We start from the raw sequence: 111,753 nt of genomic DNA, 5'->3' as shown, positions 1-111,753 counted from the left end.
CGGCTTCATCGTCCGGGCCGACGATCTCGTACAGCACGTGGCGCGTCGTGTCCGGGCGGCTCGCCACCAGCGCGTTGAGCCAGTCGCGGAACGCATGGACGCGGCCCGAGCGGCAGGCGTGGACGAAATGGAGCGGCCGCCGGCTGCCGGCCGCGGCCAGCGCCGAGGCCATCGACACCATCGGCGTGATGCCGACCCCGCCCGAAATCAGCACGACCGGCGTGTCGGCCTCGCGAGCGAGCGTGAAATCCCCCATCGGCGCCGACACCTCGACGATCGCCCCTTCCTCGACGCCGTCGTGCAGCAGCGTCGACATCCTCCCGGCCGGTACCGCGGCGCCGCGCCCCGCCTCGCGCTTCACCGAAATCCGCAGCCACTTGCCGTTCGGCAGGTCCGACAGGCTGTACTGGCGTGGCTGGTCGACGCCGAGCTCGCCGATGTAGCGCTTGACCGAGATGTACTGGCCCGGCTCGAAGTCCGGCGCGGCACCGCCGTCGGTCGGCTCCAGGTAGAACGAGGTGATCTCGTCGCTTTCGCGCACCTTGCGCGCGACCCGGAACGGCCGATAGCCGGTCCACGGCGCCTGAGCGTAGAGCCGCGCCTCGACGCCGGTCAGGATCTGCACGAGCTGCGCGTACGCGGCCCGCCACGCGTCGAGCGTCGGCGCATCCACCGCCTCGCCGAGCACCTCGACGATCGCGGCCAGCAGGTTTTCGCCGACGATCGGGTAATGCTCGGGACGCACCGACAGGCTCACGTGCTTGTGCGCGATGCGCGAGACGGTGCCGCCGAGCGCGCCGAGATTGTCGATGTTCGCCGCATAGGCCCACACCGCCCGAGCCAGCGCCTCGGGCTGGCCGCCACCCGCCTTCTGGTGCGACTGGTTGAACAGGTTCCGCAGTTCGGGATGGTGGTGGAACATCCGCTGGTAGAAATGCTGCGTGATCTTCGGTCCCTGGGCAGCAAGCACCGGGGCGGTTGCCTTGACACGGTCCATCTGCTCGGCGGTGAGCGTCGTCATCGTTGTTCTCCATTGGGGGCGCTGGTTTAAAGATGCATTTACGATACATCTTTAAGACCGAATATCGAGATGGACAAATTGCCGCAGTTGCAACGATCCCGCCCGGTATTGCCGTCGATGTCATGCCGAGGCGGCGCGACCGCCCGCGCCGCCTCCGGCGCCCGCCTCAGTCGGGCCGGCCGCGCTCCCAAAGCACGTCGCTGCCGCCGTCCGCGCGGTTCAGGACGCGCGCGCACACGAACAGCAGGTCCGAGAGCCGGTTGACGTAGCGGCGCGGCGTCGGCGCCACCTGTCCGGCCGCGCCGAGCGTCACGATCGAGCGCTCGGCGCGCCGGCACACGGTGCGGCAGACGTGCGCGAGCGCCGCCGCGCGCGAGCCGCCGGGCAGGATGAACTCCTTGAGCGGCGGCAGCTGGGCGTTGTAGTGGGCCAGCCAGTCGTCGAGCCGCGCCAGGTGCGCGTCGGTCATCGCCACGTGGCCCGGGATGCAGAGTTCGCCGCCGAGGTCGAACAGGTCGTGCTGGATCGCCGACAGCGCGCCGCGCAGTTCCTCGGGCAGCGGCTCGGCCAGCAGCACGCCGAGCTGCGAGTTCAGTTCGTCGACGTCGCCGATCGCCGCGATTCGCGCGTCGTCCTTGCCGACCCGGCTGCCGTCGCCGAGGCCGGTCGTGCCGTCGTCGCCGGTGCGGGTCGCGATCTTGCTGAGGCGGTTGCCCATCTCGTGTCCTCGTGGTGTCGTGTTGATGACGTGTGCGGCGGGGTGCTCACCCCGCTTTTGTGCCGCTTTCCGTGGCGCGTGTGCGTGGCGTTCGCGCTGCTTTCGTGCCGCCTTCTCCCGGCCCGCGCATCGCTTTCCACCCGGATCGCCCGCCGGCCCCGTCTGGCGGCATGTTCATCGCGGGCGACCGGCAACGCAGCGCACCGGCTCGCGTCCACCGCCGCCGGACCGGCGGATCCCGGCAGCCGGCGGCGCTCCGCGTCCTCCCGTCGAGCCACGAATCAGACCACGAACCAGACCACGAACCAGACCACGAACCGCGCCGCCATTATCCCAGCGCTCGCCGCGGCGCGGCAGCGGGCTTTGCGCGTAGAATAATTTGCCGGTCGCCGCGCACCGCCTTCGCGAGCCGCATCCCACGCAGGCCCGAAGCCGGCCCGGCCACCGCGAGCGCGCCCGACGCGCGCCGCACGCAATGAACGAACCCGAACAAATCGCCCCAAGGAGACACGCGTGAACCATCCCGCCCCCCCGGCGTCGCTGCGCCGCCCGTTCCCCGATGCGCTGCGCGCGGCGCTCGTCGCCGCGTTCGGCGAGCGCGTGTCGACCTCGGAAGCGGTCCGCGCCCATCACGGCCGTGACGAATCGCCGTTCGATCCCGAACTCCCCGACGCCGTCGTGTTCGCGCAGAGCGCCGACGAGGTCGGCACCGTCGTCACGCTCTGCGCGCAGCACGACGTGCCGCTGATCCCCTACGGCGCCGGCTCCTCGCTCGAAGGCCACCTGCTCGCGGTGCGCGGCGGCGTCTCGCTCGACGTGTCGCGCATGAACCGCGTGCTGTCGATTGACGCCGACGACCTGACCGTGACGGTCGAGCCCGGCATCACGCGCAAGACGCTCAACGAGGCGCTGCGCGACACGGGCCTGTTCTTCCCGATCGACCCGGGCGCCGACGCGAGCATCGGCGGCATGACCGCCACGCGCGCCTCGGGCACCAATGCCGTGCGCTACGGCACGATGCGCGAGAACGTGCTCGGCCTGACCGCCGTGCTGGCCAACGGCCGCGTCGTGAAGACCGGCAGCCGCGCGCGCAAGTCCTCGGCCGGCTACGACCTCACGCGCCTGTTCGTCGGCTCCGAGGGCACGCTCGGCGTGATCACGGAAGTCACGCTGCGCCTGCATCCGCTGCCCGAGGCGGTGTCGGCCGCGATCTGCACGTTCCCGTCGATGGGCGACGCGGTGCGTTCGGTGATCGAGACGATCCAGATCGGCGTGCCGATCGCGCGCGTCGAGTTCGTCGACGCGCTCGGCGTGCGCGCCATCAACCGCCACTCGAACCTGACGCTCGCCGAAGCACCCACGCTGTTCTTCGAATTCCACGGCACCGAGGCCGGCGTGCGCGAGCAGGCCGAGCGCGTGCAGGAACTGGCCGCGCAGAACGGCGGCCAAGGCTTCGAATGGGCCACGCGCCCCGAGGACCGCACGCGGCTCTGGTCGGCGCGCCACAATGCGTTCTTCGGCATGCTGCAGCTGAAGCCCGGCTGCCGCGCGGTGACCACCGACGTCTGCGTGCCGATCTCGCGGCTCGCCGAGTGCGTCGAGGAAACCGAACTCGACCTGCGCGCCTCGACGCTGCCCTGCCCGATCGTCGGCCATGTCGGCGACGGCAACTTCCACGTGGCGATCCTGATCGATCCGGCGAAACCGGAAGAGCTCGAGGAGGCCGAGCAGATCAACCAGCGCATCGTCGAGCGCGCGCTGCGCATGGGCGGCACCTGCACCGGGGAACACGGCGTGGGCCTGCACAAGATGCGTTTCCTCGCGGCCGAGCACGGCGAGAACGCCGTCGAGACGATGCGCGCGATCAAGCTCGCGCTCGACCCGCGCAACCTGATGAACCCCGGCAAGATCTTCAGCCTCGACGCATGAACACCGCCGAAGCCGCGATCCACCAGGCCGATACCGATACGCGGCCCGACCCGGCCAGCCGCGCACAGCGCCAGCGCGAAGTCGTGCAGGCGCTGATGGCGGTGCTGCCGGGCCACTGCCTGCTGCACCGCGACGAGGAAACCGCCGCCTACGAGTGCGACGGCCTCGCCGCCTGGCGGCGGCTGCCGCTTGCCGTGGCGCTGCCGGAAACCGAATCGCAGGTGCAGCGCATCGTGCAGATCTGCCGCCGCATGAACGTGCCGATCGTGCCGCGCGGCGCCGGCACCAGCCTGTCGGGCGGCGCGCTGCCCCACGAGGGCGGGATCGTGGTCTCGCTCGCGCGCTTCACGCGCATCGTCGAGGTCGATTCCTACGCGCGCACCGCCACGGTCCAGCCCGGCGTGCGCAACCTCGCGATCTCGGAGGCCGCCGCGCCCTACGGGCTCTACTACGCGCCCGATCCGTCCTCGCAGATCGCCTGCACCATCGGCGGCAACGTCGCCGAGAATTCGGGCGGCGTCCACTGCCTCAAATACGGGCTGACGGTCCACAACGTGCTGCGCGTGCGCGCGGTGACGATCGACGGCGACGTGGTCGAGTTCGGCTCGCTCGCGCTCGACACGCCCGGCCTCGACCTGCTCGCCGTGATGATCGGCAGCGAGGGCATGTTCGCGATCGTGACCGAGGTCACGGTGCGGCTGATCCCGAAGCCGCAGGCCGCCCAGCTCGTGATGGCGAGCTTCGACGACGTCGTCAGGGGCGGCGAGGCGGTGGCCGCGATCATCGCCGCCGGGATCGTGCCGGCCGGGCTCGAGATGATGGACAAGCCGGCCACCCAGGCGGTCGAGGCTTTCACGCAGGCCGGCTACGATCTCGACGCGGCCGCGATCCTGCTCTGCGAATCGGACGGCACGCCCGACGAAGTGATCGAGGAGATCGCGCGCGTCACCACGGTGCTGCAGGAGAACGGCGCGACGCGCATCCAGGTGTCGCGCTCGGAGAGCGAGCGGCTGCGCTTCTGGTCGGGCCGCAAGAACGCGTTTCCCGCCGCGGGCCGCATCTCGCCCGACTACTACTGCATGGACGGCACGGTGCCGCGCCGCGCGATCGGCCCGCTGCTCGCGCGCATCGAGCAGATGGAGGCGCGCTACGGCCTGCGCTGCATCAACGTGTTCCACGCCGGCGACGGCAACATGCATCCGCTGATCCTGTTCGACGGCAACGATCCCGACCAGCTGCATCGCGCCGAGCTGTTCGGCGCCGAGATCCTCGAGAGCTGCGTCGAGCTGGGCGGCACGGTGACGGGCGAACACGGCGTGGGCGTCGAGAAGCTCAACTCGATGTGCGTGCAGTTCTCGCCCGAGGAGCGCGACGCGTTCCTCGCCGTCAAGCGCGCGTTCGATCCCGCCAACCTGCTGAATCCCGACAAGGGCATCCCGAGCCGCGCGCGCTGCGCCGAGTACGGCCGCCTGCACGTGCGCGGCGGGCTGCTGCCGCACCCCGACCTGCCGCGCTTCTGAACGTCAAGACGGCGCGGGCCGCGGGATCTAGGGAGTTCGCCCGACTGTCGGCGCCGATGGCGCCGGTACAATCGAGGCACAAAAAACTTGAGGACGAGGCGGCACCGGATGGAACAGGACGACATCGTCGCGCACTGGGCCGAACGCATCCGCGCGGCGGCCGCCGATGGCCGCGGCCTGCGGATTCGCGGCGGCGGCACGAAGGACTGGTACGGCGAGTCGCTCGACGGCGAGATACTCGACACGCGCGCGCATCACGGCATCGTGTCGTATGACCCGGCCGAGCTCGTGATCACCGCGCGGGCCGGCACGCCGCTCGCGCAGATCGAGGCCGAGCTCGCCGCGCACGGCCAGATGCTGGCGTTCGAGCCGCCGGCCTTCGGCGCCGCGGCCACCTTCGGCGGCGTGATCGCGGCCGGCCTGTCCGGCCCGCGCCGCGCCAGCGCCGGCGCGGCGCGCGACTTCGTGCTCGGCGTCACGCTGATGAACGGCCGCGGCAGCGTGCTGCGCTTCGGCGGCCAGGTCGTCAAGAACGTCGCCGGCTACGACGTGTCGCGGCTGATGGCGGGCTCGCTCGGCACGCTCGGGCTGATGCTCGACCTGTCGGTGAAGGTGCTGCCGGTGCCGGTGGCCGAGCTGACGCTAAAGTTCGACATGAGCGCGACCGACGCGGTGCGCAAGCTCAACGAATGGTCGGGGCATCCGTTTCCGGTCAGCGCGAGCGTCTGGCGCTTCGGCACGCTGGTGCTGCGGCTGTCGGGCGCCGAGGCCGCCGTGAAGGCCGCCAAGGCCACGCTCGGCGGCGAGGCGGTGGACGCGGTCGAGGCCGAGCGCTTCTGGGCAGGCGTGCGCGAGCAGGACGACCCATACTTCAACATCCTCGCGCCGGGCCACGCGCTGTGGCGCCTGTCGCTGCCCTCGATCACCGAGCCGCTGCACCTGCCCGGCTCGCAGATGATGGAATGGGGCGGCGCGCAGCGCTGGTGGATCACCGACGCCGACGCGCAGACGGTGCGCATGAGCGCGAAGCAGGCCGGCGGCCACGCCACGCTGTACCGCGCCGGCAGCGGCTACGATCGCGGCGCCGGCGTGTTCACGCCGCTCGCGGGCCCGCTCGCGGCGATGCACCGCGGCCTGAAGGCCGCGTTCGACCCGGAACGCGTGTTCAATCGCGGCCGGCTCTACCCCGACCTCTGAGCCCATGCAGACGAATCTCGCCGACTTCATCCGCGACACGCCCGACGGCGACGAAGCCGAATCGATCCTGCGCAAGTGCGTCCACTGCGGCTTCTGCACGGCGACCTGCCCCACCTACCAGTTGCTCGGCGACGAACTCGACGGCCCGCGCGGACGCATCTACCTGATCAAGCAGACGCTCGAAGGCGCACCCGTGACGCGCAGCACCCAGCAGCACCTGGACCGCTGCCTGACCTGCCGCAGCTGCGAGAGCACCTGCCCGTCGGGCGTGCAGTACGGACGGCTGGTCGAGATCGGCCGCCAGCAGGTGGACGCGCGCGTGCCGCGCCCGCTGTCGCAGCGCCTCATGCGCCGCGCGCTCGCGAGCTTCGTGCCGAACGCCGCGCTGTTCGCGCCCGCCATGCGGCTCGGCCAGCAGCTGCGTCCGCTGCTGCCGCGGCGGCTGCGCGACAAGGTGCCGGCCCGGACCCGGCCGCTCGAATGGCCGAGCGCGCGCCATCCGCGCAAGATGCTGATGCTGGCCGGCTGCGTGCAGCCCGCGATGATGCCGAACGTCAACATCGCGACGGCGCGCGTGCTCGACGCGCTCGGCATCGAGACCGTGATCGCGCCCGAAGCCGGCTGCTGCGGGGCCATCCGGCTGCACCTGAACTACCGCGACGAGGCGCTCGCCGACGCGCGCCGCAACATCGACGCGTGGTGGCCGTTCGTCGAGCAGGGCGTCGAGGCGATCGTGATGAACGCGAGCGGCTGCGGCGCGACCGTGCTCGAGTACGCGCACCTGCTGCGCGACGACGCCGCTTATGCGGACAAGGCGCGCCGCATCGTCGAGCTGACCCGGGACGTGTCCGAGCTGCTGGCCGGCTTCGAGACGCGACTCGTCGCGCTCGCCCGGCATCGCGCGATGCAGCCCGTCGCCTACCATCCGCCCTGCACGCTCCAGCACGGCCAGCAATCGCGCGGCAAGGTCGAGCGGCTGCTCGAGGCGCTCGGCGTCGAACTGCGCGTGCCGGCCGACAGCCATCTCTGCTGCGGGTCGGCCGGCACCTATTCGCTGACCCAGCCAGCGCTGTCGTACAAGCTGCGCCGGCAGAAGCTCGCGAAGCTCGGCGAGCTCGACCCGCAACTGATCGTGTCGGGCAACGTCGGCTGCATCACTCACCTGCAAAGCGGCACGGCCACGCCCGTGATGCACTGGATCCAGCTGGTCGAGCAGCTGCTCGACGATTGACGCAGTCGCGGCGCGCGCGCCGCCGTGCCGCGCCAGGGCCGCCCGCGACCGGACGTGCTCCGTATAATGGGCCGTGCCGCGTCCGCACGGCGCCCTTTTCGTTTTTCGACCCTCCTTCCGCGTATGTCCGATCTCGCCGCCCGTCTCGCCTCCGTCCACCGCCGCATCGACGATGCGGCCCGCTCCGCCGGCCGCGCGCCGGGTGACGTCGCGCTGCTCGCGGTGTCGAAGACGTTCCCGGCCGAAGCCGTGCGCGCCGCGCACGCGGCCGGCCAGCGTGCGTTCGGCGAGAACTACGTGCAGGAATCGCTCGACAAGATCGCCGCGCTCGCCGATCTGCGCGCCTCGCTCGAATGGCATTTCATCGGGCCGCTGCAATCGAACAAGTCGCGCGCGGTAGCCGAGCAGTTCGACTGGGTGCATTCGGTCGACCGCCTGAAGATCGCCCAGCGCCTGGCCGAACAGCGCCCCGCGCACCTGCCGCCGCTCAACGTCTGCGTGCAGGTCAACGTCAGCGGCGAGGCGACCAAGAGCGGCGTCGCGCCGGCCGAGGTCGCCGCGCTCGCGCAGGCGATCGCGGCGCTGCCTGCGCTGCGGCTGCGCGGCCTGATGGCGATTCCCGAACCGGGCGGCGACCTCGCGGCGCAGCGCGCCCCGCACCGGGTGCTGCGCGAGCTGTACGACACGCTGCGCGCCGGCGGCCTCGCGCTCGACACGCTGTCGATGGGGATGTCGGCCGACCTCGAGGCGGCGGTGCTCGAGGGCGCGACGATCGTCCGGATCGGCACCGCGATCTTCGGCGCCCGTGATTATTCGACGCCGAGCGCGTCCTGACCCTTCGCTTCCCCCTCCCAACCATCATGAAAATTGCATTCATCGGCGGCGGCAACATGGCCTCCGCCCTGATCGGCGGCATCATCAAGCGCGGCACCGCCGCGCCGGACTCGCTCTACGTGATCGACCCCAACGACAGTTCGCGCACCAGGCTGCGCGAGACGTTCGGCGTGCGCACCGGCGAGGCGATCGACGCCGCGCTGGCCGGCTACGACGCGATCGTGCTGGCGGTCAAGCCGCAGGTGCTCGGCGCGGTCGCGAAGGCGCTCGCGCCGCACCTGGACGGCGCGCTCGTGATCAGCATCGCGGCCGGCATCCGCGCGGCCGACCTGTCGCACTGGCTCGGCGGCTACGCGCGCGTCGTGCGCACCATGCCGAACACGCCGGCGCTGGTCGGGATGGGCGTGACCGGCCTCGCCGCGCTGCCGGGCGTGGACGCGGCGGGCCGCGAACTCGGTTCGGCCGTGCTCGGCGCGGTCGGCGAGACGGTCTGGTTCGACGACGAGGCGAAGCTCGACGCCGTCACCGCGATCTCGGGCAGCGGCCCCGCCTACGTGTTCTATTTCATCGAGGCGCTGCAGGACGCCGCGCGCCAGCTCGGCATGAGCGACGAACAGGGCCGCGCGCTGGCGGTGGCGACGTTTACCGGCGCGGCGCAGCTGGCCGCGCAGTCGGGCGAGCCGGCCGGCGTGCTGCGCGAGCGCGTGACCTCGAAGGGCGGCACGACGGCGGCCGCGCTCGCGGCGTTCGACGCGCAGGACCTGAAGCAGGCGATCGTGCGCGGCGTGCTGGCGGCCGAGGCGCGCGCGCGCGAACTCGGCGACGAGCTGGGCGGCGCGTAAGCCGACGCGGCGCGCATACCGGACCACGGCGGCCGTGCAGCAGCCCGGCCGCGCGGCTTGCCGGCGCCCCGCAGGCAACGCGCACCGATCTCCTCCGGCGCCTCCCGGCGCCGTAAACGACGAAGCGGCCTGTCCGGCCGCCTCGCGCTTTTCACCTCACCGGCCGTTGCCGCCGGCCGCCACGCTCAGAGCGCGGCCACCGCGTAGTGCGCGGCGATCCCGACGAACAGCGCGCCGCCGAGCCAGTTGTTGTGCAGGAACGCGGCGAAGCACTTCATGCGGTCGCGGTCCTTGATCAGCGTGTAGTGGTAGACCGAGCAGCCGAGCGCGACGGCCCAGCCGAGCCAGTAGAGCGGCCCGAAGCGCTCGACCAGGCCGACCCAGACGTAGATCGCGAACACCATCGCGTAGCAGAGCATGATCGCCAGCACGTCGTGGCGGCCGAACGTGATCGCCGAGGTGCGCATGCCGATCTTCAGGTCGTCGTCGCGATCGACCATCGCGTAGGCGGTGTCGTAGGCGACCGACCAGAACACGTTGGCGGCCAGCATCACCCAGGCGATCAGCGGCACGGTGTCCTGCACGGCCGCGAACGCCATCGGGATCCCGAAGCCGAACGCGATGCCGAGGTAGGCCTGCGGAATCGCGAAGAAGCGCTTCATGAACGGATAGGTGCCGGCGATGATCACGGCCACCACCGACAGTTCCTTCGTCAACAGATTGAGCGGCAGGATCAGCAGGAACGCGGCGATCACGAGGCCCGCCGCGATCGCCACCGCCTCCCATGCGCGGATCTTGCCCGAGGCCAGCGGCCGGTCCACGGTGCGCTTCACGTGGCTGTCGAAATCGCGGTCGGCGTAGTCGTTGATCGCGCAGCCGGCCGAGCGCATCAGCAGCGTGCCGACGATGAAGATCACCAGCAGCAGCGGCGAGGGCCGCCCGTTCGAGGCGATCCACAGCGCGTTCAGCGTCGGCCACAGCAGCAGCAGGCTGCCGATCGGCTTGTCCATCCGGACCAGCTTCAGATAGAGGGGGAAACGGGCAAACATGTCGGGGTTCCACCACGGAAACGATGGCGGCATTGTAACGCGCATGGTCGCGCGGCCTCGTCATGCCGCCAGCACGCGGCCTGAGGCCGGGCAAGGCCCGGCGCGGTGCGGTGCGATGCGGACGGGCATGGTGGACCGGTCAGGCGTCGTCCACCTTCACGACCACCGTGTCGCCCGCCGCCAGCGGCAGGCCGTCGTGCGCGAGCGGGCGCATCGGCGCGACCGGCCGGCCGCCGTCGCGCTCGACCAGCCGCGAGTGCGCGTCGCCGGGCGCGAACAGCTGCGCCTCGCCCCACTGGCGCAGCGCGACGATCACCGGAAACAGCGCGCGGCCGCGCTCGGTCAGTTCGTAGGCCTGATAGGCAGAGCCGTCGGCGGCCGGCGCGAGCGCCAGCACGCCGGCGCCGACCAGCGCCTGCAGCCGGTCGGCCAGCATGTTGCGGGCGATGCCGAGGTTGCGCTGGAATTCGCCGAAGCGGCGCATGCCGTCGAACGCGTCGCGCACGATCAGCAGCGACCAGCGATCGCCGATCACGTCGACGGCGCGCGCGACGGGACAGGTGGAGGACTGGGGATCGGGGCGTCGGCTCATGCGGATCTCGGGGTTCGGTCTCGGACTGGCGGGGCCTTGCCGCGCGCGGCGGGCGGCGCCCCGCCACGGAAGCGCTCGCGGGCATTGTAAACCGGCGCGGCCCGCGCCCGCCGCCCCGTTACCGCACCAGCCACGGACGAAAAAAAACCTCCCGCGCGAGCGGGAGGTTCAGCCGCGACGACGGCGTGCGCGCCTGTGGCAACCGCTTATTGCAGCAGCGAGCGCAGCATCCAGGCGGTCTTTTCATGCGTCTGCAGACGTTGCGTGAGCAGGTCGGCGGTCGGCTCGTCGCTCGCCGAGTCGGCGTCCGGGAACAGCGCGCGCGCCGTGCGCACCACCGTCTCGTGGCCCTCGACGAGCTGGCGGATCATGTCTTCCGCGACCGGCACGCCGCTCGCTTCCGGCACCGAGGTCAGCTTCGCGAAGTCACCGTAGGTGCCCGGCGCGACCACGCCCAGCGTGCGGATTCGCTCGGCGATCAAATCGACCGCGAGCCAGAGCTCGTTGTACTGCTCCTCGAACATCAGATGGAGCGTGTTGAACATCGGCCCCGTGACGTTCCAGTGGAAATAGTGGGTCTTCAGATACAGCGAAAACGTATCGGCCAGCAGCCGCGACAGGCCTTCCGCGATCTTCTTGCGGTCCTTGTCGCTGATGCCGATGTTGATCTGCGTTGCGTTGCCCTTTTTGGCCATGTTGCTGACTCCTTGTCGATGAGTTGAACCGGCGAAAACGCGTCGAGAATACCCCGATGGTGTTGCCTGAAACGATCGATTCAAGCCCGCCCAGTGTAACGTAGAACGCCCGAAAGGGACGGATGAGCGGCACCGGCCGGGCGCCTTGCCGGGCACGGGTGCGCCGTCAAGCCGCACCGTGCAGACGCGCCGCTGCCTGCGCGGCCAGCGTCACGATGCCGGCGAACGTCACCGCGAGGCCGAAGGTCTGGCGAAACGCCGAAGTGGCCGCCTGATTGACGGCGACGGCGCGAGGCCCGGCGGGCTGCCCGGCATGCGGGTGCTGGCGTGGCGTGTTCATGTTACGTTCTCCTGCGAATGTCGTGGCTTGCCGCTCGCGGCGGCGGATGACCCCGGAGCGGCCGACGCCGGCGCACTCGGGGCTGCAACTACGGGACAGCACTGCGGAGGCGGCGAACGCCCCGCCGCCGGGTTCAGGCGGAATGCGCCCCGGCCGCCGCGATTTCGTCGATCGCCAGCTTTACGCCTTCCGCGTAGGCCGGATCGATCTTCGCGAAGTGGGCGAGCGCGTCCGCGACGATCCCGGCCGGCACGCCGTCGATATGACGCGCGATGTTGCCGAACAGGCGCGCCTTCTCCGCGCCGCTGAACAGCCGGAACAGCGCGGCCGGCTGGCTGTAGTAATCGTCGTCCTCGCGGTGATCGTAGTGATCGACCGCGCCGCCCTGCCATGCCGGCTCCCGCGCGCGACGGTCCTGCGCGAAATCGCCGTGGCGGTTCGGCTCGTAGTTCACGGTGCCGCCGAGGTTGCCGTCGGTGCGCATCGCGCCGTCGCGGTGGTACGCGTGGAACGGGCAGCGCGGCGCGTTTACCGGAATCTGGTGATGGTTGACGCCGAGCCGGTAGCGCTGCGTGTCGCCATACGAGAACAGGCGGCCCTGCAACAGGCGGTCCGGCGAGAAGCCGATGCCCGGCACCACGTTGGCCGGCGTGAACGCGGCCTGCTCGACCTCGGCGAAGTAGTTTTGCGCGTTGCGGTTCAGCTCGATGGTGCCGACCTCGATCAGCGGATAGTCCTGGTGCGGCCAGACCTTCGTGATGTCGAACGGGTTGTACGGCACCGTGGCTGCGTCGGCCTCCGGCATCACCTGGATCTTGAACGCCCAGCGCGGGAATTCACCGCGCTCGATGCTGCCGATCAGGTCGCGCTGCGCGCTCTCGCGGTCGGCGGCGACCACCGCCGCCGCCTCCGCGTCGGTGTAGTTCTCGATGCCGTTCAGCGACTTGAAGTGGAACTTCACCCAGAAGCGCTCGCCGTCGGCGTTCACGAACGAATAGGTGTGCGAGCCGAAGCCGTGCATCTGCCGGTAGTTCTTCGGAATCCCGCGGTCGCTCATCAGGATCGTGACCTGGTGCAGCGATTCGGGATGGCGCGTCCAGAAATCCCAGGCCGCCACGTTGCTGCGCAGGTTCGTGTACGGGTCGCGCTTTTGCGTATGGATGAAGTCCGGGAATTTCAGCGGATCGCGGATGAAGAACACCGGCGTGTTGTTGCCGACCACGTCCCAGTTGCCTTCCTCGGTGTAGAACTTGATCGAGAAGCCGCGCACGTCGCGCTCGGCGTCGGCCGCGCCGCGCTCGCCCGCCACCGTGGAAAAGCGCATGAAGAGCGGCGTCTCGGTGCCGGCCGCGGCGAACAGCTTCGCCTTCGTGTAGCGACTGATGTCGTGCTCGACCTTCAGCACGCCGAACGCGCCGGAGCCCTTGGCGTGGACGCGCCGCTCGGGGATCACCTCGCGGTCGAAGTGGGCGAGCTTCTCGATCAGCCACACGTCCTGCAGCGCGACCGGCCCGCGCGGGCCGGCGGTCATCGAGTTCTGGTTGTCGGCGACGGGAGCGCCGGAAGCAAGGGTCAAGGTTTTGCGGTCGCTCATGGCGGACTCCTGGATCGGGTGAAATTCGGAAACGGAACAAGCGGCGCGGCCGACTGGCCTGCGTCCTGGGCGCGCTCAGGCGCCGAGCAGACGACCTTCGAGGTACGCGAACGCCAGCGGCCGCAGGCGCCGGATCACGGCGCGGGTCCGGGAAAGCGCGCGGGCCGGGGCGGCGGGGCGGGAAAAGGTCGTCATGGCGGGCTCCGTGGTTCAGGTTCAGGGCCGGGAGCGGACTTCCCGGCGGGTCACCTCGGGCAACCCATGGAGGCCAGCATAAAAAATCCTATCGAATCTGTATATTTAATTGAATTCATCTATTCGATAGGCAAAACAAAACCGGGGCGGTTCGCACCCCGGTCTCGCGCGCGACGCTCAGTTCAGCGTGGCGGGCATGTCGAGCTTGGCGACGCCGGGCAGCACGCAGGCCGAGATCGCCTCGCTGATCGCGTCGATCGCCGGCATGCGCGTGAAGCTCTTGCGCCACACCAGCACCACGCGGCGGTCCGGCACCGGCTCGTCGAACGGCACGTAGGACAGCAGGTCCGAATCGGTGTTGTTGGCGGTCGGTCCGATCTCGGCCACCGACATGCGCGGCAGCACGGTGATCCCGACCCCGCTCGCCACCATGTGGCGGATCGTCTCCAGCGACGAGCCCTCGAAGGTCTTCTGGATGCCGTCGGCCGTCTGCGAGAAATGCATCAGCTCGGGGCAGACGCCGAGCACGTGGTCACGGAAGCAATGGCCGTTGCCGAGCAGCAGCATGGTTTCCTGTTTGAGGTCGGCCGCGTCGATCTTGCGGCGCTTCGACCACGGATGGCTCGACGGCAGCGCGACCACGAACGGCTCGTCGTAGAGCGGGCGCACCATCAGCCCGGTCTCGGGGAACGGCAGCGCCATGATCGCCGCGTCGATCTCGCCCTGCTTGAGCAGCTCGAGCAGCTTGAGCGTGTAGTTCTCCTGCAGCATCAGCGGCATCTGCGGCACGCGGCGGATCATCTGCTTGACGAGCGTGGGCAGCAGGTACGGCCCGATCGTGTAGATCACGCCGAGCCGGAACGGGCCGACCAGCGGGTCCTTGCCCTGCTTGGCGATCTCCTTGATCGCGAAGGTCTGTTCGAGCACGCGCTGCGCCTGCGTGACGATCTGGTCGCCGATCGGCGTCACGCTCACCTCGCTCGCGCCGCGTTCGAAGATCTGCACGTTGAGCTCGTCCTCGAGCTTCTTGATCGCGACCGACAGCGTGGGCTGGCTTACGAAGCACGCTTCGGCCGCGCGGCCGAAATGCCGCTCGCGCGCGACCGCGACGATGTATTTGAGTTCAGTAAGCGTCATTGTGGGTCAATCAGATGGATAAAAACGATAGCTTTAATTTATACACCGGATAGGCCCATTTCGCCAGCCTTCTCGACCGTCATATTTTGCGGCAGGTGGTCCGGCGCTCTCGGGGCCGGTTCGAACGCGGCCGCGGAGCGAACGGTGAACGCCCCGCCGGGCGGCCTTCCCGGCGAGGCGGCGCGGCCCGGGCGCGTGACCGTCAGGCCTTCAGGAACTGCTCGCGCGCGCCGAGCCAGCGTGCCAGATGCTGGGTCACCACGTCCGGATGGCGCGCGATCAGCACGCCGGCCGCCTCGCGGGCCGGCTCGATCAGCCAGCCGTCCTGCTCCAGGTCGGCGAAACGCAGCATGGCGGCGCCAGATTGCCGCGCCCCGAGAAACTCGCCGGGGCCGCGGATTTCCAGGTCCCGGCGCGCGATCTCGAAACCGTCGTTGGTCTCGCGCATGGTCTTCAGGCGCTCGCGGCCGGCGATCGACAGCGGGCCGCTATACATCAGCACGCAGGCCGAGGCCGCCGTGCCGCGCCCGACGCGCCCGCGCAGCTGGTGCAGCTGGGCGAGGCCGAAGCGCTCGGCGTGCTCGATCACCATCAGCGAGGCGTTCGGCACGTCCACCCCGACCTCGATCACGGTGGTCGCCACCAGCAGCTGCACCTCGTTGCGCGAGAACGCCTCCATCACGGCCGCCTTCTCGGCCGGCGCGAGGCGCCCGTGAACCAGCCCGACCTGGATGCCGGGCAGCGCCGCGACGAGCGTCTCGTAGGTTTCCACGGCGGTCTGCAACTGCAGCGTCTCGCTCTCCTCGATCAGCGGGCAGACCCAGTACACCTGCCGCCCGCCCAACGCCGCGTCGCGCACGCGGCCGATCACCTCCTCGCGGCGCGCGTCGCCGATCAGCTTGGTGACGATCGGGCTGCGGCCCGGCGGCAGCTCGTCGATGGTCGAGACTTCCAGGTCGGCGTAGTACGTCATCGCGAGCGTGCGCGGGATCGGCGTGGCCGACATCATCAGCTGGTGCGGCTGGAAGCCGGCCGGGCCGCCCGCCTTGGCGCGCAGCGCGAGCCGCTGGGCCACGCCGAAGCGGTGCTGTTCGTCGACGATCACGAGGCCGAGCCGCGCGAACTCGACGCTGTCCTGGATGATCGCGTGGGTGCCGATCACGAGCTGCGCGGTGCCGAGCGCGGCGGCCTCGATCGCCGCGCGCTTGTCCTTCGCCTTCAGGCTGCCGGCCAGCCACGCCACCGTCACGCCGAGCGGTTCGAGCCAGCCGCGCAGCTTGCGCGCGTGCTGCTCGGCGAGGATCTCGGTGGGCGCCATCAGCGCGGCCTGGTAGCCGGCGTCGATCGCCTGCGCGGCGGCCAGCGCCGCCACCACCGTCTTGCCGCTGCCGACGTCGCCCTGCAGCAGTCGCTGCATCGGGTGCGGCTGCGTGAGGTCGTGCGAGATCTCGTCGACCACGCGCGCCTGCGCGCCGGTCAGCGCGAACGGCAGCGCCGCGAGCAGCCGCGCGGCCAGCGAGCCGGCATCGGCCGGCGCGCGGCGCGGCATGGCGGGCGCCGCGCGCGTGCGGCGCTCCTCGTGCGCGCGCTTGAGCGAGAGCTGCTGCGCGAGCAGTTCGTCGAACTTGATGCGGATCCAGGCCGGATGCGTGCCGTCGATCAGCGCGGTCTCGTCGTCGTCGACGGCCGGATGATGGAGCTGGCGCACCGCGTCGGCCAGCGCCGGCACGCCGAGCGGCTGCAGGTACGCGGCGGCCACCTCGGGCGGCAACAGCTCGGGCAGCGGCGTGCGCGACAGCGCGTTGTCGATCGCCTTGCGCAGGTAGGCCTGCGAGACGCCGGCCGTGCTCGGGTAGACCGGCGTGAGCGCCTGCGACAGCGGGGTGTTCTCGTCGACCACGCGCACCGCCGGATGCACGATCTCGAGCCCGAAGAAGCCGCCGCGGATGTCGCCGCGCACGCGCAGCCGCTGGCCCACCGCCATCTGCTTGACCTGCGAGCCGTAGAAGTTCAGGAAGCGCAGCACCAGTTCGGCGCCGTCGTCGTCGCGCAGCTTCACCAGCAACTGGCGGCGCGGGCGGTAGGTGATCTCGTTGTCGTAGACCACGCCCTCGGTCTGGGCGACCTCGCCGGGCAGCAGTTCGCGGATCGGCGTGAGCGTGGTCTCGTCCTCGTAGCGCATCGGCAGATGCAGCACGAGATCGATCGAGCGCGTGAGGCCGAGCTTGGCGAGCTTGTCGGCGGTCTTGACGAGCTTGGCGGGCACGGCCTTGGCCGGCTTGGCGGTTTTCGCGCCCTTGGAGGGCGGCGCGTCCGCGTCGTCGGCATCGGCGGCGGCGGCATCGGCGGCGGCGGGGTTGCCGGCCGGCGCGTCGCCGCCGGGCTCGTCGGCCCCGCTGCTCTTTCGGCGGCCACGCCGGGCCGGCGTCTTCGGCGATGCTCCGGCATCGTCCGGATCCGTCGCGCGCGCCGCACCGGGGCCGCCTTCGCTCCCCTCGCCGCGCGAGGCGTCGGCTGCTTCCACGGCGGGCTCGGCGAGCCGTCCATCGCGGCCGCGCCGCGGTGCGCGGCCGCGCGTCGGCGGGTCCGCCGGAGCGCCGGGGCCGTCCTCGCGCGCGGCGTCGCCGAACCCGGCATCGGTGGCGGCAGCGGCGGAAACGGAGCGGCGGGCGGGTACGGGCATCGGATCGGAAGTTCGCAAGGGACAAGCAACGTACAATATCGGCTTTGACGTCGCACGACCGGGCGGCGCCCGCGAGCCGCGCGACCCCGCCATCATAGCGGCTCGCGCCGGCGCTGCGCGGCATGCACGCCGCCACGCCCCCCGCCGTGCCCCGGTCTGGTCCCCATTTCCCAGTTCATGTTCAAGCTTTCCGATTTCGATTTCGACCTGCCGCCCGAGCTGATCGCGCAGACGGCGCTGCCCGAGCGCAGCGCGAGCCGGCTCCTCGAGGTGGACGGCGCCGCCACGCCCGCGCGGCTCGTCGACCGCCGCTTCACCGAGCTGCCCGACTGCCTCGCCGCCGGCGACCTGCTGGTGTTCAACGACACCAAGGTGCTGAAGGCGCGCTTCTTCGGCCAGAAGGCGAGCGGCGGCCGGATCGAGGTGCTGGTCGAGCGCGTGACCGGCCCGCGCACGGCGCTGGCGCAGATCCGCGCCAGCAAGAGCCCGGCGGCCGGCACCACGCTCACGCTCGCCGACGCGTTCGAGGTGACGGTCGGCGAGCGCGTCGAGCCGTTCTTCACGCTGCATTTCCCCGACGACTGCCTGACGCTGATCGAGCGCCACGGCCGCCTGCCGCTGCCGCCCTACATCGAGCACGATCCCGACGCGACCGACGAGACGCGCTACCAGACCGTGTTCGCGAACAACCCCGGCGCGGTGGCCGCGCCCACCGCCGGCCTGCACTTCGACGACGCGCTGCTCGCCACGCTGCGCGCGCGCGGCATCGAGACCGCCACGCTCACGCTGCACGTGGGCGCCGGCACGTTCCAGCCGGTGCGCGTCGACGACATCGCCGAACACAAGATGCACAGCGAGTGGTACGAGCTGACCGACGCGCTGGTCGAGCGGATCGCGGCCACCCGCGCGCGCGGCGGCAGGGTGATCGCGGTCGGCACCACCTCGATGCGCGCGCTGGAAGCGGCCGCGCGCGACGCCGAGGCGGCCGGCCGGCCGCTCGCGGCCACCCGTGCCGAGACCGACATCTTCATCACGCCGGGCTACCGGTTCCGTGTGGTGGACCGGCTCGTCACCAATTTCCATCTGCCGAAATCGACGCTGCTGATGCTGGTGTCGGCGTTCGCCGGCATCGAGCCGATCCGCGCCGCGTACCGCCACGCGATCGCCGGACGCTACCGCTTCTTCAGCTACGGCGACGCCATGCTGCTCACGCGGCGCGAGCCCGACTGAGGCGGCGCCCCACCCCGGCGCCCCACCCTTTTTCCGCCGCCGGCGCGTTCAGAGCGCCGGCGGCATCCGCAACCACTCGCAACGAGCGCCGGACTGTATTCCGGTGGCCAGGAGTACCTGAATGACCGATCGCCAACCGGAATCCGTGTCGCCCCACGTACCACCCGACAACGGGCTGAAATTCGACCTGCTGACGACCGACGGCCACGCGCGCCGCGGCCGCGTCACGCTGAACCACGGCGTGGTCGAGACGCCGATCTTCATGCCGGTGGGCACCTACGGCACCGTCAAGGCGGTGCAGCCGCGCGAGCTGCGCGAGATGCAGGCGCAGATCATCCTCGGCAACACGTTCCACCTGTGGCTGCGCCCCGGCCTCGAGACGATCGGCGCGCACGGCGGCCTGCACCGCTTCATGGGCTGGGACAAGCCGATCCTGACCGACTCGGGCGGCTTCCAGGTGTTCTCGCTCGGCGACCTGCGCAAGATCACCGAGGACGGCGTGACGTTCGCCTCGCCGATCAACGGCGACAAGCTGTTCCTGTCGCCCGAGGTGTCGATGCAGATCCAGAAGGTGCTGAACTCGGACGTCGTCATGCAGTTCGACGAATGCACGCCCTACGCCACCGACAACGTGCCGACCACCCACCAGGAGGCGGCCGGGTCGATGCGCATGTCGCTGCGCTGGGCGAAGCGCTCGCTCGACGAATTCAACCGGCTCGGCAACCCGAACGCGCTGTTCGGGATCGTGCAGGGCGGCATGTTCGAGGATCTGCGCGACGAGTCGCTGGCGGGCCTCGCCGCGCTCGACTTCCATGGCTACGCGATCGGCGGGCTGTCGGTGGGCGAGCCGAAGGAAGACATGATGCGCGTGCTGCGCCATGTCGGCCCGAAGCTGCCGGCGCACAAGCCGCACTACCTGATGGGGGTGGGCACGCCCGAGGATCTGGTCGAGGGCGTGGCCAACGGCGTCGACATGTTCGACTGCGTGATGCCGACCCGCAACGCGCGCAACGGCTGGCTGTTCACGCGCTTCGGCGACGTGAAGATCCGCAACGCGACGCACCGCAACTCGCTGAAGCCGCTCGACGAGAGTTGCGACTGCTACACCTGCCGCAACTTCACGCGCGGCTACCTGCATCACCTGCACCGCGTGGGCGAGATCCTCGGCGCGCAGTTGAACACGATCCACAACCTGCATTACTACCTGAAGCTGATGAGCGAGATCCGCGAGGCGATCGAGACGCATGCGTTCGACGCGTTCCGCGCGCGCTTCGCGGCCGACCGTGCGCGCGGCGTCGATGCCGAGCCGGTCGCGCCGGGGGCAACGGCGGCGGGCGGATGACGGTCATGAACAACCGCTGCGACCCGCGGAAGTCGCGCCGCCGCGCCATTCGTCATACGCTTGTCGAATGCCGCGGCGATGCTCCCGGGGCCGCGTTTTTCGCGGATCGCGCCGGCCGCGAGCGCCCCGCAACATTACAATATGCTTTCGTGAAACACGGCAAATCGCCGGAACCCGGCTTAACAGCTTGATCCCAAAGCGCATTTGCGGTGCCGTCGCGTTTTTCGCCGGTGGTAGAATAGCCGGCTTATTTTTCTGATCATCCCAACGGAGAGACCAAGGTGTCGTTCATTTCCAATGCATTCGCGCAAGGCGCCGGCGGTGGCGCCGAATCGAGCCTGATGAGCTTTCTGCCGCTCGTCCTGATGTTCGCGGTGCTCTACTTCATCATGATCCGCCCGCAAATGAAGCGCCAGAAGGAGCATCGCAACATGCTCGCCGCGATGGCCAAGGGCGACGAGGTCGTGACGAACGGCGGCCTGGTGGGCAAGGTCACGAAGGTCGGTGAGGCCTACGTCGGCGTCGAGGTGTCCGAAGGCACCGAGATCACGGTCCAGAAGTCGGCCGTGACGACGATCCTGCCGAAGGGCACGATCAAGTCGCTGTAAGCGGTACCCCGAGCGTCCGGCATCCGAGCCGGCCCGCGCGAACGACGCGCGGGCGGCGAGGTCGCCGGACGCGACGCTTTTCAAGCCAACTTTCCCGTTCGGCCCCCTCATGAATCGTTACCCAATCTGGAAATATGTCGTGATGGTCGTCGCGCTCGCGATCGGCCTTCTGTACACATTGCCCAACTTCTACGGCGAGGCGCCGGCGGTACAGGTGTCGAGCGGCAAGGCCACGGTCAAGATCGACTCGGACACGCTCGCCCAGGTCGAGGCGGCGCTCACGGCCGCGAAGATCGCGCCGGACGACGTCACGTTCGACAATTCGGCGAACAACGCGAACATCCGCGTGCGCCTGAAGGACACCGATACCCAGCTGCGCGCGAAGGATCTCTTGCAGAAGGCGCTCAACAGCGACCCGAGCGATCCGCAATACGTCGTCGCGCTGAACCTGCAGAGCGCCTCGCCGCGCTGGCTGACCGCGCTGCACGCGCTGCCCATGTACCTCGGCCTGGACCTGCGCGGCGGCGTCCACTTCCTGCTGCAGGTCGACATGACGGGCGCGCTGAACAAGAAGCTCGATTCCGACGCCACCGACGCGCGCACCCAGCTGCGCGATCGCGGCATCCGCGACGGCGGCGTGAACCGCGTCGACCAGTCGGTGGTCGCGAATTTCGCCGACCAGGACACCGCCGAGCAGGCACGCCGCTTCCTGGCGGGCTCGATCGCCGAACTGCAATGGGCCACGCAGCCCGGCGGCGGCGGCTACCAGGTGGTCGGCACCTTCACGCCGGCGGTCCAGCAGGCCGTGGAAGACGCCGCGCTGAAGCAGAACCTGACCACGCTGCACAACCGCGTCAACGAACTCGGCGTGTCCGAGCCGATCCTCCAGCAGCAGGGGCGCGACCGCATCGTGGTCGAACTGCCGGGCGTGCAGGACACGGCGAAGGCGAAGGACATCATCGGCCGCACCGCCACGCTCGAGGCGCGCCTCGCCGATCCGACCAACCTGCATCCGAACCCGACCGACCCGGTGCCGCCGGGCGACGAGCTGTTCACGCAGGGCAACCAGGCGCCGGTACTGCTGCGCAAGCAGGTGATCTTCACCGGCGACCGCATCATCGACGCCTCGGCCGGCTTCGACGAGCACAACCGCCCGTCGGTCAACATCCGGCTCGACTCGAACGGCGGCCGCTCGGTGCGCACGGTCTCGCGCGAGAACATCGGCAAGCCGATGGCGATGGTGCTGTTCGAGAAAGGCAAGGGTGAAGTGCTGACGGTCGCGACGATCCAGTCCGAACTCGGCGACCGCTTCCAGATCACCGGCCAGCCGACCCCGCAGGCCGCGGCCGACCTCGCGCTGCTGCTGCGCGCCGGCTCGCTCGCCGCGCCGATGGACATCATCGAGGAACGCACCATCGGCCCGAGCCTCGGCGCCGACAACATCCGCATGGGCGTGCATTCGGTGATCTGGGGCTTCGTGGCGATCACGGTCTTCATGGTCGCCTACTACCTGCTGTTCGGCGTGGTGTCGGTGATCGGCCTGTCGGTGAACCTGCTGCTGCTGGTGGCGGCGCTGTCGGTGATGCAGGCCACGCTGACGCTGCCCGGCATCGCCGCCATCGCGCTCGCGCTCGGCATGGCCATCGACTCGAACGTGCTGATCAACGAACGCGTGCGCGAGGAGCTGCGCAACGGCGCCTCGCCGCAGATCGCGATCCAGCAGGGCTACGCGCACGCCTGGGCGACGATTCTCGACTCGAACGTCACCACGCTGATCGCCGGCCTCGCGCTGCTCGCGTTCGGCTCCGGCCCGGTGCGCGCGTTCGCGATCGTCCACTGTATCGGCATCCTGACCTCGATGTTCTCGGCCGTGTTCTTCTCGCGCGGCCTCGTGAACCTCTGGTACGGCGGCCGCAAGAAGCTCAAGTCGGTCTCGATCGGCCAGGTCTGGAAGCCGGCGGCGGCCACGCCCGGCGCGGGCCAGGCGCGGCTCGACCAGGATGGCGACGCCGGCACCGCGAAAGCGGCCCGCCCGGCGGCCAAGGCCGCGAACGCCGGCACCCCGGCACGCGGCGCGAAGCCGGTGGCGCGCCGCCGCTCCGGCCCCGGCGTCCCGCCGAAGAAGCCGGGCTCGTCCCAATAAGCGCCGGAGAACGCACATGGAATTTTTCCGCATCCGTAAAGACATCCCGTTCATGCGGCACGCGTTGGTCTTCAACGTGATCTCGCTCGTGACGTTCCTGGCCGCCGTGTTCTTCCTCGTGCATCGCGGCCTGCACCTGTCGGTGGAGTTCACCGGCGGCACGGTGCTCGAAGTGCAGTACCAGCAGACGGCCGAACTCGAGCCGGTGCGCGCCGCGCTCGGCAAGCTCGGCTACGCCGACGCGCAGGTGCAGAGCTTCGGCACCTCGCGCAACGTGATGATCCGCCTCGCGCTGAAGCCGGGCCTGACCTCGGCGCAGCAGAGCGATCAGGTGATGGCGGGCCTCAAGGCGCAGAACCCCGACGTGCAGCTGCAGCGCGTGGAGTTCGTCGGCCCGCAGGTCGGCAGGGAACTCGCCACCGACGGCCTGCTCGCCCTCGCCTGCGTGGTGGTCGGCATCGTGATCTACCTGTCGTTCCGCTTCGAGTGGAAATACGCGGTGGCCGGCATCATCGCCAACCTGCACGACGTGGTGATCATTCTCGGCTTCTTCGCGTTCTTCCAGTGGGAGTTCTCGCTGTCGGTGCTGGCCGCGGTGCTGGCCGTGCTCGGCTACTCGGTCAACGAGTCGGTCGTGATCTTCGACCGGATCCGCGAGACGTTCCGGCGCGAACGCAAGATGACCGTGCAGGAAGTGATCAACCACGCGATCACGAGCACCATGTCGCGCACCATCATCACGCACACCTCGACCGAAATGATGGTGCTGTCGATGTTCTTCTTCGGCGGCCCGACGCTGCACTACTTCGCGCTGGCGCTGACGGTCGGGATCATGTTCGGCATCTACTCGTCGGTGTTCGTGGCCGGGTCGCTGGCGATGTGGCTCGGCATCCGCCGCGAGGACCTGATCCGCGGCGACAAGAAGGGCGCGCACGACCCGAACGATCCGAACGCGGGCGCGCAGGTCTGACGCGCGGCGTTCGCCGCCCGGAAAACCGGCTCGATCGAGCCGGTTTTTTTTCGTCCGCGCGAGGTGCCGCGACGGCTCGCACGTCTGCTGGGCACAGCGCCCGGTGGACAAGCGCCGGGCGCGAGCGCCGCCCGATTCGTGTCGCGCGGCTTGGCCAAACAACAAACCGCCGCGCCCGTTGCCGGTCGCGGCGGTTTTCTTCGTGCTGACGTTCCGGCGCCGGGCGCCGGTCATGCCGCGCTTACTGCGCGACCGCCTCGGCCGAGATCAGCAGCTTGGTCTTCATCTTGAAACCGTACTGCTTGCCGTAGTCGATGCCGAACTCGTCGCGGTTGAATTCGCCGACGGCGTCCACGCCGCACACTTCACGCTTGAGCATCGGGTGCTGCATGCACTTGAACGAGTCGATCTTCAGCGTCAGCGGCTTGGTCACGCCGTGCAGCGTCAGGTTGCCGACCACCGCCACCGGCTTGTCGCCCTCGAACTTCAGCGTGCCCTTGTAGGTCGCATCCGGGTACTTGGCCGCGTCGAAGAAGTCCGGCGTCTGCACGTGCTCGTCGAGCTTCGCGCTGCCGGTGTGGATCGACGCGATCTTGGTCGTCACCTCGACGCTGCCCGTCTTCGCCGCGCGATCGAGCGTCACGGTGCCGCTCGATTCGTCGAACTTGCCGCGCCACACCGAGAGGCCGCCGAAGTGGTCGGTCTCGAAGCTCGGGTAGGTGTGGCTCGGGTCGAACTGGTACGTCACCGGCGCGGCCATCGCCGGAATCGACAGCGCGGCGGCGAGCGCGCCGGCCGCCATCATCAAGGACTTGTTCAAATCATTCTCCTAGCTTGCGGTTGAGCGAACGCCACGGCAGCGCGCGGCGTCCGGATACGATTCGCCGGCCGCGATCACTTCGCGGCGACGAGATGGAACTTGATCTGGACTTCGTCGGCGACGACCGAGGTGTCCTTCCACTCGCCGGTGCCGATCTCGAAGGTCGAGCGCTTGATCGGCAGCACGCCGTCGAACACGCGCGTCGCGCCGCTGTCGGTGACCGTCACGGGCACGGTGACCGGCACCGTCTTGCCCTTGATGGTCAGCTTGCCGGCCACGTTGTACTTGTTGCCGCCCGCCGGCGCGATCGACGACGAAATGAACGTCGCCTGCGGGAACCCCTTCGCGTCGAACCATTCCTTGCCGGCCACCTGGTCGTTGTACATCTTGTCGCCGAGATCGAAGCTGGCGATGTCGATGCTGATCTGCGCGCTGCCCTGGGCGGCCTTCGCCGGATCGAACTTCACATCGGCGCTGAACTTCTTGAACACGCCCTCGGTCGGCACGTTCATCTGCTTCGAGACGGCCGACACCCTGCTTTTGGCGAGGTCCACCTGCGCGAGCGCGCTGCCCGAGACGGCGAGCGCGGCGGCGGCCACGGCCGCGAGCACGGAACGATGCAATGCAATCTTCATGACGAGCCTTTCTTACTTGAGGAACGGGAGCATGCGCGCGAGCACGCCGTCGCGGTCGAACAGCTGGTGCTTCAGCGCGGCCAGCACATGCAGCGACACCAGCACGAGCAGCGTGTAGTTCAGCGTCACGTGCAGGGTTTTCAGCGTTTCCTTCAATGCCGGATCGGGATCGATCAGGCGCGGCAGCGGGATCAGGCCGAGATAGACGACCGGGATGTTCGAGGCCGAGCTGTAGAGATAGCCGGTGATCGGGATCGCCAGCATCAGCAGGTAGAGCAGCGCATGGACGGCGTGCGCGCCGCCCGTGGCGAGCCGCGAGGTGCCGGCCGGCAGCGGCGGCGGCACGTGAGTTGCTCGCCACAGCACGCGGATCACGGCCAGCGCGAACACCGTCACGCCGATCCACTTGTGCCAGGAGAAATATTTGAGCTTGGTGGGCGTGAAGCCGGGGATGTCGGTCATCACCCAGCCGAGCGCGAAACCGCAGACGATCAGCAGCGCGATCAGCCAGTGCAGCGCGATCGCGGTGCGCGTGTAGGCGGCCGGCCGGTTCAGCGACAGGGACGATGCCATTGGATTGCCTCGAAAAACGGGGAGCGGCGCCGGCCCTGGCTGTCAGGAATCCGACACATTCAAGGGCGCCATGCTACCGCAACCTTCCGGTGGTTGCGGAGGCTGAAAACTGGCCGGGCCGCCGGATCCGGCCCGATCGTGCAGTGGCGGCACGGCCCGCCCGGGCCGACCCGAAAACGGGGTTGACACCGCAAAAATCGCGTTTTGGTAAGATTGGCGCGGGTTCCCGCCCTCCCCAGCGTCCCCGTGATGGCGCGCAACCGTCGTCCCCTATGGAAAGAAACGATCTGATTGCCTGTCATGAGTGCGACGCACTGTTGCACAAACCGCAGCTTAGCCGCAAGGAAAGCGCGCGCTGCCCGCGCTGCGATGCGCTGCTGTATCGCAGCGGCTCGACCCGCATCGAGCCGCTTTGCGCGCTCACGCTGGCCGCGCTGATCACGTTCGTGATCGCCCAGACTTTTCCGATCCTCGAAATGGACGTCAACGGCATCCACGTCCAGACCACCCTGCTCGGCGCGCTCGGCGCGCTGTGGGACCAGGGCATGCAGATCGTCGCGATCATGGTGTTCTGCTCGACGCTGCTGTTCCCGCTGATCGAGATGGCCGCGCTGCTCTACGTGCTGTTCTCGCTGCGCGCCGGCCACGTGCCGCCCGGCTTCAACGCGGTGCTGCGCGCGATCCAGCTGGTGCGGCCGTGGGGCATGATCGAGGTGTTCATGCTCGGCATCCTCGTCACCATCGTCAAGATGGTGAGCCTCGCGCGCGTGGTGCCGGAGGCCGCGCTGTTCGCGTTCGGCGTGCTCACGCTGATGCTGGCCGTGGTCGTGATGTTCGACCCGCGCGCGCTATGGGACGTCGCCGATGCGCTGCGCGCGCACCGCGACGGCGCCCCGGATGGCGATGCTCCCGACGCCCCCGGTGCGTCCGGCCGCGCCGGCCACCCGGCCGCCGCGCCCGCCTCGATCCGGTCCGCTCCGTCCGCCGGCCCTGCCGGCCCCGCCGCGCCCGCCACCGGAGCCCCACGCCAATGAAGATCGTCTCCGCCGCCCGCGAGGGCCTGGCGAGCTGCCACGCCTGCGGCCACGTGCAGAAGCTCGCGCGTCCCGACGCGCATCCGCCCGAGCCGTGCATGCGCTGCGGCACGCCACTGCACCTGCGCAAGCCGGACAGCATCATGCGCACCTGGGCGCTGCTGCTGGCCGCCGCGATCCTGTATATTCCCGCGAACCTGTTGCCGATCATGCGCACCGCCTCGATCGTCGGCGCGCAGGAAGACACCATCATGAGCGGCGTCGTCTACTTCTGGGTGTCGGGCGACTGGCCGCTCGCGGTGGTGGTGTTCGTCGCCAGCATCCTGGTGCCGATGCTCAAGCTCGGCGCGCTGACGATCCTCGTGATCAGCGCGCAGCGCCGCTCGAGCTGGCGGCCGGTGCAGCGCACCAAGCTGTTCCGGATCGTCGAGCGGATCGGCCGCTGGTCGATGCTCGACATCTTCGTCGTCACGCTGACCGTCGCGCTGGTCCACTTCCGGTCGCTGGCCGAGATCACGGCCGGCCCCGGCGCGCTCGCGTTCGGCTCCGTGGTGATCCTGACGATGCTCGCGTCGATGCAGTTCGATCCGCGCCTGATCTGGGATCACGTCGTTACTTCTGGAAAACACCATGAATAGTCCGCAAGGCCCGCAGCACGACCCGAATGCGGCTCCCCCCGAACGCCCCGAACTGCCGTCGGCCGTCGTCACGCGCCGCACCGGCTGGCTGCCGTCGCTGGTCTGGCTGGTGCCGCTGGTGGCCGCGCTGATCGGCGTCGGGCTGGTCGTGAAGTCGGTGTTCGACCGCGGCCCCGAGATCACCATCAGCTTCCGCAGCGCCGAGGGGCTCGAGCCGGGCAAGACCCAGGTCAAGTACAAGGACGTCGAGATCGGCACGGTCAAGACCATCAAGCTCTCGAAGGATCTCTCGCACGTGCTCGTCAACGTGCAGCTGAAGAAGGAAGCCGAGGACTTCGCGGTGAAGGGCACGCGCTTCTGGGTGGTGCGTCCGCGCGTCGGCGTGAGCGGCGTGTCCGGGCTCAACACGCTGCTGTCGGGCGCCTACATCGGCGTGGACGCGGGCCGCTCGCCCGATACCGAGACCGACTTCGCCGGGCTCGAGACGCCGCCGCCCGTCACCGGCGACGAGAAGGGCACCTCCTACGTGCTGCACGGCGATTCGCTCGGCTCGGTGGACATCGGCTCGCCGGTCTACTACCGGCGCGTGCAGGTGGGCCAGGTGGTCGGCTTCTCGCTCGACAAGGACGGCAAGAGCGTGACGTTCAACGTGTTCGTCAACGCGCCCTACGACCAGTACGTCGGCACCAACACGCGCTGGTGGCAGGCGAGCGGCGTGGACCTGCGGCTCGATTCGAGCGGCTTCAAGCTCAACACGCAGTCGCTGGCCACGGTGATCCTCGGCGGCCTCGCGTTCCAGTCGCCGCCGGACCAGTCGGCCGGCAACCCGGTGAAGAACGGCGCGACCTTCCCGCTCGGCTCCGACGAGGCCGACGCGATGCGCGACCCGGACGGCCAGCCCGTAGCGGTGGTGATGAACTTCAACCAGTCGCTGCGCGGCCTGTCGGTGGGCGCGCCGGTGGACTTCCGCGGCATCGTGCTCGGCAACGTCACCAACATCGGGATCGACTACGACCCGCAGCACAAGAACTTCCTGATGCCGGTCACCATGAACGTCTATCCGGAGCGGCTCGGCAAGCGCTTCCGCGAACTCGTCGCGAGCCAGGGCGAGGCCGCGCAGCAGGACATCCTGCGGCGCCTCGTCGAGCACGGCCTGCGCGGCCAGCTGCGCACCGGCAACCTGCTGACGAGCCAGCTCTACGTGGCGGTCGACTTCTTCCCGAAGGCGCCGCCCGCCAAGCTCGACCTGAGCCGCAAGCCGGTCGAACTGCCGACCGTGCCGAACACGCTCGACGAGTTGCAGCTGCAGGTGGCCGACATCGCCAAGAAGCTCGACAAGGTGCCGTTCGACCAGATCGGCAACAACCTCAACGACGCGCTCAAGCATGCCGACCAGCTGTTCCAGCAGCTCGACACGCAGGTCGCGCCGCAGGCGCGCGACACGCTGTCGGCCGCCAAGCAGACCTTCACGACGGCCGAGGCCACGCTGCAGCAGGATTCGCCGCTGCAGTCCGACGTGCGCGGCGCGCTCAAGGAACTGACGCGCACGCTGCAGACGCTGAACAATCTCGCCGACTATCTCGAGCGGCATCCCGAATCGCTGCTGCGCGGCAAAGCCGGAGACCAGAAATGACCGACCGCACGCCCCGTTCCGTTCGCCGCGCCGCGTCAAGCGGCCTGTCAGGCGGCCTGAAAGCGCTCACCGCGGCGGCTGCCGTGGTCGCGCTCGCGGCCGGCTGTGCATCGCCGCCGTCGCACTTCTACACGCTCTCGGGGGACGCGGCCACGGTGACGGCCGGCCGCGCGATGCAGGCCACTCCGGCATTCCTGATCCAGGTGCCGGCCGTCGACGTGCCCGAGCAGGTCGCCAGGACCCAGCTGGTGGTGCAGCGCGACGCCGCGCGCGTGGACGTGCTCGAGGAGCACCGCTGGGCCTCGCCGCCCGCCGACGAGATCCGCCACGCGCTGTCGGCGGCGCTCACGCACCGGCTCGACACGATCGACGTGGCCGACGCGGCGGTGCCGCCGGGCGTGCCCGTCTATCGCGTCAGCGTCGACGTGCAGCGCTTCGAGTCTTGGCCCGGCAAGCGCGCCGCGCTCGACGCGGTGTGGAGCGTGCGCTCGCTCGCGACGCAATCGGTCATGACCTGCCGCAGCACGCTCAGCGAGCCGGTGGGCGCCGGTTACGACGCGCTGGTGGCCGGCCACCGCCAGGCCGTCGGCGAGCTGGCCGGGCGGATCGCGGCCGGCGTGCGCGCGATGGCCGCGCAGCCGGCCGGCACGACCGCCAAGAGCGGTACGGCGGCGCCGGCCGCGGTGCGCTGCCCGCTCGACACCGGCGCGACGCAAGCGGCGGACTGAGTAACCGTGTCTCGAGTCAAGCGAGATGAAGCGAATCGTCCCAGGGGGTGTTGGATTTGACCATGGCATTGAGCATGGTCAGGAGCTTGCGCATGCAGGCAACCAGCGCGACCTTGGGCAGTTTGCCGGCTGCTTTGAGACGTTGATGGAAGGCCTTGATAGCCGGGTTGTGGCGGGTTGCAGTGAGCGTCGCCATGTACAGCACGCGGCGAATTTCAAAGCGCCCGCCCTGCACACGTCGTCGTCCTTGGCGCGAGCCCGAATCGCAAGCGACAGGGGCAACGCCCACGAGTGCCGCAATCTGGCGACGATTGAGCTTGCCCAGTTCCGGCAGTTGAGCAATCAGGCAGGCACTGGATACCGGGCCGATGCCGCGAGTCGATTGCAGCAATCGGTCGAGTTCAGCAAAGTGTTCGCGAACGTGGCCGACCATTTGAGCATCGATGTCGTCGAGCTGGGCCTGAATGGCGGCGATGATGGCCTGCAAACTGGGATGCAAACGCTCGGGCGTGATTTGCAGCCGCTGCCGCTCGGATAAGAGCATGGTGATCAACTGGCGCCTGCGCGTCAGCAGAGCAGCAAGCCACTGCTGGCGCTCGTCGGAGACGGGGCGCAGCAAGCGGGACAGATCTTCACGACGCACCAGCACCGAGGCCATTTCGGCGAGCATGCGGGCGTCGATGGAATCGGTCTTGGCGAGCTTGCCCATGGCACGCGCGAAGTCACGAGCCTGGCGGGGATTGACGACGGCCACCGGCAAGCCAGCACCTTGCAGAGCGCAGGCCAATTCGGCTTCATAGCCACCGGTCGCTTCCATGACGACCAGATCGATGCCCAATGGCTGTAATGCCGTGGCCAGCGCCGTATGGCCGTCGGCGTCATTGTTGAAGCGTTGAGCGTCCAGACGGGCGCCCAGCAAGGCGACATCGACGTGGGCTTTGGCCACATCGATGCCAACCGTGACGAAGGAAGGAGCAGACATGATCTTCGGATCCCATGCTTGTACATGCGCACTCGGCGGTGCCGGGGCGCGTAACCGTTCGGGTTTCGGGAAGACCAGCACGGCGACCGTGCGCTCTTTACTCAGTCACGGGCTCGAACGCCCAAGCGGCGGACAAACTGCACGGTCTTGTCTGGCTACCGTCAGACTTTACCGTACTGGTCTGGTTTAAACATACAAGCGGCGAACCAGGCCACGGCACGGCAAGGCCGGGGCGGCAGCCGCTCGGTGCCGCCCGCGCGCCCCCGCGGCCCTCGCCTCGGGCCGCCGTGCCGAGCCGGTCGCACGGTTGCCCCATCCCTTCGATTTGACAATCCTTGTTCATCGCGTGCGGAACCGGCGCCGGCAGCACCGGTCGCCTTGCGTTTTCGCGATCGATTGACGATGCTTGACGCCTTGCGGCCCGCCGGCAATCCGCCCGTGCCGCCGGCCCGGTCCGCCGCGCGCCCCATCGGCCGCCGCGGCGCCGATCGGCGCCGCCCCTCGTGGCCCACCCTCGACCGCCCATGTTCCGATCCCTCCCGATCCTCCTGAAGAAATGGCGCGCCTCGCGCAGCGCCAGCCACCAGCTCGACGCGCTGCTCGCGAACGCCGACGCCGATGCGCCCTACGCCGAGCGCAGCGAGTGGCTGATCGAACTCGCGCACTGGCTGCGCCGCGACGGCGCGGTGCAGCCGGGCACGGCCGACGGCGCCGCCGCCACCGCGCCGCGTTCGCCCGCGGCCACCGCCCACGCGCGGCTGCGCTACGTGCTCCACGTGCTCGACCGCAATCCGGCCTGGAAGACCCATGTCGCGCGGATCCTGCGCGCGCTGCTGCGCGAGACCGACGCCATCTCGCTGCTCTGCGACGCCGGCATGCCGGTCCACTCGGGCTTCTTCGGCGCGCTGTTCGAGCGCATCGACGCATCGCTGATCCCGCCGGCGCCGAACCGCCGCGAGCTGGCCGCGCTGTTTACGCTGATGTTCCCGGCGCCCGGCGACGGCGCCTGGATCGAGGCGCTGCCCGACGACCTGCTGGCACGGCTGCAGGCGCTGTTCGGCCACGACGTCAGCGAGGCCGAGCGCCACCAGCCGGGCTCGTTCTCGCGCGACCTGCTGGCCGCGCTGCACAACCTGAGCTGCCAGATCAGCTCGACCGGTCTGTCGCAGACGGTGCGCAGCCGGCTCTCCGATGACGACGCGCACCGCCCGATCGACGCGCAGCCTTTCTACCGCCTGATGCGCGCGATGCTGGCGGTGGAAGCCGCGCAGGCGGCCGTCGACGACGGCGGCGAGCCGGACCGGCTGCTGCACGAGGTCAACTACCTGCGCGTGCTGCTCGACGAATGCCGCGAATCGGCCGACGACGTCTCCGCGCATCTCTATCGCAACGGCGTGTCGGTCGACATCGTGTTCCAGGTCGAGCGCATGCGCATGCGGATCCAGCGCGCCGAATCGCTGCTCAACGCCTGGATGGCCCGCGACGACCGCCGCGGCCTCGCGCGCCTGACCGCCGAGCTGATCGACGCGAACCTGAGCAGCCAGAGCGTCGCGCACCTGGTGCGCAGCAACACCTCGCTGTTCGCGCGCAAGCTGGTCGAGACCAACGCCGACACCGGCGAGCACTACATCACGCGCGGCCGCGCCGACTACCTGAAGATGCTGCGGATGGCCGCCGGCGGCGGGCTCGTCACGGTGGCCACCGTCTGCGTGAAGTTCTGGATCACCGGGATCCACCTGCAGGCGATGGTCGAGGGTTTCCTGGCCGGCCTCAACTACGCGGCAAGCTTCACGCTGATGCACTTCCTGCACTTCACGCTCGCCACCAAGCAGCCGGCCATGACCGCGCCGACGCTCGCGCGCGAACTCGACGGCACCGGCAGCGAGGAGGGCGTGCGCGAGTTCGTGGCCTCGGTGATCGCGTTGATCCGCACCCAGGCCGCCGCGGTCACCGGCAACGTGCTGGTGGTGCTGCCGGTGTGCCTGGCCGTGCAGCTCGGCAGCCACGCGCTGCTGCACGCCGACGTGATCCCGCCCGCCAAGGCGCACGCCACGCTGCACTCGTTCTCGCTGCTCGGGCCGACGCCCGTCTACGCGGCGCTGACCGGCGTGCTGCTGTGGGCGTCGAGCCTGATCGCGGGCTGGGCCGACAACTGGTTCGTGCTGCACCGCGTCGGCGACGCGATCGCCTGGCACCGCCGGCTGCGGCTCACGCTCGGCGTGGCGGGCGCGGCGCGGCTGGCCCGCTTCTGCCGAAGCAACGTGGCCGGGGTGGTCGGCAACGTCGGGCTCGGCATGATGCTCGGGCTGGTGCCGGCGATCGTCAGCGCCTTCGCGTTCGGCTTCGAGGTGCGCCACGTGACGCTGTCGGCGGGCTCGATCGGGGTGGCCCTCGGCGTGCTCGGCAAGGGCGCGCTCGAATCGGCCGAGCTGTGGTGGGCGGTGGCCGGCGTGCTGTCGATGGCGGTGCTCAACGTCGCCGTCAGCTTCGCGCTCGCGTTCACGATGGCGGTGCGCTCGCGCAGCTTGCGGCCGACCCGGGTGCGGGCACTGCTGGCCGCGATCGGGCGCGCCGTGCGCGCGAACCCGCTGAGCCTGGTCTGGCCGCTTGCCGGGCGCGGCGAGCGCAAGACGCGTCCGCATTGAGCTGGCGGCGGTCCGGATGCGGTGGTAGCGCTGGATGTCGGGCGTTGGGCGTTGGGCGTTGGGCGTTGGGCGTTGGGCGTTGGGCGTTGGGCGTTGGGCGTTCGGCGTTCGGCGTTCGGCGTTCGGCGTTCGGCGTTGGGCGTTCGGCGTTGGAGACCAAGCGCTGCGTCATGCGCGGTGCATGGTGGGCGGTGCGTAATCCGGCCCGGCGCGCGATCCCGTCCGGCATCACGCGTCGCTGCCATGGCAAGGCACGAAGCGCCGGTCGGCGACGGCTCCCGGCGCCGGCCGCCCCGATGCCCGAATCGCCCGACCGCCCCCGTTCAGCCCGCCCGCGCAGCCACCCCCACCCGGCCTCCCGCCGCGTTCCCGAGCCGCGCAGCAGCACCCACGCCACGGCGCCTCGGTCCGGCGCCGCCGCCCGCGTACAATGACGGCTTTTGTACGCCTCGCCGCCCCGCCCCATGTCCTCCTCCCTATTCGATTTCTTCGCCCCCTGCCCGCGTGGGCTCGAAGCCGCGCTCGCGGCCGAACTGGCCGAGATCGGCGCGCGGCGCACCGCCGGCGCGCCGTTCGAGGCCGGCGCCCAGGTGCCCGGCGGCGTCCATTTCCGCGGCGGCTGGATGGCCGGCATGGCCGCCAACCTGCATTCGCGCATCGCGAGCCGCGTGCTGCTGAAGATCGCCGATCGCCCGTACCGCAGCGAGCAGGACGTCTACGCGCTCGCGCTCGAACAGCAGTGGGAACGCTGGTTCGCCGCCACCCAGACGCTGCGCGTCGACATCACCGCGATCAAGTCGCCGCTCAAGAGCCTCGAGTTCGCGACGCTGCGCGTGAAGGACGCGATCTGCGACCGGCTGCGCGAGAAGACCGGCGCGCGCCCGAGCATCGACACCGCGCTGCCCGACGTGCGCGTGTTCGCGTTCCTGACCGCAACGCATTGCACGCTCTACCTCGACACCTCCGGCGAGCCGCTGTTCAAGCGCGGCTGGCGGCTCGACAAGGGCGCGGCGCCGCTGCGCGAGAACCTCGCGGCCGGCATCCTGCGCGTGGCGGGCTGGACCCCGGCCGTGCCGCTCTACGATCCGATGTGCGGCAGCGGCACGTTCCTCGCCGAGGCCGCGCAGATCGCGCTCGACGTGGCGCCGGGCGTGGAGCGCCGGTTCGGCTTCGAGAAGCTCAAGCAATACGACATCACCGCGTGGCAGACGCTGAAGGTGGCCGCGATGGACGCCAAGCGCGCCGCGCGCGGCAGGCGCGACGCGCTGCCGGTGTACGGCAGCGACATCTCCGGCGACATGCTCGACAAGGCGCGCGCGAACCTCGAACGCGCGGGCGTGCCGGGCATCTCGCTGAAGCAGGTCGACGCGCGCTTCATGGCGCCGCCCGCCGACGCGCCGGGGCTGATCGTGGCGAACCCGCCGTATGGCGAGCGCATCGAGGTGCGCGGGCGCGGCCCGCGCGGCGACGCGCGCGAGACCGGCCGCAATCGCGGCAACGACGACGCGTTCCGCCGCACCCACGTCGACGCGCCCGACAGCGAGTTCTTCATCGCGCTCGGCAACGCGCTGAAGCAGCGCTTCGCGGGCTGGCAGGCGTTCCTGCTGACCTCGGACCGCTCGCTGCCCGGCCAGCTGCGCCTGCGCGAATCGGCCAAGACGCCGCTCTTCAACGGCGCGCTCGAATGCCGGCTATTCCGCTTCGACGTGGTGGCGGGCAGCGTGCGCCAGCGCCCGGCGGACGGCGACGGCGGCGCGGCGGGCACCGACGACGCGTAGGCACCGCCCGCGCGAGCCGTCTCGCGCGGCATCGCATCAGCCCCGAGGGCCGGAATTTTCCGGCCTTTTTCGTTTCCTGCTTGACTGAATCGGCAGGGCACCACGCCCCCGTCCTCCCGCCGAATCGAGCCGATATCGGGCCGATATCGGGCCGATCATCGCGGTCGCCGCCGGCTGCTGACAGAACGGTGTCAGCAGCCCCCCGCCACACTGCGTCTGCCGCATCCGATCGATGCGATCCCACCCGCCAAGGAGACCCAGATGACCTCGACCACCACCACCCCGACCGCCGCCGCCCCGCGCACGCTCGCCTGGTTCAGCATTCCCGTCATCGACCTCGATCGCGCCACGCGCTTCTACGAATCGATGCTCGACACCACGCTGCGCCGCGAGATCTCGGGCGGCGTGCCGATGGCGATCTTCAGCGCCGCCGACGGCGCCAGCAGCAGCGACGGCGGCCTCGTGCAGGACCCGCACGGCAGCAGGCCAGCCGCGGCCGGCGCGCTGATCTACCTGAGCGCGGGCACCTCCGTGACGGCCGCGCTCGAACGCGCACGGCGCGCGGGCGGCGCGGTGGACGGCCCCGTCATCGAGCTGCCGCGCGAGATCGGCTACGTCGGCTTCGTACACGATACCGAAGGCAACCGCGTCGGCCTGCACGCGCCGGGCCGCTGAACGCCGGCCCGCCCGCGGCGCCACGGCGTATCATCGCGACACCGTCCCCCACGGCCTTCCACGCTCCCGCCCCGACCGACCGATGACCCGCCGCGCCGACCGCCTGTTCCAGATCGCCGAGCTGCTGCGCGGGCGGCGCCTGACCACCGCGCAGCAGCTGGCCGAATGGCTGTCGGTATCGCCGCGCACGGTCTATCGCGACGTGCGCGACCTGCAGCTGTCGGGCGTGCCGATCGAGGGCGAGGCGGGGATCGGCTATCGGCTGAACCGCGCCGCGCACCTGCCGCCGCTGACGTTCACCAGCGAGGAACTGGCGGCGCTGGCGGCCGGCGCGCGCATGATCGAATCGTGGGGCGGGGCGACGCTGGCGGGCGGGGCGCGCTCGGCGCTCGCCAAGATCGCCTCGGCGATGCCGGCCGACAAGCGCGTCGCGCTCGACCGGCTGCCCCTGTTCGCGCCGTCGATGCACGTGGCCGCGGCGTTCCACGAGGCCGTCGACGCGCTGCACCTGGCCATCGACGGCCGGCGCGTCGTGCGCTTTTCCTATCGCGACAAACAGGATGCGCCGAGCGAGCGGCGCGTCTGGCCGCTCGGCATGGCGTACTGGGGTGGTCAATGGACGGTGGCCGCCTGGTGCGAACTGCGCGGCGCGTTCCGCAATTTCGACATCGCGCGAATGCGCGAGATCGTGGTTTGCGAGGTCTACCCCGACGTCGCGGGGCGGCGGCTCGCCGATTTCCTGCGCACCGTGGAGCGCCGAAAATGCTGAGCGCGGCGCGCGGGGCGGGCAGCTCCCGCGCGCGCCGCGGACGAAGCAGACGACGACGCTACTCGACCGCCTTCACCATGTCTTCGACCACCTTCTTCGCGTCGCCGAACACCATCATGGTCTTGTCCATGTAGAACAGCTCGTTGTCGAGCCCGGCGTAGCCCGAGGCCATCGAGCGCTTGTTGACGATCACGGTGCGCGCCTTGTACGCCTCGAGGATCGGCATGCCGGCGATCGGCGAGGCCGGATCGTTCTTCGCCGCCGGGTTCACCACGTCGTTCGCGCCGAGCACCAGCACCACGTCGGTCTGCCCGAACTCGTTGTTGATGTCGTCCATCTCGTAGACGAGGTCATACGGCACCTCGGCCTCGGCGAGCAGCACGTTCATGTGTCCCGGCATGCGCCCGGCCACCGGATGGATCGCGTAGCGCACGTCGATCCCCCTGGCGACCAGCTTGTCGGTCAACTCCTTCAGCGCGTGCTGCGCGCGCGCCACGGCGAGCCCGTAGCCGGGCACGATCACCACCGTCTCGGCGTTGCCGAGCATGAACGCGGCGTCGTCGGCCGAGCCCGACTTCACCGGCCGCTGCTCCTTCGCCGCGCCCGCGCCGGCCGCGGCCGCCTCGCCGCCGAAGCCGCCCAGGATCACGTTGAAGAACGAGCGGTTCATCGCGTGGCACATGATGTACGACAGGATCGCACCCGACGAGCCCACCAGCGAGCCGGCGATGATCAGCATCGGATTGTTCAGCGAGAAACCGATCCCGGCCGCGGCCCATCCGGAGTACGAATTGAGCATCGACACCACCACCGGCATGTCCGCGCCGCCGATCGGGATGATGATCAGCACGCCGAGCGCGAACGCGATCGCCGTCATGACGATGAACGGCAACCACGCCTGGGTCAGGAAGAACAGCACGCCGAAGCCGAGCATGCCGAGCGCGAGCATCAGGTTGATCAGGTGCTGGCCCGGATAGACCACCGGCGCGCCCTGGAACAGCCGGAATTTGTACTTCCCCGACAGCTTGCCGAACGCGATCACCGAGCCCGAGAACGTGATCGCGCCGACGAAGGTGCCGATGAACAGCTCGATGCGGTTGCCGTAGGGGATGAAGTTCGCGGCGACGGCATCCTGCGGCACCAGCCCGAACGCCTCCGGCTCGGCCACCACCGCGTAGGCGATGCAGACCGCCGCGAGACCGATCAGCGAGTGCATCGCGGCCACCAGCTCGGGCATCTTGGTCATCTCGACGCGCGCGGCCACGTAGGCGCCCACCGCGCCGCCCACCACCAGCGCGCCGAGCACCAGCGCGAGCCCGAGCGGCAGGTTCGCGCCGAGCCAGGCGGCCTGCTTCGCGATCAGCGCGATCGTGGTGAGGATCGCGATCGCCATCCCGACCATGCCGAACAGGTTGCCGCGCCGCGCGCTCTTCGGATTCGACAGGCCCTTCAACGCCTGGATGAAGCAGACCGAGGCGACCAGGTACAGCAGCGTGACGAGGTTCAGGCTCATTGCGCGCCCTCCTTGCCCGCCGCGCCGCCGCGCTTCGGCTCCTTCCTGCGGAACATCTCGAGCATGCGCCGTGTGACGAGGAAGCCGCCGAACACGTTGACGGCCGCGAGCGCCACCGCGATGGTGCCGAACACCTTGCCGGTCGCGCCGACGGTCAGTGCCGCGGCCAGCATCGCGCCGACGATCACGATCGCCGAGATCGCGTTGGTGACGGCCATCAGCGGCGTGTGCAGCGCCGGCGTGACGTTCCAGACCACGTGATAGCCGACGTAGACGGCCAGCACGAAGATGATCACGTTGATCACGGTGTGATTGATGATTTCCATGGTCTCCTCCGTTATTTGCGCAGCACTTCGCCGTCGCGGCAGAGCAGCGTCGCGGCGACGATGTCGTCGGCCAGGTCGATCCGCAGCGCGCCGTCCGGGCCGAGGATCAGCTTCAGGAAGTCGGCGAGATTGCGCGCGTAGAGCGCCGAGGCATCGGCCGGCACCTGGGCGGCGAGATTGGTGTGGCCGGCGATCGTCACGCCGTGCGCCACCACCACCTGGTCGGCGACCGTGAGCGGGCAGTTGCCGCCGCGCCGGCCGGCGCCGTCCACCTCGGCGCCGCGCCCGGCGGCCAGGTCGACCAGCACCGCGCCCGGCTTCATGGCCGCCACCGTCTCGGCGCTGATCAGCGTGGGCGCCGCGCGCCCCGGGATCAGCGCGGTGGTGATCACGATGTCGGCCTGCTTCGCGCGTTCATGCACGAGCGCGGCCTGGCGCGCGAGCCACGACGGCGGCATCGGCCGCGCGTAGCCGCCGGTGCCCTGCGCGGCCTCGCGCTCCTCGTCGGTCTCGAACGGCACGTCGACGAACTTCGCGCCGAGCGATTCGATCTGCTCCTTCACGGCCGGCCGCACGTCGGACGCCTCGATCACGGCGCCGAGCCGCTTGGCGGTGGCGATCGCCTGCAGCCCCGCCACGCCGGCGCCGAGCACCAGCACGCGGGCGGCCTTGACGGTGCCCGCGGCGGTCATCAGCATCGGCAGGAAGCGCGGATAGAGCGAGGCGGCCACCAGCACCGCCTTGTAGCCGGCGATGTTGGCCTGCGAGGACAGCACGTCGAGGCTCTGCGCGCGCGTGGTGCGCGGCGCCGCCTCGAGCGCGAAGCCGGTCAGGCCGGCCGCCGCGAGCCGCGCGGCCTGCGCGGCGTCGAATGGCTCCAGCATGCCGACCAGCACCGCGCCGCGCGCGAACAGCGGCAGCTCGGCCGCGTCCGGCGCCTGCACCTTCAGCACGAGCTCGGCGCCGAACGCGGCGGCGCGCTCGCCGAGCGTCGCGCCGGCCGCGGCATAGGCCTCGTCGGGGTAGCTGGCCGCGGCGCCGGCGCCGCGTTCGACCGTCACGGCATGACCAGCCGCCACGTATTTCTTGATGGTTTCGGGCGTCGCGGCAACGCGCGCCTCGTTCGCCCGCGACTCGGCGGGCACTCCGATCAGCATCGTGATCCCTCCAGCTTGCGCTCTGTTATTGATATCGATTGCGATCGCGAGCCGGAAAGCGGCAACCGGCCCGAAAGCAACGGCGTGTTCCACGCGCCAATGTACCCGAAAGCATCGCGCGCGCCGACATCCGGCCCTTTCCCGGTGGACAAACCGTTCCGGATCGGTCAAGGCGAGGCCAAATAAATTGGGGACGCGCCCGAAAAGGTTCGCCCGGACGACGGCGCCGCGCTCCCGCGCGCCTCGGCAACGATCGCGCGCAACCGGTAAAATGCGCGGTCATGAAACCCGAACTCTGGACTCCGCACGTGACGGTGGCCGCGATCGTCGAACGCGACGGGCGCTTCCTCCTGATCGAGGAACACACGTCGGCCGGCCTGCGCCTGAACCAGCCGGCCGGGCATCTCGAGGCCGGCGAGACGCTCGTCGAAGCCGTGATCCGCGAGACGCTCGAGGAAACCGCGCATCCGTTCGCGCCCGAGGCGCTGGTGGGCGTCTACCAGACGCACTTCGAACGGCCGGGCAAGGGCGGCGCGACCTACCTGCGCTTCACGTTCTGCGGCACCGCGGGCGAGCCGGAGGCCGGGCGCGTGCTCGACGACGGCATCGTCCGCACGCTGTGGATGACGGCCGACGAGCTGCGCGCGGTGCCCGGGCGGCACCGCACGCCGGCCGTGGTGCAGTGCATCGACGATTACCTCGCCGGCCGCCGCGTGCCGCTGGCGTTCATTCATACGCATTCCGTCGCGCCCTATCGCGCGACGCCCGAACATCAGGCTGTCAGCAAATGAAGAAGCAACGTGTCGTGGTCGGCATGTCGGGCGGTGTCGATTCGTCGGTCACCGCGTGGCTGCTGAAGGAACAGGGTTACGACGTGGTCGGCCTGTTCATGAAGAACTGGGAAGACGACGACGATGGCGAGTACTGCTCGACGCGCCAGGACTGGATCGACGTGGTGTCGGTGGCCGACCTGATCGGCATCGACGTCGAGGCCGTCAACTTCGCCGCCGAATACAAGGACCGCGTGTTCGCCGAGTTCCTGCGCGAATACTCGGCCGGCCGCACGCCGAATCCCGACGTGCTCTGCAACGCCGAGATCAAGTTCAAGGCGTTCCTCGACCACGCGATGTCGCTCGGCGCCGGGACCATCGCCACCGGCCACTACGCGCGCGTGCGCGAGCGCGACGGACGCTTCGAACTGCTGAAGGCGTTCGACCACACCAAGGATCAATCCTATTTCCTGCATCGGCTGAACCAGGCGCAGCTCTCGAAGACGCTGTTCCCGCTCGGCGAGATGCCGAAGACGCAGGTGCGCGAGATCGCCGAGCGGATCGGCCTGCCGAACGCGAAGAAGAAGGATTCGACCGGCATCTGCTTCATCGGCGAGCGGCCGTTCCGCGACTTCCTGAACCGCTACCTGCCGACCCAACCGGGCCCGATGAAGACACCCGACGGCCGGCGCGTGGGCGAGCACATCGGCCTCGCGTTCTATACCTTCGGCCAGCGCAAGGGCATCGGCCTCGGCGGCAGCAAGGACGGCAGCGGCGAGCCGTGGTTCGTGGCCGGCAAGGACATCGCCTCGAACACGCTTTACGTGGCGCAGGGCCACGACCACCCGTGGCTGCTGTCGCACCAGCTGGTGGCCGGCAACGTCAGCTGGGTGGCGGGCGAGCCGCCCGCCGACGGCTTTGCCTGCGGCGCCAAAACGCGCTACCGGCAGGCCGACTCGGCCTGCTCGTTCGCGCGCGCGAAGGCCGGCGAGGCGGGCGAGCCGCGCTTCTCGCTCGCCTTCGACACGCCGCAATGGGCCGTCACGCCGGGCCAGTCGGCCGTGCTCTACGACGGCGAGATCTGCCTCGGCGGCGGCATCATCGAGACGGTCGCGACCAGCCAGCCCGGCTCGGCCGCCGTGCTCGCCTCGGCGCTCGACTGCGCGCGCGCCGAACCGCTCGCGAGCGGCCTTGCAAACTGATTCCGAAGCTTTCAACGGGCCTTCCGCGGCGCGCGTTTCGAAGCGCGCTGACACATTCTCGGTTTAGACTTGCGGCGCGCGACGATATGTCGCCGCGATCTGTCGCCGTGTACTGTCACTGACTCGTCGGCGGCAGGCGTCGCGCGCCGCAGGTTGCGCGGGCCGCCCCCAAGGGCGCGCCCCGCGGCATGGCGGCCAACCGAAGAACAAGGAAACACCCCATGTTTGCAAGACGTTATCTCGCGATGTGGTGCGCGACGCTCGTGCTCGTGCTGCTCGCCGCCCTCGCCTACGGCCACCTGATCGCCTGGCCGTGGCTGCTGATCCCGGCCGCGTTCGTCGCGCTCGGCCTCTGGGACCTGACCCAGGATCATCACGCGATCCTGCGGAACTACCCGCTCTGGGGCCACTTCCGCTTCATGTTCGAGTTCATCCGCCCGGAAATCCGCCAGTACTTCGTCGAGGACGACACCGACGAGAAGCCGTTCTCGCGCGCGCAGCGCAGCGTGGTCTACCAGCGCGCGAAGAACGTGGCCGACAACCGGCCCTACGGCACCGAGCTGAACGTGAAGGCGGTCGCGCACGAATGGATCAGCCACTCGCTCGCGCCGACCCGGCTCGCCAACCACGACTTCCGGATCCGCGTCGGCGCGGCGCGCGCGCAGCCCTACGACATCTCGATCTTCAACATCTCGGCGATGAGCTTCGGCTCGCTGTCCGCCAACGCGATCCGCTCGCTGAACCTGGGCGCGAAGAAAGGCGGCTTCGCGCACGACACCGGCGAGGGGTCGCTCTCGAAGTACCACCGCGAGCACGGCGGCGACATCATCTGGGAGATCGCCTCGGGCTACTTCGGATGCCGTAACGACGACGGCACGTTCAACCCCGACAAGTTCGCGAAGCAGGCCGCCGAGCCGCAGGTGAAGATGATCGAGGTGAAGCTCTCGCAGGGCGCCAAGCCGGGCCACGGCGGCGTGCTGCCGGCCGCCAAGATCACGCCCGAGATCGCCGAGACGCGCGGCGTGCCGATGGGCAAGGACTGCATCTCGCCCGCCTCGCACTCGGAGTTCTCGACGCCGCGCGGCCTGCTCGAATTCGTCGAGCGGCTGCGCACGCTGTCGGGCGGCAAGCCCACCGGCTTCAAGCTCTGCATCGGCCATCCGTGGGAGTTCTTCGGCATCGCCAAGGCGATGCTCGAGACCGGCATCCTGCCCGACTTCATCGTGGTGGACGGCGCCGAGGGCGGCACCGGCGCGGCGCCGCTCGAATTCACCGACCACGTCGGCGTGCCGCTGCAGGAAGGGCTGCTGCTGGTCCACAACACGCTGGTCGGGATCGGCCTGCGCGAGCGCATCAAGCTCGGCGCGAGCGGCAAGATCATCACCGCGTTCGACGTGGCGCGCACGCTCGCGATCGGCGCGGACTGGGTGAACTCGGCGCGCGGCTTCATGTTCGCGGTCGGCTGCATCCAGGCGCAGACCTGTCACACCGGCCGCTGCCCGACCGGCGTCGCGACCCAGGACGAGGTACGCCAGCGCGCGCTGGTGGTGCCGGACAAGTCCGAGCGCGTCTACAACTTCCATCGCAACACGCTGCACGCGCTGCAGGAACTGGTGCAGGCCGCCGGCCTCGCCCATCCGGCCGACCTGCGCGCGCACCACATCGTGCAGCGCGTCGCGCCGCACGAGGTCCGGCTGATGTCGCAGCTGCTGAAGTACGTGAAGCCGGGCGCGCTGCTGACCGGCGAGAAGCTCGGCCTGACGCTCTACGACACCTGGTGGCCGGCCTCGCGCAGCGACACGTTCTCGATCGGCGACGCCGCCTACGCGGCCTACGAATGAGCGCGGCGCGGTAGCCGCCTCGCATGAAAAAAACGCCCCGTCTCGACGGGGCGTTTTTCATCGGCGCCGGCGGCGCGGGGCGGGGCGCGGCCGACTCGACGGCTCAGTCGTCCTGCATCGGCGTGTCGGCGAACGACGGCCGCTGCAGCAGCTTCGCGTAGTGCTTGTCGAGGTTCGGATGGCGCTCGCGCCAGGCGAGTTCGGGCATCCCGAAGTCGAGGTAGCCGAGCGCGCAGCCAAGCGCGATGTCGGCCAGCGTGTAGTGCGTGCCGACGCACCATGGCTTGCCGCCGAGGCCTTGCGACATGGCCACCAGCGCGTCGTCGATCTTGCGCTGCTGGCGCGCGATCCAGGCGTCGCTGCGCTGCTCCGGCGTGCGCTGCGCGTGCTCGACGCGAATCGCCTCCGCGGCGTCGAGCACGCCGTCGCCGAGCGCCTCCCAGCACCGCACCTCCAGACGCTCGCGGCCCGAGCCGGGAATCAGCTTGCCGACCGGCGACAGCGTGTCGACGTATTCGCAGATCACGCGCGAATCGAACACCGCCGCGCCGTCTTCCATCACGAGGCACGGCACCTTGCCGAGCGGATTCGCGGCGTGAATCGCGGTGTCCGCCCCCCACACGTTCTCGAGCTCCAGCTTGTAGTCGATCTTCTTTTCGGCTAGCACGACGCGCGCCTTGCGCACATACGGGCTGCTGAGTGAACCGATTAGCTTCATCATCCTGCCTAAATTGAAAACACCGCCCGGGAGTATACGTCGTCGGCGATCATAACCGGGGGGCGCGGCGCGCTGGCAAGTCCGCCGGGCGCCCTGTGGATCGTTTGCAACAGCGCGGATGGGTGGCGCGGGGGGCTCGCGCGGGGGGCCGTTCCGACATGCTTCCGGGGCGATCCTGGCGCGATTTCGAGGCGGGCGCGATACGGTCGCGATACGATCCCGACGCGATCCCGACGCGATCCGGACATGGCCCGGACACGCGCCGGCGCGCCCGGATTCGCCTGGCTTCCCGGCGCCTCCCCGGACTCGCGGCTCCCGTCCGGGCTGCCGTCCGGGCCGCCACCCGGCACCGCCCCCCGTGCCTCATGCCGAAACGCGCCGCGCCCGCCACCGCGCTACAATCGCCCCATGAACGCGCCGACCGAAACCGCCCTCGTCCCCGACGTCTACCGCCAGCGCCGTGTGCGCGCGCTCGCCGCGCTGCGCGCGACGGGCGGCGGCGTCGCGATCGTCCCCACCGCACCGCAGGCGCTGCGCAACCGCGACGCCGATTACCCGTACCGGCACGACAGCTACTTCTATTACCTGACCGGCTTCAGCGAGCCCGACGCGCTGCTCGTGCTCGACGCGAACGCCGCCGACGGCGCGCCGCAATCGATCCTGTTCTGCCGTGCGAAGCATCCCGAGCGCGAGATCTGGGAAGGCTTTCATTACGGGCCGGACGGCGCGCGCGACAGCTTCGGCTTCGACGCCGCGTTCGCCAACGACGCGCTCGACACCGAGCTACCGAAGCTGCTCGCCGACGCCGGCGCGGTCCACTACCGCTTCGGCGCGTCGGCCGAGTTCGAGCGCCGGCTCGCGGGCTGGCTCGAGACGGTGCGCGCGAAGAGTCGGGCCGGCGTCGCCGCGCCGGCCGCCGCGCACGATCTCACGCCGCTGCTCGACGAGATGCGCATCGTGAAGGACGCCCACGAGCAGGCGATCATGCGCCGCGCCGCCGTGATCTCCGCGAGCGCGCACCGGCGCGCGATGGCGGCGACGCACCCCGGCATCCGCGAGTACGAGATCGAAGCCGAACTGCTCTACGAATTCCGCCGCCACGGCGCGGCTGGTCCCGCCTACGGATCGATCGTCGCGGCCGGCGCGAACGCCTGCGTGCTGCACTACCCGGCCGGCAACGCGGTGGCCCGCGACGGCGACCTGATCCTGATCGACGCGGCCTGCGAGCTGGAGGGCTACGCGTCCGACATCACGCGCACGTTCCCGGCCAACGGCCGCTTCTCCGGCCCGCAGCGCGCGCTCTACGACATCGTGCTCGCCGCGCAGGCGGCGGCCGCCGCCGCGACGCGGCCCGGCGCGGCGTTCGAGGCACCGCACGAGGCCGCCGTGCGCGTGCTCGCGCAAGGGCTACTCGACACCGGCATCGTGCCGAAGTCGCGCTTCGCGAGCGTCGACGACGTGATCGCCGAGCGCGCCTACGCGCGCTTCTACATGCACCGCACCGGCCACTGGCTCGGCATGGACGTCCACGACTGCGGCGACTACCGCGAGCGCGCCGCCGCGCGCGACGCACAGGGCGCGCTGCCGTGGCGCGCGCTGCGCGAGGGCATGGCGCTGACGATCGAGCCGGGCCTCTACGTGCGCGCGGCCGACGACGTGCCGGCCGAGTTCCACGACATCGGCATCCGCATCGAGGACGACGCGTTCGTCACCGCCACGGGCTGCGAGCTGATCACGCGCGACGTGCCGGTGGACGCCGGCGAGATCGAGGCGCTGATGCGCGACGCGCGCGGCGCCTCGGGTGCCGTGTCGCCCGCGCGGCCGTGACCGGCACGCGCCCCTGCCCCCGAACCCGCCCCACCGCCTTCGCCCGATGACGACTTCCTGCCCGCTTCCGCCCGCCGCCGCGCCGTTCGACGCGGACCTCGCGATCATCGGCGCCGGCCCGGTCGGGCTCGCGCTGGCCGGCTGGCTCGCGCGCCGCAGCGCGACGCGCGCGCTGTCGGTGGTGCTGGTCGATGCGCGCGAGCCGTCGGCGAGCGCCGGCGACCCGCGCGCGATCGCCGTCTCGCACGGCAGCCGCGTGCTGCTCGAAACGCTTGGCTGGCCCGCCGACGCGACGCCGATCGAACACATCCACGTCTCGCAGCGCGGCCACTTCGGCCGCACGCTGATCGACCGCGACGAACACGGCGTCACCGCGCTCGGCTACGTCGCGCGCTACGGCTCGCTGGTCGACGTGCTCGCGCGCGCCGTGCGCGGCACGCCGGTGCGCTGGCTGACCTCGACCCAGGCGCACGCGCCGCGCCAGGACGCCGACGGCGTGAGCGTGACGCTCGACACGCCGGACGGCGCACGCGAGCTGCGCGTGCGCGCGCTCGTCAACGCGGAGGGCGGGTTGTTCCAGGCCGGCGCGCAGGACGATGCGCTCGACGGGCGCCGCCGCCGCGACTACCGGCAGACCGCGATCGTCGGCACCGTCAGCGCCGCCGCGCCGCGTCCGCGCACGGCCTGGGAGCGCTTCACGCCCGAAGGCCCGCTCGCGCTGCTGCCGCTTGGCGGCGCGGGGCAGGCCGACTACGCGCTGGTCTGGTGCTGCGCGCCCGACGAGGCCGCGCGCCGCGCGGCGCTGCCCGACGAGGCGTTCCTGCGCGAACTCGGCGACGCGTTCGGCGAGCGCATGGGGCGCTTCACGCGCATCGCCGGCCGCGCCTCGTTCCCGCTCGGGCTGGTAGCCGCGCCGACGCTCGTCGAGGGCCGCGTCGCGACGGTCGGCAACGCGGCGCAGACCCTGCACCCGGTGGCGGGCCAGGGCCTGAACCTCGGGCTGCGCGACGCGCACACGCTGGCCGACACGCTCTCCGAACACGGCGCGGCACCGCTCGCGCTGGCCGCCTTCAACGCGCGCCGCGCGCTCGACCGGCGCCTCACCATCGGCACGACCGATGCGCTCGCGCGCCTGTTCACGATCGACTCGCGCCCACTCGCGGCGCTGCGCGGCGCGGCGCTGAGCGCGCTCGAATTCGTGCCGCCGCTGAAGACGGCGATCGCGCGCCAGATGATGTTCGGCCAGCGCGGCTGAGCGGCGCCGCATCCGGCCCCCGGCGCGCCTCGCGCTTGCGCCGCGGCGGTCGCGACACGCGCAAGCGGCTGGCGGGCCGCCGGTGAGACAACCGGCAAACGGCATCGGCCCCTGCCGCGCGCCGCCCGTCTCCCGCCACCGCGAGGGGCCGCGTCCGCGGCATTTGCGGCGCCCCGCCGGGCCTGCCGCCATCGAATCGTCACGCAAGCTTCTCGACGATTTGACGCTGTTCGACAATTCGCAATGCCCGTCGGGTGCGGCGCTTACGGTAAAATGCGCGTTTCCCACGTCCCGACCGATGCCCGCGCTCCACGCGGGCGCTGCCATTGCGATGCCCGTTATCGGCCCCCATATCCTGCGCAACAACCTGTTCGTCGCCCCCATGGCCGGCGTCACGGACCGTCCGTTCCGCCAGCTCTGCAAGCGGCTCGGCGCGGGTTACGCGGTGTCCGAGATGGTCGCCTCGAACGCGCAGCTGTGGAAAAGCGAGAAGACCATGCGCCGCGCCAACCACGCCGGCGAGGTCGAGCCGATCGCGGTGCAGATCGCCGGCGCCGATCCGGCGATGATGGCCGAGGCCGCGCGCTACAACGTGGCGAACGGCGCGCAGATCATCGACATCAACATGGGTTGCCCGGCCAAGAAGGTCTGCAACGTGGCGGCCGGCTCGGCGCTGCTGCAGAACGAGCCGCTGGTGGTGCGGATCGTCTCGGCCGTGGTGGCGGCGGTGGGCACCGGCCCCGACGCGGTGCCCGTCACGCTGAAGATCCGCACCGGCTGGGACCGCGAGCACCGCAACGCGCTGACCATCGCGCGCCTGGCCGAGCAGGCCGGCATCGCGATGCTGACCGTCCACGGCCGCACGCGCGCCGACCTCTATCGCGGCGACGCCGAATACGAGACGATCGCGGCCGTGAAGGCGGCCGTGAAGATCCCGGTGGTGGCCAACGGCGACATCACCTCGCCCGCCAAGGCGAAGGCCGTGCTCGACTTCACCGGCGCCGACGCGCTGATGATCGGTCGCGCCGCGCAAGGCCGCCCATGGCTGTTCCGTGAAATCGATCATTTCCTGCAAACCGGCACGACGCTGCCGGCGCCGAGCGTCGACGAGATCCAGCAGCTGCTCAACGAGCACCTCGAGGATCACTATGCCTTCTACGGGGAATTTACCGGTGTACGTACTGCACGCAAGCACATCGGCTGGTACACTCGCGGCCTTTCCGGCGCCAACGCGTTCCGTCACCGGATGAACACGCTCGATACCACACGCGAACAGCTTGCCGCCGTCAACGAGTATTTCGACGCGCAACGCGCGCTGTCCGACCATCTCGTCTATGTCGGCGACGAAGACGGTATATCCGACCCTATTCAATAGCAGCATGAGCAAGCACAACATCGAACAATGTGTCCGCGACAGCCTGGACGGTTATTTCCGGGATCTCGACGGCTCCAATCCGCACGACGTCTACGACATGGTGATGTCCTGTGTCGAGAAGCCGATGCTCGAGGTGGTGCTCGAACAGGCGGGCGGCAACCAGTCGCTGGCCGCCGAGTACCTGGGCATCAATCGCAATACGCTGCGCAAGAAGCTGCAGCAGCACGGTCTGCTGTAGGCGGCCTCTTCTTCCCCGTTTTCCTGGCTATTGGTGCTCCCCATCATGATCAAGCAAGCGCTCCTCTCCGTTTCCGATAAAACCGGCATCGTCGAATTCGCGACGGCGTTGTCGCAGCAAGGCGTCAAGCTGCTGTCGACGGGCGGCACCGCGAAACTGCTCGCCGAGGCCGGCCTGCCGGTCACGGAAGTGGCCGACTACACCGGCTTTCCGGAAATGCTCGACGGGCGCGTGAAGACGCTGCACCCGAAGGTCCACGGCGGCATCCTGGCGCGGCGCGACCTGCCCGAGCACATGCAGGCGCTCGATGCGCACGGGATCCCCACCATCGACCTGCTGGTGGTGAACCTGTACCCGTTCGTGGCGACCATCGCGAAGGACGACTGCACGCTGGCCGACGCGATCGAGAACATCGACATCGGCGGCCCGACCATGCTGCGCTCGGCCGCGAAGAACCATCGCGACGTGACGGTGATCGTCGATCCGGCCGACTACGCGGTGGTGCTCGACGAGATGAAGGCCAACGGCAACACGGTGGGCTACGCCACCAACTTCCGGCTCGCCACCAAGGTGTTCGCGCACACCGCGCAGTACGACGGCGCGATCACCAACTACCTGACGAGCCTGACCGACGAGCTGCAGCACGCCACGCGCAACGCCTACCCGGCCACGCTGAACCTCGCGTTCGACAAGGTGCAGGACCTGCGCTACGGCGAGAACCCGCACCAGAGCGCCGCGTTCTACCGCGACCTCGCGGCGCCGGCCGGCTCGCTCGCGAACTATCGCCAGCTGCAGGGCAAGGAGCTGTCGTACAACAACATCGCCGATTCGGACGCCGCGTGGGAATGCGTGAAGACGTTCGACGCGCCGGCCTGCGTGATCATCAAGCACGCCAACCCGTGCGGCGTGGCGGTGGGCGCGAGCCCGGCCGAAGCCTATGCGAAGGCGTTCCAGACCGACCCGACCTCGGCGTTCGGCGGCATCATCGCGTTCAACCGCGAAGTGGACGAAGCAAGCGCGCAGGCGGTGGCCAAGCAGTTCGTCGAGGTGCTGATCGCGCCGGCGTTCTCGGAGGCCGCGCGCCAGGTGTTCGCCGCCAAGCAGAACGTGCGTCTGCTCGAGATCGCGCTCGGCGACGGCTTCAACGCGTTCGACCTGAAGCGCGTGGGCGGCGGCCTGCTGGTGCAGTCGCTCGATGCGCGCAACGTGCAGCCCGACGAACTGCGCGTCGTGACCCAGCGCCAGCCGACGCCGAAGGAACTCGACGACCTGCTGTTCGCCTGGCGCGTCGCGAAGTTCGTGAAGTCGAACGCGATCGTGTTCTGCGGCAACGGCATGACGCTCGGCGTCGGCGCCGGCCAGATGAGCCGCGTCGATTCGGCCCGCATCGCCGGCATCAAGGCGCAGAACGCCGGCCTCACGCTGGCCGGCTCGGCCGTGGCCTCGGACGCGTTCTTCCCGTTCCGCGACGGCCTCGACGTGGTGGTCGCGGCGGGCGCGACGGCCGTGATCCATCCGGGCGGCTCGATGCGCGACGAGGAAGTGATCGCCGCGGCCGACGAGCACGGCATCGCGATGGTGCTGACGGGCATCCGCCACTTCCGTCACTGACCGGCCCGGGTCGCGCGGACCGGTAACGCCGGTTCGCACGGCTCACGCTGCGCGACGCGCCCGGCCGCGAGGGTTCCGCCCTCGCCGCCGGGTTTTTCATTGGCGCGGCCGGAGTCCGGCGCGACGGCGATCGGCGCCGGTGCCCGCCATGCACCGCCCGCCGACGATCATCCCGCGCGCCGCGAGTCAAACGCACCGGCATCGCGCGACGTCAAACCAGCCTCGCGCCGGCACCATGCGATCGCCATGCATCATCACGAAACCACCGCGAGGCCGGTCATGACGCCTCGCGCGCGCCGCGATCGTTGTACCATCGCCGGAACCCGTTTTTTCCTCTCGCTTTTCTTCGGCCAGCCCATGCGAATCATCGGCATCGACCCCGGCCTGCGCGTCACCGGCTTCGGCGTGATCGACGTCCACGGCAGCAAGCTCGCCTACGTCACGAGCGGCGTGATCCGCACCCCCACCGCCGACCTCGCGGTCCGGCTCGGCACCATCTTCGACGGCGTCTCGACGCTGGTGCGCGAGCACACGCCCGACCAGGCCGCGATCGAGAAGGTGTTCGTCAACGTCAATCCGCAATCGACGCTGCTGCTCGGCCAGGCCCGCGGCGCGGCGATCTGCGGGCTCGTCTCGGGCGGCCTGCCGGTGGCCGAATACACGCCGACGCAGCTGAAACAGGCGATCGTCGGCTACGGCCGCGCCACCAAGGAACAGATGCAGCAGATGGTGGTGCGGCTGCTCGGCCTGTCGGGGCTGCCCGGCACGGACGCGGCCGACGCGCTCGGCACCGCGATCTGCCACGCACACGGCGGCGCCAAGCTCGAAACGCTCGGCGGCCTCGCGCCCGCGCTCGTCAAGAAGGGCTTTCGCGTGCGACGCGGGCGGCTGGTCGGCTGACTCGGCGTTGCGGTGCTTCGGCGCCTGCGCCGGGCACACCGTGCAAGTCGCCGCGGCCACCGCGAGCGGCGCACGACTTCGTGCGACGGCCGTCATTCATCACGCTCCCATGCGCCACGCCCGCCGTGGCGCACCCCGTCAGCCTTCGGGCGCGATCAGCGCGAGCTTCGGAAACCAGGTCCGATAGCACCTGACGTCGCGCGTCGGCAGCCGCGCGCCCAGCACGCTCGCGTGCGCGCCGAGGAAGAAATCGGTCAGCACGCCCGTGTTCGTGCCGCGCGTGTGCCGATAGCGCCCGGACACCTGCCGGCCAGGAACAGCGCCGCGCGCGGCATCGGATCGATGCGCAGGCGCGCGCCCGCGACGAACGCGACGAACGCGTCGAGCGATTCGATCCGCGCATAGCCGATCGTCAGCTCCGCGTAGACGACGTCGTCGCCAGCTCGACATCGCCGCCCCATCAAGGTAATACGCCGCATTCGTAACGAAATACGTCGTCCCGGCCATCGCAAGCGACGCGCCGGCCACCAGCCCGCCTCGTCCGTTCCCGCGTGCGCTACACTCGCGCTTTCCTCCCCTCGTCGTTCTCGTCATGATCGGTCGCATCGCCGGCACCCTGCTCGAAAAGAATCCTCCCCACCTGCTCGTCGACTGCAACGGCGTCGGCTACGAGCTCGACGTGCCGATGAGCACGTTCTACAACCTGCCGCCCACCGGTGAGCGCGTGGTGCTGCTCACCCAGTTGATCGTGCGCGAGGACGCCCACCTGCTGTACGGCTTCCTCACGCCGCAGGAGCGCTCGGCGTTCCGCGAGCTGCTGAAGATCACCGGGATCGGCGCGCGCATGGCGCTCGCGGTGCTCTCCGGCATGAGCGTGCAGGAGCTCTCGCAGGTGGTGACGATGCAGGACGCGGCGCGCCTGCAGCGGCTGCCCGGCATCGGCAAGAAGACCGCCGAGCGCCTGCTGCTCGAACTGAAGGGCAAGCTCGGCGCCGACCTTGGCGAGCTGGCCGGCCAGGCCTCGCAGTCGGACCACGCGGCCGACATCCTCAACGCGCTGCTCGCGCTAGGCTACTCGGAGAAGGAAGCGCTCGCCGCGATCAAGAACGTGCCGGCCGGCACCGGCGTGTCCGAGGGCATCAAGCTGTCGCTGAAGGCGCTGTCGAAGGCCTGAGCGGGTACCGCGAGCCACCACTCTCGCACGGCGCGACGGCTCGCGCGACTCGGCCGTTCGGCCGATTCGTCGGCGCGGTGGGGCGCGGTACAATGCCCGCATGATCGAAACCGACAAACTCGCCGGCGAGCGCATCATCGCCGCCACGCCCGCCTCGTCGCACGAGGAGGCGTTCGAACGCGCGCTGCGGCCGCGCCAGCTCGACGAATACGTCGGCCAGGAGAAGGTGCGCGGCCAGCTCGAGATCTTCATCGAGGCCGCCAGGCGCCGCTCGGAGGCACTCGATCACGTGCTGTTGTTCGGGCCGCCCGGCCTCGGCAAGACCACGCTCGCGCACATCATCGCGCGCGAGATGGGCGTGAACCTGCGGCAGACGTCCGGCCCCGTGCTGGAGCGCCCGGGCGACCTCGCCGCGCTGCTCACCAACCTCGAAGCGAACGACGTGCTGTTCATCGACGAGATCCACCGGCTCTCGCCCGTCGTCGAGGAAATCCTGTATCCGGCGCTCGAGGACTATCAGATCGACATCATGATCGGCGAGGGGCCGGCCGCGCGCAGCGTCAAGCTCGACCTGCAGCCGTTCACGCTGGTCGGCGCCACCACGCGCGCCGGCATGCTGACCAACCCGCTGCGCGACCGCTTCGGGATCGTCGCGCGGCTCGAGTTCTACGATGCCGGCCAGCTGTCGCGCATCGTGCAGCGCTCGGCCTCGCTGCTCAACGCGCGCATCGATCCGCACGGCGCGCTGGAAATCGCCCGGCGCGCGCGCGGCACGCCGCGGATCGCCAACCGGCTGCTACGCCGCGTGCGCGACTACGCCGAGGTGAAGGCCGACGGCGCGATCACCGAGCGCGTCGCCGATGCCGCGCTCGCGATGCTCGACGTCGATCCGGTCGGCTTCGACCTGATGGACCGCAAGCTGCTCGAGGCGATCCTGCACAAGTTCGACGGCGGCCCGGTGGGGGTGGACAATCTCGCCGCCGCGATCGGCGAGGAACGCGACACGATCGAGGACGTCCTCGAGCCCTACCTGATCCAGCAGGGCTTCCTGCAGCGCACGCCGCGCGGGCGTGTCGCCACGCTGCTCACCTATCGCCACTTCGGGCTGCCGGTACCCGACAGCCCCACGCCCGGCATCCCGGGCGCCGACGACGACACGCGGCGCTAGCCTCCCCGGAATCCGCACGATGTCCGCCCCGCCCCGCCGTGACGCCGCCGCTCCGCCGCCCGGACGCGGGCTCGCCGACCGGCTGCGTGCGCGGCTCGCGGGCGGTGTGACGCTGCTGACCACGGGCGGCGGCGGACCCTCGATCGACTATGCCGCGCCGCCCGGCGATCCCGGCCTGTTCGGCCCCGAGGCGGTCTGCTGGCGCGTCCACGCCGATTTCGCCTCGATGATGACGGGCGGCATCGCCGCGCTGCTGCTGCAGGCGCTGCACCCGCTCGCGCTGGCGGGCGTCTGGGACCATTCCACGTTCCGCACCGATATCCTGGGCCGGCTGCGCCGCACCGCGACGTTCGTCGCCGGCACCACGTTCGGCAACCGCGCCGACGCGCTCGCCCTGATCAAGCGCGTGAAGACGATCCACGCCGCGGTGACGGGCACCGCGCCGGACGGGCGCCCCTATCGCGCGAGCGATCCGGCGCTGCTGACCTGGGTCCACGTGGCCGAGGTGTCGAGCTTCCTCGCCGCGCATCTGCGCTACGTGAATCCCGCGCTGTCCGGCGCCGAGCAGGATCGCTACTACGCCGAGACCGCGCTGATCGCGACGCTGCTCGGCGCGCGCGACGTGCCGGCCTCGCGCGTCGAGATCGCCGCCTATCTCGAACGGATGCGCGGCGAACTCGTCGCCAGCGACCGCACGCGCGAGGTGATCCGCGTGCTGCGCGACGCGCCGGTGCCGCGCGCCGCGATGAAGCCGGCCGCCGCGCTGCTGTTCCACGCCGGCGTCGACCTGCTGCCGGACTGGGCGCAGCGCCAGCTCGGTCTCGCGACGCTCGCGCCGGTGCGGCGCGTGGTGGCGCGGCCCGGCATCCGCCTGATCGCGCCGGTATTTCGCTGGGCGCTCGTCAACGGCGCGTCGAAGCGCGCCCGCCGGCGCGCGGCGGCGACGCCGGGCACCTCCGTGGCGCTGGTGCCGCCCGCGTCGAACGCCCCCCCGGCCGCACCGCAACGGCCGCATCCGAACGGCTCCGGCGACGCCTCCAGCGCCTCCACTCCCTCCGTTCCCGCCCAAGCGGGACATCCCGCCGCCACCGACGGCGAACCGCCCACGCCACCCTGACCCGCCCGCCGTGCCCCGCCGGCGGCGGCATCCGATCTCGGGCACTGGCACCCGCGCACGCCCCGTCCACCGGCGCCACGCCAATCAGTCATTTCTGACTTCACCCTGCTTGCGATTTCCATCAGGTCGTTTTCAAATCACTGTCATGCAACGGCAAGCTTGCGCCTTTTCGCGCGCCGAGCGCGCCCTTCTCATTTGACGCCCTCCCTCACGATGACGATGCCTCCTTCGCTCAGCCGTTTCGCCCTGGCCGCCTCGTTCTGCTCGCTGCTCGCGCTCGTCGCCTGCGGCGGCGGCGCGTCCCCCGCCAGCTCGCTCGCCGCCACGCCGCAGCCGGCGTCCACGCCCGCGCAGACCGAGCCGGTACCCAGCACCCAGCCGGGCAAGTGGGCCACGGCCGCCACCGGCGACATGCTCGACGTCGCGCTCGGCGATCTGCATCCGACCCAGGCCGCGCTCGGCTACGACCAGATCTACTACAAGCTCGGCCGCTACGAACTCGATCCGACCAAAAAGTTTGACGACTTCTGCGCCGACGAGGGCCTCGGCGGCCTGACCAAGGACAGTTCCTCGTCCGCCTCGACACTGACCGACGCGGCGAGCTACGGCTGCACCACCACCGACACGAGCCAGCGCGACACCAGCATGCTGAACCCGGTGGTGGTCGGCCCGAACGGCGACACGCTGTACCTGACGGACGGCCATCACGGCCTGTCGACCTACTACGAGGTGCCCGACGGCGGCCCGACGCTGCACGTCCACGTCCTCGTCAAGGACAACCTGAGCCGCTACACGGGCAGCGCGTTCTGGGCGGAGATGCAAAGCCGCGGCTACACGCGCCTGAAGGATGCGAACGGCGCCGCCATCACGCCGGCCCAGCTGCCCATCGGGCTCGGCCTCAAGCTCGGCATGCAGGACGACGTCTATCGCTCGCTCGTCTACTTCACGCGCGACGTCGGCTACAGCAAGCCGACGCCGTCCACCGACTTCCTCGAGTTCTACTGGGCCGACTGGCTGCGCGCGACGTTCCCGCTGTCGGGCTACACGCTGACGAAGCTCGGCACGACCGATCCCGATCCGGCCACCGCCGACACCGGCTACCTGAACGCCACCTGGAACGCGTCGCTGCGGATGGTCGCGTCGACCGACCCGGTGATCGACGGCAAGACCGGCGCCGATCTGGGCCGGCTGGCGCAGATCAACGCGGGCAAGAAATACACGAAGGGAACGTTCGGCGACCTGATCGCGCCGATCACGGCGTCCAAGCCGGGCAAGCTCGCCTATGCGATCGACTACAAGACGCGCCACGGCCTGCAATGAACGGCGCCTGAACGGCCCCGCGAGCGCGGGGCCGTTTGCGTTTACAGCACCTTGCGGTAGCCGTCGTCGTCGCTGCCGCCGCCGAGATGGTCGACGTCGGCCCAGCGTACGATGCGCAGTGCGTCGCCGTCGGCCTCGACCACGTTGATGCTGGTGTTGAGCAGCGCGTACTGGCGCGGCGCGTCGAGCGGCAGCGACGCCGCGTGGCGATAGACGCAGTCGAGCACGCCGCCGTGCGTGACCACGGCGATGCGCCCGCCCGGATGCGCGGCCACGATCGGCGCGAGCGCGTGCAGCACGCGGTGATGGAACGCGCGATGCGATTCGCCGCCGGCCGGCTCGAAGCCGGGGTCGCGTGTCTGCCATTGCGCATGGGCATCGGGGAACTTGTCGGCGATCTCGGTGCTGTCGTGGCCCTGGAACGCACCATAGGCGCGCTCGCGCAGCCCGGCGTCGAGCCGCACCGGCAGGCCGAGCGCGTCGGCGCTCGGCTGCGCGGTCTGCCGCGCGCGCTGCAGGTCGCTCGAATAGATCGCGTCGAGCCGCGCGCCGCCACGCGCCTCGCGCGCGAGCCGTTCGGCGAGCCGCGCCGCCTGCTCGACGCCCGTCTCGGCGAGCGCGATGTCGATGTGCCCCTGGATGCGCTTGATGCGGTTCCAAGGCGTTTCGCCGTGGCGGATGAAGAGGATTTGCGTCGTGGTCATCGGTTGGCCGGTCGGAATGCGAGGGAAACGAAGCGAGAAGCGAAACGGGGCGCGGCCCGGCCGGCGGCCGGCGTCACCCGGGCCGCCGGGTCAGGCGGCGCGCGCCTGCAGCCAGAACGTGACGGGGCCGTCGTTGACGAGCGACACCTGCATCTCGGCGCCGAACTCACCGGTCTCGACGATCGGGTGCCGCGCGCGGGCCGCCTCGACGAAATAGTTGAACAGCCGCGCGCCCTCGTCGGGCGGCGCGGCCGGCGTGAAGCTCGGCCGCATGCCGCTCCGGGTGTCGGCCGCCAGCGTGAACTGCGAGACGAGCAGCAGGCCGCCCGCGGTGCCCGCGCCGTCGAGGTTCGTGACGGGCAGGTTCATCTTGCCGGCCACGTCGCTGAACACGCGATAGCCGAGCACCTTCGCGAGCAGCTTGTCGGCCTGCGCCTCGGTGTCGCCGCGCTCGGCACAGACGAGCGCGAGCAGGCCCGCGCCGATCTCGCCCGTCACGCGCTCGCAGACGCGCACGTCGGCGCGCCGCACGCGCTGGATCAGCGCGATCATGCGCCGACCGTCACGCGCGCGAAGCGCCGCTTGCCGACCTGCACCACGTACTCGCCCGCCTCGATCTTGAGGCCCTTGTCGGAGACGGTGGTGCCGTCGATCTTCACGCCACCCTGCTCGATGTTGCGCAGCGCCTCGCTGGTCGACGGCACCAGGCCGGCCTGCTTGAGCAACTGGCCGATCGCGAGCGGCGCGCCGCCGAGCGTGACCGACGGGATGTCGTCGGGTACGCCGCCGCGAGCGCGGTGGTTGAAGTCCTCGAGCGCCTGCTCGGCGTCGGCCTGCGAATGGAAGCGCGCGACGATCTCCTGCGCGAGCAGCACCTTGAAGTCGCGCGGGTTGCGGCCCGCCTCGATCTCGGCCTTGAACTTCGCGATCTCGCTCATCGGGCGGAACGAGAGCAGTTCGAAGTAACGCCACATCAGCACGTCCGAGATGCTCATCAGCTTGCCGAACATCTCGGTCGGCTTCTCGCTGATGCCGACGTAGTTGCCCTTCGACTTCGACATCTTCTCGACGCCATCGAGGCCTTCCAGCAGCGGCATGGTCAGGATGCACTGCGGCTCCTGCCCGTACTGCTTCTGCAGTTCGCGGCCCACCAGCAGGTTGAACTTCTGGTCGGTGCCGCCGAGCTCGAGGTCGGCGTTCAGCGCGACCGAGTCGTAACCCTGCATCAGCGGGTAGAGGAATTCGTGGATCGAGATCGGCACGCCGCCCTGGAAGCGCTTCGTGAAATCCTCGCGCTCGAGGATGCGCGCCACCGTGTAGCGCGAGGCGAGCTTGATCATGCCGTCGGCGCCGAGCGGCATCGACCATTCGCTGTTGTAGCGGATCTCGGTCTTGTCGCGGTCGAGCACCAGCGCGGCCTGCTCGAAATAGGTCTTCGCGTTCGCCTCGATCTGCTCGCGCGTGAGCGGCGGACGCGTGGCGTTGCGGCCCGACGGATCGCCGATCAGCGAGGTGAAGTCGCCGATCAGGAAGATCACCGTGTGGCCGAGATCCTGCAGCTGGCGCATCTTGTTGAGCACCACCGTGTGGCCGATGTGGATGTCGGGCGCGGTCGGGTCGAGCCCCAGCTTGATCCGCAGCGGCGTGCCCGTCGCCTCGCTGCGCGCCAGCTTCTGCGCGAACTCGTCCTCGATCAGCAGTTCGTCGACACCGCGCCTGGTGATCGCGAGCGCCTCGCGCACGGAATCGGTGATCGGGAGCGCGGGCTTCGTTTGGGGATCTTGGCTCATCGGTGCGGAAAAGGAGGAAAGTCGGAAAAGCGGTGATTTTCCCATAACTCGCGCGCGCATCGCTTAACGGCGCGGCGGCTTGCGCGGATAATCGGACCTCACCGGCGCGGGCACGCCGCCCGCGCGCTCGACGACAGGAGAAACCGTGGCGCCACATCGCAAGCAAGCCGACCATCCCGCCGACGGTGTCTATCTCGGCCTGATGTCGGGCACCAGCATGGACGGCTGCGACGGCGTGGCCGTGCGGTTCGCCGCGGGCGAGCCGCCGGCGGTGCTGGCCGAGGGCTTCGTCGGCTTCGCCGACACGCTGCGCGACGCACTGTTCGCGCTGCAGCAGCCCGGCGCCGACGAGATCGACCGCGAGGCGCGGGCGGCCAACGCGCTGGCCGCGCGCTATGCGGCCTGCTGCCACGAATTGCTGCGCTCGGCGAACCTCGCGCCCGACCAGGTCCGCGCGATCGGCGTCCACGGCCAGACCGTGCGGCACCGGCCCGAGCGCGGCTACACGCGGCAGACCAACAACCCCGCGCTGCTCGCCGAACTGACCGGCATCGACGTGATCGCCGATTTCCGCGCGCGCGACGTCGCCGCGGGCGGCCAGGGGGCGCCGCTCGCGCCGGGGTTCCATGCGACCGTGTTCGGCGCGCCGGACGAGACGCGCGTGGTCTGCAACCTCGGCGGCATCAGCAACATCACGATCCTGCCGGCCGAGGGCGCGCATGGCGGCGCCGGCGTGCGCGGCTTCGACTGCGGGCCGGCCAATGCGCTGCTCGACGCCTGGGCGCAGCGCCACCTCGGCAAGCCGTTCGACGACGGTGGCCGGCTCGCCGCGAGCGGCAAACCCGACACGGCGCTGCTCGCCGCGCTGCTCGCAGAACCGTATTTCGACCTGCCGCCGCCGAAGAGCACCGGCCGCGACCTGTTCAATCCTGACTGGCTCGACGCGCGCCTGCGCACCTTCCCGCAGGTCGCGCCGCCCGACGTGCAGGCCACGCTGGTGGCGCTGACCGCCGTCACGATCGCGCGCGAGATCGCGCGCCACGCGCCCGACTGCCGGTCCGTCTACGTCTGCGGCGGCGGTGCGCGCAACCCGGTGCTGCTGCGCGCGCTCGCCGACGCGCTGGCCGAGTCCGGCGTGAGCGCGGCGGTCGGCACCACCGCTGCGCTCGGCGTGCCGCCGCAGCAGGTCGAGGCAATCGCGTTCGCCTGGCTCGCCCATCGCTTCACGGCACGCGCGGCCGGCAACCTCGCCGGCGTGACGGGCGCGGCCGGGCCGCGCGTGCTCGGCGCGCTATACCCATGCTGATGGCAGGGAATCGTCCACGCCACGACAAAAACCCCACGCATGGCGTGGGGTTTTTCGAAACACGGGCGCCGGGCGCCCGCGCGTTGCGTCAGTGGCGGACGGTCAGACCGAGAACGACGAGCCGCAACCGCAGGTGGTGGTCGCGTTCGGGTTCTTGATCACGAATTGCGCGCCGTTCAGATCGTCCTTGTAGTCGATCTCGGCGCCGACCAGGTACTGGTAGCTCATCGAATCGATCAGCAACTGCACGCCACCCTTGTTCATCACGGTGTCGTCCTCGTTGACTTCCTCGTCGAACGTGAAGCCATACTGGAAGCCCGAGCACCCGCCGCCCTGCACGAACACGCGCAGTTTCAGCTCGGGATTGCCCTCTTCCTCGATCAGTTGCTTGACCTTGTCGGCGGCTGCGTCGGTGAAGACGAACGGCGCCGGCATTTCGGTGGTGGTGGTTGCCGCGGATTCGGTGACAGCGTTCATGCGAACTCTCCAAAAAAGCCCATTGCCGCTATTGTAGGGCGGTTCCGAAGATCGTGCCGAAGTCCTCGAAATCAAGCGGTTTGCGCCCCGATTACGGCCGGCGCGCGGCGCGCTCGCGAACCGCGCGCGCATAAAAAAACCGCCGGTCGAGACCGGCGGTTCTGGTCGGCGGCATCGCCCGCGGGCGATGGACCGAAAAGCGCTTAACGCTTCGAGAACTGCTTGGCGCGGCGTGCCTTGCGCAGACCGACCTTCTTACGCTCGACTTCACGCGCATCGCGCGTGACGAAGCCGGCGGTCGACAGTTGCGGCTTCAGCGTCGCGTCGTAGTCGATCAGCGCGCGCGTGATGCCGTGGCGCACCGCACCGGCCTGACCCGTTTCGCCGCCGCCCGTCACGTTGACCTTGATGTCGAACGTTTGAGCGTGGTTCGTCAGTTCCAGCGGTTGACGCACGATCATCAGCGACGTCTCGCGCGAGAAATAGTCGGCGATGGGCTTGCCGTTGACGATGATGTCGCCCTTGCCAGCCTTGATGAAGACACGAGCGACTGCGCTCTTGCGGCGGCCCGTACCGTAGTTCCAGTTACCGATCATTTGGTGGGTCCCCTTAGATCTCGAGCGCCTTCGGCTGTTGTGCCGAATGCGGATGCGTCGCTTCTGCGTAGACCTTCAGCTTCTTGATCATCGCGTAGCCGAGCGGGCCCTTCGGCAGCATGCCCTTGACCGCCTTCTCGAGCGCGCGGCCCGGGAAGCGTTCCTGCATCTTGCCGAACGTCGTTTCATAGATACCGCCCGGGTAGCCCGAGTGGCGGTAGTACTTCTTGTCGAGAACCTTGTTGCCCGTGACCTTCAGCTTGCTGGCGTTGATGACGATGATGAAATCACCGGTGTCGACGTGCGGGGTGAACTCGGGCTTGTGCTTGCCGCGCAGACGGCGTGCCACTTCGCTGGCGACACGTCCGAGAACCTTATCCGTCGCGTCAATCACGTACCATTCACGCGTCACCTCATGGGCTTTTGCGGAAAACGTCTTCATGATCGATCCAAAAATAATGACTGCTGCCCTGGTGTTTTTCCTGCTTGGATTTGGTTGCGCTCTGGGCGCTGTGCAGGCTCTCCCTGATTCTTCTCCGCGGGCATGAATGCGGAAAACCCTGAATTATAAAGGAATTCAGGTAGACCGGTCAAAGAAATCGCTTGGGTGGGCGAACCGGGTCGTGGCGGTCCTCGGCGACGCGGTCCGCGGATGGGCCGCGCGCTCGTCCGGCCATGGCGTCGCGGCCCGGCAAGCTGCCGTTTCACGCACGCTGGACGAAAAAAAGCCCGAACCGTCGTTCGGGCTCAATCCACCTTTGGAGGAGGGTGGAGGAGACAGCCGGAGATTGCCGCAACGCGACAATCAATGGATGCGATTATAGGAACCGGCGACGGGCAGCACAAGAAAATCTACATGATGAAATGGAAACTCATAATGCGAAATTTTCATGCGGCTCTGCAGCATCACCGCCTTCCCCATTGAAATCAGGGCGTTGAGCGAAATCATCAGACCATTCATGTGCGGCAATCTAGAGCAAAACCCCTAACCCGGCGCCTCGTACAACGCAAAGCCGCGCTGCGCGCAACGTTCGATGCTTGCCATTCCCGCACCGCGTCAGCCGGGCGTGGCGACGCGGGCTACAATGCCGTTTGGTAATCGAAGCCGAAGAGGCTGGAGCACACGCATGGAATGCAAAGTTAGCTGGATGGGCCAGGATGGCATGGCGTTCGTCGCGCAGACGGGTAGCGGCCATCTCATTGCCATGGACGGCGCGCCCGGAGGCGGCGGCAACAACCTCGCCCCGCGCCCGATGGAAATGGTGCTGGTCGGCACGGGCGGCTGCACCGCGTATGACGTCGTGCTGATCCTGCAGAAGAGCCGCCAGGAAGTGACCGACTGCTCGGTGACGCTGAAGGCCGAGCGCGCGAGCGAGGATCCGAAGGTGTTCACGAAGATCCACTTCCACTTCACCGTCACGGGTCGCAACCTGAATCCGGCCACGGTCGAGCGCGCGATCAACCTGTCGCACGACAAGTACTGCTCGGCATCGATCATGATCGCGAAGACGGCCGAGCTCACGCACTCGTTCGACATCGTCGCGGGCTGAACGGCGCGGCGGCCGGCGCAACGGCTCTCCCGTTCGCCCCGCCGCAAAACGAAAAGGCCGGCGCCAATCCTGGCGCCGGCCTTCGTTCGTGTCGGGCGGCAAAGCGGGCCGATAAGCCGGATTCTGTGCATCGCGCGTGTCCAGGACGCGCGCGAGGTGGCAGTCATTCCTCTAGGCGCGCCATTGCTGACGCGCTCAAGCTTCCTACCCGCAGACGAGACGGGGGCACCGCCCTGCATCGCGAAGATGCGCGCCTGCCTACTTGGAATTGCTCCGGGTGGAGGTTACCGTGCCGGTCTGCGTCGCCGCAGCCGCGGTGCGCTCTTACCGCACCGTTTCACCCTTACCTGATCCCGGCTTGCGCCGGGCCATCGGCGGTCTGTTCTCTGTTGCCCTGTTCCGCGTGTCGCCACGGATGGCCGTTAGCCATCACCCTGCCCTGGCGGAGTCCGGACTTTCCTCGCCCCGCACGACCGGAAGCCGTGCGGGCCGCGACTGCCTGGCCCACTTTGCGAGGCGAATTCTAGCATCGACGCGGCCGCGCCGGGAATCGGCAAAGCAGGGAGCCAACCGGGCAACTCCCGGCCGCGACCGTGCCCCGTTTCAGCCGCGCGCACGACGGCCTGCGCGAAACACCTGCGGGTCGTCGTAGAAGCCCGGCTCCGCGTTCGCGGCGCACCAGCCCGGCACGCCGAGCACCGGGACCGGCGCGAAGCCGCCGTGCGGCGGCAGCCGCGCGTCGAAGCCGGCGGCAACGTGCGCGTCGAGCCAGCCGCGGCGCGCGCCCTCGTCCCAGTCGAACCAGGCGGGCGGCGCCTCGACGATCCAGGCATGCGCGCAGCAGGCCTTGTAGGGCGCGACGAGTTTCTCGAGCAGTGCATGGCCGACCAGCCGCAGCTCGCAGGCCCGGCCCCAGGCCGCGCGCGCCTCGACGAACAGCGTCCGCCAGCCGAAGCGGCGCAGCGCGTCGCCGAGCGCCGGATCGGCGGTGACGAACAGCGCGCCGTTCTCGTCGAGCAGCGTCAGCGCATCGCGCAGGCCGCCGCGCGCGCCGCCCACGCCGAGCGCGTCGATCGCCGCCGACTGCCGCGCGTTGATCGCGGCCTTGAGGCGCGGATAGCCGAACCAGACCAGCGCGTTGAAGAAATCGTGGAGATTGTGGCGAGTCGGCACGCCGCCGGTGGTGGCGATCTGCGTCTCGTAGGCGACGCCGGCCGGCAGCGCGGCCTGTTCGATGAAGCGCAACGGCAGGCCGCGCCCGGTGACGATGCCGGCCGTGGCCGCGTCGGCGGCCAGCGCCGCGAGCCAGGCGGCCTCGCCGGCCAGCGCGGCGGCTTGCCAGCGCGGCCCGTGTACCGCGAACGGCGCGAGCCACGGCGCCTGCCAGTCGATCGCCGCGAAGCCGGCACTGGACGGGCCGCCCGCGCCTCCGCTCACGCGAGGCGCCAGCCGATCGGCTCGCCGCCGCGCAGCGGCACGACCGAGGTGTCGCCGGCCTCGATGGTGGCCGGCAGCTGCCAGGTCTCGCGGCGCAGCGTGACCGTGTCGGTGGCACGCGGCAGGCCGTAGAAATCGGCGCCGAAGAAGCTCGCGAAGCCTTCCAGCTTGTCGAGCGCGCCGGCCTGGTCGAACGCTTCCGCGTAGAGTTCGAGCGCGTGCAGCGCCGTGTAGCAGCCGGCGCAGCCGCAGGCCGCTTCCTTGGCGTCCTTCGCGTGCGGGGCGCTGTCGGTGCCGAGGAAGAAGCGCGCGTTGCCCGAGGTCGCCGCCTCCACCAGCGCGACGCGGTGCGTCTCGCGCTTGAGCACCGGCAGGCAGTAGTAATGCGGCCGGATCCCGCCCGTGAAGATCGCGTTGCGGTTGTAGAGCAGGTGATGGGCCGTGATGGTCGCGCCGAGCGTGCCGGGTGCCGCGTCGGCGTCGCGCACGTAGTCGGCCGCGTCCTTGGTCGTGATGTGCTCGAACACCACCTTGAGCGCCGGGAAATCGCGGCGCAGCGGCGTCATCACCCGATCGATGAACACCCTCTCGCGATCGAACAGATCGATCTCGGCATTGGTGACCTCGCCGTGGACCAGCAGCGGCATGCCCGTTTCCTGCATCGCCTCGAGCGCGCCCGCGCATTTGCGCAGGTCCGTCACGCCCGCGTCGGAGTTGGTCGTGGCGCCGGCCGGATAGAGCTTCACGCCATGCACGAAGCCGCTCTCACGCGCGCGGCGGATCTCGTCGGCCGGCGTGTTGTCGGTCAGGTAGAGCGTCATCAGCGGCTCGAACGCCATGCCGGCCGGCAGCGCGGCGAGAATCCGCGCGCGGTACGCCTCGGCCTGCGCCGTGGTGGTCACGGGCGGCTTCAGGTTCGGCATGATGATGGCGCGGCCGAACTGGCGCGCCGTATGCGGCAGCACGGCGGCCAGCATCGCGCCGTCGCGCACGTGCAGGTGCCAGTCGTCGGGACGGGCGAGGGTCAGCGAGGTGACGGAAGCGTCGGGAGAGGCGTTCGGAGCGGTCATGGGGCGTCGTCGGGGATGGCGGGCGGCAGCGCGCGCGGGCCGCCGCGTTCGCGCCCCGCGGCCCGTCGCGAGTGACGGAAAACCGCAACAGGGGACCGCGGACACGCGGGTTCCACTTTTGGCCGCCCGGGGCTCGGTGATATGCTTGAAACCGCCATTGTACCGGTTCCTCCCGGTGTCCCCCCTGCCTCGTCTGCCGTAACGTCCTATGTGCCAACTCTTCGGAATGAACTGCGCCGAGCCGACCGACGTGACCTTCTCGTTCACGGGTTTCGCGGCCCGCGGCGGGCTCACCGATCATCACGCGGACGGCTGGGGCATCGCGTTTTTCGAGGACAAGGCCTGCCGGCTGTTTCTCGACCACCAGTCGTCGGCCACCTCGCCGCTCGCCGAGATGGTCAAGCGCTATCCGATCAAGTCGAAGAACACCATCGCGCACATCCGCAAGGCCACCCAGGGCGCGATCCTGCTGGAAAACAGCCATCCGTTCATGCGCGAGCTGTGGGGGCGCCACTGGATCTTCGCGCACAACGGCGACCTGCCCGGCTTCGCGCCCGGCCTCGACGACGGCGTCTACCAGCCGGTCGGCACCACCGACAGCGAGCGCGCGTTCTGCCTGCTGATGCAGGGCCTGCGCGACACCTTCCCGGGCGCGCAGCCGCCGCTGCCTGAACTGTTCGAGCGGCTCGCCGAGCTGACCGGGCAGATCACCGCGCACGGCGTGTTCAACTTCCTGCTGTCGAACGGCCAGGCGCTGTTCGCGCACTGCTCGACGCGGCTGCACTACCTGGTGCGGCGCTGGCCGTTCTCGACCGCGCATCTGATCGACGAGGATCTCTCGATCGACTTCGCGAAGTACACCACGCCCGAGGATCGCGTCGCCGTGATCGCCACGCAGCCGCTGACCGACGATGAGGTCTGGACCGCGTTCGAACCGGGCGAGCTGCTGATGTTCCAGTGCGGCGACGTCGCCGCGAAGACGCGCGTGGCGGTGCCCGAGATCGTGCTTGAGAAGCTGCGCAATCCGGCGCTCGATCCGTCGGCGTCGGTCAACTGCCGGCGCGCGGCGGTGGCGAATGCATCCGCCGGCACGGACGTCACGCTCGAAGCCGCCGCCACGGCCGCCGCGCACGGCGACGATCCGGTCGATTTCTGAGCGGCCCCCGCCCTTCGCGCCTTTCGCGCCATCCATGAAAAACGCCCGGCAGCGCCGGGCGTTTTTCATGCGGCAGCCGCGAACGCGCGCGTCCTCAGTGCAGGATCTTCGCGAGGAAGTCCTTCGCGCGATCGGACTTCGGATTCGCGAAGAACTCGTCCTTGCGGTCGTCCTCGACGATCGCGCCCTTGTCCATGAAGATCACGCGATGGGCGACCTTCTTCGCGAAGCCCATTTCGTGCGTCACGCACATCATCGTCATGCCTTCCTGCGCGAGCTCGACCATCACGTCGAGCACCTCGTTGATCATCTCGGGATCGAGCGCCGAGGTCGGCTCGTCGAACAGCATCGCGATCGGGTCCATCGACAGCGCGCGCGCGATCGCCACGCGCTGCTGCTGGCCGCCCGAGAGCTGGCCCGGGAACTTGTGCGCGTGCGCCTTGAGGCCGACCCGGTCGAGCAGCTTGAGGCCCTTGTCGTTGGCCTCGTCCTTGCCGCGGCCGAGCACCTTGATCTGCGCGAGCGTCAGGTTTTCCGTGATCGACAGATGCGGGAACAGCTCGAAGTGCTGGAACACCATGCCGACCTTCGAGCGCAGCTTCGAGAGGTTGGTGCGCTTGTCGCCCACCGACTCGCCGTTCACGAGGATCTCGCCCTTCTGGAACGGCTCGAGGCCGTTCACGGTCTTGATCAGCGTGGACTTGCCCGAGCCGGACGGGCCGCACACCACCACCACCTCGCCCTTCTTCACTTCCGTCGTGCAGTCGGCCAGCACCTGGAACTGCCCATACCACTTCGAGACGTTCTTGATGGAAATCATCTTGTAACCTTTTTCTGAAGACCTTTGACGAGCGCGGATGCCAGCACGCACACGACGAAATAGCAGGCGCCCGCGAACAGGATCATCTCGACGTTGGTGCCGTCGCGGTCGCCGATGTTGGTGGCCGTGCGGAAGAAGTCCGCGAGGCTGATCACGTAGACGAGCGAGGTGTCCTGGAACAGCACGATCGCCTGCGTGAGCAGCAGCGGCACCATCGCGCGAAACGCCTGCGGCAGGATCACGAGGCGCATCGCCTGGCCGTAGCCCATGCCGAGCGCGAACGCCGCGTTGACCTGCCCGCGCGGCACCGCCTGGATCCCCGCGCGAATGATCTCAGAATAATACGCGGCCTCGAACAGCGAGAACGCGATCATCGCCGAGGCGAGCCGGATGTCGATGGTCGGCGACAGCCCGAGCACGCCCTGCAGCAGCTGCGGCACGATCAGGAAGAACCACAGCAGCACCATCACCAGCGGGATCGAACGGAACACGGTCACGTAGAGCCGCGCGAACCATTGCAGCCCGGTGACGCCCGACAGCCGCATCAGCGCGAGCAGCGTGCCCCACACGATGCCGACCACGATCGCCAGCACGGTGATCTCGAGCGTGACGATCGCGCCCGTCCACAGCGCCGGCAACGCGCCGGGAATTCCACTCCAGTCGAAGTCGTGCATCACTTGCCTCCGATGTAGCCGGGCAGCCGCGTCCTGGACTCGATCCAGCGCATCAGGGCCATCACGACGAGGTTGATGATGACGTAGGCCAGCGTGACGGCGATGAACGATTCATAGGTCTGCGCGGTGTAGTCGACCAGTTGGCGCGCCTGCGCCGACAGGTCGAGCAGGCCGATGGTCGAGGCCACCGCCGAGTTCTTGAAAATGTTCAGGAACTCGGAGGTGAGCGGCGGCACGATGATCCGGTACGCCACCGGCAGCAGCACGAAGCGGTAGGTCTGCCATTCGGTGAAGCCCACCGCGAGCCCGGCCGCGCGCTGGCCCTTCGGCAGCGCGGCGATGCCCGAGCGCACCTGCTCGCAGACGCGCGCGCCGGTGAACAGGCCCAGGCACACCACCGAGGCGGTGAAGAACTGCGTGCCCGGCGGCAGCTGCTTGATCCAGGTGCCGATCGCGCTCGGCAGCAGCTCGGGCACCACCAGATACCAGATGAAGAACTGCACGATCAGCGGGACATTGCGGAAAATCGACACGTAGAGCGTGCCGAGCGCGGACAGCCAGCGGTTGGGGACGGTGCGCAGCACGCCGAACAGCGAGCCGACAATGAGCGCGATCACCCAGGCCACGAGCGAGACCTTGATGGTCACCCAGAAGCCCGACAGCAGCCAGCCGAGGTAGGTGGTCGGCTCGCCCGTCGAAACGGGGCTCAGGAAGATTCCCCAGTTCCAGTGGTAAGACATGATGGACAGGACTCCAGCATCCGGCAAAAAGAAACGGAAGAAGCGCGAAGCCTCTTCCGTTGCATCAGAGCGTCAAATGGAACGCCGGGCGATTCAGTCGAGCGCCTTGTCGTTCGGGCTCGCGTAGAGCTTCTTCATCGCGTCCGACAGCGGGAAGTTCAGGTTCAGCCCCTTCGGCGGGATCGGGTTCTCGAACCACTTCGTATAGAGCTTGGCTGCCTCGCCCGACTTCTCGGTCTCGATGATCGCATCGTCGACCACCTTCTTGAAGGCCGGATCGTCCTTGCGCATCATGCAGCCGTAGGCCTCTTCCGATTGCGGCGTCCCGACGATCACCCAGTTGTCGGGCTTCTTCGCCTTGGCGCGCTCGCCGGCCAGCAGCGCGTCGTCCATCATGAACGCGACCGCGCGGCCCGTCTCGAGCGTCTGGAACGACTCGCCGTGGTCCTTCGCGCTGATGATGCTCATGCCCATCTGCTTGTCGTTGTTCATCGCGCGCAGCAGGCGTTCGGAGGTGGTGCCCGCCGTCGTCACGACGGTCTTGCCCTTGAGGTCGGCGAAATCCTTGATGCCCGAGTCCTTCGAGGTCATCAGGCGCGTGCCGATCACGAAATAGGTGGTCGAGAAGGCGGCCTGCTTCTGGCGGTCAAGGTTATTGGTGGTCGAGCCGCACTCGATGTCCACGGTGCCGTTCTGCACCAGCGGAATCCGGTTCTGCGACGTGACCGGGATGTTCTTGGTCTGCAGGTTCGGCAGGTTCAGCTTCTTCTTCACGGCGTCGACGATGCGCATCTGGAAGTCGCGCGCGTAGCCGATCACCTGCTGGTTCTGGTCATAGTACGAAAACGGAATCGACGACTCGCGGTGACCGAGCGCGATCACGCCGGTGTCCTTGATCTTCTTGAGGGTCCCCGTCTCCTGCGCGATGGCACCGCCGGCGAAGGTGGCGAGGGCGGCGGTGAGCAGCAGCGCTTGTTTGATTTTCATCTGGCATCTCCTTGGGCTAACGTCAGGCAGTCTAACAAAGTAACTCTAATGAAAGAAATTGTTGTCGGGCGCATTTTGTTTTGATTGTTCACAGTTCATGTGTCACGCCTGACGTGCCATCTCAAACGGGTCCAGATGTGAAAAACGGGCGATACCGGATCCGGTATCGCCCGCAACGGGTGGCGGCGCGGCGGGGGGAGCCGCGCCGCCGGGTCGACCGGCGGCAAGCCGCCGGTCCAGGGGGTGATCAGGGATAGAGGCCGCGCATTTCGCGCGCCATCAGGATCCGCTTGCAGGCCACGATGAACGCCGCCGTGCGCACCGACACATTGTGCTCCTGCGCGACCGACCAGACGCCGGCGAACGCCTCGCGCATGATGCGCTCGAGCCGCTGGTTGATCTCGTCCTCGGTCCAGAAAAAGCTCGAGAAATCCTGCACCCATTCGAAATACGAGACGGTCACGCCGCCCGCGTTGGCGATCACGTCGGGGATCACCAGCACGCCGTTGGCCGCGAGGATGTCGTCGGCCGCCGTGGTGGTCGGGCCGTTCGCGCCTTCGACGACGATCTTCGTGCGGATCTTGCCGGCGTTCTTCTCGGTGATCTGGTTCTCGAGCGCGGCCGGGATCAGGATCTCGGTCTCGACGGTCCAGAACTCGTCGTTCGCCATCGGCTCGGCGCCCTCGAAGCCCGCCACGCCGCCGGTGCGCGCGACGTGGTCGAGCAGCTTCACGGCGTCCACGCCGGCCGGCTGGTAGATCGTGCCGGTGTGATCCTGCACGGCGACGACCTTCGCGCCCGCTTCCTGGAACAGCTTGCCGGCGATCCCGCCGACGTTGCCGAAGCCCTGCACCGCGATGCGCGCGCCCTGGATCTCGACACCCTTCTTCTGGGCCGCCTCGCAGCCCACCACGAACACGCCGCGGCCGGTCGCCTCGCGGCGGCCGAGCGAGCCGCCGAGCGTGATCGGCTTGCCGGTCACGACGCCGGTGGCCGTCTGGCCCTGGTTCATCGAGTAGGTGTCCATCATCCACGCCATCACCTGTTCGTTGGTGTTGACGTCCGGCGCCGGGATATCGGTGTTCGGCCCGATGATGATGCCGATCTCGCTCGTGTAGCGGCGCGTCATGCGCTCGAGTTCGCCGCGCGAGAGCTTGCGCGGATCGACGCGGATGCCGCCCTTCGCGCCGCCATACGGCACGTTGACGGCCGCGTTCTTGACCGACATCCAGGCCGACAGCGCCATCACTTCCGAGAGCGTGACGTCCTGGTGGTAGCGCACGCCACCCTTGCCGGGGCCGCGCGAGACGTTGTGCTGCACGCGATAGCCCTCGAAGTGGGCCACGGTGCCGTTATCGAGCTCGATCGGCACGTCGACCACGAGGATGCGCTTCGGGCGCTTCAGCGTTTCGAGCCAGCGCGACAGCGAGCCGAGATACGGCGCGACGCGGTCGACCTGCTGCAGGTAGTTGCCCCACGGGCCCAACGCTTCCGCGTTCAGGTAGGACGGAATGGACTGCGCGACGAGCGAGGACTGCGGTTGCGAAGACATGGATTCTCCAACGGTCAGCGAATGACGCACATTGTCGAAAATCAGGTTTTCGAAATCCAATGCCGTTTGTTTATTCGATTATGCGTTTCTTGCATGATCGCGCTATTACCGGGCAACCGGCGGGTTCCGTCCCTGAACGGCGGCAATCCCCATGCCTTCGGGAAGCGGCGTCGGACGCGCCGTGAAATGCGATACCAGCCAGCGTCGGTGCGGCGCCAAGGGGTGCCGCGCCTTGCCCGACAAGGCTGGCGGGCGGGCTGCGCCAAGCTGGGAGGCACGCCGCAGCATGCCGATTGACCCCGCCCGCGTGTCGGCTATCCCGCTATCCGCGCCGACGGTATCTCAGCGCGCGCGCTGCGCCAGTTCCTCGACGACGGCGTCCCATAGCGCGCGCACCAGCGTCTGGCGGGCCTCGTCGCCGTGCACGGCGAGCTTGTCACGATAGAGCCGGATCTCCATGGTCAGCGTGAACGGCTGCGCGCCGCCCGCGCGCGCGGGCCGGTCGAGGCGGATCAGCTCGCCGCGCGCTACCGCGTCCTCGACCGCGCTGTGCGGCAGGAACGCGATGCCATGGCCGGCCAGCGCCATCGCCTTGAGCCCCTCGGCCATGTCGGTCTCGTAGATGCGGTCCAGGTGCAGCGGCTCGCGCGCGTTGGCGATGATCACCTCGGTCATCCGGCCCAGGTACGCGTTCGGCGTGTAGGACAGGTAGGGCACCGGCGCGTCGGCGCCGCCGGGCAGCGTGTAGCGCGGCCGCCCGGCGCGCAGCGGCGCCGAGAACGGGCTGATCGGCTCCATGCCGAGCGTGAGCATGTCGTAGCGCGACGGGTCGAGCGCCACCGGATGGCTCGGATGGTGGTAGCCCATCACCAGATCGCAGCCGCCCTCGACGAGCGAGAGCACCGCGTCGTGGACGTTCAGCGCGCGCAGCCGCGTATGCACGGGGCCGAGCTTGGCCTCGATGCGCTGCAGCCAGAACGGGAAATAGGTCAGCGAGAGCGTGTGCGGCACCGCGAACTCGATGGTCGGCACCGGCGCCGCCGCGTGGCCACGCAGCACCGTGCGCGCCTCGTGCGCCTGCGAGAGCATGGTCAGCGCCTGTTCGAGGAAGACCTGACCGGCCTGCGTGAGCCGCGTCGGGTAGACGGAGCGGTCGATCAGCTCGGTGCCGAGCCACGCCTCGAGCGCCTGGATCCGCCGCGAGAACGCCGGCTGCGAGACGTGCCGCGATTCGGCCGAACGGCTGAAGCTTCGCGTCTCCGCGAGCGAGACGAAGTCTTCGAGCCATTTCAGTTCCATGCGGACCCTTGCTGCGCGGCGATTGTGGAGCCCGCATTGTAGCCGCGCGCCGGCGCCGGGGCGGCGTCGGCGCACATGACGGCCCCCCGCGGGCCGCGCCGCGGCACCCGGCATGGACAGCGCGCCGGAGCCGGCCGCCGCCGATGGTAAAATTCCGGGTTGACTCTCTTCACGCCCGAACCGGCCGCCCCATCATGTCCGACACCCGCCCCGACACCCTTTTCGCCCTCACCGCGCTCTCGCCGCTCGACGGCCGCTACGCGAGCAAGACCGAAGCGCTGCGCGAGTGGCTCTCCGAGGCCGCGTTCATGCGCCACCGCGTGACGGTCGAGGTCCATTGGCTGATCGCGCTGTCGCGCGCCGGCTTCGCCGAAGTGCCGCGCTTCTCGGACGCCTCCGAGCAGTTCCTGCTGCAGCTGGTCGAGCGCTTCACCGCGCACGACGCGGCGCGCATCAAGGACATCGAGCGCGTGACGAACCACGACGTGAAGGCCGTCGAATACTGGCTCAAGGAATCGGTGAAAGGCCAGCCGGAACTCGAGGCCGCGAGCGAATTCATCCACTTCGCCTGCACGTCGGAAGACATCAACAACACCTCGCACGGCATGATGCTGGCCGGCGCGCGCGACAAGGTGATCGTGCCGGCGCTGCGCAGCGTGCAGCAGCGGCTCGTCGCGCTCGCGCACGCGCAGGCCGACCAGCCGATGCTGTCGCGCACGCACGGCCAGCCGGCCAGCCCGACTACGCTCGGCAAGGAAATCGCCAACGTCGCGGCGCGTCTCGCGCGCGCCATCGAGCGCATCACGAAGGTCGAGCTGCTCGGCAAGATGAACGGCGCGGTCGGCAACTTCAACGCGCACCTGTCGGCGTATCCGGCGTTCGACTGGGAAGCGTTCTCGAAGGACGTGGTCGAGAACCGCCTGAAGCTCGCGTTCAATCCGTACACGATCCAGATCGAGCCGCACGACTACATGGCCGAGCTGTTCGACGCCGTGGCGCGCGCCAACACGATCCTGCTCGACCTCGACCGCGACGTCTGGGGCTACATCGCGCTCGGCTACTTCAAGCAGAAGACCAAGGCCGGCGAGATCGGCTCGTCGACCATGCCGCACAAGGTCAACCCGATCGACTTCGAGAACTCGGAAGGCAACCTCGGCCTGGCCAACGCCACGCTGCGCCATCTTTCCGAGAAGCTGCCGGTGTCGCGCTGGCAGCGCGACCTGACCGACTCCACGGTGCTGCGCAACATCGGCGTGGCGTTCGGTTACTCGCTGCTCGCCTACGAATCGCTCACGCGCGGCCTCGACAAGCTCGAGGTAAACCCGGCGCGCCTGAACGAGGATCTCGACAACTGCTGGGAAGTGCTGGCCGAGCCGGTGCAGACCGTGATGCGCCGCTACGGCATCGAGAACCCCTACGAACAGCTGAAGGAACTCACGCGCGGCAAGGGCATCACGCGCGAGGCGCTGCAGCAGTTCGTGGGCGGCCTCGCGATCCCGCAGGACGCGAAGGACCTGCTGCTCGCGATGACGCCGGCCTCGTACATCGGCAAGGCGGCCGAACTCGCGAAGCGGATCGCGTAACGCATGCATGACGGCGTGCCGCCGCGCGGCACGCAAAACGAAGGCGCCCGGGGCATTCGCCGCCGGGCGCCTTTTTCATGGCGCGAGCCGGGCGCCGGCAGCGCCGGCCCGCGTGATCGCAATGCGGCCGTCAGGCCTTCGAGGCGAGGCCGAGCTTCTTCAGCACCTCGTCGACCATCTGCTCGGGCGTCTGCTCGATGCTGACCTCGACCGCCTCGTCGTCGCCCGGCACCTCGAGCGTGTCGAGCTGGCTCTGCAGCAGCGACGGATCGAAGAAGTGGCCGGTGCGCGTCTTGAGCCGCTCGCTCAGCACTTCCATCGTGCCCTGCAGGTAGACGAAGCGCACGTCGGCGTCGCCGCCGCGCAGCACGTCGCGATACGAGCGCTTCAGCGACGAGCAGGTGAACACCGCCGTCTCGCCCGCGCGCTGCTTCGCCTCGATCGCCGCGCGGATCGCCTTCAGCCACGGCCAGCGGTCGTCGTCGGTGAGCGGAATGCCGTGATGCATCTTTTCCTTGTTGCCGGCGCTGTGGAACGCGTCGCCATCGGTGAACGTGCATCCGAGGCGCTCCGCCAGCAGTTCGCCGATGCGCGTCTTGCCGGCGCCCGAGACGCCCATTGCGATCAAAATCATTGACTACCCCTTGCTTCTTACAGAACGGTGGCGAGCACCATCGTGAACGCGAGCCCGAGCAGCGAGATCAGCGTCTCGAGCGCCGTCCAGGTCTTGAAAGTCTGGCCGACCGTCATCCCGAAGTATTCCTTGATCAGCCAGAATCCGCCGTCGTTCACGTGCGAAAAGATCAGCGAGCCGGAGCCGGTGGCGAGCACCAGCAGCTCGGGCTTGACCGAGCCGCCGGCCGCGGCCGCGATCGGCGCGACGATGCCGCAGGCGGTGGTCATGGCGACCGTCGCCGAGCCCGTCGCGAGCCGGATCAGCGCGGCGGCGAACCAGCCGAGCAGCAGCGGCGACAGGTGCGCCTGGGTGGCCGTGGCCACGATCTGCTGCGAGATCCCGCTGTCGCGCAGCACGCCGCCGAAGCCGCCGCCCGCGCCGACGATCAGCGTGATGCCGGCGATCGGCGCGAGACACTCGCCGCAGAACTTCTGGATCTGCTCGCGGTTGAAGCCCTGCTTCGCGCCGAAGGTCCAGAAGCTGACCAGCACCGCGATCAGCAGCGCGACGTCGGAGGTGCCGGCGAAGCGCAGCAGGTTGTTCGGCAGCGTCTTCGGCGCGAACAGCAGGTCGGCCCAGCTGCCGATCAGCATCAGCACCACCGGCAGCAGGATCGTGAACAGCGTGATGCCGAAGCCCGGCAACTCGCGGTCATGGCGCGCCTGGTCGCCCGAATCGACGAACTGCGAGGCGAGCGGGTTGTTCTCCGGCAGCTTCACGTACTTGTGGATCACCAGCGCGAACAGCGGCCCGGCGATGATAGCGGTCGGAATGCCGACGATCAGGCCGTAGGCGATCGTCTTGCCGATGTCGGCGCCGAACGCCTGCACGGCCAGCAGCGCGGCCGGGTGCGGCGGAATCAGGCCATGCACGACGGACAGGCCCGCCACCATCGGCAAGCCGATCAGCAGCAGCGACTTGCCGGTGCGCTTGGCGACGTTGAACGCGATCGGGATCAGCAGCACGAAGCCGACCTCGAAGAACACCGGCAGGCCGATGATCATCGCGACGAACAGCATCGCCCAATGGATGTTCTTCTCGCCGAACCAGCCGATCATGGTGGTGGCGATGCGTTCCGCGCCGCCCGACTCGGCCATCATCTTGCCTAGCATCGTACCGAGGCCGACCACGATCGCGATGTGGCCGAGCGTGTTGCCGTTGCCGGTCTCGAACGACTTGACGATCTTGTCCATCGGCATGCCGACCACCAGGCCAAGGCCGAGCGAGACGATGATCAGCACGAGGAACGGATAAATCTTGTAGCGCGCGATCAGCACGATCAGCAACACGATCGCGATCAGCGCGCACACCAGCAGCATGCTGCCCTGTACTGCCCCCATGGAACTTCTCCTCCTTCGATTGTTGGAACCGGGCCGGCGAGCCTGCGGCGCCCGGTATTCTCTGATGCCCGCGCGGCGCCGCGAAGCGCGCCCGGCGGGACGCTGAATTCTACTTTCGTTTAGCCATGCGCGATAGAACCGGTTCCATTCGCACAAACCCCTAGCAATCGGCGACAAGTCTGACGAATCGGGCATGCCGGCCGGCCGGCCCGCATGCGCGCTGGTCACTATAGGGGAGACGGGGAAAATTCGCCGCGAGCGACGTCAGCGGCACGGTGGGCGCGCGGCTGCGTCACGGAGGTGCGGCGGCACGCGGATGGACGCGGAGCCGGTGGTGGCAGCGGCAGCCGAGGCAGGTCGGCCCGATGCGGGATGCAGGCTGCGACGGCCTGGCGAGCGTGGCACGCGTGGCGCCGGCGGATGCGGATGCAACCATCGATCCCGCCGGCCGGCATCGGCACGAGAATTAGCGTCGACATCTGCCGATCGACGGCCGGCAAGCCGCGCGCCGGCGGGCACACCACCCCATGAAGCGATTCAGCGTGCCGACCCGGCGCCGATGGGAGCCAATTCGGCAAGCCAACCCGGCGAATCCATTCAGCGAACCAGTTGGCTCGCGGCCTGCGCGAGCCGCGTGACCTCGGCCCAGTCCTGCGCCGCGAGCGCGGCCTTCGGCGTCAGCCACGAACCGCCCACGCAGACCACGTTCGGCTGCTTCAGGAAATCGGGCGCCGTCTGCGCGCTGATCCCGCCCGTCGGGCAGAACTTCAGCGTCGGGAACGGGCCGTGGAACGCCTGCAGCATCGGGATGCCGCCCGCCTGCTGCGCCGGGAAGAACTTCACCACCTCGTAGCCGAGTTCGAGCGCCGTGATGATGTCGGTCGGCGTCATCACGCCGGGCAGCAGCGGCAGGCCGGCGTCGAGCGATGCCTGATGCATGGCCTTCGTGAGGCCCGGCGACACGCCGAACTGCGCGCCGGCCTTCTTCGCGAGCGCGCAGTGCTCGGGCTTCGTGATCGTGCCGACGCCGACCACGATGTCGTCGGCGAGCTGGCTCGCGCGCTCGATCGCCTTCAGGCCCGCCTCGGTGCGCAGCGTGATTTCCAGCACCTTCACGCCGCCCGCGTGCAGCGCGCGCGACACATGCTCGCCCTGCTCGACCGTCTCGAACGCCAGCACCGGAATCACCGGGCCGAGTTTCACGATGTCGTGGATCGTCTTCATCTGCTGCTTCTCCTGTGATTCGATGCGTGGGCCGGGCCGGCCCCGGCGGATTCGCCGCGCGGCGCGCTCGACCCGATTCGGTTCAATGCCATTCAGCCTGAGGCGGCTCAGTGCGCGATCGTCGCGCCGGCCTGCGCGACCTGCGCACTCTCCATGGTCTCGCCGACCAGCGCGCCGAACACCGAGGCGCCCGCCTCGGCCGGCATCGCCGCCGCGCGGAACACGCCGAACAGTTCACGGCCGAAGCCGACCTCGTTGTCGGCCTGATGCGTGGGGCGCGCCAGCTCGCGCGCGGCCCATTCGTTCGCGTCGACCTCGACGTCGAGCACGCCGGCCTGAGCGTCGATCACGATCGTGTCGCCGCTGCGCACCTTCGCGAGCGGCCCGTCGAGCAGCGCTTCCGGCGAGACGTGGATCACCGCCGGCACCTTGCCCGACGCGCCCGACATGCGGCCGTCGGTGACCAGCGCGACATGGAAACCCTGATCCTGCAGCACGCCGAGCAGCGGCGTCAAACGGTGCAGCTCGGGCATGCCGTTGGCGCGCGCGCCCTGGAACCGCACCACGGCGACGAAGTCGCGCTTCAGTTCGCCCGCGTCGAACGCAGCCTGCACGGCCTCCTGCGAATCGAACACGATGGCCGGCGCCACCACCTTGCGGTGCTCCGGCGCGACCGCCGAGATCTTGATCACGCCGCGGCCGAGGCGCCCCTGCATCAGACGCAGGCCGCCGTCCGGCGCGAACGGCTCGGCGATCGGGCGCAGCACCTTCGGGTCCTGGCTGGCGGCCACGCCCGGCACCCATTCGAGCTTGCCGTCGATCAGCTTCGGCTCGTGCGTGTAGTGCGACAGGCCGCGGCCCGCCACCGTCGTCACATCCTCGTGCAGCAGGCCGCCTTCCAGCAGGTTGCGCACCAGGAACGCCACGCCGCCCGCCGCGTGGAAGTGGTTCACGTCGGCCTTGCCGTTCGGATAGATCTTCGCGAGCAGCGGCACGATCGCCGACAGCGCGTCGAAATCGTCCCAGTCGATCAGGATGCCGGCCGCGCGCGCGATCGCGACGAGGTGCATGGTGTGGTTGGTCGAGCCGCCGGTGGCGAGCAGCGCGACGATGCCGTTGATCACGGCTTTCTCGTCCACCACGTGGCCGATCGGCGTGTAGCTGCCGCGCTCGACCGTCAGGTCGAGCACGCGGCGTGCCGCGGCGGCCGTCAGCGCGTCGCGCAGCGGCGTGTGCGGATGCACGAACGCCGAGCCGGGCAGGTGCAGGCCCATCACTTCCATCAGCATCTGGTTGCTGTTCGCGGTGCCGTAGAACGTGCAGGTGCCGTGGCCGTGATAGGCGGCCGATTCGGCCTCGAGCAGCGCGTCGCGGCCGACCTGGCCGGTGGCGAACTGCTGGCGGATCTTCGCCTTGTCGTCGTTCGACAGGCCGCTCGTCATCGGGCCGGCCGGCACGAAGATGGTCGGCAGGTGGCCGAACTGCAGCGCGCCGATCAAGAGGCCCGGCACGATCTTGTCGCATATGCCGAGGCAGAGCGCGGCGTCGAACATGTTGTGGGTCAGCGCGATCGCCGTGCTCATCGCGATCGTCTCGCGCGAGAACAGCGACAGTTCCATGCCCGGGTTGCCCTGCGTGACGCCGTCGCACATCGCCGGCACGCCGCCCGCGAATTGCGCCACGCCGCCGTTCTCGCGCGCGGCCGCCTTGATGATGTCGGGATACGAGACGTAGGGCGCGTGCGCCGACAGCATCTCGTTGTACGACGAGACGATGCCGATGTTCGGCTCGCGGATCGACTTGATCACGAACTTGTCGTTGCCTTCGAGGCCGGCGAAACCGTGCGCGAGGTTCGCGCACGACAGCGCGCCGCGCGCCGGGAAGCGGCCCTGCGCGGCGGCGATACGGTCGAGATAGGCGGTGCGGGTCGGACGGCTGCGCGCGATCACGCGCTCGGTCACCTTCACGAGAGTGGGATGCGGCGAGGCCATGCTGGGCGGCTCCTCTGATGCCGGGCGGTGCCGGCGGCTGGAATCACGGGGCTGGTCGGCTTGCCGACCAAACGCGGCAAAGTCTAGTAGAAAAACTACATATTCGCAATCCTGCGTTGCAGCATCCCCAAGGGCAACATTCACATAAAGCTTGCTGCATCTGGCGATGCGATCAGTAAAAACCCTGATATCAGACAATTCGAATGAGTATTTCTCCTGTAGATTTCTTGTAGTTTTTCTACAATACTTCCGCAAGACTACAATCCGTCATTTCCGAAACGAGCCGCCGATGCTGCCCCGAATCGAAGCGCTGCGCGCGCAGCTACGCCCTTCCGAGCGCAAGCTCGCCGACCACGTGCTGGCCGCGCCGCGCGAGATCCTCGACCTGTCGATGACCGATCTCGCCGCGCGCGCCGGCGTGAGCCAGCCCACCATCGCGCGGTTCTGCCACGCGCTCGGCTGCAGCGGCTTTCGCGAGTTCAAGATCCGGCTCGCGCAGAGCGTGGCGCCGGGCGTGCCGTCGGTCTATCGCGACGTCGAGCCCGACGAGCCCGCGCCCGGCATCATCGGCAAGGTGTTCGACCGCACCATCGGCGCGCTGATCGAGGTGCGCAACAGCCTGTCGGCCGGCAGCGTGGCCGAGGCCATCGCGCTGCTCGCGCGCGCCTCGCGCATCGAGTTCTACGGCGCGGGCGGCTCCGGCATCGCCGCGCAGGACATCCAGCACAAGTTCTTCCGGCTCGGCGTGCCGAGCGTGGCCTACTCCGACCCGCACACGTTCAGCATGTCGGCCGCGCTGCTCGGCGCGCAGGACGTGGTGGTGGCGATCTCGAACACGGGGCGCACGCGCGACATCGTCGATGCCGCGAAATCGGCGCTCGCCTGCGGCGCGAAGGTGGTGTCGATCACGCACAGCCACTCGCCGCTCGCGCAGCTGGCCTCCGTCAACCTCGCCTCGAACATCGCCGAGGAGACCGACGTGTTCTCGCCGATGACCTCGCGCATGTCGCATCTGGCGATCGGCGACATCCTCGCGGTCGGCGTCGCGCTGCAGCGCGGGCCGGAACTCGTCGACCGGCTCGGCCGCGCGAAGGCCGCGATCACGCGGCGGCGCATCGAGCCGGACGGCAAGGGCGCCGAGCGCAAGGGCGCGCGCGACGAGAAGGGAGCGGAAACGCAGACGTGAGCGGCCGGCGACAATGATGGCCGCGATGCGTGATGAGGAGGTGGAGCGGTGGCGTTGAGGATGGCGCGGCCATCGTGGCCCGGGTCGACGCCGTGAATCGGCGCAAAGCGCGTGCAAGGCTCGCCGGCCCATGCGGAGGCCGGTTCGCGCCGGCAGCCCCCGGCGCGAACCTCGAATCAACAAGTCAACCAATCGGCGATGCCGCGCAGCGGCGCGAAACCTACCTCAGAACGGCTTGATCACGGCCAGCGCGACGGCGCCGAGCATGCCGAGCACCGGCAGTTCGTTGAAGAAGCGATACCAGCGATCGGAGCGGCGGTTCTCGCCGCGCTCGAACACGCGCAGCAGATGCCCGCAGTAGACGTGATAGACGATCAGCAGCACGACGATCGTCAGCTTCGCGTGAATCCACCCCTGCCCCCGCCCGACGCCGGCGACGAGCCAGAGCCAGAGCCCGCAGGCGAGCGCCGGCACGGCGATGAAGCTCATGAAGCGGAACAGCTTGCGCGCCATCGCGAGCAGCCGGCGCACCGCGCCGGGATCGCTCTCCATCGCGAGGTTCACGTAGATGCGCGGCAGGTAGAACAGCCCCGCGAACCACGCGGCGATCAGCACGATGTGGAAAGTCTTGACCCAGAGATACGTCATGCCTTGGCCTTGATGTCGTTGAACACGCGGACGACGTCGGCCTCGAAGGCATCGAACGACGGCAGGCCGCGCAGGTGAGAATAATCGGTGGTGAGTTCGGCCACGCGCAGTCGGCATCGACCTTTGTTGATGGTCCGCCGCTTCGGCAGGTTGGCGGCAGCGTGCAGCGACGCGAACAGGTCCGCTTTCGGATCGGGACGGCTCTCCCACTGGCGCTTCGCCGGCAACTCCAATTTCGCGTCGCCGTTGGGATTGCCTGCGGCGCTCCGGATCGCCCGCGGGTTGCCGAGCAGCCACGCTTCGCTCATGCGCACCGGGATCACGGGAATCCAGGTCTGCGCGATCCCCGCCAGTTCACCTTCGAGCTGCTGGCGGCGTAGCGCGTAGCCGTCCCGCTCCGCGTCGCGATGGACGAACAGGACATCGCATGTGTAGAGTTCCACAGCGGCGCTCACGCGCTTGAGCAAGCCGCTTCTCGCCGCCGGAATGCCGTCGCCGGCCCATTCGCCAGCCAGTTCGAGGTCGGGGAAATTCGATTCGACCGTCCAACGGATGATGGGCAGCAGGACGCCATCGGACGTACCATCGGCAAGCAAGGTGTACCGGATGAACATGTCGGCGGCACCGTTCAGTTGAACAATTCGTATTGCTTTTCCAACAAGACGCCCATGGTCGGCTCCTGCTCGTCCTTCATGGCTTCATCCTTGTCGAGATAGGCCATTAGCGCCCCAAGCGAGGTCGGAGGTTCGCTGGAAATGCGGCTGCGCCACGTATCGGCGAGAAACTCGAACGCGCTGAAGGGGGCTCCGCCCTGACGCCGCTGACGGCACACCACCAGATCCTCCGGTTTCAGCTTCCTCACCAGCGACGGCGAATGCGTGTTGATAATGACCTGTCGCAGTGGATTACCTTCATCGACACGCCATTTCGGATCGACCGCCATGTCGCGCAGCAGCTTCGCCATCGCCTCGATCCGTGACGGGTGAATGCCGTTCTCAGGCTCCTCCAGACAGATCACGCCGCCGGACTCGAAGTCCGCATGGATGATCGCCAATGCGAGAAACCGCAGCGTCCCGTCCGAAAGGGCCTTGGCCGGGTAGCGAATGCCATCGCGATTGGTCAGATGCAGGGTTTTCAACTGCCGTGCCTCGTCGACTTCGACACCCAGTTCCGCCACGTCGGGGATCAGCTCGGCCAGCCGGTTGGCCACCTCGGCATCGCGATTCAGGCGGCGCAGCGTCGCCGGCATATGCGCACCCGACGGTGCCACATGAATATCGGAGGGCGTCGAGAAATCGTCGGGCTGCCGCAATGCCGACGGTTCGAGCTGCAGCAGCGCCCACGACTGCATTTCACGGCGCGCCGCCAACGCGGTCGGCCGGTCGATGGTGTTCACGCTGCTCAATGCGCTTCGCTCCATGCCGCTCGCGGGAATGCTTTCCGGACGCCCGCGCGAATTGCCGCTGTCCTGGTGGATATTGATCGTGGTGCTGCCGTCATGAGGCTCGATCGTGGTGGAGATGAACGGACTCGTCTTCACCCCACCCTTGACCGACTCCCAGAACCAGAGGCTGTGCGGGAACAGGCTCTTTCTGAACTCGCTTTTGGGGATGTAGGTCAGCGACTCCTCGCACAGACCAATGCGCTCGCTGCCCGAGCGCTCGTCGAGCAGGTATTCGAGCACGAGGCGATACCGCAGGTGCGTGGCGTGCGGCTCACCACGTCGATTGAAGTCGTCGATGACCTCGCTTGAGACGAGAAACTCGGCCTCCAACTCCATCCGCGAGGCGGCCCCGCCCTTGTGCCGCGTGAAGATCGAGCCGACCGAGCCGGAACGCCTGCCGCCACGGTCGCGCACCTGATGCGCCGCCGCGATGATCGGCATGTCCGCCAGATCCCGCAGGAACATGATCGCGTCGAACAGGTTCGACTTGCCCGCCCCGTTCGCGCCGGCGATACAGGTGAAGGGCCCGAAATCGACCGAGATGTCGTTGAGGCTCTTGAACCCCTTCACACGCAGTTTCGTCAGCATTCCGGTTCCCTTTGATGTCGTGTTACTGCCGCCCTTCGCCATGCCCGAGCACGACGTACTTCAGCGAGGTCAGCCCCTCGAGCCCGACCGGCCCGCGCGCGTGCAGCTTGTCGTTCGAGATGCCGATCTCGGCGCCGAGGCCGTATTCGAAACCGTCCGCGAAGCGCGTCGAGGCGTTCACCATCACGCTGGCCGAATCGACCTCGCGCAGGAAGCGCATGGCGCGGTCGTGGTCCTCGGTGACGATCGCGTCGGTGTGCGCCGAGCCATACGTGTTGATGTGCTCGATCGCGGCGTCGAGCCCGTCCACCAGCTTGATCGCGAGCACCGGCGCCAGATATTCGGTGCGCCAGTCCTCCTCGGTCGCGTCCACCAGCGGGCCGACCCCGGCCGCCGCCAGCACGGCCTTCGCGGCCGCGTCCACGCGCAGCTCGACCGACTTGTCGCGATAGAGGCGCCCCAGCTGCGGCAGCACCGCCGGCGCGATGCCGCGCGCGACGAGCAGCGTTTCCATCGTGTTGCAGGTGCCGTAGCGATGGGTCTTGGCGTTGTCGCAGACGGTCAGCGCCTTCGCCAGGTCGGCGCGATCGTCGACGTACACGTGGCAGATCCCGTCGAGATGCTTGATCATCGGCACGCGCGCCTCCTCGATCAGCCGCGCGATCAGGCTCTTGCCGCCGCGCGGCACGATCACGTCGACGTATTCGGTCATCGTGATCAGCTTGCCGACGGCCGCGCGATCGGCGGTCCCGACCACCTGCACGGCGTCGGCCGGCAGCCCCGCCGCCGCGAGCCCCTCGCCGATCAGCCGCGCCAGCGCGGTGTTCGATTCAAGCGCCTCGGAGCCGCCGCGCAGGATCGTCGCGTTGCCGGACTTCAGGCACAGCGCCGCCGCGTCGATCGTCACGTTCGGCCGCGATTCGTAGATGATGCCGATCACGCCGAGCGGCACGCGCATCTGGCCGACCTGGATGCCGCTCGGGCGGAACTTCAGGTTCGAGATCTCGCCGATCGGATCGGCCAGCGCCGCGACCTGCCGCAGGCCGTCCACCATCGTCTTCAGCGCCTTGTCGGACAGCGTCAGGCGGTCGACGAACGCGGCGTCCTGGCCCTTCGCGCGCGCTCGCTCGACGTCGCGCGCGTTAGCGGCCTTGAGCGCGTCGGCCTCGCGTTCGATCGCGGTGGCGATCGCGGCGAGCGCGGCGTTCTTCGCCGCCGTGTCGGCCCGCGCGATCGCGCGCGAGGCCTGCCGCGCGCGGCGGCCGACGTCGGTCATGTACTGGTCGATATCCATCGTGAACCCGAATCCGGAATGGCGGCCGCGTGGCGCGGCCAGATGCCGTTGGCAATTGCCGCCCGCGCCCGGTCGGGGCGCCGGCGAGTGATCGATTGTATGCGCGCCGTGCCGCGGCCGCTGACGCCGGCGGCAAGCACCGCACAAGCCATGCGAGCCGCGCAGGCCGCATGGGCCGCGCCGCTCGCGCGGCGCTCAGGCCGGGCGGCGCGGTGGAGCGGCGGCAGCGGCGGCACGCGCTCCCGCGGCGCCGCGCGAGCCGGCGCCGGAAGCCGGCGCGGCTCGCTGGCCGGCCGGCGAGCCCTGCGCGCCGGCGACCGTCATGGCAAGCTGGAACAGCCCGTCCCACGGGTCGGGCGGCGGCTCGTCGGCGCGCGGCAGCCCGGGCGCGATGCCGGACAGCCCCTTCACCTGGCGGTCGAGCTTCGCGGCCAGCGCGAGCGCCGTCTCGAGCACAGTCTCCGAGACGCGCGACAGCGCCGGACCGATCAGCCGCTCGCGCGGCCCCCAGACCCGATTTTCGCGGACCAGCACCGCGAGCGGCTTGCCGGCCGCGACGCCGCGCTTGATGCGCAACAGCGTGCGCAGTTCCTCGACCACGGCCCACAGCACCAGCACGAGCGCCTCGCCCTCGCCCTTCAGGCCGTCGATCATGCGCGCGAGCCGGCCCGCGTCGCCCGCCAGCATCGCCTCGTTGAGCTTGAACACGTCGTAGCGCGCGACGTTCAGCACGGCGTCCTGCACCTGGTCGAGCGCGAGCGTGCCGGACGGATAGAGCAGCCCGAGCTTCTGGATCTCCTGGTGCGCGGCCAGCAGGTTGCCCTCGACGCGCTCGGCGATGAATTGCAGCGCGCGCCGGCCGTCCTCGCCGGCGGCCACGCGCTGGCCCTGCGCGGCGAGCCGCTGGCCGATCCAGTTCGGCAGCTGGGCGCGATCGACGGGATCGATCTTCAGCGCCACGCCGCCGTTGGCGAGCGCCGTGAACCACGCCGACTTCTGCGTGGCCGCGTCGAGCCGCGGCAGCGTGACGAGCATCAGCACGTCGGGGTTGCCCGCGCCGGCCAGCGTCTTCAGCGCGTCGGCGCCGTCCTTGCCGGGCTTGCCCGACGGGATCCGCAGCTCGATCAGTTGGCGCTCGCCGAACAGCGACATCGCCTGGCTCGCGCCGAGCAGCGAACTCCAGTCGAAGCTGCGCTCGACGGTGAACACCGAACGCTCGGTGAAACCGCCCGCACGCGCGGCGGCGCGAATCCGGTCGCACGCCTCCTGCGCGAGCAGCGGCTCGTCGCCGTACACGGTGTAGAGGCCCGCGAGCGTCTTCGCGAGGTGCGCCTCCAGCGCGTCAAGTCGCAATTGCATCGGTTCGCATGCTCAGCAGTCGAAGAAAGACGGCGCCCGAAACCGCGCGCTCACAGCGGCGGCGGCGGCAGCGGCGCGCGCGGCGCGACGCCCGGCGCCACGTCGTTCGGCCCCGGCGTCAGCGTATGCACGATCGACAGCCGGCGCGTGAGTTGGTCGACCGCGTCGTTCTGCATGTCCGCGTAGAGGATGTCGGACTCCTGCGCCTTCGCCTGGACGAACTGCGCGTTGTAGGTCATCGCGCGGTTCAGCGAGATCACGCTCGGCGCGATCAGCAGCGCGCCGTCCCTGGTCGTCAGCGTGTAGTTCAGCGTGTAGTTGAGCTGGTACTCCTCGACCGTGCCGAACTGGTCGAGCGTCAGCGTGCTCGAGCCGCGCGACTCGCCCACGCGCAGCACCGCGTCGGCCTCGTCGAGCGTCTTGACGATCTTGGTGTCGCTGCCGCCCTCGACGAGGCGCTTCAGACGCGCCTCGACGAACGGCGGCGCGCCCGCGATCAGCAGATGCTTGAACGCATAGTCCTGCGTGCCGCGCAGCTGGAAACCGCACGCGGACAGCAGCAGCGCGCTGCCCATCACCATTACGAACGATCTGCGGATCACCTTGGCTCCTTGCTGGTTCTACTGCGCGTCAGACCACGACGTTGACGAGACGGCCCGGCACGACGATCACCTTCTTCGCCGGCTTGCCCTCGCCGAACTTCGCGAAACTCTCGTCGGCGAGCGCCGCCGCCTCGATCACGTCGCGGCCCGCGTCCTTCGCGACCTTGATCGCGCCGCGCACCTTGCCGTTGATCTGCAGCACGAGTTCGATCTCGGCCTGTTCGAGCGCGGCCTCGTCGACCTTCGGCCAGGGCGCGTCGAGCAGCGTGCCGAATTCGTCGGCATAGCCGAGCGCCTGCCACAGCGAGAACGTGATGTGCGGCACCACCGGGTACAGCACGCGCAGCAGCACGCCGTAGGTCTCGCGCAGCACGCCGGCCGGCGCGGCCTTGGCCGCCTCGATCGCGTTGAGCATCTTCATCGCCGCCGACACGACGGTGTTGTACTGCAGGCGCTGATAGTCGAAATCGGCCTGGCGCAGCACGCCGTGGATCTCGCGGCGCAGCGCCCTGGCACCTTCGTCGAGCTGCGCGGCGTCGAAGCCGGCGCGCGCGGCGAGCGCCTCGCGGTTGGCCGCGCCGAACGCCCAGACGCGGCGCAGGAAGCGGCTCGCCCCCTCCACGCCGGCGCCCGACCATTCGAGCTGCTGCTCGGGCGGCGCCGCGAACATCGTGAACAGGCGCGCGGTGTCGGCGCCGTGCTGGTCGATCAGCACCTGCGGATCGACGCCGTTGTTCTTCGACTTCGACATCTTCTCGATGCCGCCGAGCACCACCGGCTGGCCGTCGACGTTATGCACGGCGCCGACCGGACGGCCCTTGTCGTCGTGCGTGACGGTCACGTCGGCCGGGTTGAACCAGGTCTTCTTGCCGGCCGCGTCCTCGCGGTAGAACGTCTCGTTGAGCACCATGCCCTGCGTGAGCAGGTTCTTGGCCGGCTCGCCGAACTTCACGAGGCCGAGGTCGCGCATCACCTTGGTCCAGAAACGCGAATAGAGCAGGTGCAGGATCGCGTGCTCGATGCCGCCGATGTACTGGTCCATCGGCATCCAGTGGTCGGTGCGCGCGTCCACCATGGTGGTGGCGTCGGGCGCCGTGTAGCGCGAGAAGTACCACGACGAATCGACGAAGGTGTCCATCGTGTCGGTTTCGCGCTTCGCGGCGGCGCCGCACTTCGGGCAGGCGCAGTTGACGAACGCCTCGGACCTGGCGAGCGGATTGCCCGAGCCGTCCGGCACGAGATCCTCGGGCAGCACCACCGGCAGGTCCGCCTCGGGCACCGGCACGTCGCCGCACGACGGGCAGTGGATGATCGGGATCGGCGTGCCCCAGTAGCGCTGGCGCGACACGCCCCAGTCGCGCAGGCGCCAGGTGACCTGCTTGTCGCCGAAGCCGCCGGCGGCCAGGTCGGCCGCGACCGCGTCGACCGCGGCTTCGTGGCCGAGGCCGTCGTACTTGCCGCTGTTGACGCAGACGCTCTTCGTCTTGTCGCCGTACCACTCCTGCCATGCGTCGGTCGAATAAGTCTCGCCCTCGGCCGCGATCACCTGCCGGATCGGCAGGGCATATTTGACGGCGAACGCGAAATCGCGCTCGTCGTGCGCCGGCACGCCCATCACGGCGCCTTCGCCGTAGCTCATCAGCACGTAGTTGCCGATCCACACCGGCACCGGCTCGCCCGTCAGCGGATGCCTGACGGAGAAGCCGGTGGCCATGCCCTTCTTCTCCATGGTCGCCATGTCGGCCTCGGCCACGCCGCCCTGCTTGCATTCGTCGATGAACGCGAGCAGGTCGGGGCGGCCTTCGGCCAGGCGCGTGGCGAGCGGATGCTCGGCCGCGACCGCGCAGAACGTCACGCCCATGATGGTGTCGGCGCGCGTCGTGAACACGCGCAGCAGCTTCTGCTCGCCGTCGAGTTCATACGGGAAGCCGAAGTTCACGCCGAAACTCTTGCCGATCCAGTTCTGCTGCATGACCTTGACGCGCTCGGGCCAGCCGAGGCCCTCGAGATCGTCGAGCAGCTCGTCGGCGTACTGGGTGATGCGCAGGTAGTACATCGGGATCTCGCGCTTCTCGACCACGGCGCCCGAGCGCCAGCCGCGCCCGTCGATCACCTGCTCGTTGGCCAGCACGGTCTGGTCGACCGGATCCCAGTTCACGGTGCCCGTCTTCTTGTAGGCGATGCCCTTCTCGAGCATCTTCAGGAACAGCCACTGGTTCCACTTGTAGTAGGCGGGATCGCAGGTGGCAACCTCGCGCGACCAGTCGATCGCGAGACCCATCGCCTGCATCTGGCGCTTCATGTAGGCGATGTTGTCGTAGGTCCACTTCGCGGGCGGCGCGCCGTTGGCCATCGCGGCGTTCTCGGCCGGCATCCCGAACGCGTCCCAGCCCATCGGCATCAGCGTGTTGTAGCCGTTCATCCGCAGATAGCGGTACATCACGTCGTTGATCGTGTAGTTGCGCACGTGACCCATGTGCAGCTTGCCGGACGGATACGGCAGCATCGATACGCAATAGAACTTCGGCTTTTGCGAGTCTTCCTTCGTCAGGTAGGCATCGGCATCGCGCCAGTCGCGCTGGGCGGCGGCTTCGACGTCGGCGGGTACGTATCGTTCTTGCATGGTGTGGTTCGGCTAGGCTGTCGGCACCGGCGCGGCGCGCGCGGGCTGGAGTGGATCGAAGGTCGCACTCCCCGGATCGCGGGGAAAGGGTCGATTATACCGTCCGCTCAGGCGCGTCAGGCCATCGGGCGCGGCGCGCGGTCGTGGCGGCGCGAGCGGCGACGAGGCGGCTTGGGCGGGACATGGCGGGAACCGGCGGGACAGGTCGATGAAGGACAAGGCGGGATGTCGGGTTCGCCGACGGATTCGCCGGCCTCGACGCGCGAGCCCGTCGGCGTGAAGCCGAAGCCGGCGGCCGCCCACGGCCGGCTCATTGGCTCACCGGCCCGGCGCGATCGGCACGGGCGCCTGGGAACCGGGAGGTGCCGCCTGCGCCGGCCGCGGCGGCGCGACGCCGGCGCCCGGCGCGGGCGACGTTTCAGCCGCGCCCGCGTCCGGCTCGGTCACGAAGCCGATCCGCGTCAGCCCGGCCGTCTGCGCGGCGCTCATCACGCGCGCGATCGTGTCGTAGCGCGCCGAGGCGGCCGCGCGCAGATGCAGCTCGGGCGCGCCGCCGCGCGCGGCCGCGGCGCGAAACCGTGCGGCCAGCGCCGCCTCGCTGACGGGCGCGGCGTCCCAGAACAGCCGGCCGTCGGCGTCGATCGACAGCGTGATCGTGTCGGGCAGCTCGCGCGCGGGGGCCGCGGCGGCCTTCGGCAGGTCGAGCCGGATCGCGTGCGTGAGCAGCGGCGCGGTGATGATGAAGATCACCAGCAGCACCAGCATCACGTCGATCAACGGCGTCATGTTGATCTCGGCCATCGGCGCGGCCGGTTCGCGAGGATCGAGTCCGCCGAATGCCATCGCGCGCGCCTCAGGTCCGCTCGGCGCGCCCGGGCGCGCCGCCGGCGAACGCGTGCAGGTCGCGCGCGAAGCCGTCGAGATCCTCGACGAGCTGCCGCACGAGACGGCCGAGCATGTTGTAGGCGAGCACCGCCGGAATCGCGACCACCAGCCCGAAGGCGGTCATGATCAGCGCCTCGCCGACCGGGCCGGCCACGCTGCCGATCTGCGCCTGGCCGCTCGCGGCGATGCTGCCGAGCGCGTGGTAGATGCCCCAGACCGTGCCGAGCAGTCCGACGAACGGCGCCGTGCTGGCGATCGAGGCGAGCAGCACGAGCCCGAATTCGAGCCGCCGCTGCGAGCCGCGCATCGCCCCGCGCACCGCCCGCAGCACGCGTTCGTCGCGTTCGACGCGCGCGCCCAGCATCGCGATGCCGGCCGCGGCCTCCCGCACCGCCGCGTCGGCGGCGGCCGCGAGCGGCACGAATACGCGCTCGCGGTCGGCGGCGCGCAGCGCGGCGAGCCCCTCGTCGAACGAACCGGCCCGCCAGAACGCGGCGATCGCGCCGGCGCCGGCCCGCTTCGCGCGCACCAGCGTCCAGGCCTTCAGCAGCAGGCAGCACCAGCTCGCCACCGACATCGCGAGCAGCAGGTACGCGACGGCATGCGTGACGGCATCGCCGCTCGCGAGATAGTGGATCACCCCGGTATCGGTCGCCATGCGCGTGTCCGGATCGATCGGCCGGCCTGCTCAGCGCAGCCCGAGCACGTCCTGCATGTCGAACCAGCCCGCCGGCTTGTCGGCGAGGAAGCGCACCGCGCGCATCGAGCCCTGCGCGTAGGACACGCGGCTCGACGACTTGTGGGTGATCTCGATGCGCTCGCCGATGCCGGCGAACAGCACGGTGTGGTCACCCACGATGTCGCCGCCGCGGATCGCCGTGAAGCCGATCGTCGACGGATCGCGCGGCCCCGTCTCGCCATGGCGGTCGTAGACGGCGCAGTCCTCGAGATTGCGGCCGATCGACGCAGCCACGGTCTCGCCCATCATCAGCGCGGTGCCGGACGGCGCATCGACCTTGTGGCGGTGGTGCGCCTCGATGATCTCGATGTCGTAGCCCTGCGCGAACTGCTTCGCCGCGAACTCGAGCAGCTTGAGCGTGACGTTCACGCCCACGCTCATGTTCGCCGAGAACACGATGCCGATCCGCGCCGCCGCCTCGCGCAGCTGCGCCTTCTGCGGCTCGGAGAAACCGGTGGTGCCGATCACGAGCTTCACGCCGTGGCGCCGGGCGGCGTCGAGATAGCCGAGCGTGGTGTCGGGGCGCGTGAAGTCGATCAGGTAGTCGGCGTCGGCGAACACGCGCTCGACGTCATCGGTGACGATGACGCCGGTGGGCTTGCCGAGGAACGCGCCGGCGTCCTGGCCGAGGTGCGCGGAACCCGGGCGGCCGAGTGCGCCGACGAGCGTCGCGTCGGGATCGTCGAGTACCGCTTCGATCAGCATCCGGCCCATACGGCCCGATGCTCCGGCAATGGCAATCTTCATGGTCGTGTTCGCGTCGATGAACAAAGAGGAACGGGATTCGGAAAACGAACCGGGCGGCCGAAGCCGCCCGTTGGATGCCACCTGCGCGTCAGTTCGAGTTCGGCGGCGCCGAGATGTCGGCGGGCGGCGCGGTGAGCGGCTGGTTCGGCAGCACGTCGGAACCCTGCGGGCCGACCGGCGGCGTCGCGTCGCTCGGCGCCGGCGGCTGCGGCGGACGCTGGAACTGGAACTGCGGCTGGATCGCCGGGCTCGCGCCGGGCGGCAGGCCGCCCGGGGTCGGGGCGGACGGCGCGGTCTGCGCCGACGGCTTGAAGCGGCGCTGCGTGCCCTGGCCCGAGACCTGCGCGGTCGCGCGGTTCGCCGCGCGCGCGGCCTCGGCGTTCGCGTCGGTCTGGCCGACCGCGCTCGCCGACGACGGCGCCACTGCGCCAGAAGCGCCCGGCGCCGGGCTGGCCGCCGCCATATCGGGCGAGAGGCTCGGGGCCGGCGCGGCAGCCGCCGCGGCCGAAGCCGGCGAGGCGGCCGACGCCGCGGAAGCGGCCGAAGCCGCCGCGGCCTTCTCGGCGGCCGCCCTCGCGGCGGCGGCCTTGGCGGCGCGCTTGCCGCGACGATCGCCGTCGATGTCGGCGAGCAGATCGAGTTCGGACGGCAGGTTGTCGGCGCCGCTCCAGCTCGCGAGGCGATCGTTCTGGAAATTCAGCACGAGGTCGCGCTGCTGGACCACCGAGGTCGAGCCGCGCTTGAAATAGAACAGATAGTCCCAGCGATCCGCGTGGAACAGATCGGCGAGCAGCGGCGTGCCGAGCAGTGCGCGAACCTGATCGCGCGTCATGCCGGCTTGCAGCTGTGAAGCTTTTTCCTGGGAAACGAAATTGCCCTGGACGACCGTGATGCGGTACGGCGTAATACTCTGCGCGATTCGTTGCGTGACGCTGTCATATGACGAACAGCCTGCCAGCGTGACGACGGCGACAGCGACGGCAGCAGTGATGGCACTCCGCATGCGGGTCCTCTGAAGTTGCGAACGGATACGGGAAACTTGTCCTTCATCGGGTCGAACCGTCGGGCAGGCCGCGCGACTCGGCTCACAGATGACTGACAGGGCGAAAAGCCGGTACTATTGGAGCCCTGCATTGTACTCTAGGGACGCCTAGCCATGACCAATCCGACCGAGCTGAAGAATATCGGGCTCAAGGCCACCCTACCGCGCCTCAAGATTCTGGAAATCTTCCAGCAAAGCGAAGTCCGGCATTTGACGGCCGAAGACGTCTATCGCAACCTGCTGCACGAACAGCTCGACATCGGGCTGGCCACGGTCTATCGCGTGCTGACGCAGTTCGAGCAGGCCGGCCTGCTCACGCGCAGCAACTTCGAATCGGGCAAGGCGGTGTTCGAGCTCAACGAAGGCTCGCACCATGACCACCTGGTCTGTCTCGATTGCGGCCGCGTCGAGGAATTCTTCGACGCCGAGATCGAGAACCGCCAGCAGGCGATCGCGAAGACGCGCGGCTTCAAGCTGCAGGAGCATTCGCTCGCGATGTATGGCTCGTGTACCACCGAGAACTGCCCGCACCGCAAGCACTGACGGCTTTCCGCGAGGCCGGCCCGCCATGGCCGGCCGCGCAGCGATCCGGCCCGGCGGGCGCAAGCCCGGCCGGGCCGGATCGTTTTCGGGCGCGCCGTCACCGCGGCGCATGCCAGGTCGGACCTCGCGCCGATCTTTCGCTTTCCTGACGGATCGGCCGCGCGTCGAAAGCCTCCCACGCACAATCCTCACACCATTGCCGTCGCGCGCTCAGGCCGCCGTGGTGCCGGTCGGCGGCAGTAGCAGGCGCGGCGTGTCGAGTTCGACCTCGTCGCAATTCGGCTCGCCGCCGCCGCGATCGATCACGACGAAATCGCTGACGCGATCGAGCGCGAGCAGCGGATGGTGCCAGACGCCCTTCGCGTAATTGACGCCCTGCCAGCCCTCGGCCAGGAATGCACGCAGCCGCCGTGCGTCGAACTCGCCCGCCGGCGCGACCACGATCGCGTAGCGCCCGTGTACCGCGAGCGGCACGAACGCCTGGCTGCCGAGCGGATGGCGCTCCATCATCGCGATCTCGATCGGCCAGTCGCGCGGCTGGCCGCGAAACAGGTTGACGAGCACCCGCCCGCCCGCCGCGCCGACGTCGATCGCGGCGAGATCGTGAAAGCGCTCGGTGGTGCCGCCGTTGATCGGGAAATGCCGCGCGCCCGCCAGTTCGATCACGTCGCCGAATGGCGCGAACGCGGCGCGCGTGAGCGGTTCGAGCGGCAACGATTCAGGCGGTGGCGGCCGCAGCGACGAAGCGGCGGAACGCGAATCGTTCATCGTCGAGCTCCGGCCGTCATGCCGGCTCGCCCCACAGCCGCAGCCGCGATACGCCGCCGTCCGGGAAGATGTTGAAGCGCACGTGCGTGACGACGCCGGGCGCCGCGCCGCCGGGCTCGAACACATGCAGGCTGTCCATCGACAGCGCCTGCTCGCCGAGCAGTTCCGGCCAGAACATCGCCTGCGTGACGAGCGAGCCGTCGGTGCCGCCCGTCACGCGCGCGGCCTGCAGCGAGCAGCGGTCCGGATAGTTGCCCTTGAAGTGCGCGGTGTCGACCTCGATGCGGCGGATGATGCCCGGCCGCGCCAGCGCGACGATCGCCCAGTCGTTGCCGGGCTCGCGGCGCCGCCGCGTCTCCCAGCCGTCGCCCATGTTCAGGCCGCGGCCCGGCATCAGCAGCCGCGAGGCCGCGCCGAAGTGCTCGTTGTTGGCGGCCACCAGATACGCGCCGTTCCCGGTCGCGGCCAGGTCGACGAGCTCGCCCGCCGGCACGGCGGCCCAGTCGAGCTGCGGCTGGCCATATACGCGCAGCCGCGCGAGCCCGCCGTCGGGATAGAGGTTCACGCGCAGGTGGGTGACGACGCGCGGCTCCCGCACCTCGACGTAGTGATGGCGGTTGCCCTGCAACGTGGTGGCCGCCAGCAGCGTCTGCCAGTCGGCGTCGTCGGGCGGCAGCTCGCCCTCGGCATGGCAGGCGTCGATCGCGGCGGCCGGCGGAAAGTTGCCGGTGAAGTGGCTGGTGTCGAGATCGACACCCCGCACGACGCCGGGCCGCGCCAGCTTGACGATGCACCAGTCGTGCCCCGCCGTGCGCTTGCGGCGCGTCTCCCAGCCGTCCATCCACTTGCCGTGATCGTCGTACTTGCCGGCGATGAACACCGCCGGCTCCGGGTCGAGCATGCGCTCCTTCGGCGCGAAGAACTCGTCGCTCGCGACCAGCGCGCGGGCGCCCAGGCGCGGGTCGGCGAGGTTCGGGTAACGTCGCGTGAACGCGGGGGCGTCGGGATCGAGGATCGGTGCTGCCATGGTCGGGCTCCTGCCGGTAATCGGGAATCGAAAGTCGGGAATCGTAGGTCGGACGATCCGCACGCGCGGCCTGCCCGCCTCGCGCCGGATCGGCTCGAATCGGTTACGCGCGCATCAGAGCGCGGGGGCGGGTTGGTCGCCGGCGCGCTCGCCGGTCGAGGCGTCGTCGGCCGGCACGTAGCGCAATTCGCGGTTCAGCACGCGGCGCGCGCGGGCCGCGTCGATGTCGTGCTCCCACACCGCCACCACCACCGTCGCGACGCAGTTGCCGATCAGGTTCGTCACGGCGCGCGCGATTCCGACGAACCAGTCCACCGGCAGGATCAGCACGAGGCCGAGCACGGGCAGCGCCGGGATCGCCGAGAGCGTCGCGGCGAGGATCACGATCGCCGAGCCGGGAATGCCGTGCGCGCCTTTCGAGGTGACGAGCGAGACCAGCAGCACCACGATCAGGTCGTGCGCCGACAGCGGCGTGTTGGTGGCCTGCGCGATGAACAGCACCGCGAGCGTCAGGTAAATCGAGAAGCCGTCAAGGTTGAACGAGTAGCCGGTCGGGATCACGAGGCCGACCGTCGAATCCTTCACGCCCATCCACTCGAGCTTGCGCATCACCTGCGGCAGCACCGCGTCCGACGAGGCGGTGCCGAGCACGATCATCAGTTCCTCGCGCAAGTAGCGGATCAGCTTGAACACGCTGAAGCCGGCGAGCCGCATCACCGCGCCGAGCACCCCCGCCACGAACAACGCGCAGGCCAGGTAGAACACCGCCACCAGCAGGCCCATCTGTTCGAGCGAGGCCACGCCGTACTTGCCGGTGGTGAACGCGATCGCGCCGAGCACACCGAGCGGTGCGAGCCGGATGATGAAACCCATCACGCGAAAGCAGACCTGCGCGAACTCGTCGACCAGGCCGTTGAGCACGCGCGCGCGTTCGCCGAGCATCGACAGCGCCGCGCCGAACGGCACCGCGAACACGAGGATCTGCAGGATGTCGCCCTTCGCGAACGCGTCGAACGCGGTGTCGGGAATGATCTTCAACAGGTAGCCGGCGGTGTCCTTCAGGCTCTGCGCGTTTTTCGCGTAGTCGGCGAGCGAGGCCGGATCGAGCGTGCGCAAGTCGACGTTCATGCCGGCGCCGGGGCGCGTGAGCACCGCGAGCACGAGGCCGATCGCGAGCGCGAGCGTCGTCATCAGCTCGAAATAGACTACCGCGCGCAGGCCGACGCGGCCGACCTTGCGCAGGTCGCCGGCATTCGCGATGCCGCTCACCACCACGCAGAACACGATCGGCCCGATCACCATCTTGATCAGCTTCAGGAAGCCGTCGCCGAGCGGCCGCAGCGACTGCGCGGCATGCGGAAACGCCGCGCCGAGCGCGACGCCGATCACGAGCGCGATCATCACGCGCCCGAACAACGAGTTCAGAAATTTCGCCATCCGATCCTCCGTTACCGCCGGTATCGCTGTTTGCCGAGGGGACGTTCACTGCTCCGACTGGTCATACCAGTGAACATATGGCGGAGTGTAGGAAGCCGATATAGTCGCGTCAACCGTGTCAAAAACCGGGATTACCCGATTGGCCCGGACGGCCGGGCAGCGGCACCGCGCGTCATTTTGGGGGATTACAATGCCGGTCTGACCGCCCCTCGCAGCCATGAAGAACGTTCCCCACACCGTCACCGACGCCGCCATCGCGACGATCCAGAACCGGATCGAAACCGGCGCCTATCCCGTCGGCAGCCTGCTGCCGGCCCAACGCCAGCTGTCCGAGGAACTCGAGATCAGCCGTGCGTCGCTGCGCGAGGCGCTCTCGACGCTCGAGGCGCTCGGCATGCTGACGATCCGGCCCGGCAAGGGCGTCTACGTCGAGCGCGCGCAGGCGGGCACCGATCATCCGTGGCGATTCGCCGGGCGCTCGTCGCCGCCCGACACCTACCAGATGCGCTACGCGCTGGAAGGCTTCACCGCGCGGATGGCCGCGCTCGCCGTCAGCGACGCCGACCTGGCCTGGTTCGAGGAGAATCTCGCCGCGCTGCACGTCGCGCTCGTCGATAACGCGCTCGACGACGCCTCGCAGCTCGATTTCGAGTTCCACATGCGCATCGTCGGGCTGGCCGGCAACGCGGCGATCGAATCGATCCTGCGCGACAGCGCGGACATCATGAAGGAAAGCCAGCGCATGCCGTTCTACCGGCGCGAGCTGATGCTCTCGACGTTCCACGAGCACCGCGTGATCCTCGACGCGCTGATCGCGCGCGACTCGGCCGCAGCGGGCCGCGCGATCGAGACGCATATCGAGGGCGCCGCGCAGCGCGCCGGCGTGTTTTTCCCGACGCCGCGCGGCTGAAACCCTTGAAGCCCCGGAATTCCAACAGCCTCGTCGGCCCGGCCGTTTCCGGAACCTGAAAAGACACGGCCCGCCGCCGCGCACGAGGCGCGACGGCGGGCCGTGAGTTCGCCGGCGGGCGGTTTGCCGGCTGCTGCCGGCACCACCCACGGCGCGTTTACTTCGCGTTCGCGAAGGCGACTGCCGTGTCGAGCATCCGGTTCGAGAAGCCCCACTCGTTGTCGTACCAGCTCGACACCTTGACGAGACGGCCCGACACCTTCGTCAGCGTCGAATCGAACGACGACGACGCCGGGTTGTGGTTGAAGTCGATCGACACGAGCGGCTGGTCGTTGTAGGCGAGGATGCCCTTCAGCGAGCCTTCCGACGCTTCCTTCATGATCGCGTTGACCTCTTCGACCGTCGTGTCGCGCTTGGCGATGAACGACAGGTCGACGATCGACACGTTGATGGTCGGCACGCGGATCGCGTAGCCGTCGAGCTTGCCGTTCAGTTCCGGCAGCACGAGGCCGACGGCGGCCGCCGCGCCCGTCTTGGTCGGGATCTGGCTGTGCGTGGCCGAACGCGCGCGGCGCAGGTCCTCGTGATAGACGTCGGTCAGCACCTGGTCGTTCGTGTAGGCGTGGACCGTCGTCATCAGGCCGGTCTCGAGGCCGATCTTGTCGTGCAGCGGCTTGACCAGCGGCGCGAGGCAGTTGGTCGTACACGAGGCGTTCGAGATCACGGTGTGCTCGGCCTTCAGCACGTCGTGGTTGACGCCGTAGACGATCGTCGCGTCGACGTCCTTGCCGCCCGGCGCCGAGATGATCACCTTCTTCGCGCCGCCCTTCAGGTGCGCGCTGGCCTTTTCCTTGGTGGTGAAGAAGCCCGTGCATTCGAACACGACATCGACGCCGAGCTCGCCCCACGGCAGTTCGGCCGGGTTGCGGTTGGCCAGCACGCGGATGCGGTCGCCGTTGACGATCAGGTAGTCACCGTCCACCGACACTTCGCCCGGGAACTTGCCGTGCGCGGTGTCGTATTGCGTCAGGTGCGCGTTCGTCTTCGCATCGCCGAGGTCGTTGATCGCGACGATCTCGATGTCGTGCTTCTTGCCGTTTTCATAGAAAGCGCGCAGCGTGTTGCGGCCGATGCGGCCGTAACCGTTGATTGCAACGCGAATCGTCATGATTATCTCCTGATGGCTGAAAAAAACGGTTCGTCGGCTTCACGACGGCGCCGGCCCGCCGGTCAGGCGGAGCCCGCGCGCTGGATCACACTCAGGCGAGCACTTTCTTCGCCGTCTCGACCACGTTCTCGACGGTGAAGCCGAAATACTTGAAGAGTACGCCGGCCGGGGCCGACTCGCCGAACGAATCGATCCCGACCACGCCGCCTTCGAGGCCGACGTACTTGCGCCAGAAGTCGGTCACGCCCGCTTCGATGGCAACGCGGCGCACGCCGGCCGGCAGCACGCGCTCGCGGTACTCGGCATCCTGGCGGTCGAACACGGTGGTGGCCGGCATCGACACGACGCGCGCGGCGATGCCCTGCTGCGCGAGCGGCTCGACGGCCTTCATCGCCAGTTCGATCTCGGAGCCCGTCGCGATCAGGATGATCTTGCGGGCAACGACTTCCTCGTCCCAGTCGCGCAGCACGTAGCCGCCCTTCGCGACGTTCGCCAGCTGCGCATCGCTGCGCACGTTGAACGCCAGGTTCTGGCGGCTGAAGATCAGGCACGACGGGCGTTGCGCGGCCACGGCCTCGGTCCAGGCCACGGCCGTCTCGACCGTATCGGCCGGACGCCAGACGTCGAGGTGCGGAATCAGCCGCAGGCTCGAAACGTGCTCGATCGACTGGTGCGTCGGGCCGTCCTCGCCGAGACCGATCGAGTCGTGCGTGAAAACGAACAGCGAGGGCGCCTTCATCAGCGCGGCCACGCGCAACGCGTTGCGGCTGTAGTCGGAGAACGTCAGGAAGGTACCGCCGAACGGCTTGTAGCCGCCATGAAGAACCATACCGTTAATCGCGGCGCTCATGCCAAATTCGCGCACGCCGTAGTTGATATGGTTCCCCCAATGAATACCTTTTTCGCCTGCGCGAACCGGCTTCGACGCCTTCCAGTTCGTCAGGTTCGAGCCGGTCAGGTCAGCCGAGCCGCCCACCAGTTCGGGCAGCGCGGCGGCCAGGCCCTCGATGGTCTGCTGCGAAGCCTTGCGCGTGGCAACCGTCTCGCCGCGCTCGTTCGCGGCGGCCACGATCGCGGCGGCCTTCTGCGCCCAGTCGGCCGGTAGCTTGCCCGCCATGCGGCGCACGAATTCGTCGGCTTCGGCCGGGAACTTCGCGCGGTAGGCCTCGAACACCGCGTTCCAGTCGCCTTCGCGCTTCGCGCCGGCAGCCTTGCCGTCCCACGCCGCGTAGACTTCCTGCGGGATCACGAACGGCTCCCAGTTCCAGCCGAGCGCCGCGCGCGTTTTGGCGATTTCCTCGGCGCCGAGCGCCGCGCCGTGGACGTCGTGGCCGCCGGCCTTGGTCGCCGCGCCCTTGCCGATCACCGTCTTGCAGCAGATCAGCGTCGGCTTGTCCGACAGCTTCGCCTTGGCAATTGCCGCGTCGACGGCGTCGACGTCATGGCCGTCCACGCCCGGGATCACGTTCCAGCCGTAGGCTTCGAAGCGCTTCGGGGTGTCGTCGTGGAACCAGTTCACCACCTCGCCGTCGATCGAGATGCCGTTGTCGTCGTACAGCGCGATCAGCTTGTTCAGCTTCAGCGTGCCGGCAAACGAGCAGGCCTCGTGCGAGATCCCTTCCATCAGGCAGCCGTCGCCGAGGAACACGTAAGTGTGGTGATCGACGAGCTTCGTGCCGTCCTTGTTGAACTCGGCCGCGAGCAGCGCTTCGGCCAGCGCCATGCCGACCGCGTTCGCGAGCCCCTGGCCGAGCGGGCCGGTGGTGGTCTCGACGCCGGCCGTGATGCCGTATTCCGGATGGCCCGGCGTCTTCGAGTGCAGCTGGCGGAAGTTCTTCAGCTCCTCGATCGGCAGGTCGTAGCCGGTCAGGTGCAGCAGCGAGTACAGCAGCATCGAGCCATGGCCGTTCGACAGCACGAAGCGGTCGCGATCGGCCCAGTGCGGGTTCGCCGGGTTGTGCTTGAGGTGGCGCGACCACAGGGCCACGCCGATCTCGGCCATGCCCATCGGCATGCCGGGGTGGCCGGAGTTGGCTTGCTGGACGGCATCCATCGCGAGGGCGCGAATCGCGTTGGCCATCAGGGAAGTGCTGGCGGTAGACGAAGTCGTCATGTCGAGTCCGGAGAACGAGTCGAGAAAACGGGGCACGGCTGGTCCGGAAGCTCGCGGGCCGGCCGCCCCCGGCGCGCGATGCGGCGCCATGGGGACGCGAAGCGGACGAGCAATCAGACGGCAGGCAGCAAAGCCGGACATTTTAACAGATGCCCCGGCGCGCGCCCCGGCGAAAAAGGCCTGGGAAGCGGATCGCGGCGCCTCCCGCGCGCACCGTCTGGCGGTGCATCGCGCATTGATGCCGCGCCGCCGCATCTTCTCATGCTGCGCCGCATCGCGTCGCAAACGTTATGAAGCGCCATGCGCCCGGCGCGGCGCCGGGCCGGATTTGCTGCACCTGCCGCATCGATCGGGCGGCCCCGGCCTGCATCGCCGGCCCCGCGCGCGCCTTCTATAATTCGAGGCATCCGCACCCGCCCGCCGTGCTGCCGCCCGGCCGTCCGCCACTTCCTTGCCCGCCGCCGTGAACACCACGCTCTGTTTCCAGCCCTGCGCCGACGCGATCTACGGCTTTCCGAATGCCAGCCGCCTCGCCTCGTTCGCCTCGCCCTACCAGCACATCGAGGTCTGGGACACGCCGCAGCTCGGCCGCCTGTTCACGCTCGACGGCCGACCGATGACCTCGGTCGGCGACGAGGCCATCTACCACGAGTGCATGACGCATCCGGCCGCGCTCGCGCATCCGCATCCGCGCCGCGCGCTGGTGCTCGGCGGCGGCGACGGCGGCGCCGCGCGCCAGCTGCTGAAGCATCCGTCGATCGAACGCATCGTGATCGCCGAACTCGACGCCGCCGTGGTCGAGATGGCACGGCGCCACCTCGAGGCCGTGCATCGCGGCGCGTTCGACGATCCGCGCGTCGAACTCGTGATCGGCGACGCGGCCCGTTACGTCGAGCAGGCGCCAATCCACTTCGATCTGGTCGTGTTCGACCTCACGCCGCCCGATTCGCCGGCCGCCGGCCTCTACACGCGCGCGTTCCTCGCGCGTCTCAAGCGGATCCTCACGCCCTGCGCGGCGCTCTCGATGCATCTGGGCGCGCCGGCCTTCCACGCGCCGCGCCTCGCCGCGCTGGTCGACGAACTGCGCGCCTCGTTCGCGGTGGTTGCGCCGCTCGCCGCGCCGGTGCCGCTCTACGGCGGCGAATGGCTGATGGCGGTGGCGAGCGACACGCTCGACGCGGGCGCGCTGTTTGCGCACGACGTCGAGGAGCGGCTCGCCGCGCGCGGCATCGCCGATCTGCGGTTCTACGACGCCGAACTGCATCCGGCGCTGTTCACCCTGCGCCGCGCACTGCGCGATACACTCGGCCTGCGCCGCTGACGCCGACGCGGCGCCCCCGCCCCCACCATCCCGCAGGAGATCGTCCAATGACCGATCCACGTCCGGCCGACGTGCCTTGGTTGACCCCCTATCTGGCCGTTCGCAGCGCGGCCGCCTCGATTACGTTCTACGGCAGTGCGTTCGGATTCGAAAAACGCGAGTTGATCGACGAAGACGGCGCGATCATGCACGTCGAGATGTCCTACCACGGCCAGCTGATCCTGATGTTCGCGCCCGAGGGCGCGTTCGGCTCCGCCGCGCGCACGCCGCGCAGCGCCGGCCTGATGGCGCCGCAGTCGTTCTACCTGTACGTCGACGACGTCGATGCCGTGTACGGGCGCGCGCTGGACGCCGGCGCGAAATCGCTGAGCGAGCCGCGCGACCAGTTCTGGGGCGACCGCTTCGCGCAGGTCGAGGATCTCGACGGCTACCGCTGGGCGCTCGCGCGGCGCATCGCACGATGAGCGGCAGCACGTCCGCGGTCCCGCGCTTCTTCGTCGATCTCGCGCTGCGCGCCGACAGCGAGGTGATGCTGCCCGCCGAGGTCGCCCGCCACGCGCAGGTGCTGCGCCTCGAACCCGGCGATGCGCTGACGCTGTTCGACGGCACGGGCGGCCAGTACCGCGCTGAACTCGTCGAGCTCGGCAAGCGCACCGCCGTGGCGCGCACCGTCGGCTTCGACGCGCGCGAGCTGGAGACGCCGTACCGCGTCACGCTCGCCCAGGGCATCGCCGGCGGCGACAAGATGGACTGGCTGATCGAGAAGGCCGTCGAACTCGGCGTCGCCGCGCTCGCGCCGCTCTCGACCACGCGCGGCGTCGTGCGGCTGTCCGGCGAGCGCGCGGACAAGCGCGTCGCGCACTGGCAGGGCGTGGTGCGCGCCGCCTGCGAGCAGTGCGGGCGCAATCGCGTGCCGGCGGTCGCGCCGGTCGCGGACCTTTCGGCCTGGCTCGACGCGCTGCCGCCCGCGGCCAACGCGGAGCTGCGTCTGATGCTGTCGCCGCGCGCGAGCATCGCGTTCGCGGCGCTGCCGGCCGCGGCGCCGGCCGGCCCGGTCACGCTGCTGATCGGCCCGGAGGGCGGACTGTCGCCGACCGAGGAAGACGCGGCGCGCGAGTATGGCTTCCAGGCGATCGTGCTCGGCGCGCGCGTGCTGCGCACCGAGACGGCCGGCATGGCCATGCTGGCGGCGCTGGCCGCGCGCTGGGGCGGCTGGGAATGACGCGGGAATGAACGACGGCGCGCGGCCCGGGCAGCAAGTCTCGCCGCCGCGCACCCACCACGTTGAGCCGAAGACGCATGCAAAAAGGCCCGCTCTCGAGCGGGCCTTTTCATTGCCGACGGACGGCAGGCGGGCGGGTGACGTGAGGCGGCGCGCGCCCCGGGCCGGGCCTCAGGCGAACGAGTAGAACACGCGAAACGCGATCTTGCGTTCGGCCCAGAACTCGGCGGCCTCGCGGAACACGTCGAGCAGCGTCTCGCGCCCTTCCTTGTCGAACTTCTGCGCGATCGGCAGCGCCTCCAGCACGATCACGAAGCCGGGCTGCTCGCCCGCCTTGTGGATCAGGTCGGTGAGGCTGTCATACAGCGCGTCGTAGTTCTTCCCGAAGTGCTTCGGGAGCAGGAACGACGTTGCGATCGTTTCGAGCACTTCCTGCTTCGACTGCGCGGCGCCGCAATACGCGAACAGGAAATGCTGGCCAAGCCGGGCAGCCTCCTCCGCGAGGTCGTGGACGCGAAATGCGCGGATCGACTGCACGAGATTGGGTCGCACGGTCGCGAACAGACTCATAGGCTCCTCGGTCGATGAGTCTCCGGGGCAAATCGCCGGCGGCTCCGCGGCGTCGCCCGCCTGGGCGAGCGCGCGCAGGCGCATCACGCGCTGGAACAGGTTGCCGTCTCCGACCGCGAACAGATCCGCCGCAGCCGACATTTCGTGCGCGTAGGTAGTGTCGCTCATGCCGATCATCCCGAAGTCATTCAACAATACGTTTAAAACTGGCGTAGTGGTCGTCGGTGTAATAACAGTTGTCGATCCGTTGCAGCGGGCCGCCGCAGACGATGCGCTTCGCGCCGCGATTGCGCGCGCGCGGCGTCGGCACCGTGTACTCGTGGTAATAGCCGCGCCGCATCTTCGGCAGAATGCGCTCGAAATTGCCGAACACGACCCCGTCTTTCGGATACGGATAAGGGCCGCCGGCGGCAATCAGGCCCAGCGTCGTCACGGCTTCGCGCGGCAACCGGGAAGTGGGGATCGTGCCGACCGACGCCATGCCGGCGGCGGCTTCCCGGGCGTAAGCCGAGGAAATCGGACTGCCTGCCGGCAAGCCGGCGCTACCCAGTGCGACGAGCGCGAAAACGGACGCGAGCGCGCCGTTGCGGAGCCACTTGCGTGCCATGGACCGGGGTTCCCGCTGTTAAATCAACAAGTTGACGACCAGGAAAGGCGTAAGCGTAGCGCTAATGGCGGGCGGAATCAATGTTCGCCGGGGAAATGAAAGCGCCGCTTGCGGCTATTTGACACAAAAAGCCCGATTTCGCCGCCTGCATACGCACTTTTTATCCTGATCAAGATAAAATCACGGCGACAGCATCGGATGGCGGGTTTTTTGCCTCCTCGTCATCACCCGGCGGCCCCGGTGGATGCTGTTGTTCGACCCTTGGGAAGGCCTGGCCATACCCGACGGCGTGCCCTGCAACGGGGCACGCCGCTTTTCCCGTATTTGCGCGTTTTTTCGCGCTTCCGATCGAAGACCAGACCCGGGAAAAGCAGGCGGGCAGCGCCGACGGCGGCCCGAACCGCGTCCGGTCGCCGGCAAGGGAAGGCCGAAGAAGGCGGCGCCGAGCGCGCCGCCCGAGTTCAGCGCGTCGCGTTCACGTCGGCGACCAGCAGCGCCGCCATGTTGACGATCCGGCGCACCGTGGCCGACTCGGTCAGAACATGCACCGGCTGGGCGGCGCCGAGCAGGATCGGCCCGATCGCGATGTTGTTGCCGGCCGCGGTCTTGAGCAGGTTGTAGGCGATGTTGGCCGAATCGATGTTCGGCAGCACCAGCAGGTTCGCCTCGCCCTCGAGCGTCGAGTCCGGCAGGATTTCCTTGCGCAGCAGCGGGTCGAGCGCGACGTCGCCGTGCATCTCGCCATCCACCTCGAGGCCCGGCGCGCGCTCCTTGAGCAGCGCGAGCGTGTCGCGCATCTTCTGCGCGGTCGGCGCGTTGCTGGTGCCGAAATTCGAGTGCGAGAGCAGCGCGACCTTCGGCTCGATGCCGAAGCGGCGCACTTCCTCGGCCGCCATCATCGTGATCTCGGCCAGTTGCTCCGGGGTCGGATCGACGTTGACGTGCGTGTCGACGATGAAGATCTGGCGGCCCGGCAACACCAGGCCGTTCATCGCGGCGTAGACGCTGCAGCCCTCGCGCTTGCCGATCACCTGATCGACGAAGTGCAGGTGGCGGTGCGTGGTGCTGATGGTGCCGCAGATCATGCCGTCGGCTTCGCCCTTCTTCACCAGCATCGCGCCGATCAGCGTGGTGCGGCGGCGCATTTCGAGCTTGGCGAGCTGCTGGCCCATGCCCTTGCGCACCATCAACTGGTAGTAGGTCTGCCAGAAATCGCGGTAGCGCTCGTCGTGCTCGGTGTTGACGATCGTGAAATCGACGCCCGGCGTGATGCGCAGGCCGAAGCGCTTGATCCGGTTCTCGATCACGTGCGGACGGCCAATCAGGATCGGCTTGGCGACGTGCTCGTCGACGAGGATCTGCACGGCGCGCAGCACGCGCTCTTCCTCGCCCTCGGCGAACACCACGCGCTTCTTCTCCTGCGGGGCGCTGCGCGCGGCCTGGAACACCGGCTTCATGGTGTTGCCGCTGTGATAGACGAACTGCTGCAGGTGCTGGACGTAGGCGTCCATGTCCTCGATCGGACGCGTCGCCACGCCGCCTTCCATCGCGGCCTTCGCGACGGCCGGCGCGATCTTGACGATCAGGCGCGGGTCGAACGGCTTCGGGATCAGGTATTCCGGCCCGAACGAGAGATCCTCGATCGCGTAGGCGGTGGCGACGATGTCGCTCTGCTCCTGCTGCGCGAGTTCGGCGATCGCGTTGACGGCGGCGATCTCCATCTCACGCGTGATCGTGGTGGCGCCGACGTCGAGCGCGCCGCGAAAGATGAACGGGAAGCAGAGAACGTTGTTGACCTGGTTCGGGTAGTCGGTGCGGCCGGTCGCGAGGATCGCGTCGGGGCGCACTTCGTGCGCGACTTCCGGCAGGATTTCCGGCGTCGGGTTGGCGAGCGCGAGGATCAGCGGGCGCTCGGCCATGCCCTTGACCATCTCCTGCTTGAGCACGCCGGCGGCCGACAGGCCGAGGAAGATGTCCGCGCCGTCGATCACCTCGGCCAGCGTGCGCGCGTCGGTCTCGCGCGCGAAACGCTCCTTGTCCGGGTCCATCAGCTCGGTGCGGCCCTGGTAGACGACGCCGGCCAGGTCCGTGACGAAGATGTTCTCGAGCGGCAGGCCGATGTCGACCAGCAGGTCCAGGCAGGCGAGCGCCGCGGCGCCCGCGCCCGAGGCGACCAGCTTGACCTGCTTGATGTCCTTGTTCACCACCTTCAGGCCGTTGGTGACCGCGGCGGCCACCACGATCGCGGTGCCGTGCTGGTCATCGTGGAACACCGGGATCTTCATGCGTTTGCGGCACTCGCGCTCGACGATGAAGCAGTCCGGCGCCTTGATGTCCTCGAGGTTGATGCCGCCGAAGGTCGGCTCGAGCGCGGTGATCACGTCCACCAGCTTGTGCGGGTCCGATTCGTTCAGCTCGATGTCGAACACGTCGATGCCGGCGAACTTCTTGAACAGGGCGGCCTTGCCCTCCATCACCGGCTTCGACGCGAGCGGGCCGATGTTGCCGAGGCCGAGCACCGCGGTGCCGTTGGTGACGACGCCCACCAGGTTGCTGCGCGAGGTGAAGCGCGCGGCATTCAGCGGATTCTCGACGATCTCCTCGCAGGCGAACGCGACGCCCGGCGAGTACGCCAGCGCGAGGTCGCGCTGGTTGATCATCTGCTTGGTCGGCTGGACGGCGATTTTGCCCGGCGTCGGAAATTCGTGGTAATCGAGGGCGGCTGCGCGCAGATCGGCTTTCGGGGAGGACTTGGTGGACATGAGTCGAGGGGGCGGGATTAGAATACCTGTTCGGCCCACATTGTAGCGCCAATCCTTATTCGAAATTTTTCGTTCCGGCCACCACGGCCCGGCCGGAATGCACGTAACGGCGGGCCGCCGCCTTACAATGGCCGCCCCTCATCCTGCCGCCGGAAAGGCTCGCCGTGGTCACCTCCCCACTGTCCGAATTCTCGTTGATCGACCGCTATTTCGCGCGCCGCGCGCGGCGGCCGGAAGCGCGCGCCGCGCTCGGCATCGGCGACGATTGCGCGCTGTTGGCGCCGCATCCGGATACGATGCTGGCGATTTCGACGGACATGCTGGTGGAGGGCCGTCACTTCTTCGCCGACGTGGCGCCGCGCGCGCTCGGCCACAAGACGCTGGCCGTGAACCTGTCCGATCTGGCCGCGATGGGCGCCCAGCCGCGCGCGTTCACGCTCGCGTTCGCGCTGCCGCGCGCCGACGCCGACTGGCTCGACGCGTTTTCCGACGGTTTGTTTACGATTGCCGACCGCTACGGCTGCGAGCTGGTCGGCGGCGATACGACGAGCGGGCCGCTCAACCTGTGCGTGACCGTGTTCGGCGACGTCGGCCCCGATCGCGCGCTGCGCCGCGACGCGGCGCGCCCCGGCGACGAGGTCTGGGTGTCGGGCACGCTCGGCGACGCGCGCGCCGGGCTCGGCGTGGCGCGCGGCGAATGGGCGGCCGGCGCCGCCGAAGATGCGGTATTTCGCCGCGCACTCGAATGGCCGGAGCCGCGCGTCGCGCTGGGCCTCGCGCTGGCCGGCATCGCGCACGCGGCGCTGGACATCTCCGACGGCCTCGCGGGCGACCTGCGGCACATCCTCGAACGCTCGCGCGTGGCCGCCGACATCGAGGTGGACGCGGTGCCGCGCTCGGCCGCGCTCGCCACGCTCGCGCCCGAGCTGCAGCGCACCTGCACGCTGGCGGGCGGCGACGACTACGAACTCTGCTTCACGGCGCCGGCCGCCGCGCACGCAGCCGTGCTGGCCGCCGGCGTGACGGCCGGCGTGGCGGTCACGCGGATCGGCACGATCCGCGAGCTCGCCGCGCCCGACGAGGTGCCCGCCATCCGCTGGCTCGACGGCGACGGCGCGCCGCTCGCGCTGACGCTGCGCGGCTTCGATCATTTCCATGCCGGTCAATGACGATCCGGCGCCGCGCGCCGACACGCCCCGCCCCGGCACGGCCCTCGTGACGGTGCGCGGCCACGGCGGCGCGTCGGGCCGAACCGCCCGCCGTGACCACGCAGGCGATGCCGGCGACATCCACGACGTCGACGACGCGCAGCCGCTGCCGCGCCGCGCGAGCGCGCCGTTCATGCGCTCGCACCCGCTGCACCTGCTCTCGCTCGGCTTCGGCACCGGCCTCGCGCCGTTCGCGCCAGGCTTCACCGGCTCGCTGTTCGGCTGGCTCAGCTTCGTCGCGTTCGCGCCGCGCCTGCCGGCGGCCGCCACGCTCGCGCTGATCGCGCTCGGCTTCGTGTTCGGCGTGATCGCCACCGGCCGCACGGCGCGCGCGCTCGGCGGCGGCCGGCCGCGCGCGATCGTCTGGGACCACGTGGTGGCGATCTGGCTCGTGATGCTGCTGGTCACGCCGGCCACGTTCTCGCAGCAGTTGGTCGCGTTCGTGCTGTTCCGCCTGTTCGACGGCGGCAAACCGCCGCCGGTGCGCGATCTCGATCGCCGTTTGAAAGGTGGTTTTGGCATCATGGTCGACGATCTCGTCGCCGCGTTCCTGACGCTGCTCGTCATCGCGACGTGGCGCGCCCTGTTTCCCACTCTTCGCTGAGTCCGCACGCATGCCGACCGATTCCGTCGTCCACCAGCTCGCGATCCGCGCCGGCAACAAGCTGCGCGACGAACACCTGGCGCTCGCGACCGCCGAATCCTGCACGGGCGGCATGATCGCGACCGCGATCACCGACATCTCCGGCAGCAGCGCCTGGTTCGAGCGCGGCTTCGTCACCTACTCGAACCAGGCCAAGACCGAGATGATCGGCGTGCCGCACGAGCTGATCGAGAAGCACGGCGCCGTCAGCGAGCCGGTCGCGCGCGCGATGGTCGAGGGCGCGCTGCGCAACAGCCGCGCGCAGGTCGCGCTGTCGGTGACGGGCATCGCCGGCCCCGGCGGCGGCTCCGAGCACAAGCCGGTCGGCACCGTCTCGTTCGGCTGGAGCAACCGGCTCCACACCGAGGTCGAGACGCTCGTGTTCAAGGGCGACCGCGAGCAGATCCGCGTGCAGGCAGCCGCGCACGCGCTGCGCGGGCTGCTGAAGCTGCTCGACGAACGCGAGCGCTGATCCCGCACGGCGGGCCAGGCTCCGCCGGCCGTACACGCCAGCAGAAAGGGCGCCCCGCGAGGCGCCCTTTTTCGTCGGCTCGAACCGCGCGCGGCGGCTCGGGCATCGGCGATCAGCGATGCGCGTTGATCGTGTCGCGCGTGGCCTGCGCGACGCGCGCGGCGGCCTCGGCGAAATCCTCGTCGTTGCTCGCGTAGAGGATCGCGCGCGACGAGTTGATCATCATGCCGCCGCCGTCGGCGGTACGGCCGGCCGCCACGGTCGCCTGCACGTCGCCGCCCTGCGCGCCGATGCCCGGGATCAGCAGCGGCATCTCGCCGACGATCCCGCGCACGATCTCGATCTCCTTCGGGAAGGTCGCGCCGACCACCAGCGCGAGCTGCCCGGTCTTCGCGTTCCAGCGCGTCGCGGCCAGCTCGGCCACCACCTGATAGAGCGGCCGGCCGCCCGTCTCGAGGAACTGCAGGTCGGAGCCGCCCGGGTTCGAGGTCCGGCACAGCACCACCACGCCCTTGTCCTCGTAGGCGAGATACGGCTCGATCGAGTCGTAGCCCATGTACGGGTTGACGGTCACGGCGTCGGCGCGATAGCGCTCGAACGCCTCGCGCGCGTACTGCTCGGCGGTGCTGCCGATGTCGCCGCGCTTCGCGTCGAGCACGACCGGCAGGCCCGGATGCTGCAGGTGGATGTGCGCGATCAGCCGTTCGAGCTGATCCTCGGCGCGGTGCGCGGCGAAGTAGGCGATCTGCGGCTTGAACGCGCTCGCGTAGGGCGCGGTCGCATCGACGATCTCGCGGCAGAAATCGAAAATCGCGTCGGGGCGGTTCGCGAACTGCGCGGGAAACCGCGTCGGTTCGGGGTCGAGTCCGACGCAGAGCAGGGAGTTCGTGCGCTGCCAGGCGGCGCGCAGCGTGTCGATGAAGGTCAGCGGAGCGGACATGTTTCGCGGCGGATCGTTGAGGAAATGCCGCGTATTTTACCCGCAGCCATCGCGCGGGCCGGGCCGGACCGCGCCTGGCGTCGAGGCCCGGCGTCGAACCGAGGCGCCGCTTCAGCGCGCCGGGGCGCCTCGCGCGGCGGCCGACGCCGCGCGCGGGTCGGCGCGTTCCACCGTGAAGCGGAAGCGCCGCGCGAGCCGCTCGCCGGGGCCGAGCAGCGTCATGCCGTGCAGCTCGGCGCCGCCGGGCAGGTTCACGGCGTTGATCGGGTGATCGACCGGCTCGAAGCAGAAGAACGACTCGCCGGGCGGCGTGTAGAGCACGTAGCAGTCGGCGTCCGATTCGATGTCCATGGTCAGCCCGCGCGACGGCCAGGCGACGGTCGCGCGGCCGCCCCAGCCCGTGAACGCATGATTGACGAGCGTGCCGGGCAGTGGATAGGCGATGCCGAACTGCCAGGCGGGCGGCACCGTCACGTGGCGGCGCGGCAGCCAGTCGGCGCCCGACAGCCAGAGACCGCTGGCGGCCGCCGCGAGTTCGGTGCCGGCGTCGCGCACGATGAACGGATGCACGCCGAGCCCGAACGGCAGCCGCTCGGCGCCGCAGTTCTCGATCGCCAGCGCGATCGTCAGCGTCGCGCCGTCGAGCGCATACGACTGCGTCGCGCGATAGGCGTAGGGCGCGCCGTCGCGACGATCGAGCGAGAGCTGCAGCCCGGTCGGCGAGACGTCGTCGATGTGCCAGCGCGCGAGCCAGCCGTCGCCATGGATCGGCAGCGGCTCGACCTGGCGGTTCCTCGGCACCTCGACGGGGCGCCCCTCGCACTCGAAGCGCCCGCCGCCGATCCGGTTCGAATACGGCAGCAGCGGATAGCAGCCGAGCGCGTTCGGATCGGTGCCGGCATCGACGTGGTCGCAGCCGCGGAAGATCGGCGTGGAGGCGCCGTCGCCGCGCCAGTCGAAGCGCGCGATGCCGCCGCCCAGATGCGGCACCACGTCGAGCCGCAACTCCGCGCTGGCCAGCGTGACCGCCGCGTCGGCCGCCTCGTGTACGCCCTGCGCGACGCTCGAGGTCTGCGGCCCGGGGCTCACCGGCTGCGCGGCCGCGGCGAGGCGGGCGCGCCGCGAGCGCGCGGCGGACGCGGAAGGCACATTGCCGATGGTCGATGTCGTCATGATCGTCTCCTGTCTGCGGCGGCGCCACTCGGGCCGCCGCCTGGCTACTGCGCGTGCCGGATCAAGCCCATCCGCCGTCGATGACGACGTCCTGCGCCGTCATCATGCGACTGTCGTCGGAGGCCAAAAACAGCGCGGCGCGCGCCAGATCGTCCGGCAGCAGTTCGGCGTCGAGGCACTGGCCGGCCTGGATCGCCGCGCGTCCCGCATCGTCGAGCCACAACCGCCGCTGCTTGTCGGTCATCACCCAGCCCGGCACCAGCGTGTTGACGCGAATCCCGAACGGCCCGAGATCGCGTGCGAGCGAGCGCGTGAGCCCCTGGATCGCGGCCTTCGAGGTCGCGTAGACGGGATAGCCGCCATTCTTCAGCATCCAGCCGATCGAGCCGAGGTTGATGATCGCGCCGCCGCCCGCCGCCTTCATGTCGTCGGCCACGGCCTGCGCGGC

General features: G+C 69.4%; 106 protein-coding genes and 1 other RNA gene (2 of these 107 only partly in view). 46 read left to right on the top strand and 61 right to left on the bottom strand.

Translation table 11 applies throughout. The features are described from left to right. Positions 1–1,021: the 5' portion of an NO-inducible flavohemoprotein gene (hmpA, locus tag bpln_RS03050; protein ID WP_055138054.1), read on the bottom strand. Its footprint begins 188 nt before the window's first position; 1,021 of the gene's 1,209 nt are visible here — the first part of the coding sequence; its start codon is at positions 1,019–1,021; the stop codon falls past the left edge of the window. Between the two features lie 166 nt (positions 1,022–1,187). Beyond that, positions 1,188–1,739 (bottom strand): cob(I)yrinic acid a,c-diamide adenosyltransferase, encoded by a 552-nt coding sequence (locus tag bpln_RS03045; protein ID WP_055138053.1) that lies wholly within the window; start codon positions 1,737–1,739, stop codon positions 1,188–1,190. Positions 1,740–2,252: 513 nt separating this feature from the next. Between bpln_RS03045 and bpln_RS03040 the strand changes: the two genes are divergently transcribed. From bpln_RS03040 to proC, 6 genes are all read left to right on the top strand, one after another. Continuing rightward, entirely contained in the window at positions 2,253–3,668 is a 1,416-nt protein-coding gene (locus tag bpln_RS03040) for an FAD-binding oxidoreductase (RefSeq protein ID WP_042623911.1), read from the top strand. Beyond that, the gene (locus tag bpln_RS03035; protein ID WP_244132131.1) at positions 3,665–5,188 is read left to right on the top strand and encodes an FAD-linked oxidase C-terminal domain-containing protein; all 1,524 of its coding nucleotides are present in this window, start codon (positions 3,665–3,667) and stop codon (positions 5,186–5,188) included. The genes bpln_RS03040 and bpln_RS03035 overlap by 4 nt, the downstream gene beginning before the upstream one ends. Positions 5,189–5,296: 108 nt before the next feature. After that, positions 5,297–6,385, top strand: a complete 1,089-nt coding sequence (gene glcE / locus bpln_RS03030) for a glycolate oxidase subunit GlcE (protein WP_042623910.1) — start codon at positions 5,297–5,299, stop codon at positions 6,383–6,385. A gap of 4 nt (positions 6,386–6,389) precedes the next feature. Then, positions 6,390–7,616: a glycolate oxidase subunit GlcF gene (gene glcF, locus bpln_RS03025; protein WP_055138052.1), complete on the top strand. Its 1,227-nt coding sequence runs from the start codon at positions 6,390–6,392 to the stop codon at positions 7,614–7,616. Between the two features lie 123 nt (positions 7,617–7,739). Further along, positions 7,740–8,450 (top strand): YggS family pyridoxal phosphate-dependent enzyme, encoded by a 711-nt coding sequence (locus bpln_RS03020; protein WP_055138051.1) that lies wholly within the window; start codon positions 7,740–7,742, stop codon positions 8,448–8,450. A gap of 26 nt (positions 8,451–8,476) precedes the next feature. Beyond that, positions 8,477–9,292: a pyrroline-5-carboxylate reductase gene (gene proC / locus bpln_RS03015; protein WP_055138050.1), complete on the top strand. Its 816-nt coding sequence runs from the start codon at positions 8,477–8,479 to the stop codon at positions 9,290–9,292. 185 nt (positions 9,293–9,477) lie between these two features. On the opposite strand, the gene ubiA is transcribed toward proC, so the two are convergent. The 7 genes from ubiA to recG all read right to left on the bottom strand — a co-directional run bounded on the left by ubiA (position 9,478) and on the right by recG (position 17,577). After that, complete coding sequence (ubiA, locus tag bpln_RS03010) at positions 9,478–10,341, bottom strand: 4-hydroxybenzoate octaprenyltransferase (protein WP_042623906.1); 864 nt, start codon at positions 10,339–10,341, stop codon at positions 9,478–9,480. A 139-nt stretch (positions 10,342–10,480) separates the two neighbouring features. Beyond that, positions 10,481–10,933 carry a winged helix-turn-helix transcriptional regulator gene (locus tag bpln_RS03005; RefSeq protein ID WP_042623905.1) on the bottom strand — a complete coding sequence of 151 codons (453 nt, stop codon included), beginning with the start codon at positions 10,931–10,933 and terminating at the stop codon, positions 10,481–10,483. 206 nt (positions 10,934–11,139) lie between these two features. Next, positions 11,140–11,628 (bottom strand): non-specific DNA-binding protein DpsA, encoded by a 489-nt coding sequence (dpsA, locus tag bpln_RS03000; RefSeq protein ID WP_042623904.1) that lies wholly within the window; start codon positions 11,626–11,628, stop codon positions 11,140–11,142. 166 nt (positions 11,629–11,794) lie between these two features. Continuing rightward, positions 11,795–11,968, bottom strand: coding sequence for a hypothetical protein (locus bpln_RS37100; protein WP_167352300.1), 174 nt, complete (start codon positions 11,966–11,968; stop codon positions 11,795–11,797). Positions 11,969–12,101: 133 nt separating this feature from the next. Further along, positions 12,102–13,562 carry a catalase gene (locus bpln_RS02995; RefSeq protein WP_055138049.1) on the bottom strand — a complete coding sequence of 487 codons (1,461 nt, stop codon included), beginning with the start codon at positions 13,560–13,562 and terminating at the stop codon, positions 12,102–12,104. A gap of 372 nt (positions 13,563–13,934) precedes the next feature. Continuing rightward, positions 13,935–14,894 (bottom strand): hydrogen peroxide-inducible genes activator, encoded by a 960-nt coding sequence (locus tag bpln_RS02990; protein WP_042623902.1) that lies wholly within the window; start codon positions 14,892–14,894, stop codon positions 13,935–13,937. A 202-nt stretch (positions 14,895–15,096) separates the two neighbouring features. Continuing rightward, positions 15,097–17,577 carry an ATP-dependent DNA helicase RecG gene (recG, locus tag bpln_RS02985; RefSeq protein ID WP_055138048.1) on the bottom strand — a complete coding sequence of 827 codons (2,481 nt, stop codon included), beginning with the start codon at positions 17,575–17,577 and terminating at the stop codon, positions 15,097–15,099. Between the two features lie 177 nt (positions 17,578–17,754). On the opposite strand from recG, the gene queA reads away from it, so the two are divergent. From queA to secF, 6 genes are all read left to right on the top strand, one after another. Beyond that, positions 17,755–18,807 (top strand): tRNA preQ1(34) S-adenosylmethionine ribosyltransferase-isomerase QueA, encoded by a 1,053-nt coding sequence (queA, locus tag bpln_RS02980; protein WP_055138047.1) that lies wholly within the window; start codon positions 17,755–17,757, stop codon positions 18,805–18,807. A 121-nt stretch (positions 18,808–18,928) separates the two neighbouring features. Next, entirely contained in the window at positions 18,929–20,149 is a 1,221-nt protein-coding gene (gene tgt / locus bpln_RS02975; RefSeq protein WP_055138046.1) for a tRNA guanosine(34) transglycosylase Tgt, read from the top strand. Positions 20,150–20,154: 5 nt separating this feature from the next. Then, positions 20,155–20,340, top strand: coding sequence for a hypothetical protein (locus bpln_RS36575; protein ID WP_158511996.1), 186 nt, complete (start codon positions 20,155–20,157; stop codon positions 20,338–20,340). A gap of 90 nt (positions 20,341–20,430) precedes the next feature. Further along, positions 20,431–20,757 (top strand): preprotein translocase subunit YajC, encoded by a 327-nt coding sequence (yajC, locus tag bpln_RS02970; protein WP_042623898.1) that lies wholly within the window; start codon positions 20,431–20,433, stop codon positions 20,755–20,757. 109 nt (positions 20,758–20,866) lie between these two features. Then, entirely contained in the window at positions 20,867–22,900 is a 2,034-nt protein-coding gene (secD, locus tag bpln_RS02965; RefSeq protein ID WP_055138045.1) for a protein translocase subunit SecD, read from the top strand. Positions 22,901–22,916: 16 nt separating this feature from the next. Continuing rightward, the gene (gene secF / locus bpln_RS02960) at positions 22,917–23,870 is read left to right on the top strand and encodes a protein translocase subunit SecF (protein ID WP_055138044.1); all 954 of its coding nucleotides are present in this window, start codon (positions 22,917–22,919) and stop codon (positions 23,868–23,870) included. A gap of 241 nt (positions 23,871–24,111) precedes the next feature. Here the strand turns inward: secF and bpln_RS02955 are convergent, their stop codons facing one another. The 3 genes from bpln_RS02955 to bpln_RS02945 all read right to left on the bottom strand — a co-directional run bounded on the left by bpln_RS02955 (position 24,112) and on the right by bpln_RS02945 (position 25,898). Then, positions 24,112–24,690: a YceI family protein gene (locus bpln_RS02955; RefSeq protein ID WP_042623895.1), complete on the bottom strand. Its 579-nt coding sequence runs from the start codon at positions 24,688–24,690 to the stop codon at positions 24,112–24,114. A 74-nt stretch (positions 24,691–24,764) separates the two neighbouring features. Continuing rightward, on the bottom strand, positions 24,765–25,325 hold the full coding sequence (locus tag bpln_RS02950) for a YceI family protein (RefSeq protein WP_042623894.1): 561 nt from the start codon (positions 25,323–25,325) through the stop codon (positions 24,765–24,767). 12 nt (positions 25,326–25,337) lie between these two features. Then, positions 25,338–25,898, bottom strand: coding sequence for a cytochrome b (locus bpln_RS02945; RefSeq protein ID WP_042623893.1), 561 nt, complete (start codon positions 25,896–25,898; stop codon positions 25,338–25,340). 272 nt (positions 25,899–26,170) lie between these two features. On the opposite strand from bpln_RS02945, the gene bpln_RS02940 reads away from it, so the two are divergent. The 4 genes from bpln_RS02940 to bpln_RS02925 are packed head-to-tail and all read left to right on the top strand — an operon-like array spanning position 26,171 to position 29,931. Further along, positions 26,171–26,932: a paraquat-inducible protein A gene (locus bpln_RS02940; protein ID WP_082465174.1), complete on the top strand. Its 762-nt coding sequence runs from the start codon at positions 26,171–26,173 to the stop codon at positions 26,930–26,932. Continuing rightward, positions 26,929–27,570 (top strand): paraquat-inducible protein A, encoded by a 642-nt coding sequence (locus bpln_RS02935; RefSeq protein WP_055138043.1) that lies wholly within the window; start codon positions 26,929–26,931, stop codon positions 27,568–27,570. Before bpln_RS02940 ends, bpln_RS02935 begins: the two co-directional genes overlap by 4 nt. Next, the gene (locus bpln_RS02930; RefSeq protein WP_042623891.1) at positions 27,563–29,203 is read left to right on the top strand and encodes a PqiB family protein; all 1,641 of its coding nucleotides are present in this window, start codon (positions 27,563–27,565) and stop codon (positions 29,201–29,203) included. Before bpln_RS02935 ends, bpln_RS02930 begins: the two co-directional genes overlap by 8 nt. Then, the gene (locus tag bpln_RS02925; RefSeq protein WP_042623890.1) at positions 29,200–29,931 is read left to right on the top strand and encodes a PqiC family protein; all 732 of its coding nucleotides are present in this window, start codon (positions 29,200–29,202) and stop codon (positions 29,929–29,931) included. Before bpln_RS02930 ends, bpln_RS02925 begins: the two co-directional genes overlap by 4 nt. A gap of 16 nt (positions 29,932–29,947) precedes the next feature. On the opposite strand, the gene bpln_RS02920 is transcribed toward bpln_RS02925, so the two are convergent. Next, positions 29,948–30,913: an IS110 family RNA-guided transposase gene (locus bpln_RS02920; RefSeq protein ID WP_042624403.1), complete on the bottom strand. Its 966-nt coding sequence runs from the start codon at positions 30,911–30,913 to the stop codon at positions 29,948–29,950. A 524-nt stretch (positions 30,914–31,437) separates the two neighbouring features. Between bpln_RS02920 and bpln_RS02915 the strand changes: the two genes are divergently transcribed. The 4 genes from bpln_RS02915 to bpln_RS02900 all read left to right on the top strand — a co-directional run bounded on the left by bpln_RS02915 (position 31,438) and on the right by bpln_RS02900 (position 36,780). Then, complete coding sequence (locus tag bpln_RS02915) at positions 31,438–33,558, top strand: site-specific recombinase (RefSeq protein WP_042623889.1); 2,121 nt, start codon at positions 31,438–31,440, stop codon at positions 33,556–33,558. 464 nt (positions 33,559–34,022) lie between these two features. Beyond that, entirely contained in the window at positions 34,023–35,336 is a 1,314-nt protein-coding gene (locus tag bpln_RS02910) for a THUMP domain-containing class I SAM-dependent RNA methyltransferase (RefSeq protein ID WP_055138042.1), read from the top strand. Between the two features lie 261 nt (positions 35,337–35,597). Continuing rightward, entirely contained in the window at positions 35,598–36,011 is a 414-nt protein-coding gene (locus tag bpln_RS02905) for a VOC family protein (RefSeq protein ID WP_042623887.1), read from the top strand. A gap of 82 nt (positions 36,012–36,093) precedes the next feature. Beyond that, on the top strand, positions 36,094–36,780 hold the full coding sequence (locus bpln_RS02900) for a helix-turn-helix transcriptional regulator (RefSeq protein WP_055138041.1): 687 nt from the start codon (positions 36,094–36,096) through the stop codon (positions 36,778–36,780). A 58-nt stretch (positions 36,781–36,838) separates the two neighbouring features. Here bpln_RS02900 and bpln_RS02895 read toward each other — a convergent pair whose 3' ends face one another. The 3 genes from bpln_RS02895 to bpln_RS02885 are packed head-to-tail and all read right to left on the bottom strand — an operon-like array spanning position 36,839 to position 39,776. Then, positions 36,839–38,293, bottom strand: a complete 1,455-nt coding sequence (locus tag bpln_RS02895; protein ID WP_042623885.1) for an NAD(P)(+) transhydrogenase (Re/Si-specific) subunit beta — start codon at positions 38,291–38,293, stop codon at positions 36,839–36,841. After that, positions 38,290–38,619, bottom strand: a complete 330-nt coding sequence (locus tag bpln_RS02890) for an NAD(P) transhydrogenase subunit alpha part 2 (RefSeq protein ID WP_055138040.1) — start codon at positions 38,617–38,619, stop codon at positions 38,290–38,292. Before bpln_RS02890 ends, bpln_RS02895 begins: the two co-directional genes overlap by 4 nt. A gap of 11 nt (positions 38,620–38,630) precedes the next feature. After that, complete coding sequence (locus tag bpln_RS02885) at positions 38,631–39,776, bottom strand: Re/Si-specific NAD(P)(+) transhydrogenase subunit alpha (RefSeq protein WP_055138039.1); 1,146 nt, start codon at positions 39,774–39,776, stop codon at positions 38,631–38,633. 281 nt (positions 39,777–40,057) lie between these two features. Here bpln_RS02885 and bpln_RS02880 point away from each other — a divergent pair, with 281 nt between their 5' ends. The 3 genes from bpln_RS02880 to bpln_RS02870 all read left to right on the top strand — a co-directional run bounded on the left by bpln_RS02880 (position 40,058) and on the right by bpln_RS02870 (position 43,589). Further along, entirely contained in the window at positions 40,058–40,567 is a 510-nt protein-coding gene (locus bpln_RS02880; protein WP_055138038.1) for an NUDIX hydrolase, read from the top strand. Further along, positions 40,564–41,748: a tRNA 2-thiouridine(34) synthase MnmA gene (mnmA, locus tag bpln_RS02875; RefSeq protein WP_042623881.1), complete on the top strand. Its 1,185-nt coding sequence runs from the start codon at positions 40,564–40,566 to the stop codon at positions 41,746–41,748. Before bpln_RS02880 ends, mnmA begins: the two co-directional genes overlap by 4 nt. A gap of 221 nt (positions 41,749–41,969) precedes the next feature. Then, the gene (locus bpln_RS02870) at positions 41,970–43,589 is read left to right on the top strand and encodes an FMN-binding glutamate synthase family protein (protein WP_042623880.1); all 1,620 of its coding nucleotides are present in this window, start codon (positions 41,970–41,972) and stop codon (positions 43,587–43,589) included. Positions 43,590–43,692: 103 nt separating this feature from the next. Here the strand turns inward: bpln_RS02870 and bpln_RS02865 are convergent, their stop codons facing one another. After that, a complete protein-coding gene (locus tag bpln_RS02865) occupies positions 43,693–44,310 on the bottom strand; it encodes a glutathione S-transferase family protein (protein WP_042623879.1) in 618 nt (205 codons plus the stop codon). Positions 44,311–44,715: 405 nt separating this feature from the next. On the opposite strand from bpln_RS02865, the gene bpln_RS02860 reads away from it, so the two are divergent. The 6 genes from bpln_RS02860 to ruvC all read left to right on the top strand — a co-directional run bounded on the left by bpln_RS02860 (position 44,716) and on the right by ruvC (position 51,513). After that, positions 44,716–46,134, top strand: coding sequence for an aminopeptidase P N-terminal domain-containing protein (locus tag bpln_RS02860; RefSeq protein WP_055138037.1), 1,419 nt, complete (start codon positions 44,716–44,718; stop codon positions 46,132–46,134). A 46-nt stretch (positions 46,135–46,180) separates the two neighbouring features. Next, entirely contained in the window at positions 46,181–47,389 is a 1,209-nt protein-coding gene (locus bpln_RS02855; RefSeq protein WP_055138036.1) for a UbiH/UbiF/VisC/COQ6 family ubiquinone biosynthesis hydroxylase, read from the top strand. A gap of 331 nt (positions 47,390–47,720) precedes the next feature. Then, positions 47,721–48,764, top strand: a complete 1,044-nt coding sequence (gene dusB / locus bpln_RS02850; RefSeq protein WP_042626400.1) for a tRNA dihydrouridine synthase DusB — start codon at positions 47,721–47,723, stop codon at positions 48,762–48,764. Between the two features lie 4 nt (positions 48,765–48,768). After that, the gene (locus bpln_RS02845) at positions 48,769–49,002 is read left to right on the top strand and encodes a Fis family transcriptional regulator (RefSeq protein ID WP_042623876.1); all 234 of its coding nucleotides are present in this window, start codon (positions 48,769–48,771) and stop codon (positions 49,000–49,002) included. A 45-nt stretch (positions 49,003–49,047) separates the two neighbouring features. After that, positions 49,048–50,613, top strand: coding sequence for a bifunctional phosphoribosylaminoimidazolecarboxamide formyltransferase/IMP cyclohydrolase (gene purH / locus bpln_RS02840; RefSeq protein ID WP_055138035.1), 1,566 nt, complete (start codon positions 49,048–49,050; stop codon positions 50,611–50,613). 357 nt (positions 50,614–50,970) lie between these two features. Continuing rightward, a complete protein-coding gene (ruvC, locus tag bpln_RS02835; protein WP_042626399.1) occupies positions 50,971–51,513 on the top strand; it encodes a crossover junction endodeoxyribonuclease RuvC in 543 nt (180 codons plus the stop codon). Positions 51,514–51,651: 138 nt separating this feature from the next. Here ruvC and bpln_RS38150 read toward each other — a convergent pair whose 3' ends face one another. Both bpln_RS38150 and bpln_RS37270 read right to left on the bottom strand, forming a co-directional pair. Next, complete coding sequence (locus bpln_RS38150; protein ID WP_275472433.1) at positions 51,652–51,774, bottom strand: hypothetical protein; 123 nt, start codon at positions 51,772–51,774, stop codon at positions 51,652–51,654. Then, on the bottom strand, positions 51,768–51,992 hold the full coding sequence (locus bpln_RS37270) for a hypothetical protein (RefSeq protein ID WP_209444928.1): 225 nt from the start codon (positions 51,990–51,992) through the stop codon (positions 51,768–51,770). The genes bpln_RS38150 and bpln_RS37270 overlap by 7 nt, the downstream gene beginning before the upstream one ends. A gap of 113 nt (positions 51,993–52,105) precedes the next feature. Between bpln_RS37270 and ruvA the strand changes: the two genes are divergently transcribed. From ruvA to bpln_RS02810, 4 genes are all read left to right on the top strand, one after another. Next, a complete protein-coding gene (ruvA, locus tag bpln_RS02825) occupies positions 52,106–52,687 on the top strand; it encodes a Holliday junction branch migration protein RuvA (protein ID WP_042623874.1) in 582 nt (193 codons plus the stop codon). A 100-nt stretch (positions 52,688–52,787) separates the two neighbouring features. After that, positions 52,788–53,855, top strand: coding sequence for a Holliday junction branch migration DNA helicase RuvB (gene ruvB, locus bpln_RS02820; protein ID WP_042623873.1), 1,068 nt, complete (start codon positions 52,788–52,790; stop codon positions 53,853–53,855). Positions 53,856–53,874: 19 nt separating this feature from the next. Continuing rightward, positions 53,875–54,972, top strand: coding sequence for an oxygenase MpaB family protein (locus bpln_RS02815; protein WP_055138033.1), 1,098 nt, complete (start codon positions 53,875–53,877; stop codon positions 54,970–54,972). Between the two features lie 219 nt (positions 54,973–55,191). Further along, positions 55,192–56,292, top strand: coding sequence for a ParB/Srx family N-terminal domain-containing protein (locus bpln_RS02810; protein WP_042626397.1), 1,101 nt, complete (start codon positions 55,192–55,194; stop codon positions 56,290–56,292). Positions 56,293–56,333: 41 nt separating this feature from the next. Here the strand turns inward: bpln_RS02810 and bpln_RS02805 are convergent, their stop codons facing one another. The 3 genes from bpln_RS02805 to tyrS form a co-directional block, all read right to left on the bottom strand. Then, positions 56,334–56,996 carry a histidine phosphatase family protein gene (locus bpln_RS02805; RefSeq protein ID WP_042623871.1) on the bottom strand — a complete coding sequence of 221 codons (663 nt, stop codon included), beginning with the start codon at positions 56,994–56,996 and terminating at the stop codon, positions 56,334–56,336. Positions 56,997–57,086: 90 nt separating this feature from the next. Further along, positions 57,087–57,548 carry a D-aminoacyl-tRNA deacylase gene (gene dtd / locus bpln_RS02800; RefSeq protein WP_055138032.1) on the bottom strand — a complete coding sequence of 154 codons (462 nt, stop codon included), beginning with the start codon at positions 57,546–57,548 and terminating at the stop codon, positions 57,087–57,089. After that, entirely contained in the window at positions 57,545–58,786 is a 1,242-nt protein-coding gene (gene tyrS / locus bpln_RS02795; protein ID WP_042623869.1) for a tyrosine--tRNA ligase, read from the bottom strand. The genes dtd and tyrS overlap by 4 nt, the downstream gene beginning before the upstream one ends. A 202-nt stretch (positions 58,787–58,988) precedes the next feature. Here tyrS and bpln_RS02790 point away from each other — a divergent pair, with 202 nt between their 5' ends. Beyond that, positions 58,989–60,092: an anhydro-N-acetylmuramic acid kinase gene (locus bpln_RS02790; RefSeq protein WP_055139427.1), complete on the top strand. Its 1,104-nt coding sequence runs from the start codon at positions 58,989–58,991 to the stop codon at positions 60,090–60,092. A 102-nt stretch (positions 60,093–60,194) separates the two neighbouring features. Here the strand turns inward: bpln_RS02790 and erpA are convergent, their stop codons facing one another. The 4 genes from erpA to bpln_RS36570 all read right to left on the bottom strand — a co-directional run bounded on the left by erpA (position 60,195) and on the right by bpln_RS36570 (position 62,114). Continuing rightward, positions 60,195–60,569 (bottom strand): iron-sulfur cluster insertion protein ErpA, encoded by a 375-nt coding sequence (erpA, locus tag bpln_RS02785; protein WP_042623868.1) that lies wholly within the window; start codon positions 60,567–60,569, stop codon positions 60,195–60,197. 203 nt (positions 60,570–60,772) lie between these two features. After that, entirely contained in the window at positions 60,773–61,165 is a 393-nt protein-coding gene (gene rpsI / locus bpln_RS02780) for a 30S ribosomal protein S9 (RefSeq protein WP_042623867.1), read from the bottom strand. Between the two features lie 13 nt (positions 61,166–61,178). After that, on the bottom strand, positions 61,179–61,607 hold the full coding sequence (gene rplM, locus bpln_RS02775) for a 50S ribosomal protein L13 (RefSeq protein WP_012734653.1): 429 nt from the start codon (positions 61,605–61,607) through the stop codon (positions 61,179–61,181). Between the two features lie 363 nt (positions 61,608–61,970). Next, positions 61,971–62,114: a hypothetical protein gene (locus bpln_RS36570; RefSeq protein ID WP_158511995.1), complete on the bottom strand. Its 144-nt coding sequence runs from the start codon at positions 62,112–62,114 to the stop codon at positions 61,971–61,973. A gap of 178 nt (positions 62,115–62,292) precedes the next feature. On the opposite strand from bpln_RS36570, the gene bpln_RS02770 reads away from it, so the two are divergent. Next, positions 62,293–62,715, top strand: a complete 423-nt coding sequence (locus tag bpln_RS02770) for an OsmC family protein (protein WP_055138031.1) — start codon at positions 62,293–62,295, stop codon at positions 62,713–62,715. 96 nt (positions 62,716–62,811) lie between these two features. Here the strand turns inward: bpln_RS02770 and rnpB are convergent. The 3 genes from rnpB to pyrC all read right to left on the bottom strand — a co-directional run bounded on the left by rnpB (position 62,812) and on the right by pyrC (position 65,222). Further along, positions 62,812–63,226, bottom strand: an RNA gene (gene rnpB / locus bpln_RS17810) — RNase P RNA component class A. Positions 63,227–63,318: 92 nt separating this feature from the next. Continuing rightward, the gene (locus bpln_RS02765) at positions 63,319–64,152 is read right to left on the bottom strand and encodes a DUF3025 domain-containing protein (RefSeq protein WP_055138030.1); all 834 of its coding nucleotides are present in this window, start codon (positions 64,150–64,152) and stop codon (positions 63,319–63,321) included. Further along, positions 64,149–65,222 carry a dihydroorotase gene (gene pyrC / locus bpln_RS02760; protein ID WP_055138029.1) on the bottom strand — a complete coding sequence of 358 codons (1,074 nt, stop codon included), beginning with the start codon at positions 65,220–65,222 and terminating at the stop codon, positions 64,149–64,151. The genes bpln_RS02765 and pyrC overlap by 4 nt, the downstream gene beginning before the upstream one ends. 208 nt (positions 65,223–65,430) lie before the next feature. On the opposite strand from pyrC, the gene bpln_RS02755 reads away from it, so the two are divergent. Continuing rightward, positions 65,431–66,378 carry a class II glutamine amidotransferase gene (locus bpln_RS02755; RefSeq protein WP_042623863.1) on the top strand — a complete coding sequence of 316 codons (948 nt, stop codon included), beginning with the start codon at positions 65,431–65,433 and terminating at the stop codon, positions 66,376–66,378. 94 nt (positions 66,379–66,472) lie between these two features. Here bpln_RS02755 and bpln_RS02750 read toward each other — a convergent pair whose 3' ends face one another. The 6 genes from bpln_RS02750 to bpln_RS02725 all read right to left on the bottom strand — a co-directional run bounded on the left by bpln_RS02750 (position 66,473) and on the right by bpln_RS02725 (position 72,450). Next, the gene (locus tag bpln_RS02750) at positions 66,473–67,198 is read right to left on the bottom strand and encodes an amino acid ABC transporter ATP-binding protein (protein WP_042623862.1); all 726 of its coding nucleotides are present in this window, start codon (positions 67,196–67,198) and stop codon (positions 66,473–66,475) included. Then, a complete protein-coding gene (gene gltK / locus bpln_RS02745; RefSeq protein ID WP_042623861.1) occupies positions 67,195–67,872 on the bottom strand; it encodes a glutamate/aspartate ABC transporter permease GltK in 678 nt (225 codons plus the stop codon). Before gltK ends, bpln_RS02750 begins: the two co-directional genes overlap by 4 nt. Then, positions 67,872–68,612, bottom strand: a complete 741-nt coding sequence (locus bpln_RS02740; protein WP_042623860.1) for an amino acid ABC transporter permease — start codon at positions 68,610–68,612, stop codon at positions 67,872–67,874. Before bpln_RS02740 ends, gltK begins: the two co-directional genes overlap by 1 nt. Before the next feature lie 93 nt (positions 68,613–68,705). Then, the gene (locus bpln_RS02735; RefSeq protein WP_042623859.1) at positions 68,706–69,599 is read right to left on the bottom strand and encodes a glutamate/aspartate ABC transporter substrate-binding protein; all 894 of its coding nucleotides are present in this window, start codon (positions 69,597–69,599) and stop codon (positions 68,706–68,708) included. A 247-nt stretch (positions 69,600–69,846) separates the two neighbouring features. Then, positions 69,847–71,151, bottom strand: coding sequence for a Glu/Leu/Phe/Val family dehydrogenase (locus bpln_RS02730; RefSeq protein ID WP_042626395.1), 1,305 nt, complete (start codon positions 71,149–71,151; stop codon positions 69,847–69,849). A gap of 342 nt (positions 71,152–71,493) precedes the next feature. After that, the gene (locus bpln_RS02725) at positions 71,494–72,450 is read right to left on the bottom strand and encodes a LysR family transcriptional regulator (RefSeq protein ID WP_042623858.1); all 957 of its coding nucleotides are present in this window, start codon (positions 72,448–72,450) and stop codon (positions 71,494–71,496) included. 194 nt (positions 72,451–72,644) lie between these two features. Between bpln_RS02725 and purB the strand changes: the two genes are divergently transcribed. After that, positions 72,645–74,033 (top strand): adenylosuccinate lyase, encoded by a 1,389-nt coding sequence (gene purB, locus bpln_RS02720; protein WP_055138028.1) that lies wholly within the window; start codon positions 72,645–72,647, stop codon positions 74,031–74,033. Between the two features lie 130 nt (positions 74,034–74,163). Here purB and bpln_RS02715 read toward each other — a convergent pair whose 3' ends face one another. The 4 genes from bpln_RS02715 to edd all read right to left on the bottom strand — a co-directional run bounded on the left by bpln_RS02715 (position 74,164) and on the right by edd (position 79,264). Then, entirely contained in the window at positions 74,164–74,667 is a 504-nt protein-coding gene (locus bpln_RS02715) for a gluconokinase (protein ID WP_055138027.1), read from the bottom strand. Positions 74,668–74,684: 17 nt separating this feature from the next. Continuing rightward, entirely contained in the window at positions 74,685–76,049 is a 1,365-nt protein-coding gene (locus tag bpln_RS02710; protein WP_042623855.1) for a GntT/GntP/DsdX family permease, read from the bottom strand. 597 nt (positions 76,050–76,646) lie between these two features. Then, complete coding sequence (gene eda / locus bpln_RS02705) at positions 76,647–77,273, bottom strand: bifunctional 4-hydroxy-2-oxoglutarate aldolase/2-dehydro-3-deoxy-phosphogluconate aldolase (protein WP_042623854.1); 627 nt, start codon at positions 77,271–77,273, stop codon at positions 76,647–76,649. 107 nt (positions 77,274–77,380) lie between these two features. Beyond that, complete coding sequence (gene edd, locus bpln_RS02700) at positions 77,381–79,264, bottom strand: phosphogluconate dehydratase (RefSeq protein ID WP_055138026.1); 1,884 nt, start codon at positions 79,262–79,264, stop codon at positions 77,381–77,383. Positions 79,265–79,553: 289 nt separating this feature from the next. On the opposite strand from edd, the gene bpln_RS02695 reads away from it, so the two are divergent. Further along, positions 79,554–80,450: a MurR/RpiR family transcriptional regulator gene (locus tag bpln_RS02695; RefSeq protein ID WP_042623852.1), complete on the top strand. Its 897-nt coding sequence runs from the start codon at positions 79,554–79,556 to the stop codon at positions 80,448–80,450. A gap of 225 nt (positions 80,451–80,675) precedes the next feature. Here bpln_RS02695 and bpln_RS02690 read toward each other — a convergent pair whose 3' ends face one another. From bpln_RS02690 to bpln_RS02640, 11 genes are all read right to left on the bottom strand, one after another. After that, positions 80,676–81,098 (bottom strand): CopD family protein, encoded by a 423-nt coding sequence (locus bpln_RS02690; RefSeq protein WP_042623851.1) that lies wholly within the window; start codon positions 81,096–81,098, stop codon positions 80,676–80,678. Beyond that, positions 81,095–81,712, bottom strand: a complete 618-nt coding sequence (locus tag bpln_RS02685) for a hypothetical protein (protein WP_055138025.1) — start codon at positions 81,710–81,712, stop codon at positions 81,095–81,097. The genes bpln_RS02690 and bpln_RS02685 overlap by 4 nt, the downstream gene beginning before the upstream one ends. 14 nt (positions 81,713–81,726) lie before the next feature. Further along, entirely contained in the window at positions 81,727–83,130 is a 1,404-nt protein-coding gene (locus bpln_RS02680; protein ID WP_055138024.1) for an AAA family ATPase, read from the bottom strand. 22 nt (positions 83,131–83,152) lie between these two features. Beyond that, the gene (locus bpln_RS02675; protein WP_055138023.1) at positions 83,153–84,424 is read right to left on the bottom strand and encodes a glutamate-5-semialdehyde dehydrogenase; all 1,272 of its coding nucleotides are present in this window, start codon (positions 84,422–84,424) and stop codon (positions 83,153–83,155) included. A 195-nt stretch (positions 84,425–84,619) separates the two neighbouring features. After that, complete coding sequence (holA, locus tag bpln_RS02670) at positions 84,620–85,783, bottom strand: DNA polymerase III subunit delta (protein WP_055138022.1); 1,164 nt, start codon at positions 85,781–85,783, stop codon at positions 84,620–84,622. Positions 85,784–85,833: 50 nt separating this feature from the next. After that, positions 85,834–86,385 carry an LPS-assembly lipoprotein LptE gene (locus bpln_RS02665; RefSeq protein WP_042623847.1) on the bottom strand — a complete coding sequence of 184 codons (552 nt, stop codon included), beginning with the start codon at positions 86,383–86,385 and terminating at the stop codon, positions 85,834–85,836. 28 nt (positions 86,386–86,413) lie between these two features. Continuing rightward, entirely contained in the window at positions 86,414–89,008 is a 2,595-nt protein-coding gene (gene leuS, locus bpln_RS02660; RefSeq protein WP_055138021.1) for a leucine--tRNA ligase, read from the bottom strand. Positions 89,009–89,326: 318 nt separating this feature from the next. Further along, positions 89,327–89,851 (bottom strand): ExbD/TolR family protein, encoded by a 525-nt coding sequence (locus tag bpln_RS02655; protein WP_055138020.1) that lies wholly within the window; start codon positions 89,849–89,851, stop codon positions 89,327–89,329. 10 nt (positions 89,852–89,861) lie between these two features. Further along, positions 89,862–90,551 (bottom strand): MotA/TolQ/ExbB proton channel family protein, encoded by a 690-nt coding sequence (locus bpln_RS02650; protein ID WP_055138019.1) that lies wholly within the window; start codon positions 90,549–90,551, stop codon positions 89,862–89,864. Positions 90,552–90,581: 30 nt separating this feature from the next. Further along, a complete protein-coding gene (gene dapB, locus bpln_RS02645) occupies positions 90,582–91,379 on the bottom strand; it encodes a 4-hydroxy-tetrahydrodipicolinate reductase (protein ID WP_042626393.1) in 798 nt (265 codons plus the stop codon). 88 nt (positions 91,380–91,467) lie between these two features. Further along, a complete protein-coding gene (locus bpln_RS02640) occupies positions 91,468–92,382 on the bottom strand; it encodes an outer membrane protein assembly factor BamE (protein ID WP_042623843.1) in 915 nt (304 codons plus the stop codon). 153 nt (positions 92,383–92,535) lie between these two features. Between bpln_RS02640 and fur the strand changes: the two genes are divergently transcribed. After that, the gene (fur, locus tag bpln_RS02635) at positions 92,536–92,964 is read left to right on the top strand and encodes a ferric iron uptake transcriptional regulator (protein ID WP_013696628.1); all 429 of its coding nucleotides are present in this window, start codon (positions 92,536–92,538) and stop codon (positions 92,962–92,964) included. A gap of 210 nt (positions 92,965–93,174) precedes the next feature. On the opposite strand, the gene bpln_RS02630 is transcribed toward fur, so the two are convergent. From bpln_RS02630 to bpln_RS02620, 3 genes are all read right to left on the bottom strand, one after another. Continuing rightward, positions 93,175–93,732 (bottom strand): ureidoglycolate lyase, encoded by a 558-nt coding sequence (locus bpln_RS02630; RefSeq protein WP_042623842.1) that lies wholly within the window; start codon positions 93,730–93,732, stop codon positions 93,175–93,177. Positions 93,733–93,748: 16 nt separating this feature from the next. Continuing rightward, the gene (alc, locus tag bpln_RS02625) at positions 93,749–94,759 is read right to left on the bottom strand and encodes an allantoicase (protein WP_055138018.1); all 1,011 of its coding nucleotides are present in this window, start codon (positions 94,757–94,759) and stop codon (positions 93,749–93,751) included. A gap of 114 nt (positions 94,760–94,873) precedes the next feature. Beyond that, entirely contained in the window at positions 94,874–96,196 is a 1,323-nt protein-coding gene (locus bpln_RS02620; RefSeq protein WP_042623840.1) for a C4-dicarboxylate transporter DctA, read from the bottom strand. A 217-nt stretch (positions 96,197–96,413) separates the two neighbouring features. Here bpln_RS02620 and bpln_RS02615 point away from each other — a divergent pair, with 217 nt between their 5' ends. Beyond that, positions 96,414–97,106: a FadR/GntR family transcriptional regulator gene (locus bpln_RS02615; RefSeq protein ID WP_042623839.1), complete on the top strand. Its 693-nt coding sequence runs from the start codon at positions 96,414–96,416 to the stop codon at positions 97,104–97,106. A gap of 157 nt (positions 97,107–97,263) precedes the next feature. On the opposite strand, the gene gap is transcribed toward bpln_RS02615, so the two are convergent. Both gap and tkt read right to left on the bottom strand, forming a co-directional pair. Further along, a complete protein-coding gene (gap, locus tag bpln_RS02610) occupies positions 97,264–98,274 on the bottom strand; it encodes a type I glyceraldehyde-3-phosphate dehydrogenase (RefSeq protein ID WP_042623838.1) in 1,011 nt (336 codons plus the stop codon). Between the two features lie 91 nt (positions 98,275–98,365). Continuing rightward, the gene (gene tkt / locus bpln_RS02605; RefSeq protein ID WP_042623837.1) at positions 98,366–100,387 is read right to left on the bottom strand and encodes a transketolase; all 2,022 of its coding nucleotides are present in this window, start codon (positions 100,385–100,387) and stop codon (positions 98,366–98,368) included. 463 nt (positions 100,388–100,850) lie between these two features. On the opposite strand from tkt, the gene speE reads away from it, so the two are divergent. Genes speE through bpln_RS02590 form a run of 3 tightly spaced genes read left to right on the top strand, consistent with a single transcriptional unit; the run spans position 100,851 to position 102,930 of the window. After that, the gene (speE, locus tag bpln_RS02600) at positions 100,851–101,708 is read left to right on the top strand and encodes a polyamine aminopropyltransferase (protein ID WP_055138017.1); all 858 of its coding nucleotides are present in this window, start codon (positions 100,851–100,853) and stop codon (positions 101,706–101,708) included. A gap of 47 nt (positions 101,709–101,755) precedes the next feature. Then, a complete protein-coding gene (locus bpln_RS02595; protein WP_042623836.1) occupies positions 101,756–102,172 on the top strand; it encodes a VOC family protein in 417 nt (138 codons plus the stop codon). Beyond that, positions 102,169–102,930, top strand: a complete 762-nt coding sequence (locus bpln_RS02590) for a 16S rRNA (uracil(1498)-N(3))-methyltransferase (RefSeq protein WP_055138016.1) — start codon at positions 102,169–102,171, stop codon at positions 102,928–102,930. Before bpln_RS02595 ends, bpln_RS02590 begins: the two co-directional genes overlap by 4 nt. Before the next feature lie 171 nt (positions 102,931–103,101). On the opposite strand, the gene bpln_RS02585 is transcribed toward bpln_RS02590, so the two are convergent. The 3 genes from bpln_RS02585 to bpln_RS02575 form a co-directional block, all read right to left on the bottom strand. After that, positions 103,102–103,668, bottom strand: a complete 567-nt coding sequence (locus bpln_RS02585; RefSeq protein ID WP_123863403.1) for a barstar family protein — start codon at positions 103,666–103,668, stop codon at positions 103,102–103,104. Positions 103,669–103,684: 16 nt separating this feature from the next. Then, positions 103,685–104,107, bottom strand: a complete 423-nt coding sequence (locus bpln_RS02580) for a guanyl-specific ribonuclease (protein WP_042623833.1) — start codon at positions 104,105–104,107, stop codon at positions 103,685–103,687. Positions 104,108–104,568: 461 nt separating this feature from the next. Then, complete coding sequence (locus bpln_RS02575) at positions 104,569–106,869, bottom strand: NADP-dependent malic enzyme (RefSeq protein WP_042623832.1); 2,301 nt, start codon at positions 106,867–106,869, stop codon at positions 104,569–104,571. Positions 106,870–107,033: 164 nt separating this feature from the next. Here bpln_RS02575 and thiL point away from each other — a divergent pair, with 164 nt between their 5' ends. Genes thiL through bpln_RS02560 form a run of 3 tightly spaced genes read left to right on the top strand, consistent with a single transcriptional unit; the run spans position 107,034 to position 109,192 of the window. After that, a complete protein-coding gene (gene thiL / locus bpln_RS02570; RefSeq protein ID WP_055138015.1) occupies positions 107,034–108,038 on the top strand; it encodes a thiamine-phosphate kinase in 1,005 nt (334 codons plus the stop codon). Beyond that, on the top strand, positions 108,025–108,681 hold the full coding sequence (locus bpln_RS02565) for a phosphatidylglycerophosphatase A family protein (protein ID WP_082465171.1): 657 nt from the start codon (positions 108,025–108,027) through the stop codon (positions 108,679–108,681). The genes thiL and bpln_RS02565 overlap by 14 nt, the downstream gene beginning before the upstream one ends. A gap of 10 nt (positions 108,682–108,691) precedes the next feature. Then, positions 108,692–109,192: a CinA family protein gene (locus tag bpln_RS02560; protein ID WP_042623830.1), complete on the top strand. Its 501-nt coding sequence runs from the start codon at positions 108,692–108,694 to the stop codon at positions 109,190–109,192. A gap of 112 nt (positions 109,193–109,304) precedes the next feature. Here the strand turns inward: bpln_RS02560 and pyrF are convergent, their stop codons facing one another. From pyrF to bpln_RS02545, 3 genes are all read right to left on the bottom strand, one after another. After that, positions 109,305–110,132 carry an orotidine-5'-phosphate decarboxylase gene (gene pyrF, locus bpln_RS02555; RefSeq protein WP_055138014.1) on the bottom strand — a complete coding sequence of 276 codons (828 nt, stop codon included), beginning with the start codon at positions 110,130–110,132 and terminating at the stop codon, positions 109,305–109,307. A gap of 111 nt (positions 110,133–110,243) precedes the next feature. After that, entirely contained in the window at positions 110,244–111,305 is a 1,062-nt protein-coding gene (locus bpln_RS02550) for an aldose 1-epimerase (protein ID WP_042623828.1), read from the bottom strand. Between the two features lie 61 nt (positions 111,306–111,366). Continuing rightward, a protein-coding gene (locus bpln_RS02545; protein WP_042623827.1) for an SDR family NAD(P)-dependent oxidoreductase crosses the window boundary here: on the bottom strand, positions 111,367–111,753 show its final stretch. 402 nt of this gene lie beyond the right edge of the window; the window shows 387 of its 789 coding nt (coding positions 403–789); the start codon falls outside the window, past its right edge — the gene reads right to left on this strand; the stop codon is at positions 111,367–111,369.

The sequence above is a fragment of the Burkholderia plantarii genome, from assembly GCF_001411805.1.
GTDB lineage: Bacteria > Pseudomonadota > Gammaproteobacteria > Burkholderiales > Burkholderiaceae > Burkholderia > Burkholderia plantarii.
This window is presented reverse-complemented; position numbering and strand designations above follow the sequence as displayed.

Excerpts from the sequence above, each read along its gene's own strand:
- bpln_RS03045 (WP_055138053.1), bottom strand. The coding sequence starts at position 1,739 with ATGGGCAACCGCCTCAGCAAGATCGCGACCCGCACCGGCGACGACGGC.
- bpln_RS03035 (WP_244132131.1), top strand. The coding sequence starts at position 3,665 with ATGAACACCGCCGAAGCCGCGATCCACCAGGCCGATACCGATACGCGG.
- glcE (WP_042623910.1), top strand. The coding sequence starts at position 5,297 with ATGGAACAGGACGACATCGTCGCGCACTGGGCCGAACGCATCCGCGCG.
- glcF (WP_055138052.1), top strand. The coding sequence starts at position 6,390 with ATGCAGACGAATCTCGCCGACTTCATCCGCGACACGCCCGACGGCGAC.
- bpln_RS03020 (WP_055138051.1), top strand. The coding sequence starts at position 7,740 with ATGTCCGATCTCGCCGCCCGTCTCGCCTCCGTCCACCGCCGCATCGAC.
- proC (WP_055138050.1), top strand. The coding sequence starts at position 8,477 with ATGAAAATTGCATTCATCGGCGGCGGCAACATGGCCTCCGCCCTGATC.
- ubiA (WP_042623906.1), bottom strand. The coding sequence starts at position 10,341 with ATGTTTGCCCGTTTCCCCCTCTATCTGAAGCTGGTCCGGATGGACAAG.
- bpln_RS03005 (WP_042623905.1), bottom strand. The coding sequence starts at position 10,933 with ATGAGCCGACGCCCCGATCCCCAGTCCTCCACCTGTCCCGTCGCGCGC.
- dpsA (WP_042623904.1), bottom strand. The coding sequence starts at position 11,628 with ATGGCCAAAAAGGGCAACGCAACGCAGATCAACATCGGCATCAGCGAC.
- bpln_RS37100 (WP_167352300.1), bottom strand. The coding sequence starts at position 11,968 with ATGAACACGCCACGCCAGCACCCGCATGCCGGGCAGCCCGCCGGGCCT.
- bpln_RS02995 (WP_055138049.1), bottom strand. The coding sequence starts at position 13,562 with ATGAGCGACCGCAAAACCTTGACCCTTGCTTCCGGCGCTCCCGTCGCC.
- bpln_RS02990 (WP_042623902.1), bottom strand. The coding sequence starts at position 14,894 with ATGACGCTTACTGAACTCAAATACATCGTCGCGGTCGCGCGCGAGCGG.
- recG (WP_055138048.1), bottom strand. The coding sequence starts at position 17,577 with ATGCCCGTACCCGCCCGCCGCTCCGTTTCCGCCGCTGCCGCCACCGAT.
- queA (WP_055138047.1), top strand. The coding sequence starts at position 17,755 with ATGTTCAAGCTTTCCGATTTCGATTTCGACCTGCCGCCCGAGCTGATC.
- tgt (WP_055138046.1), top strand. The coding sequence starts at position 18,929 with ATGACCGATCGCCAACCGGAATCCGTGTCGCCCCACGTACCACCCGAC.
- bpln_RS36575 (WP_158511996.1), top strand. The coding sequence starts at position 20,155 with ATGAACAACCGCTGCGACCCGCGGAAGTCGCGCCGCCGCGCCATTCGT.
- secD (WP_055138045.1), top strand. The coding sequence starts at position 20,867 with ATGAATCGTTACCCAATCTGGAAATATGTCGTGATGGTCGTCGCGCTC.
- secF (WP_055138044.1), top strand. The coding sequence starts at position 22,917 with ATGGAATTTTTCCGCATCCGTAAAGACATCCCGTTCATGCGGCACGCG.
- bpln_RS02950 (WP_042623894.1), bottom strand. The coding sequence starts at position 25,325 with ATGAAGATTGCATTGCATCGTTCCGTGCTCGCGGCCGTGGCCGCCGCC.
- bpln_RS02945 (WP_042623893.1), bottom strand. The coding sequence starts at position 25,898 with ATGGCATCGTCCCTGTCGCTGAACCGGCCGGCCGCCTACACGCGCACC.
- bpln_RS02940 (WP_082465174.1), top strand. The coding sequence starts at position 26,171 with ATGGAAAGAAACGATCTGATTGCCTGTCATGAGTGCGACGCACTGTTG.
- bpln_RS02935 (WP_055138043.1), top strand. The coding sequence starts at position 26,929 with ATGAAGATCGTCTCCGCCGCCCGCGAGGGCCTGGCGAGCTGCCACGCC.
- bpln_RS02930 (WP_042623891.1), top strand. The coding sequence starts at position 27,563 with ATGAATAGTCCGCAAGGCCCGCAGCACGACCCGAATGCGGCTCCCCCC.
- bpln_RS02925 (WP_042623890.1), top strand. The coding sequence starts at position 29,200 with ATGACCGACCGCACGCCCCGTTCCGTTCGCCGCGCCGCGTCAAGCGGC.
- bpln_RS02920 (WP_042624403.1), bottom strand. The coding sequence starts at position 30,913 with ATGTCTGCTCCTTCCTTCGTCACGGTTGGCATCGATGTGGCCAAAGCC.
- bpln_RS02915 (WP_042623889.1), top strand. The coding sequence starts at position 31,438 with ATGTTCCGATCCCTCCCGATCCTCCTGAAGAAATGGCGCGCCTCGCGC.
- bpln_RS02910 (WP_055138042.1), top strand. The coding sequence starts at position 34,023 with ATGTCCTCCTCCCTATTCGATTTCTTCGCCCCCTGCCCGCGTGGGCTC.
- bpln_RS02905 (WP_042623887.1), top strand. The coding sequence starts at position 35,598 with ATGACCTCGACCACCACCACCCCGACCGCCGCCGCCCCGCGCACGCTC.
- bpln_RS02900 (WP_055138041.1), top strand. The coding sequence starts at position 36,094 with ATGACCCGCCGCGCCGACCGCCTGTTCCAGATCGCCGAGCTGCTGCGC.
- bpln_RS02895 (WP_042623885.1), bottom strand. The coding sequence starts at position 38,293 with ATGAGCCTGAACCTCGTCACGCTGCTGTACCTGGTCGCCTCGGTCTGC.
- bpln_RS02890 (WP_055138040.1), bottom strand. The coding sequence starts at position 38,619 with ATGGAAATCATCAATCACACCGTGATCAACGTGATCATCTTCGTGCTG.
- bpln_RS02885 (WP_055138039.1), bottom strand. The coding sequence starts at position 39,776 with ATGCTGATCGGAGTGCCCGCCGAGTCGCGGGCGAACGAGGCGCGCGTT.
- bpln_RS02880 (WP_055138038.1), top strand. The coding sequence starts at position 40,058 with ATGAAACCCGAACTCTGGACTCCGCACGTGACGGTGGCCGCGATCGTC.
- mnmA (WP_042623881.1), top strand. The coding sequence starts at position 40,564 with ATGAAGAAGCAACGTGTCGTGGTCGGCATGTCGGGCGGTGTCGATTCG.
- bpln_RS02870 (WP_042623880.1), top strand. The coding sequence starts at position 41,970 with ATGTTTGCAAGACGTTATCTCGCGATGTGGTGCGCGACGCTCGTGCTC.
- bpln_RS02865 (WP_042623879.1), bottom strand. The coding sequence starts at position 44,310 with ATGATGAAGCTAATCGGTTCACTCAGCAGCCCGTATGTGCGCAAGGCG.
- bpln_RS02860 (WP_055138037.1), top strand. The coding sequence starts at position 44,716 with ATGAACGCGCCGACCGAAACCGCCCTCGTCCCCGACGTCTACCGCCAG.
- bpln_RS02855 (WP_055138036.1), top strand. The coding sequence starts at position 46,181 with ATGACGACTTCCTGCCCGCTTCCGCCCGCCGCCGCGCCGTTCGACGCG.
- dusB (WP_042626400.1), top strand. The coding sequence starts at position 47,721 with ATGCCCGTTATCGGCCCCCATATCCTGCGCAACAACCTGTTCGTCGCC.
- bpln_RS02845 (WP_042623876.1), top strand. The coding sequence starts at position 48,769 with ATGAGCAAGCACAACATCGAACAATGTGTCCGCGACAGCCTGGACGGT.
- purH (WP_055138035.1), top strand. The coding sequence starts at position 49,048 with ATGATCAAGCAAGCGCTCCTCTCCGTTTCCGATAAAACCGGCATCGTC.
- ruvC (WP_042626399.1), top strand. The coding sequence starts at position 50,971 with ATGCGAATCATCGGCATCGACCCCGGCCTGCGCGTCACCGGCTTCGGC.
- bpln_RS37270 (WP_209444928.1), bottom strand. The coding sequence starts at position 51,992 with ATGCGGCGTATTACCTTGATGGGGCGGCGATGTCGAGCTGGCGACGAC.
- ruvA (WP_042623874.1), top strand. The coding sequence starts at position 52,106 with ATGATCGGTCGCATCGCCGGCACCCTGCTCGAAAAGAATCCTCCCCAC.
- ruvB (WP_042623873.1), top strand. The coding sequence starts at position 52,788 with ATGATCGAAACCGACAAACTCGCCGGCGAGCGCATCATCGCCGCCACG.
- bpln_RS02815 (WP_055138033.1), top strand. The coding sequence starts at position 53,875 with ATGTCCGCCCCGCCCCGCCGTGACGCCGCCGCTCCGCCGCCCGGACGC.
- bpln_RS02810 (WP_042626397.1), top strand. The coding sequence starts at position 55,192 with ATGCCTCCTTCGCTCAGCCGTTTCGCCCTGGCCGCCTCGTTCTGCTCG.
- bpln_RS02805 (WP_042623871.1), bottom strand. The coding sequence starts at position 56,996 with ATGACCACGACGCAAATCCTCTTCATCCGCCACGGCGAAACGCCTTGG.
- dtd (WP_055138032.1), bottom strand. The coding sequence starts at position 57,548 with ATGATCGCGCTGATCCAGCGCGTGCGGCGCGCCGACGTGCGCGTCTGC.
- tyrS (WP_042623869.1), bottom strand. The coding sequence starts at position 58,786 with ATGAGCCAAGATCCCCAAACGAAGCCCGCGCTCCCGATCACCGATTCC.
- bpln_RS02790 (WP_055139427.1), top strand. The coding sequence starts at position 58,989 with ATGTCGGGCACCAGCATGGACGGCTGCGACGGCGTGGCCGTGCGGTTC.
- erpA (WP_042623868.1), bottom strand. The coding sequence starts at position 60,569 with ATGAACGCTGTCACCGAATCCGCGGCAACCACCACCACCGAAATGCCG.
- rpsI (WP_042623867.1), bottom strand. The coding sequence starts at position 61,165 with ATGATCGGTAACTGGAACTACGGTACGGGCCGCCGCAAGAGCGCAGTC.
- rplM (WP_012734653.1), bottom strand. The coding sequence starts at position 61,607 with ATGAAGACGTTTTCCGCAAAAGCCCATGAGGTGACGCGTGAATGGTAC.
- bpln_RS36570 (WP_158511995.1), bottom strand. The coding sequence starts at position 62,114 with ATGATTTCGCTCAACGCCCTGATTTCAATGGGGAAGGCGGTGATGCTG.
- bpln_RS02770 (WP_055138031.1), top strand. The coding sequence starts at position 62,293 with ATGGAATGCAAAGTTAGCTGGATGGGCCAGGATGGCATGGCGTTCGTC.
- pyrC (WP_055138029.1), bottom strand. The coding sequence starts at position 65,222 with ATGACCGCTCCGAACGCCTCTCCCGACGCTTCCGTCACCTCGCTGACC.
- bpln_RS02755 (WP_042623863.1), top strand. The coding sequence starts at position 65,431 with ATGTGCCAACTCTTCGGAATGAACTGCGCCGAGCCGACCGACGTGACC.
- bpln_RS02750 (WP_042623862.1), bottom strand. The coding sequence starts at position 67,198 with ATGATTTCCATCAAGAACGTCTCGAAGTGGTATGGGCAGTTCCAGGTG.
- gltK (WP_042623861.1), bottom strand. The coding sequence starts at position 67,872 with ATGCACGACTTCGACTGGAGTGGAATTCCCGGCGCGTTGCCGGCGCTG.
- bpln_RS02740 (WP_042623860.1), bottom strand. The coding sequence starts at position 68,612 with ATGTCTTACCACTGGAACTGGGGAATCTTCCTGAGCCCCGTTTCGACG.
- bpln_RS02735 (WP_042623859.1), bottom strand. The coding sequence starts at position 69,599 with ATGAAAATCAAACAAGCGCTGCTGCTCACCGCCGCCCTCGCCACCTTC.
- bpln_RS02730 (WP_042626395.1), bottom strand. The coding sequence starts at position 71,151 with ATGTCTTCGCAACCGCAGTCCTCGCTCGTCGCGCAGTCCATTCCGTCC.
- bpln_RS02725 (WP_042623858.1), bottom strand. The coding sequence starts at position 72,450 with ATGGAACTGAAATGGCTCGAAGACTTCGTCTCGCTCGCGGAGACGCGA.
- purB (WP_055138028.1), top strand. The coding sequence starts at position 72,645 with ATGTCCGACACCCGCCCCGACACCCTTTTCGCCCTCACCGCGCTCTCG.
- bpln_RS02715 (WP_055138027.1), bottom strand. The coding sequence starts at position 74,667 with ATGATTTTGATCGCAATGGGCGTCTCGGGCGCCGGCAAGACGCGCATC.
- bpln_RS02710 (WP_042623855.1), bottom strand. The coding sequence starts at position 76,049 with ATGGGGGCAGTACAGGGCAGCATGCTGCTGGTGTGCGCGCTGATCGCG.
- eda (WP_042623854.1), bottom strand. The coding sequence starts at position 77,273 with ATGAAGACGATCCACGACATCGTGAAACTCGGCCCGGTGATTCCGGTG.
- edd (WP_055138026.1), bottom strand. The coding sequence starts at position 79,264 with ATGGCCTCGCCGCATCCCACTCTCGTGAAGGTGACCGAGCGCGTGATC.
- bpln_RS02695 (WP_042623852.1), top strand. The coding sequence starts at position 79,554 with ATGCTGCCCCGAATCGAAGCGCTGCGCGCGCAGCTACGCCCTTCCGAG.
- bpln_RS02690 (WP_042623851.1), bottom strand. The coding sequence starts at position 81,098 with ATGACGTATCTCTGGGTCAAGACTTTCCACATCGTGCTGATCGCCGCG.
- bpln_RS02685 (WP_055138025.1), bottom strand. The coding sequence starts at position 81,712 with ATGTTCATCCGGTACACCTTGCTTGCCGATGGTACGTCCGATGGCGTC.
- bpln_RS02680 (WP_055138024.1), bottom strand. The coding sequence starts at position 83,130 with ATGCTGACGAAACTGCGTGTGAAGGGGTTCAAGAGCCTCAACGACATC.
- bpln_RS02675 (WP_055138023.1), bottom strand. The coding sequence starts at position 84,424 with ATGGATATCGACCAGTACATGACCGACGTCGGCCGCCGCGCGCGGCAG.
- holA (WP_055138022.1), bottom strand. The coding sequence starts at position 85,783 with ATGCAATTGCGACTTGACGCGCTGGAGGCGCACCTCGCGAAGACGCTC.
- leuS (WP_055138021.1), bottom strand. The coding sequence starts at position 89,008 with ATGCAAGAACGATACGTACCCGCCGACGTCGAAGCCGCCGCCCAGCGC.
- bpln_RS02655 (WP_055138020.1), bottom strand. The coding sequence starts at position 89,851 with ATGGCATTCGGCGGACTCGATCCTCGCGAACCGGCCGCGCCGATGGCC.
- bpln_RS02650 (WP_055138019.1), bottom strand. The coding sequence starts at position 90,551 with ATGGCGACCGATACCGGGGTGATCCACTATCTCGCGAGCGGCGATGCC.
- dapB (WP_042626393.1), bottom strand. The coding sequence starts at position 91,379 with ATGAAGATTGCCATTGCCGGAGCATCGGGCCGTATGGGCCGGATGCTG.
- bpln_RS02640 (WP_042623843.1), bottom strand. The coding sequence starts at position 92,382 with ATGCGGAGTGCCATCACTGCTGCCGTCGCTGTCGCCGTCGTCACGCTG.
- fur (WP_013696628.1), top strand. The coding sequence starts at position 92,536 with ATGACCAATCCGACCGAGCTGAAGAATATCGGGCTCAAGGCCACCCTA.
- bpln_RS02630 (WP_042623842.1), bottom strand. The coding sequence starts at position 93,732 with ATGAACGATTCGCGTTCCGCCGCTTCGTCGCTGCGGCCGCCACCGCCT.
- alc (WP_055138018.1), bottom strand. The coding sequence starts at position 94,759 with ATGGCAGCACCGATCCTCGATCCCGACGCCCCCGCGTTCACGCGACGT.
- bpln_RS02620 (WP_042623840.1), bottom strand. The coding sequence starts at position 96,196 with ATGGCGAAATTTCTGAACTCGTTGTTCGGGCGCGTGATGATCGCGCTC.
- bpln_RS02615 (WP_042623839.1), top strand. The coding sequence starts at position 96,414 with ATGAAGAACGTTCCCCACACCGTCACCGACGCCGCCATCGCGACGATC.
- gap (WP_042623838.1), bottom strand. The coding sequence starts at position 98,274 with ATGACGATTCGCGTTGCAATCAACGGTTACGGCCGCATCGGCCGCAAC.
- tkt (WP_042623837.1), bottom strand. The coding sequence starts at position 100,387 with ATGACGACTTCGTCTACCGCCAGCACTTCCCTGATGGCCAACGCGATT.
- bpln_RS02595 (WP_042623836.1), top strand. The coding sequence starts at position 101,756 with ATGACCGATCCACGTCCGGCCGACGTGCCTTGGTTGACCCCCTATCTG.
- bpln_RS02590 (WP_055138016.1), top strand. The coding sequence starts at position 102,169 with ATGAGCGGCAGCACGTCCGCGGTCCCGCGCTTCTTCGTCGATCTCGCG.
- bpln_RS02585 (WP_123863403.1), bottom strand. The coding sequence starts at position 103,668 with ATGAGCGACACTACCTACGCGCACGAAATGTCGGCTGCGGCGGATCTG.
- bpln_RS02580 (WP_042623833.1), bottom strand. The coding sequence starts at position 104,107 with ATGGCACGCAAGTGGCTCCGCAACGGCGCGCTCGCGTCCGTTTTCGCG.
- bpln_RS02575 (WP_042623832.1), bottom strand. The coding sequence starts at position 106,869 with ATGTCCACCAAGTCCTCCCCGAAAGCCGATCTGCGCGCAGCCGCCCTC.
- bpln_RS02565 (WP_082465171.1), top strand. The coding sequence starts at position 108,025 with ATGCCGGTCAATGACGATCCGGCGCCGCGCGCCGACACGCCCCGCCCC.
- bpln_RS02560 (WP_042623830.1), top strand. The coding sequence starts at position 108,692 with ATGCCGACCGATTCCGTCGTCCACCAGCTCGCGATCCGCGCCGGCAAC.
- pyrF (WP_055138014.1), bottom strand. The coding sequence starts at position 110,132 with ATGTCCGCTCCGCTGACCTTCATCGACACGCTGCGCGCCGCCTGGCAG.
- bpln_RS02550 (WP_042623828.1), bottom strand. The coding sequence starts at position 111,305 with ATGACGACATCGACCATCGGCAATGTGCCTTCCGCGTCCGCCGCGCGC.